The following is a 112,377-nucleotide window of genomic DNA, read 5'->3' as shown; positions in this document are numbered from 1 at the left end:
GTCCAAGAAGGACATCGTCAGCCGCATCGATCGAGCAGTGAAGGTGCGTGAGTGGATGGAACGGATGGCTGCCGAGGCAGGTTCGTGACGCCCCGGACAGTGGTGGGGGCGGCTGGACACTCTGAGGAAATGACACCGATCTGAGACAGCCGCGGGACGACACGTCGTGAGACTGAAGGGGAACGTCCAGGTCACAGCGTCGGCACATGACACCGAAAGCGAGAACCTACAGGTCGGGCGGGCCTTCTCTCCTTCGACCGGAGAGGGTGCCAGGGGGAAATCGGCTCGACGTGAGGTGGGCCGGCCGGTGGACTGGGCACATGACGACACCTCAAGAAGAGCTGCTCCCCACCACCCGCCGGGCCCTGACGCACCGGATCGCCGTGGCCCAGGCCGAAGGGCGTACGCCGTCGCTCGTCGCGGCGGTGGTCCGGGGCGGGCGGACCGTGTGGCACGGTGCGCGGACCTCGGTCGAGGGTCACGGTCCGGACGAGAACGTCCAGTACCGCATCGGCTCGATCACCAAGACCTTCACCGCCGTCCTGGTCCTTCGCCTGCGCGACGAGGGACTGCTCGATCTCGGGGACCCACTGGAGAAGCATCTGCCGGGCACCGGGGTGGGCGAGGCCACGATCGCCGAGCTGCTGGCGCACTCGGGCGGGCTGGCCGCCGAGTCACCGGCGCCCTGGTGGGAGCGGACGCCGGGCTCGCTGCGTCCCGAGCTCGCCGATGTGCTGGGCGAGCGGCCGCTCCTGTACCCGGTGGGCCGCCGTCACCACTACTCCAACCCCGGCTACACCCTGCTCGGGGCGCTGGTGGAGAAGGTGCGGGACGCTTCGTGGGAGGAGGTGCTGCAGCGGGAGGTGCTGGACCCGCTGGGGCTGGAGCGTACGGCCACTCGGCCCAGTGCCCCGCATGCCGGCGGCTGGGCGGTGCATCCCTGGGCCGATGTGATGCTGGCGGAACCCGTCGAGGACCTCGGGCGGATGGCCCCGGCCGGTCAACTCTGGTCCACCACGGGGGACCTGGCGCGGTTCGCCGTCTTTCTGACGCGGGGGGACGACAAGGTACTCGGGGCGGAGACCGTGCGGGAGATGCGGGCGCCCGCCGCACCGGCGGAGGCCGCGGACGTGGCGGACGGCGCGGCCTACGGACTGGGCTTGCAGATCCAGAGCCAGGGCGGGCGCATGCTCGTGGGGCACTCCGGCTCCCTGCCGGGTTTCCTGGCCAACCTCACCATCGGTGTGGAGGACGACGTGGCCGCGGTCGTCCTGACCAACTGCACCTCCGGACCACTGCTCGCCGGGGTCGGTGCCGACCTCGTGCGCATCGTCGCCGAGGCGGAGCCCAGGATCCCGGAGCCGTGGCGGCCGTTGCGAGAGGTCGAATCCTCCGTACTGGAACTGGCGGGGCAGTGGTACTGGGGGACGCATGCCTCCGTCCTGCGGTTGACGCCCGACGGAGGGGTCTCACTGGGGCCGCTGTCGGGCCAGGGGCGCCGCTCGCGTTTCCGGGCGAAGGGTGACGGCAGCTGGACGGGCCTGGAGGGGTACTACGCGGGTGAGTCGCTGCGAGTCGTGAGGCGCCCGGACGGCAGCGTGAGTCATCTGGACCTCGGGTCGTTCGTCTTCACGCGCCAGCCCTACGACGAGAGCGCGACTGTGCCGGGCGGGGTGGACCCGGAGGGGTGGCGGGGGATCGGCTAGCAGCCGTCTTCCTGCAAGCGGCCCTGTTTCACGTGAAACAGGGCCGTGCGCCGTTCAGGGCGTGTGACGCGGTCGGCCTACTCAGAGCTGGAGCTTGAAGCCCGTGTGCGAGGCCGTGAAACCGAGGCGCTCGTAGAAGCGGTGGGCGTCGGTACGGGTCTTGTCCGAGGTGAGCTGCACCAGGTGACATCCCTGCTGCCGGGACTCGTCGATGGCCCATGCGACGAGCTGCGTACCCAGGCCGCTGCCTCGTTCGTCGCCATGGATGCGCACACCTTCGATGATCGAACGGACGGCGCCGCGTCGGGACAGTCCCGGGACGATCGTCAGCTGGAGCGTGCCGACGACACGGTCGTCGCGGACGGCGACCACCAACCGCTGATTCGGATCGGCCCTGAGTCGTTCGAACGCGGCCCTGTACGGCCCCAGATCGTCCGGTGATTCGCGCTGAGCGCCCAGCGGGTCGTCGGCGAGCATCGCGACGACCGCGGGGATGTCCTCGGCGGTGGTGGGGCGTATTTCGAGATCTCCCATGACCGCACTCTAGAACCGCTCTAGGCGGGCACCGGCGCCTTCAGTGTCTCCACCGCCCGCACCAGCGGGGCAAGCTCGGGGTTGGTGGCCGCCGCGTCGAGGGCCTCGCGCAGGGCGGCGTCATTGGTGGGCCGTGCCTCGTCCAGCAGGTGCAGGCCCGCCGCGGTGACATTGGTGTAGATGCCGCGCCGGTCGGTGGGGCAGAGGTAGCGCTCGAGCAGGCCCCGGTCCTCGAGTCGGGTGACCAGCCGGGTGGTCGCGCTCTGACTGAGGACGACGGCGTCGGCGACCTGCTTCATCTGCAGATGCCCCCCGTCGCCGTCGTGCTGCCGGCTGAGCACGTCGAGCAGGGAGTACTCGCGCACGCTCAGGTCGTGCCCGGTCTGCAGCGCGCGCTCGATGTGTGCCTCGATCCTCCCGTGCAGCAGGGAGAGTGCGCACCAGCCCTGGGAGAGGGCGGTGAGCGCGGGGTCCGTCGCTGTCATGTGGTTCCTCCGTCCAGGAGTGGCTGACTCAAGAGTAGACCAGCTTCGCAATAGTCATCGCTTGCATATTGCCCGCGTGTGCAATTATTGTGACCGAAACCAAAGCGCTCCTGCAACTACTTGGGAAGGTTCCCTCCATGCCTCTCGCGCTTCTGGCCCTCGCGATCGGGGCCTTCGGGATCGGAACGACCGAGTTCGTGATCATGGGCTTGCTGCCCGAGGTCGCGAGCGACTACGGGGTCTCCATCCCCACCGCCGGCTACCTGGTGACCGGGTACGCGCTCGGTGTGATGTTCGGCGCCCCGCTGATGACCGTCCTCGGCACCAAGATTCCGCGCAAGCGGATGCTGATGCTGCTGATGGGCCTGTTCATCGTCGGCAACCTGCTCTCCGCCCTCGCGCCCACGTTCTCCGTCATGCTCATCGGCCGGGTGGTCGCCTCGCTCGCCCACGGCGCCTTCTTCGGCATCGGATCGGTCGTGGCGGCCGGTCTCGTCGCCCCGGACAAGAAGGCCGGTGCCATCGCGATGATGTTCACCGGCCTGACCGTCGCCAATGTCGTCGGCGTGCCGCTGGGCACGCTGATCGGGCAGACCGCCGGGTGGCGCGTCACCTTCGCCGTCGTCGCCGCGCTCGGAGTCGTCGGCCTGGCCGGGGTCGCCAAGCTGGTCCCCGACGTGCCCAGGGCCGAAGGCGTACGGCTGCGCCACGAAATGGCCGCGTTCAAGAACGTACAGGTCCTGCTGGCCATGTCCATGACCGTCCTCGGCTTCGGCGGGGTCTTCGCGGCCATCACCTACATCGCGCCGATGATGACCCATGTCGCGGGCTTCGCCGACGGCTCGGTCACCTGGCTGCTGGTTCTCTTCGGCCTCGGCATGGTGGGCGGCAACCTCGTCGGCGGTCGGTTCGCCGACCGTGCCCTGATGCCCATGCTGTACATCTCTCTGGGCGCCCTGTCCGTCGTGCTTGCCCTCTTCACCCTCACCGCGCACGACAAGATCGCGTCCGCCGTGACCGTCGTCCTGATCGGGGCCCTCGGCTTCGCCACCGTCCCACCGCTGCAGAAGCGCGTCCTGGACCACGCCCACGGGGCCCCGACGCTGGCCTCCGCGGTGAACATCGGCGCCTTCAACCTCGGCAACGCGCTCTCCGCCTGGCTCGGCGGTGTCGTCATCGCCGCGGGCCTCGGATACACCGCCCCCAACTGGGTCGGCGCCGTGCTCGCCGCGGCCGCGCTGGTCCTCGCCGTCCTCTCGGCCGCCCTGGAGCGGCGCGGCAGTACTCCCGGCACGGTCGTCGCGGGTTCGATGCCCGCCGAACAGCCGACCGCCACCGTCCACCACTGACCGACCCACCCCGGCCCGTGGGCCGCACGGCCAGGGCCGTCCCACGCCCCACGGCCGGACACCGCCTCGACGACCACCGAGGCACCGCTCCACTCGGCACAACCAAGGAGAAAAACCCATGAGCACCACCGCTGTCGCCCCGCTGACGATCCAGGACGCCGAAGAGCTCGTCACCGCGGCCCACCGAGCCGCCGAGACAGCCGGTGTCACCGTCAGCGTCACGGTCCTCGACGCCGGAGGCCACCTGCTCGCCTTCCGGCGCGACGACCGCGCCGTGCTGATCTCCGGCGAGACCAGCACGCGCAAGGCCTACACGGCGCTCCAGCTGAACGCCCCGACCGCTGACCTCGTCGACGCCGTGCGGCCCGGAGGCCTCTTCCACACCCTGCCCACCGCCCTCGACCGTCCGCTGCTGTTCATCGCGGGCGGCGTGCCCGTGCACCGCGAGGGCCGGCTGATCGGTGCGATCGGGGTCGGCGGCGGTGCGCCCGAGCAGGACCACGGCTTCGCCTCGGCCGCCGTGCGGGCGCTCGCCTGACCCGGGCCCGGCGCTCACGGCACGAACCGTGCCGGGGTCAGCCCGCCGCCACCGTCAGCGGCGCGAACCGCCGAGTCCAGTCCCCGGGCAACTCGGTGATCCCACAGGTCATGACCGCGTTGGGGGCGACCCTGGAGAGGCCGCGCTCCTTCACCCACGCCAGCAGTTCCTCGTGCCGTACGTCGATGTCCGTGCGCAGCGGCCGGTCGGTGCGGGCGGCGAGCGAGCCGATCAGGGCCTTGGCCGTCTCGGTGTCACGCGCGATCAGCGGGCCCACCACATGGGTGTCCATGTTCGGCCAGGCCGCGGCGTACCCGGTGATCCGGCCGTCCTCCTCGGCGACACGCAGCTGGTCGGCGAAGGCGGGCAGCCGCGTGACGATGTGGGTGCGGTCGGCGCCGAACACCTCCTCGTCGAGCCGGAGGATCGCGGGGAGGTCCTCGGCGGTGGCGGCGCGCGTTGCGGTCCTCGGTTCCGGCCCGCCGGGGACGAAGCGGCCGCGCACCATCTCCGCCCCGCCCGTCACCTTGAAGCCGAGCTCCTCGTAGAGCGGCCGGCCGAACGGCGTCGCGTGCAGGGTCAGCGCAACGGTGCCCAGAGCGGAGAGGATGTGGCGCATCAGACGGCGTCCGACACCCTGGCGGGCGTGCCGCTCGGCGACCAGCACCATGCCGATGGCGGCGAGCGCCGGGTGCTCCCGCGTCCCGTACTCGGTGACGGTGCAGGCGGCGACGAGACCGCCGTCGGGGTCGTCGATGCCGTATCCCTTTCCGGCCGTAAGGAGGAATCCCCACTTGTGCTCCTCACGCGGCCACCCCCGGTCCTCGGAAAGGTCGGCGCAGGCGGTGAGATCGCGGAGCGTCAGACGGCGGATCGGAGCAGAGGCGAGGAAAGGTGTCGGCACGCAGGTCAGGCTGTCCGACGGGGGCCGTCCGCGTCCACCTCTTTCCGGTGGAAGATGCGGGCTTTCGGCCAAGCCGGTTCAGCCGAGGTCGGAAGCGTGCAGGGCACGCACCCCCTCGATGTTGCCGTCCAGGTAATGCCGCAGCGACAGCGGCACGAGGTGGACGGAGGCGATCCCGACCCGGGTGAAGGGCACTCTGACGATCTCGTACTCACCGGCGGGCTCGTCGACCTCGGGACCGTGCCGCAGGGCCGGGTCCATGGATTCCAGGTGGCAGACGAAGAAGTGCTGCACTTTCACGCCGGTCGCGCCGCCGTCCTCGCCGATGTGCTCCACGGTGTCCACGAAGCAGGGCACCACGTCGCTGATCTTGGCGCCGAGTTCCTCGTACACCTCGCGGTGCAGGGCGTCCACGACGGTGGTGTCGTCCGGCTCCACCCCGCCGCCCGGAGTGACCCAGTAGGGATCGACGCCGGGCTTGGTCCGCTTGATCAGGATCAGGTGGTCCCCGTCCAGCAGGACGGCGCGAGCGGTGCGCTTGACCACGGGTCGGACGGTCATGGGAGAAATGTGGCCCGGCTGGTTCCACGTGAAACATCGTGCCGTGTACCCGGTGGGAGAGTCCGCCGGCTCAGTTCCAGTCGGCAGCCGCGCGCAGCAACGCCTCGTGGGCCCGGGCGATGTGCGCCAGCGCCAACGTGCCGGTGCGCACCACCAGGAAGTACGTCCGCAGCGGCGGCACCGGGGGATCGTGCAGGGCGACGACGTCCCCGCGCTCCAGCGCCTCCGCGCACAGATAGCGGGGCAGGACGGCGAGGCCCGCGCCCGCCACCGTGCAGGTGAGAACCGCACGCAGGTCAGGGGCGACGACCGTGGCCGGGCCGGGCGGACGGGCGTCGAAGACGGAGGCCCAGTAGCGGGCGACGAAGGGCAGCGACTCGTGCACCTCGACCACGGGGACGCGGTCGAGAGCGGGCGCATCGGTGGCGCGGAGCTCTTCGACACCCGCACGCTCCGCCCAGTCGGGTGCGGCGACCAGGACGTGCATCTCGTCGCAGAGCGGAGTCGCCGTGAGCAGCGGGCCGCGGGGACGAGCCGTGGCGATGGCCAGATCGTGATGCCCGGCGGCCAGGCCTTCCAGCGCCTCCTCGGCGTTCCCGAACGAGGCGCGCAGGGCGAAGGCCCGGCCGTCCTCGCCGGTGAGCTCGGTGAGCGCGGACAGTGCTCGTTCGGCGGTGAACTCGGGTGGTCCGGCCATGTGCAGGGTGCGCAGGGAGGAGTCGTCCGTCAGCCCGGTCTCGGCGATCTCCACCAGGGCGTCGAGATGCGGTGCGGTCTTGTGGGCGAGTTCGTCGCCGATGGTCGTCGGGGTCACGCCGCGGGCCTGCCGGAGGAAGAGCGGGCGGCCGAGCTGGCGCTCCAGCGTGCGGATCTGCGAGGTGACGGCGGGCTGGGAGAGGCCGAGCAGAGCAGCCGCGCGGGTGAAGGAACCAGCCCGGTGCACAGTGACGAAGGTGCGGAGCAAGGCCAGATCCACGAAAACGCGTCCCCTCTTCTGCTCTTCTCCAGCCCCCGGCCGGGCCCCACCATAAATATGTCGATAGGGCGCTGTCGCTACTGTGATTGGACACTGACACTGAGTCAACTAGCCTTAATCGCGCGGTTCTTCGCGCACGGAACCGGAGGACGGTCCGAGCCACGAGGGGGGAGGCTCGGACCGTCCGTGCGCCGGCGTCAGTCCACCGTTTCGTCCAGCGCGCGCAGCAGGTCCGCCACCAGGTCCTCCGGGTCCTCCGCGCCGACCGAGAGGCGGATGAAGCCCTCCGGCACCGCGTCACCGCCCCAGCGCCCGCGCCGCTCCGCGGTGGACCGCACCCCGCCGAAGCTCGTCGCACCCTCGACGAGGTGCAGGGCGTCGAGGAAACGATCGGCACGCGCGCGCGAGGGCAGCGTGAAGGAGACGACACAGCCGTAGCGCAGCATCTGCCGGGAGGCGACCTTGTGGGACGGGTCGTCGGGCAGCCCGGGGTAGCGCAGGTCGGTGATCTCGGGCCGCGCCCGGAGCGCCTCGGCCACCCTGAGCGCGGTGGCGTCCTGCCGGTCCACCCGCAGCTGGAGAGTGGCGATCGAACGGTGCGCGAGCCACGCCTCCATGGGCCCGGGAATCGCACCGACGATCTTGCGCCAGCGCCGTACGGCGGCCATCGCTCCGGCGTCGCGGCCGGCCACGTAGCCGAGGAGGACGTCGCCGTGGCCGGTGAGCTGCTTGGTGCCGCTGGCCACCGAGAAGTCGGCGCCGAGCTCCAGCGGCCGCTGCCCGAGCGGGGTGGCGAGGGTGTTGTCGACGGCGACCAGGGCGCCGCGCGCGTGTGCCGCCTCGGCGAGCCGTCGTATGTCGCACACGTCGAGACCAGGGTTGGACGGCGTCTCGATCCACAGCAGCTTCGCCCCGTCCAGGACGTCGAGCTGGGCGTCCTGGCCGGTCGGCGCGGTGCGCACCTCGATGCCGTACGCCTCCAGCTGCGCGCGGACCAGCGGCAGGGCCTGGTAGCCGTCGTCGGGCAGGACGGCCGTGTCGCCGGCGCGCAGCTGGGAGAAGAGCACCGAGGAGATCGCGGCCATGCCCGAGGCGAAGACGAGTGTCTCCACGTCGGCCTCCCCGGGCGCCTCCAGCTCGCCGATGGCGCTCTCGAGACGGGTCCAGGTCGGGTTCTCGTCGCGGCCGTAGGTGTACGGGCCGGTGGGGTCGCCCGGCAGGTGGAAGTGGGCGGCGAACACCGGGCCGGGCAGGGTGGGCTCGTGCTTGACGGGTTCGGGCAGCCCGGCCCGCACCGCGCGCGTGCCGTCACCCGGGCCCGAAGCGGCTTTCTCCGTGCCCGCACCGACCCTGTCGTTCGTAGCGGAATCGCTCATGCCGCCCGTCCTTCCACTTGCTCGCGTACCGCGGCGAGCAGTCCGGTGCTCGCCGCCTCCACCATCTCAAGGCATTCCTCGAAGCCGTCCCGGCCCCCGTAGTACGGGTCCGGGACGTCCAGGTCGCCGTCCTCGGCGGCGGGGTCGTACGACCGCAGCAGACGCACCTTGGCCGCGTCCCGCTCCGTGGGGGCGAGACGCCGCAGGGCCCTCAGGTGTCCGGCGTCGAGGGCGACGACCAGGTCGAGGCGGGAGAACCAGGACTGCTGGAACTGCCGGGCCGTGTGGTCGAGGTCGTAGCCGTGGTCCGCCAGGACGGCCACGGTGCGCGGGTCCGCGCCCTCGCCCTCGTGCCAGCCGCCGGTGCCGGCGCTGTCGGCCTCGACGAGGTCGTCGAGCCCGGCGTCCGCCACGCGTGCGTGGAAGACGGCCTCGGCCATCGGGGAGCGGCAGATGTTGCCCGTGCACACGAAACAGACGCGGTAGGTCATCGGGATCAGTCCCCGTCGGGCAGGAACGCGTTGAGGGCCCAGGAGACGATCGAGATGATCAGGCCGCCCAGGACGGCGGTCCAGAACCCGTCGACGTGGAAGCTCACGTCGAGCTTGTCGGCCACCCACGACGTGAGCAAGAGCATCAGCGCGTTGACCACCAGCGTGAACAGGCCGAGGGTCAGGATGAACAGCGGGAAGGTCAGCACCTGCACGATCGGCTTCACCACCATGTTGACCAGGCCGAACACCAGGGCCACCACGATCAGGGTGACCGCCTTCTCCCCGGTGCTGCCCCCGGTCAGGGTGATCTTGTCGAGCAGCCACACGGCGACCGCGAGGGCGCCCGCGTTGGCGATCGTCTTGACTAGGAAATTCTTCATGTGTCTGATCGTGGCAGACGCGATCGGGCACGAACGGTGAGGCAGGGGCGGACGAGGCGATGAAGGCATTCCGGCTGGACGAACTGGAGGCGGAGCGCGCCGCCAACGACGGTGCCTATCTGCAGTTCCTGCGGGAGCGGAACATGTCGGTCGGCCTGTACGCCCTCGACGCGGGGACGACCGACCCGCAGAAGCCGCACGCGCAGGACGAGGTGTACCTCGTGGTGAGCGGCCGGGCCGCGATCACCGTCGGCATGGAGACCACCCAGGTCGCCCGCGGCAGCGTGGTCTACGTGCCGGCCGGGGTGGCCCACAAGTTCCATCACATCAGCGAGGACCTGCGGGTTCTCGTGGTGTTCTCTCCCCCGGAGAGCTGAGGCCCGGCCCCAGGGTTCCCTAGGGGATCGGTCAGGGGCAGACAAGGGACGTGGGGCCCCTGTCGTGGCGCTCGCGGCCCTAGCATCGAGTGCAGGACGCCGGAGGACTCACTCAGGACTCCTCAGGACACCCCAGGATTCCCGAAAGGTAAGGGCTAGGGCGATGCGAGAGATCTTCACGGGACTGCCGTGGTGGGTGAAGTGGATCGCGGTGCCGGTCATCGCCCTGGTCGTGTTCGGCGGACTGATCGCCAGCGTGGTCGGGTTCGTGATCGGACTGCTGTTCAAGCTGCTGGTCTTCGTCGCGCTCGTCGGCGGACTGATCTACGTCGTACGCAAGTTCACGTCGAGCTCGTCGTCGCGCAGCGACTGGTGAGAGCCGTGGGACACCGGTGGCGGTAACAGGAACCACCGGTTCCCTCGGGCGAGGGAAGTTTCCCGGACGGGCCGTCGGTGAGCGGTGACCGGCGGTTAGAGTCCGGAACTCCACGTGGGGGCGACCCCGCGAACGGCGCACACCCCCACCCGTGTTCTCCGCACGGGCTGCCACCTCGCGTTCCGGGAGTGACCCTTGGCCACGGCCGACACCGCATTCGCTCAGCTGCACAGCCTCCCCGTGCAGCCCTGCTCGACGCCCGGGACACCTCCCGCACCGTCCTCCGCCGACCCGCCTTCCGCGACGCTGATCGGCTCCGTGCAGCGGGCGGTGCGCCTGCTCGAGTGCGTCGCCGAGCACCACTACGGAGCCCCCGCCAAGCAACTGGCCCGAGAGACGGGGCTGGCGCTGCCCACGGCGTACCACCTGCTGCGCACCCTGGTGCACGAGGGGTATCTGCGCCGGGAGAAGGGCCTGTTCTTCCTCGGCGAGGCCGCCGAGCGGCTGGGCAGCAGCGGGGCCGAGCAGAAACGTCGCAGCACGGTGGTGGACACCATGGCGCGCTGGCGGGACGCGATCGGCGTCCCCGTGTACTACGCCATGTACCGGGACGGCGAGATCGAGGTTATGTGCGTCTCCGACACCCCGGGCAATCCGGCGGTCGATGAGTGGGCGGACTTCCGCGAGACGGGGCACGCGCACGCCATCGGGCAGTGCCTGCTCTCCCAACTCGACGAGGACGCCCGCCACGACCATCTGGACCGTTACCCGGTGCAGCCGCTCACGCCGTACACGGTGCGTGACGGACACAGCCTGCTGAGGCGGCTGGAACGCCTGCGCCGGATGGCTCCGGTGATCGAACGTCAGGAGTACGCACTGGGGACGGTCTGCGCGGCGATCCCGATCACCGTCGGCACCACGGCCGCCACGATGGCCATCTCACTGCCCCTCCACCAGGCGGACCGGCTGCTGCCCGCGGCGCAGCGCCTGCAGCACGAAGTGGGGCGGCGTCTGGGCTCGCTCGCCCTCTCTATCAGTATCTGAAAACTCACTCCTTGTGATCTGGTGTGTACGTTGAGCAAGATGCCATCAGTGTTAGAGGTTTGATTCCCGGACAGTCGACGGCGAATGACGGGGTAGGCGAATGGGCGAGTCCGTACAGGCAGAGGTCATGATGAGCTTTCTCGTGTCCGAGGAACTGTCTTTCCGCATCCCGGTGGAACTGCGCTACGAGACCCGGGATCCCTATGCCGTACGCCTGACCTTCCATCTGCCCGGAGACGCGCCGGTGACCTGGGCCTTCGGCAGGGAGTTGCTGGTCGACGGAGTGGGCCGGCCGTGCGGTGACGGTGATGTGCGCATCGCACCGGTCGACCCCGAGCCACTGGCCGAGGTGCTGATCCGCCTCCAGGTCGGCAGCGACCAGGCGCTGTTCCGTTCCTCGGCCGCGCCCCTCGTGGCCTTCCTCGACCGTACCGACAAGCTGGTGCCCCTCGGTCAGGAGGGTGCGCTCGCCGACTTCGACAGCCATCTCGACGAAGCCCTGGACCGCATCCTGGCGGAGGAACAGAGCGCGGGCTGAACCGTTACGGCAGTCCCGAGGCGGTGGCGTAACGCTTCGCCGGGCGCCTCAGCGCTTACGGCGACGGCCCCGCCCCCCACGTGCCGGAGCACCCGTACCCGCAGCCGCCGTGGCTCCTGCCGCCGGGGCCGCTCCTTGGGCCGGCCGGTCCGCCGAGACGACCAGGGCGGCGAGGGCCGTGGTAACCGGCACGGACGCCACCAGGCCGATCGAGCCGACCAGCGTCCGCACGATCTCCTCCGCGACCAGTTCGCTGTTGGCGACCGTTCCCACCCCGCTCTGCGCGATCGAGAACAGCAGCAGCAGGGGCAGCGCGGCGCCCGCATAGGCCAGGACGAGCGTGTTCACGACCGAGGCGATGTGGTCGCGGCCGATGCGGATGCCCGCGCGGTACAGGCCGCGCCAGCCCATCGTCGGGTTGGCCTCGTGCAGTTCCCAGACCGCCGACGTCTGGGTGACCGTCACGTCGTCGAGGACACCGAGCGAACCGATGATGACCCCGGCGAGGAGCAGACCGCTCATGTCGATCGACGGGTACAGGCCGTGGATGAGGCCGGTGTTGTCGTCCGTGTTGCCGGTGAGCGCGGCCCAGCCGATGAAGAGCGACCCGAGCACACCGATGAGCAACAGCGAGATCAAGGTGCCGAGCACCGCCACGGATGTGCGGGCCGACAGCCCGTGGCACAGGTACAACGCGATCAGCATGATGGCGCTGGACCCGATCACCGCCACGACCAGTGGGTTCGAGCCCTGCAGGATGGCGGGCAGGATGAAGAAGTTCAGCAGCAGGAAGCTGAGGGCCAGCGACACCAGTGCCATCAGGCCGCGCAGCCGTCCGACGACCACGACGGCGAGGGCGAAGATGCCCGCCAGGAGGGCCAGGGGGAGCCGGCGGTTGATGTCGGTCACCGAGTACTGCAGGTCCTTGGGCGCGGAGGGCTCGTAGGCGACCACCACCTCCTGGCCCTCGTGCAACTGCCGTGACTGGTCCGGCTGCACGATCTCCTCGAACGTACGGCCCTTGTCGTCGCCGGTGTCGACGCGGATGGTCGCCCGCTTGCACTCGCCCTTCGCCTGCTGCACCGCGGAGGAGCCCTCGGCGGTCGACGTGTCGCCGGTCGGGGTGCCGCCCGAGGCGTTGACGGACTGGCAGCTCAGCTCCACCACCTTGGTGACGGTGGCCTGCTGTGTCTGGCGGTCGAAGCCGACCCCGGTGCGCTCGTGCGGCGGTGCGCCGCCCGGCCACAGCACCGCGAGTCCGACCAGCACGGCCGCGGCGAAGGGGATCAGGATCGCGGCGATGACCTTCCGCAGATGCCGGGAGACGGGGGCCGCCGGACCGTGCGCGTGCGAGTGCCCGTGTCCGCCGCCGGCACCGTGACCGTCGCCGGAACCGTACCCGCCTCCCGCACCGTGCCCGTGGTCACCCGCACCGTGACCGTGACCAGCCTCGTGTCTGCCGTCGTTCGCGCCGTGAGCGACGACGGGGACGTGGCCGGCTGTCCGGCCGTCGCCCCCTTCGGCGTTCGGCCCGCGGCGGGGTCGGTGCGGCGGGAAGGAGGGGGGCTGCGGTGTGGTCACCGCCCGATCATCGCAAGAACAAGGGGGGCCCTCTGTTCACCGCGCCCGAATGGGCGTTAGCGTGGAGGCACCTTTGTACACGCGGGAGCTCGGAGCACCGGGCTGAGAGGGCGCTGACCTCCGTCCCAGCGATGTTTCACGGGAAACGTCACCGAAGTCGAGTGATGTATCCCACGACGCGTCGCCAGACGGAATCCGCTGCGTCGACCGCCGAACCTGTTACCGGGTAATGCCGGCGTAGGGAGTAGGTCTCATGACCATCAAGGACGCACGCACGCCTGTCTCCGCACAGAACTCCGCAGCGAACTCCACGCGGAAATCCGCGCAGGAGGACACCGCGGAGACCGCGGAAACCGGGAAGTCCATCGGCTGGCACAAGGCGTATGTCGAGGGCTCGCGCCCCGATCTGCGGGTGCCGGTCCGTCAGGTGCACCTCACCAACGGGCAGTCGGTCACGCTGTACGACACCTCGGGCCCGTACACCGATCCACTCGTCGACACCGATGTGCGCCGGGGCCTCGCGCCGCTGCGGGAGAACTGGATCATTGCCCGCGGTGACACCGAGGAGTACGCGGGCCGTCCCGTCCGTCCCGAGGACGACGGAATCAAGCACACCTCGCCGCGCGGCGGTCTGCGCAACCTCGACGCCGTCTTCCCCGGACGCCCGCGCCAGCCGCGCCGGGGCCGGGACGGCAACGCGGTGACGCAGCTCGCGTACGCACGCCGGGGCGAGATCACGCCGGAGATGGAGTACGTGGCCGTCCGGGAGAACGTCTCGCCGGAGGTGGTCCGCGAGGAGATCGCCGCAGGACGTGCGGTGCTCCCCGCCAACGTCAACCACCCCGAGATCGAGCCGATGATCATCGGCAAGCGGTTCCTGGTGAAGGTCAACGCCAACATAGGCAACTCGGCGGTGACGTCCTCCATCGAGGAGGAGGTGGACAAGATGACGTGGGCGACCCGGTGGGGCGCCGACACGGTCATGGACCTCTCCACCGGCCGCAACATCCACACCACCCGCGAGTGGGTCCTGCGCAACTCCCCCGTGCCCATCGGGACCGTGCCGCTCTATCAGGCCCTGGAGAAGGTCGACGGCCGGGCCGAGGAACTGACCTGGGAGATCTACAAGGACACCGTGATCGAGCAGGCCGAGCAGGGTGTGGACTACATGACGGTCCACGCGGGCGTGCGCCTGCCCTACGTACCGCTGACCGCGAACCGCAAGACCGGCATCGTCTCGCGCGGCGGCTCGATCATGGCGGCATGGTGCCTGGCGCACCACAAGGAGTCGTTCCTGTACGAGAACTTCGAGGAACTCTGCGAGATCCTCGCCGCCTACGACGTCACGTACTCCCTCGGCGACGGCCTGCGGCCGGGGTCGATCGCGGACGCCAACGACGAAGCCCAGTTCGCCGAGTTGCGCACTCTCGGGGAACTCAACCGGATCGCCAAGCGTTGCAACGTACAGACCATGATCGAGGGCCCGGGACATGTCCCGATGCACAAGATCAAGGACAACATCGACCTTCAGCAGGAGATCTGCGATGAAGCTCCGTTCTATACGCTCGGCCCGCTGACGACGGACGTCGCGCCGGCGTACGACCACATCACCTCCGGCATCGGTGCCGCGATGATCGCCTGGTGGGGCACGGCCATGCTCTGCTACGTCACGCCCAAGGAACACCTGGGCCTGCCCAACCGTGACGACGTCAAGACCGGCGTCATCACCTACAAGATCGCCGCCCATGCCGCCGACCTCGCCAAGGGGCATCCAGGTGCGCAGGAGTGGGACGACGCGCTGTCCGACGCCCGGTTCGAGTTCCGGTGGGAGGACCAGTTCAACCTGGCCCTCGACCCGGAGACGGCGCGGGCGTTCCACGACGAGACCCTGCCTGCCGAGCCCGCCAAGACGGCCCACTTCTGCTCCATGTGCGGGCCCAAGTTCTGCTCGATGAAGATCAGTCAAAGCATCACAGAGCAGTTCGGTGGCACGGCGGCCGCGGGGGCGACGGCTGAGGAGGTCGCTGAGGGGATGCTCCAGAAGTCGAGGGAGTTCGCGGAGCGCGGGAACCGGGTGTACCTGCCGATGGTGGACTGAGGGAGTGAGCGGGTGGCGGGGCGGCGCCTGATGTGAACGGCGCTGCCCGGCCCCCGGGCAGCACCACAGTGTTGCGCAGGAGCAGCCGCGCTCCGTGGTGAAGAGCCCCTTTGGTATGTGGTCGCACCGCTCGTACGGTCGTGGGCGTGATGAACATCGTTGGCGAGCCGCGCAGGCTCGGAGTTCCCGGGCCTGCAGCGAGGTTGCGGTTCGAGACAGAGCTTCAGGAACTGGGGTCGGCACCGCGGCGCAGGTTGCTGGTGCTCGACGGGAATCCCGCGTTCGAGCTTTCCCCGTGGTGTGGGACGTGTCAGTTTTTGTTTCAGCGGCTTGAGGGCGCCAGCGGGACGCTGTCATTGGCAGGCATGCAAGAACTCCTCGCCGGACAGGTCTCCGTGCTGGACGACGGCATCCTGGTGGCATTCGGCTCCTTGCTGCCGGAAGGCGAGTACCTGCCGCTGTTGCTTCGGGTCGAGCCACGGTTGGTGACTCCAGGGCAGGACGGCGACTACTTCAGCAATGAGCAAGTGGCCACCTGGGGTCCCGACCAGTTCTGGGGCCTTCCGGAGCATCCCCGCACGCCGTATTACCGCACGTTCGAGACGGTGATCGACGAGACCGCACATCTCTATGAGTTCGTCGTACCGATGGTTCCTCCACTCTGGAACGACCGGGATCGGGTCGCGGAGTACGTCGAGTGGATGGGGCAGGGGATGGTGCCGACAGCAGTCGCGGTGTCGACGCTGGATCTCTGTCAGCCTGCGTTGAGCCCCCAGGCGACGGACGAGTACGAGCACTGGGGGCTGACACATTTTCTGCTCGACGGCCATCACAAGCTGGAGGCGGCAGCATCGGCCGGACGTACCGTGCAGCTCTTGTCGCTCCTGGCCTTGGACGAGAGCCTGTCCAGCCCCGACGACCACCGCAGATTGGGAGCCCTGCGCTCACAGAGCAGCCTGAGCCGCGCGGCTCGGCCTCCACACTGACCTGAGCAAAGCGTCTGGTTCCGTTACTCGCGCCGGCAACCGCGTATCCCTGCCCATCGCGGACCGAGCGCACCGGCGCCGGGGGAGGGACGAGCGGCAGAGTCGGCCCTCTCCCCGCCGACGGGTCCCGCTCGGCAGACTGGACGCATGACAGCCACCTCCCTGAGCAAGGGTGCCAACGTCGCCGTCGACTCCCCCGCGGTGCGCGCCGAACTCGTGTGGTCCGCCGGGCCGGGCGTTCCCGAGGTCGACGCCTCCGCGCTGCTGCTCACCTCGGCCGGACGGGTGCGGGACGACGGTGACTTCGTCTTCTACAACCAGCCCCGCCACGCCTCCGGCGCGGTGGGCCACCTGGGCAAGCGGGTCGGCCCCGGCGCGGAGGCGGGAGTGACGACCGATGCCGTCGAGGTGGACCTGCGGTCGGTCGAGCCGGTGGTCGAACGCATCGTCCTGTGCGCCTCGGCGGACGGCGGTTCCTTCGGCCGGGTTCCGGGGCTGTCGCTGAGGTTGCTGGACGCCGCCACCGGCTCGGAACTGGCCCGGTTCGACATCTCGGCCGGGACGGAGACCGCGCTGGTCGGCGGCGAGTTGTACCGGCGCCGGGGAGCGTGGAAGTTCCGTGCGGTCGGACAGGGGTACGCCTCCGGGCTCGCGGGGCTGGCGACCGACTTCGGCATCACCGTGGACGACGACGCCTCCCCGGAGACGGCCGCGCCCCAGACCTCCGCCCCGTCGGCGGCTGCCCCGGCTGCCCCGGCCGCCCCGGCCGCCCCGGCCGCCCCGGCGGCCCCGGCCGCCCCGGCAGCCCCGGCGGCCCCGGCGGCCCCTCCGACGGCTCCCCCGGCGCCCACCGCGTCGGCCGCCACACCGGTGCCGCCACCGTCGCCGCCCCACGCCCCGGCCCCGGCAGCCCCCGGCCCCCGTCTCACCCAGGGCGAGGACCGCCTGCCCGTGGACATGCGCAAGCGGCTGTCCCTGCGCAAGGAGCAGGTCGCGCTCAGCCTGACCAAGCACGGCGCGGCCGGTATCACCGCGCGCGTCATCCTCGTACTGGACGCCTCCGGGTCCATGTCCTTCCTCTACTCCAAGGGCGTCGTCGCGGACGTCGTGGAGCGGATGGCCGCCGTCGCCGCGCAGTTGGACGACGACGGGGAGATGCAGGCATGGACCTTCGCCTCCAACCCGGCGCGCCTGCCCGACCTGCGCCTGGGCGAGCTGCCCGAGTGGCTGCGGCTGCACGTGCGCGTGGGGGAGATCAGCCTGTTCCGGCGGGGCAGGAAGAAGGGTCTGCACCCCGAACAGGCCGACATGCGGGCGGTCGGCATCCAGAACGAGGAGCAGAAGGTGATCGCCGAGGTCCGGGCCTTCGTCCGGGACAACCCGGCACCGGCCCCGACCTTGGTGCTGTTCTTCTCCGACGGCGGTGTCTACCGCAACGCCGAGATCGAGCGTGAGCTGCGGGAGGCCGTGGAGGAACCGCTCTTCTGGCAGTTCGTGGGGCTCGGGCGCGCCAACTACGGGGTGCTGGAGCGGTTCGACACCCTGCCGGGGCGCCGCGTCGACAACGTCGGCTTCTTCGCCGTCGACGACATCGGCACCGTACCGGACCCGGAGCTGTACGACCGGCTGCTGTCCGAGTTCCCCTCCTGGATCACTGCCGCCGGCCGGGCGGGCATCCTCTGAAACGCTGCCCGCCCGTGCCGGTGACTACTCGGGGCGGTGTTCGGGGCCACCGAAGTCCGGGCTGCTGTAGTCCGGACTCGAGTAGCTCGGACGGGGGCCCGCGTCGGGGCCGCCGTCGGGGCTGGTGAACCCGGGACGGCCGTAGCCGAGGTGCGGCATACGGCTGCCCCTCGGGGTCGCCGGTTCCGTGCGGTTGAGTGCTGCCGTGCCCGGTTCGCTGAGCGCCTCCCGCAGGAAGGGCAGGATGCCCCGTTCGAGCAGTGCCTCGTGCCAGGCTTCCCTGGCGCGGGCCACCTCCTCGTCATGGGCGCTGTAGAGGCCGGACTCGGCGGAGGGTCGGTTGCGCAGAGCCGTGAGCAGCAGTCCCACCGCGGCGACGAGGATCGCCACCGCGGTCACGGCGCCGAACACCCATCCCGTGGTGAGCATGGTCCGCGCGAAGGTCTGCCCCGGGTCGAGCATCTTCAGCAGGTAGCCGACCAGCAGGAATATCGCCGCGGCGGTACCGGCCAGGACCGGTGCCAGGACGGAGACGACGGCGACGGCCCCCGCGCCGGTCGCCTCGGCCATCTCGCCCATGGTGGCGGCGAGTCCTCCCGCGCCCGTGCCCTGCTCCTGGGAGCCGGACTCGCGCGGGGCGGACGAGGGGGCAGAGGGCGCCGGGTGGCGCAGTTCCTCGCGGGCCTTCACATAGTGCTGGTACTCGGTCGTGGCCGCCGCCGTGATGAGGGCGGTGGCGTTGAGTGCCATGGTGCGCAGTTGTTCGGGGTTGAGCCGCTGACCGACCGCGGCCAACTCCGGGCGGTGTGGTGCGGAGCGCAGCGCCTCGTCGAGGATCCGCTCGTACTCTTGGCGGTCCTCGTTCAACAGGTGCTGCGGAACGCTGTTCATGTGCATCCCCCGATGCTCCGTAGGGCTTGGGGCTCGCATGCCAACGAGCCGTCGGGCAGAAACGGAGGGGAGCCTGCTACGGATAAGCCGATGGTAGAGCGGTGACGGTGGAGGGTGACAGGGGGTTTCCAGAAATTGGGTCCCGGTCTGTACGGACGGTACCGCCGCGAAACCCGTCCGGGGAACGCTCAGACGTCCAGCGGAAGTTGCTGGACCAGCAGTTTTCCGGCCATGGTCACGCCGCCGTCCATCGCGATGGCCAGGCCGTCGGCGTAGACGTGCGGTCCCTCGATCACGGTACGGGTGTCGTCCTCGCCGTCCTCGGAGCCGACTTCGCCCAGCAGATAGGGGATGGGGCTGTGGCCGTGAACGATCCGGGTGCCGCCGTACGTGTCGAGCAGCGAACGCACCGCGTCGGCGCCGCCCTCGTCACGGAAGGAGAAGCGCTTGGTGAACTTGCGGAACAGGTCCCACACCTCTTCCGCGTCGTTGCGCGTGAGCGTCTCGCGGACGGTGTCGTTGACCTCTTCGATGGAGCGGCCGTAGTCGAGGTAGGTGGTGGCGTCCGAGTGGACCAGGAGGTGGTCGTCGACTTCCTCCATGGCGTCGAGGCGAGCCATCCACTGCAGGTGGTGGTCCTGGAGGCGGTCCATGTCGGTCTTCTGGCCGCCGTTCAGCAGCCAGGCGGCCTGGAAGGTGGCGGTGCCCGCGCCGGAGTTGACGGGAGTGTCGCCGAACCGCTTGGCGCCGAGCAGCAGCAGTTCGTGGTTGCCCATCAGCGCCTTGCAGTAGCCGCCGGCCGCGGCGGCCTCGGCGGACAGCCGCATGACCAGGTCGATGACGCCGATGCCGTCCGGGCCGCGGTCGGTGAAGTCGCCGAGGAACCACAGCCGGGAGGTGCCCGCGCACCACTGGCCGGCTTCGTCGACGAGGCCCTTGTCCCGCAGGGCGGCCAGCAGCTCGTCGAGGTAGCCGTGCACGTCGCCGACGACGAACAGGGGACCCTGGCCGGTGGCCGGCTGCTGCACCGCGGCCGGTGCGGGGTCGACGTCGACCTGGACCGTGTCACCCCGACGGATGACGGGCAGATCGCGCTGAGTGGGCGTGTAGCCCTCGGGCAGGGCTTCCTCGAGCCTCTCCTCGGCGGGCGGAGCGGACTCGCTCGCGTGCGCGCCGGGGGCGGCGTACGGAGCGGTCTCGTGGACGTACGCGGGTACCCGGAAGTCGCGCACCGTCGCCGTCCGCTCCACCTCGGGTCCCTGACCGGCCCCCTGAGTCATCGACCCCTCCACCATCGCGCCGCATCTGCACCGCTTCGGACTGCCTGGTCGCAGCGGCCCGCGGTGTGTGGGCCCATCATAGGAATGCGGATCGCGCTGTGTGATGACCCAGGGGTGGTGAATCAGGACAGGACTCCGGTTCACTGCGGCTTTCGCCCCGATTGGGCCCGGCTTCGCCCGCCCCCGACCGTGGGCCACTCCTGTTCCGGCCGGGGCGGATGTGGTCTTCGCCGCCCCGTTTCGCCGTGTCCCGCGTCCGGGGCCTTCCGCGTCCTCGTCCTCAGCCGCACCCCCGCGCGCCCCCGCTGCGACCGGAACGCGCCGCCGCGGTGCGTCCCGGTCCCGTCCTACTCGCCCTCCGGCGACCGGGGCGGGCTGACCGTCGTGCGCGGCGGGCGCCGCTGCGACGACGTGCGCACGATCAGCTCGGTCGGTATCACCTGCTCGACCGGCTGGTCGGAGTGCAGCCCCTCGATCGCGTCGATGAGGACCTGGATCACCGCGGTGCCGATGCGGCGGGGCTTCAGCGACAGGGTGGTGATGGGCGGCTCGGTGCTGGCGTACACGGTGGACTCGCTGCAGCAGACCAGCAGCAGGTCCTCGGGGACACGCAGTCCGTAGCGCCGGGCGGCGGCGAGCAGATCGGTGCCGTTCGGGTCGAACAGGCCGTAGACGGCGTCGGGCCGGTCCGGACGGGCGAGCAGCCGGTCGGCGGCGACCGCGCCGGCGCACGGGTCGTGGGCGGGGTAGGCCTCGTAGACCGGGTCCTGTCCGACGCGCTCGCACCAGCGCAGGTAGGCGGTGGTGGACAGGTGGGTGTACGTGTCGGTCGTGGTGCCGGTGAGCAGGCCGATCCTGCGGGCGCCGGCGTCGGCGAGGTGGTCGAGGATGCCGAGTACGGCCGCCTCGTGGTCGTTGTCCACCCAGGCGGTGACCGGCAGCGAGCCGGCCGGGCGGCCGTCGGAGACGACGGGCAGGCCCTGGCGGACCAGTTCGCTGACGACCGGGTCGTGGTCGGAGGGGTCGACGACGACCGTGCCGTCTAGCGCGACGTTGGACCACACGTCGTGACGGGAGGTCGCCGGGAGGATGACGAGGGCGTAGCCGCGGGCGAGCGCGGCGGAGGTGGCGGCACGCGCCATCTCGGCGAAGTACGCGAACTCGGTGAAGGTGAAAGGTTCATCCCCGTACGTCGTCACGGTCAGGCCGATGAGTCCGGACTTGCCGGTGCGGAGCGTGCGGGCGGCGGCCGAGGGCCGGTAGCCCAGTCGGTCGGCGACCTCGCGCACGTGGCGCCGGGTGGCATCCGGGAGTCGGCCCTTGCCGTTGAGGGCGTCGGAGACGGTAGTGATGGATACTCCGGCGGCGGCGGCCACGTCCCTGATACCCGCCCGGCCCGGCCGACTGCCTCGACGTGAGGTTTCCGCGCGGCTCACCTGGTGCTTCCCTGCTGCTGTCATGGCGAGCCGATAGTAGGGCTCATGGGGTGGGGTAGTGCGGACGCATATGCGCGCGTTGACAGTCACGTTTCTGCATGATCATTAATGACGAACCACCTTGGAAAGCAAGCCAGTTGGGTCGACTCATCCCATTACCTGACGTGTTGACCAGTGAGGGCCTGCGGGGTGGCGGATGTTGCGAAGAGGTCTCAACTCACCTGCACGAGGGATGCGCGCCACGGCGCGAGCCACCGGCGCGTAGATATATGTGCGGCGCGCCCCCCGAATCATGCGCCTTCGTGCCCTGATGCCCCTGATGCCAGAGTGACGGAGGAGGTCTGTTCCCACCTATTCGCAGCGGCGGCGAATCCTCATAAGGTGAGAAGTATTCGATGCCGGTGGTGGTTACGAAGGAGGACTGCGGTGAGCGAGACGAGCCCCAGGCTGCGCGCCGAGCTGGAGGGGATCCCCACCTACAAGCCGGGCAAGGCCGCCGCCGCAGACGGCCCGGTGGCCTACAAGCTGTCCTCCAACGAGAACCCCTATCCGCCCCTGCCGGGCGTGATGGAGACGGTGACGGCCGCCGCCGCCTCCTTCAACCGGTACCCGGACATGGCCTGCACCGCGCTGATGGGTGAGCTGTCGGACCGCTTCGGGGTGCCCCTGGCCCACCTGGCCACCGGCACCGGGTCGGTCGGTGTGGCCCAGCAGCTGGTCCAGGCGACCTCGGGCCCCGGCGACGAGGTGATCTACGCATGGCGCTCCTTCGAGGCCTACCCGATCATCACGCAGATCAGCGGTGCGACGTCCGTGCGGGTGCCGCTGACGACGGGCGAGGTGCACGACCTGGACGCGATGGCGGACGCGATCACCGGCCGGACCCGGCTGGTCTTCGTCTGCAACCCCAACAACCCCACGGGGACGGTGGTCAGACGGGCCGAGCTGGAGCGGTTCCTGGACCGGGTGCCGAGCGACGTCCTGGTGGTCCTCGACGAGGCCTACCGCGAGTTCATCCGCGACGCGGAGGTCCCGGACGGCGTCGAGTTCTACCGTGAGCGGGCCAACGTCTGCGTGCTGCGCACCTTCTCCAAGGCCTACGGCCTGGCCGGTCTGCGGGTCGGGTTCGCGATCGCGCACGAGCCGGTGGCGGCGGCGCTGCGCAAGACGGCGGTGCCCTTCGGGGTCAGCCAGATCGCGCAGGAGGCGGCGATCGCCTCGCTGCGTGCGGAGGACGAGCTGATCGGCCGGGTCGGCTCGCTGGTGTGCGAGCGCACCCGCGTGGTCGACGCGCTGCGTGCGCAGGGCTGGACGGTGCCGGAGACCCATGCCAACTTCGTCTGGCTCCGGCTGGGGGAGCGCACGCTCGCCTTCGCGGAGGCCTGCGAGCAGGCCGGCGTGGTCGTCCGTCCCTTCGTGGGCGAGGGCGTGCGCGTGACGGTCGGGGAGAGCGAGGCGAACGACATCTTCCTGAAGATGTCGGAAAAGTTCCGCAGGACGCTGTAGCCCACACCCCCTCCCACGGGACGGGGGCGACGCATCGCGGGACGGCCGGCGCCGTCCCGCGATTTCGTATGCCGCGGACACGGCTTCCAGGCCGCGGATTCAACCGTCGGTCGACGTTCCGGCGAAGGGGTTGACGTCACAGGGGACCCCCCTTCCGGTGTCTAAAAGCAGTAGGTCATAATTGCTTGTGAATGTGAACGCGTTCACAAGCGTGTCCCGATTGCGCCCGCGATGGGCGTGACAAACACGCTCAAACCGCCGCTGACCACGGCGGTGTGGCGAGGGTGAGGAGAGTGACGTGGACCTGGCTCTGGCGCCGGAGACGCTGGCGCGATGGCAGTTCGGCATCACGACCGTCTACCACTTCCTGTTCGTCCCACTGACGATCTCGCTGGCCGCGCTGACGGCCGGACTGCAGACCGCCTGGGTCCGCACGGAGAAGGAGAAGTACCTCAGAGCGACCAAGTTCTGGGGCAAGCTCTTCCTGATCAACATCGCGATGGGTGTCGTCACCGGCATCGTGCAGGAGTTCCAGTTCGGTATGAACTGGTCCGACTACTCCCGCTTCGTCGGCGATGTCTTCGGTGCCCCGCTCGCGTTCGAGGCGCTGATCGCCTTCTTCTTCGAGTCCACCTTCATCGGCCTGTGGATCTTCGGCTGGGACAAGCTGCCCAAGAAGATCCACCTGGCCTGCATCTGGATGGTCTCGATCGGCACCCTGCTGTCGGCGTACTTCATCCTCGCGGCCAACTCCTGGATGCAGCACCCCGTCGGCTACCGGATCAACGAGGAGAAGGGCCGCGCCGAGCTCACCGACTTCTGGCAGGTCCTCACCCAGAACACCACCCTCAACCAGGTCTTCCACAGCTTCTCGGCGGCCTTCCTCACGGGTGGCGCCTTCATGGTGGGCATCGCCGCCTTCCATCTGATGCGCAAGAAGCACATCCCGGTGATGCGGACCTCGCTCCGGCTCGGCCTGGTGACCCTCGCGGTCGGCGGCCTGCTCACCGCGGTCAGCGGCGACACCCTCGGCAAGGTCATGTACGAGCAGCAGCCGATGAAGATGGCCGCAGCCGAGGCCCTGTGGGACGGCGAGAAGCCGGCACCCTTCTCGGTGTTCGCCTACGGGGACGTCGACGAGGGGCACAACAAGGTCGCCCTGGAGATCCCGGGCCTGCTGTCCTTCCTCGCGCACAGCGACTTCGAGTCCTACGTGCCCGGCATCAACGACACCAACAAGGCCCTCCAGGAGCAGTTCGGCCCCGGTGACTACAAGCCCATCGTCCCCGTCGCCTACTGGGGCTTCCGCTGGATGATCGGTTTCGGCATGGCGTCCTTCTCCCTCGGCCTGCTGGGCCTGTGGCTGACGCGCAAGCGGTTCCTGCTGCCACCGGCCCTGCGCACCGGGGAGGACGAGGTCCCGCGACTGGTGCTGCTGAAGAAGCCGCTCGGGGCGAAGCTCTCCCGGATGTACTGGCTGCTGGCGCTGTGGACGATGGGGTTCCCCCTGATCGCCAACTCCTGGGGCTGGATCTTCACCGAGATGGGCCGGCAGCCCTGGGTGGTCTACGGCGTGATGCAGACCCGGGACGCGGTCTCCCCCGGTGTCTCCACCGCCGAGGTCGTCATCTCGATGTCCGTCTTCACCCTGCTGTACGCCGTCCTGGCCGTCATCGAGGTCAAGCTCCTGGCCAAGTACGTGAAGGCCGGACCGCCCGAGCTGACCGAGGCCGACCTCAATCCGCCCACGAAGATCGGCGGCGATCTCCGTGACGCCGACAAGCCGATGGCCTTCTCGTACTAGGCCGAGGGAGCTGCACAGTCATGGAACTGCACGACGTCTGGTTCGTTCTGATCGCCGTCCTGTGGACCGGCTACTTCTTCCTGGAGGGCTTCGACTTCGGGGTCGGCGTGCTCACCAAGCTGCTCGCCCGGAACCGGGCCGAGAAGCGGGTACTGATCAACACCATCGGCCCCGTGTGGGACGGCAACGAGGTGTGGCTGCTCACGGCGGGCGGTGCCACCTTCGCCGCCTTCCCCGAGTGGTACGCCACGCTCTTCTCCGGGTTCTACCTGCCCCTGCTGGCCATCCTGGTCTGCCTGATCATCCGGGGTGTCGCCTTCGAGTACCGCGTGAAGCGGCCCGAGGAGAAGTGGCAGCGCAACTGGGAGACGGCGATCTTCTGGACCTCGCTGATCCCCGCCTTCCTGTGGGGCGTGGCCTTCGGCAACATCGTCCACGGCGTGGAGATCGACCGGAACCTGGAGTACGTCGGCTCGGTCTGGGACCTGCTCAACCCGTACGCCCTTCTCGGCGGCCTGGTGACACTGACGCTGTTCACCTTCCACGGAACGGTGTTCACCGCGCTCAAGACCGTCGGTGAGATCCGTGAGCGGGCGCGGGCCCTGGCGCTGCGGGTGGGTCTGCTCACCGCCGCGCTGGCCCTGGCCTTCCTGCTCTGGACGCAGGCCGACAGCGGGGACGCCAAGAGCCTGGTCGCCCTCGTGGTGGCCGTGGCCGCCCTGGTCGCCGCGCTGACGGCGAACCAGGCCGGGCGCGAGGGCTGGGCCTTCGCACTGTCCGGCGTCACCATCGTGGCCGCCGTGGCGATGCTCTTCCTGACGCTGTTCCCGAACGTCATGCCGTCCACGCTGAACGCGGACTGGAGCCTCACGGTCACCAACGCCTCGTCCAGCGCGTACACGCTCAAGATCATGACCTGGCTGGCCGTGATCGCCACACCGGTCGTCCTGCTCTACCAGGGCTGGACGTACTGGGTGTTCCGCAAGCGCATCGGCACCCAGCACCTCGCCGACGCCGCGCACTGAGTCCAGCGGGGTGCGTTTCACGTGAAACACAGGGAAACGCACCCCCGTGGCAGGAAGGCCTGTTTCACGTGAAACCCATCGATCCACGTCTTCTGCGGTACGCCCGCGCCACCCGGCTCTTCCTGGCAGCGGTCGTCGCCCTGGGCGCCGTCGGGGCCGGACTGCTCGTCGCGCAGGCGATGCTCATCGCCGAGGTGGTGGTCGGCGCCTTCCAGCACGGCACGACGGCCGCCGGACTCCGTACGCCGCTGCTGCTGCTGGTGGCCGTCGCCTGCGGCCGGGCGCTGGTCGGCTGGCTCACCGAACTGGCCGCGCACCGGGCCAGCGCGGCGGTGAAGTCGGAGCTGCGGGGCCGGCTGCTGGACCGGGCCACCGCGCTCGGCCCCGGCTGGCTGGGCGGACAGCGGACCGGTTCGCTGGTCGCCCTCGCCACCCGGGGCGTCGACGCCCTCGACGACTACTTCGCGCGCTATCTGCCGCAACTGGGCCTGGCGGTGGTCGTGCCGGTGGCGGTTCTGGCCCGCATCGTCACCGAGGACTGGGTCTCGGCGGCCATCATCGTCGGCACCCTCCCCCTCATCCCGGTCTTCATGATGCTGATCGGCTGGGCCACCCAGTCCCGGATGGACCGCCAGTGGCAACTGCTGTCCCGGCTGTCCGGACACTTCCTGGACGTGGTCGCCGGGCTGCCGACGCTGAAGGTCTTCGGCCGGGCCAAGGCGCAGGCGGAGTCGATCAAACGCATCACGGGCGAGTACCGCCAGGCGACCATGCGGACCCTGCGAATCGCCTTCCTGTCGTCCTTCGCGCTGGAACTGCTCGCCACGCTCTCCGTCGCGCTCGTCGCCGTCACCATCGGCATGCGCCTGGTCCACGGTGAGATGACCCTGTACGACGGTCTGGTCGTGCTGGTCCTCGCACCCGAGGCCTATCTGCCGTTGCGGCAGGTGGGAGCGCAGTACCACGCGGCCGCCGAGGGCCTCGCCGCCGCCGAGGACATCTTCTCGGTGCTGGAGCGTCCCCTGCCGGCGTCGGGGACCGGACCGGTCCCGGCGAACGGTGCCCTGGCCTTCGAGGACGTGACGGTCCGCTATCCCGGACGCGACACGGCGGCCGTCATGGACGTCGACCTCACCGTCGAGCCCGGGGAGACGGTCGCGCTCGTCGGTCCCAGCGGGGCGGGCAAGTCGACGCTCCTGCACACCCTGCTCGGCTTCGTCACCCCGACCGGGGGGCGGGTCCGGGTCGGGGGAGCCGACCTGTCCTCCCTCGATGTGGCGCAGTGGCACGCCCGCGTCGCGTGGGTGCCGCAGCACCCGCACCTGTACGCCGGCACCATCGCGGAGAACGTACGGCTGGCCCGGCCCGACGCCGACGACACCGCGGTCCGCGGGGCCCTGCGGGACGCGGGGGCCCTGGAGTTCGTGGACGCGCTGCCCGAGGGCACGTCGACCGTCCTCGGGGAGGACGGAACCGGCCTGTCCGCCGGGCAGCAGCAGCGGCTGGCGCTGGCCCGGGCGTTCCTCGCGGACCGGCCGGTGCTGCTGCTCGACGAGCCGACGGCCGCCCTGGACGGGGCCACCGAGGCCGCGGTCGTGGACGCCGTGCGCAGGCTGGCGAAGGGGCGGACGGTTCTGCTGGTGGTGCACCGCCCGGCGCTGCTGGAGGTGGCCGACCGGGTGGTGCGGCTGGAGGCGCCCGCAATGGTCGCCGTGCCCGGCGACGCCGATGGCGAGGCGCCGGCAACGGCCGCCGTGCCCGGCGACGCCGATGGCGAGGCGCCGGCAACGGCCGCCGTGCCCGGCGACGCCGATGGGCTACCGGCCGCCCCGGAGTCGAGCCCCGGCACGCCCGCTGCGAGCTCCTTCGACGAACCGGCCGCTGAGCCCGCCCGGCCCGCCGAGCCCGTTGCGGGCACGCGAAGGGGCGTGCTGTCCCGGGTCCGTGCCATGTCCGGCGCCCGGCGCGGCCGACTCGGCCTCGCGCTGCTGCTCAGCGGCCTGGCGCTGGGCAGTGCCGTGGGCCTGATGGCCACCTCCGGGTACCTCATCTCGCGGGCCTCCGAGCAGCCTCCGGTGCTGTACCTGATGGTGGCCGTGACGGCGACGCGCGCCTTCGGCATCGGGCGGGCCGTGTTCCGCTACGCGGAGCGGCTCGTGTCGCACGACGCCGTGCTGCGGATGCTGGCCGACACGCGGGTCGCCGTGTACCGGCGGCTGGAGCGGCTTGCCCCCGCGGGACTGCGCCACAGCCGCCGCGGCGACCTGCTGACCCGGCTCGTCGCCGACGTCGACGCCCTGCAGGACTACTGGCTGCGCTGGCTGCTGCCGGCCGGCAGCGCACTGGTCGTCTCCGCCGCCTCGGTCGGTTTCACGGCCTGGCTGCTGCCGGAGGCGGGCGCCGTGCTCGCGGTCGGCCTGCTCGCGGCCGGCGCCGGAGTTCCGCTGGTCACCGCGGCCGTGGCACGGCGGGCCGAGCGGCGGCTCGCCCCCGCCAGGGGCGTGCTCGCCACCCGTGTGACCGACCTGCTCACCGGCACCGCCGAGCTGACCGTCGCCGGGGCCCTGCCCGGTCGTGCCGCCGAGGCGCGGCGGGCCGACGGCATCCTCACCCGGATCGCCTCGCGGGCCGCCACCGCCACCGCGCTGGGCGACGGGCTCACCGCGCTCGTCTCCGGCCTGACCGTCGCGGGCGCCGCCCTCGTCGGGGTCCAGGCGGTGGCCGACGGCCGACTCGCCGGTGTGGCCGTGGCCGTCGTCGTCCTCACCCCGCTGGCCGCCTTCGAGGCCGTGCTCGGACTGCCGCTCGCCGTGCAGTACCGGCAGCGCGTGCGCAGGAGCGCCGAGCGCGTGTACGAGGTGCTCGACGCACCGGAGCCGGTGGGGGAGCCGGAGGTGCCCAGGCAGGCGCCCGCCTCGCCGTTTCCGCTGGTCCTCAAAGGGCTGGCCGCGCGTCACGCCGGGCAGGACAGGGACGCGCTGGCGGAGCTGGACCTGACGCTGGCGAAGGGGCGCCGCGTCGCCGTGGTCGGACCGTCCGGGTCCGGCAAGACGACCCTGGCCCAGGTGCTGCTGCGCTTCCTCGACCCGGACGCGGGCTCCTACACGCTGGCCGGCGTCGACGCCTACGCGCTGGCCGGGGACGACGTGCGGCGGCTCGTCGGGCTGTGCGCCCAGGACGCGCACCTCTTCGACAGCTCGGTCCGCGAGAACCTGCTCCTCGCCAGGAAGGATGCCACCGAGAGCGAACTGCGCGACGCGCTGGCGCGGGCCCGCCTGCTGGACTGGGCCGAGAGCCTGCCCGACGGTCTGGACACGCTGGTCGGTGAGCACGGGGCCCGGCTGTCCGGCGGTCAGCGCCAGCGGCTCGCCCTGGCCCGGGCGCTGCTCGCCGACTTCCCCGTCCTCGTGCTCGACGAGCCGGCCGAGCACCTCGACCTGCCGACCGCCGACGCGCTCACCGCCGATCTGCTGGCCGCCACCGAGGGCCGTACGACCCTGCTGATCACCCACCGGCTGGCGGGACTGCGAGCCGTGGACGAGGTGATCGTCCTGGACCGGGGCCGGGTCGTGCAGCGCGGCACGTACGCGGAGCTGGCCGCCGTGCCGGGGCCGCTGCGGGACATGGCCGGACGGGAGGCGGCGGCGGAACTGCTGGTGGGAGCACGGTGACCGGCCACGCCCGCCCCGCAGCTTCGCGAATGATTCCGTCAAACCGACTTTCCTGAATAAAAAGGTCTTATTAGGCTCGGGTCATGCCCCCAGCCCCGCCCCCCGGCTCCCCGCCACCCCAGGAGGGGGCCTCGGCCGAGCTGCTGGCCCGGGTGCCGGAACTGCTGGACGCGATGCGTTCCGTCGGCAGCGGCCTGGGACTGCACTCCACGCTGAACCGGATCTGCGAGACCGCCGCCGACCTGGCGCACGCCCGGTACGCGGCCATCGGCGTCGTCGACGAGGACGGCGAGGGCCTCGCCGACTTCGTGCACCACGGCGTCGACGAGGCGACCGCCCGGCGCGTCGGCCACCTCCCGGACGGCCACAAGGGTCTGCTCGGCGCGCTGATCCGCGACCCCGAGCCGGTCCGGCTGGGCGACCTGACCGAGGACCCGCGCTCGTGCGGCTTTCCCGCGCACCACCCGCCGATGCGCGGCTTCCTGGGCGTTCCCATCCGTGTGCAGGGCGAGATCTTCGGCAACCTCTACCTGACCGACAAGCACGCGGGTGAGCCCTTCACCGACTACGACCTCGCCATGGTCCGGGTGCTGGCCGCGGAGGCCGGTATCGCCATCGGCAACGCGCGCCTGTACGAGGCGGCCCAGCAGCGGGAGCGGTGGATCGACGGGTCGGTCGCCGTCACCACCGCGCTGCTGGCCGGCGGCGACACCGACGACGCCCTGCAGATCGTCGCCGAGCAGGCCCGCCGCCTCTCCGGGGCGGCCGCCGGGGTCGTGCTGCTGCCGGCCGACGGGGGCGGCCTGGAGATCGTGGCCGTCGACGCCCCGCGCCCGACGAACGCGCTCGGCGCGGTCATCCCGCCGGAGAACGGCATCGTGGCGGAACTGCTGGCCGGGCGGCCCGTGTTCGTGGACGACGCCGCCACCGACCCCCGCCTAGACGACGGGCCGGCGCGCTCCTACGGGCCGGTCATGCTGTTGCCGCTGTGCAGGGACGAGAAGGTCCTCGGGGGCCTCGTCATGCCCCGCGCCCGGGGGGACCGCCCGTTCAGCCGGACGGAGCGGGCGCTCGGCGACCGGTTCGCCTCGCAGGCGGCGCTCGCGCTCACGATGGCCGAGGCCCAGCGCGACCGGGAGCGGCTCGCCGTGTACGAGGACCGGGACCGGATCGCCCGGGACCTGCACGATCTCGTCATCCAGCGGCTCTTCGCGACGGGGATGATGCTGGAGAGCGCCCAGCGCGGGTCGGCCGTGCCCGAGGTGCGCGACGGGATCGGCGGGGCCGTCGACGAACTCGACGTCACGATCCAGGAGATCCGCTCGGCGATCTTCGCGCTCCAGCAGCCGGCCGAGGCGCCCACGGGGCTGCGCACCCGCGTCCTGCGCGAGATCACCATGGCCGCCGTCCCGCTGGGCTTCACGCCCTCGCACCGCTTCGTCGGACCGGTCGACACCGCCGTCGGCGACCTCACCGGCAAGAACCTCATCGCCGCGCTGCGCGAGACCCTGTCCAACGCCTTCCGGCACGCCCACGCCGCGCGGATCGAGGTGGTCGTGGACGCGACGGCGGTCCTGCCGGACGGGCGGCCGGGTGTCCGCCTGACCGTCGCGGACGACGGTGTCGGCGTTCCCGAGGGCGGCCGGCGCAGCGGCCTGCACAATCTGGAGCGGCGCGCCGAGACCGTGGGCGGGTCCAGTCGGCTGGGGCCGGGCATTGGTGCGGACGGCGGTGGCACGACGGTGCTGTGGGAAGCGCCGTACTGAGCGCGGCCGACGCCGGGTTGCCCCGTGTGCAGCAGCCGCACTGAGCCGTGTGCAGCAACGGGTCCCCCACTCGTACGACCTGGACGCGACCGCGGGACCCGCGCGGGTCCACGATCGCTGACATGCGCTCATCCCGCCGACGCCCGTGGCTCGTTCCGGTGTTGCTGTGCGGGCTGGCCGTGCTGGCGGCCCGCCCCACCGACGGCATGGACGGGGACGGCGGACCCGGCACCGGTCTCGGCCCGCAGGTGGCGCGACTGTACGAGGACGCGGCGAAGGCCACCCGCCGGTACGAGGACGGGCGGCGAGAGGTCGAGGCGCAACGGTCGAAGGCCCTGGAGTACGAGCGGCGACTCGACGGGCAACGGCGGAAGGTCGACGCCATGCGCGAGGACCTGGGACGCATCGCTCGTGCCCAGTACCGGGACGGCGGTGGGCTCCCGCTCACCGCGCGGATGCTCCTCGCCGACGACCCCGACGACCTGATGCGCGGTCAGCGGGCGGTCTCCCGCGCGAATCGCGCCGTGGACAGGGCCATCGGCGAGAACCTGCGGGCCCAGGCCCGGCTCGCCGCCGAGGAGGCCGAGGCGCGGGCGGCCTGGCAGGCGCTGGAGAAGCGCAACGCCGACCTGGTGAAGCTGAAGAAGGAGATCGAGGGCAGGCTACAGGCCGCGCGGTCACGGCTGGAGGGACAGGCGGACTCCTCCGTCGCGGCCGGCTCGTGCCCCGGCGCGGTCCGCCTCGCCCAGTCGGACCCGCCGGCCGGCCCGTCCTGGATGGCCCCGGTGGAGACCTACGAGCTGTCGGCGTCCTTCGGCAGCGGCGGATCGCGGTGGGCGAACCGGCACACCGGCCAGGACTTCGCGGTGCCGGTCGGGACACCGGTGCGCTCGGTCGGCACGGGCCGGGTTTTGAAGGTGTCCTGCGGCGGAGCCTTCGGCATCCAGGTCGTCGTCGAGCACCCGGGCGGCTACTACACGCAGTACGCCCACCTCGCCGCCGTCGCCGTCGACCAGGGCGACCGGGTCGGCGCCGGTCAGTGGATCGGCCAGTCCGGCAGCACCGGCAACTCCACCGGACCCCACCTGCACTTCGAGGTACGGGTCACCCCGGAGATGGGCTCGGCGCTGGACCCGGTGCCCTGGCTGTCGCAGCGCGGTGTGCCGTTGTGACGGCGGCACCGCAGTGCCGCGGCACCGCGGTACCGGGCGTCCCGCCGAGGACGTCAGGGCAGGTCCGCCAGCATCCGCTCGATCACGACCGCGACTCCGTCGTCGTTGTTGGCGACCGTCCGCCCCGAGGCGGCCGCGATCACGTCCGGGTGCGCGTTGCCCATCGCGTACGACTGTCCCGCCCAGGTGAGCATCTCGACGTCGTTCGGCATGTCGCCGAAGGCCACGACCTCCTCGTGCGAGATGCCGCGCTCGGCGCAGCACAGGGCGAGCGTGCTGGCCTTGGAGACGTCGGGACCGCTGATCTCCAGCAGGGCGCTGGGGCTGGACCGGGTGACGTTGGCGCGGTCGCCGATGGCGAGGCGGGCCAGCGTGAGGAAGCCGTCGGGGTCCAGCTCCGGATGGAAGGCGAGGATCTTGAGGACGGGCTCGGCGGCGGCGCGACCGCCCGGCGCCAGGATCTCCTCGGCGGGCAGAAGGCCGTCGGGGGCCTCCAGGTGCATTTTCGGGTACGCCGGCTCCTGGTGGAAGCCGTACGTCTGCTCGACCGCGAAGACCGTGCCGGGTGCCGCCTGACGCAGTAGCCGCACGGCGTCCAGCGCGTTCTCCCGCGGCAGCTCGCGGACCTTGACGAACGCGTGCCTGCTGGGACCGCCGTGCAGGTCGACCACGGCCGCGCCGTTGCCGCAGATCGCCAGGCCGTGACCGTGGACATGGGCGCTGACGACATCCATCCAGCGGGCGGGTCGGCCGGTGACGAAGAAGACCTCGATGCCCGCCCGCTCCGCGGCGGCCAGCGCGGTGACCGTGCGCGGGGAGACCGACTTGTCGTCGCGCAGCAGGGTGCCGTCGAGGTCGGTGGCGATGAGCCGCGGGCGAGTGGCGGCGGCCGGGGGCTCGGGCTGTCGGGTCGCTGAGGTCACCCGGTCATTGTCACGCATATGCGTGCACGCCCGTGCGCGGGTCCGCACATTTGTGAGCTACGGCTCTCATGTCCGCCACCCTGTCCCGCACGCTCATTCCTTCAGCTGCGCCGGTGCCTCCATCGCGATCCGCTCGAAGAGCTTGTCGTCCGCGGCGAAGTCCGAGTCGGGGATCGGCCAGTGGACGACGAGTTCGGTGAAGCCCAGATCCCGGTGGCGTCCGGCGAAGTCCACGAACGCGTCCACGGACTCCAGAGGGCGGCTGCGCTCCGGCGTGAAACCGGTGAGCAGGACCCGCTCCAGCTCGCCCACATCGCGGCCGATCGCGGCGCAGGCGTCGGCCAGCCGGTCGCCCTGCTGCCGCAGCGCCCGGTCGGACTGCTCGGGGGTGCCGTTCTCGAACAGCTTGGGGTCGCCGGTGGTCACCCACGCCTGACCGTGCCGGGCGGCGAGCGCCAGTCCCCGTGGTCCGGTCGCGGCCACCGCGAAGGGCAGCCGGGGCCGCTGCACGCAGCCCGGGATGTTGCGTGCCTCGTGCGCCGAGTAGAAGTCACCCTCGTACGACACGGCGTCCTCGGTCAGCAGCCGGTCGAGCAGCGGCAGGAACTCGCCGAACCGGTCCGCCCGCTCCCGCGGCGTCCACGGCTCCTGGCCCAGTGCCGTGGCGTCGAAGCCGGTGCCGCCCGCTCCTATGCCGAGCGTGATCCGACCGTCGGAGATGTCGTCGAGGGAGATCAGCTCCTTGGCGAGCGTCACGGGGTGCCGGAAGTTCGGCGAGGTGACCAGGGTGCCCAGCCGCAGCCGCTCAGTCACGGCCGCGGCGGCGGTGAGGGTCGGGACGGCACCGAACCAGGGGCCGTCCCGGAAGCTGCGCCAGGAGAGGTGGTCGTAGGTGTACGCGGTGTGGAAGCCGAGCTGCTCGGCCCGCGTCCAGGTCGAACGGCCGCCTTCGTGCCAGCGGCGGTACGGGAGGATCACGGTGCTCAGGCGCAGACTCATGCCTCCGAGCCTATGCGGCCTCCCACGGTTTCACGTGAAACAGCACCCGTCGTCACCGTACGCGGCTGTTCAGCCACGGTGTGAGGAGGAGCATCGACACGTGCTCCTTGTGAGCCCGGTCGCCCGGCAGCGGCACGATCAGGCGGTAGCCGGGCGGGAAGCGGCGTCCGTGGACGTGGGCGAGGCCACCGAAGACGGACCGCAGGAACGCGGGCACGTCGTCGCGTTCGACATCGGGAAACTCCACGTTCTCGACGGTGATCAAGGCGTCGCCCTCGTGGAAGAGCCGCACGCTCACCCGGGGAACGCCACCGAACTCGACGAACGCCTCGTGCGGGAGCGAGCCGTCGGCGTCGATGGTCACTCCCACACCCGCGGCCGTGTGGCGGGAGGTCTGGTCAGCGCCGATGTCGTCGGTGACCTCGATCTCCAGCGCGTACTCCTCGGCGACGGCGCGCAGGGCGGTGACGGCGGACTGGGTGGTGGGCAGGTGTTCCATGCCCTCGATCATGCGGGGTCAGTGCGGAGCGGGAAAGCGCAGATAGCGGGAGGGCACGTGCTGCGTCAGCCAGACCCCGTTCGCGCTGACGTGGAAGACGTGACCGTCGCGGTGCATGGCGGCGGCGTCCACCGCGAGTACGACCGGCTTGCCGCGGCGGGCTCCGACCCGGGTCGCGGTCTCCCGGTCAGGCGAGAGGTGCACGGCGTGCCGGTTCATGGGCCGCAGGCCCTCGGCGCGAATGGCCTCCAGGTGCCGGGCCACGGTCCCGTGGTAGAGGTACGGCGGCGGGGCCGCCACGGGCAGCTGGAGATCCACGTCGACGCTGTGGCCCTGGCTGGCCCGGATTCGGGTGCCCTCGACCGCGAAGCGCCGCTTGTCGTTGGTGTCGACCACGTGGTCGAGCTCTTCACGGGTGAGGCGGAAGCCGTGCGCGGCCGCCGCGGCGATCAGCGCGTCGATCTCGACCCAGCCGCCCTCGTCGAGGGTGAGCCCGATCCTCTCCGGCTGGTGGCGCAGGTGTTTTGACAGGTACTTGGACACCTTCACCGAGCGTTCCTGTTGCATGGCACCAGCCTGCACAGTGAGACGGGTCTCACGCGATCGATATTGGCGACGAGGTTTGATCCACAGTCAAGTCCAGTTATCCACAGGCTGGTTGGGTCTTTCTGTGGAAACTACATCGGCGGTCGCACCCGGGCGAGGCGTCGCAGTACCCGTGGCGCGAAGCGGGACAGCAGGTGAGCACCGCGCGCCTCCGGTGTCACCGGGACCAGGGGCCTGTTGTGCACCACCGCCTCCAGCACGGCGTCCGCCACCTTCTCCGGCGGGTAGTTGCGCACCCCGTACAACCGGGCGGTGCGCCGCTGCAGGCGCTTCTCCTCCTCGGCGTCCGCCCCCGCGAAGTGCGCGGTGGCCGTGATGTTGGTGTTGACCAGACCGGGGCAGATCGCCGTGACACCGATCCCCTGGTCGGCCAGCTCGGCCCGCAGGCACTCGCTCAGCATCAGCACGGCCGCCTTGGTGGTGCCGTAGGCGGGCAGTGCCCTGGACGGCTGGAAGGCCGCCGCTGAAGCGGTGTTGACGATGTGGCCGCCCTGCCCGCGCTCGGCCATCTGCCGTCCGAACAGACGGCAGCCGTGGATCACGCCCCAGAGGTTGACGTCGAGGACCTTCTTCCAGTCCTCCGGGGTGGTGTCGAAGAAGGAGCCCGACAGACCGATCCCGGCGTTGTTCACGAGCACGTCCACCACGCCGTACTCGGCGGCGACCCTGGCCGCCAGCTTCTCCATGGCCGGTCCGTCGGAGACGTCCACCGTTTCCGCCCAGGCGGCCCGCGCGCCGATCAGCCGGGACAGCTCCGCGGTCCGGGCGGCGGCCTCGGCGTCCCGGTCGACGGCCACCACGCGCGCGCCGGCCTCGGCGAAGGCGAACGCCGTCGCCCGTCCGATGCCGTTGCCCGCACCGGTGACCAGGACCAGCTGCCCAGCGAAGCGGTCCGCGTGCTTCCCCTTCGCGGCGGTCCCGGCCCGGCCGTCCTCGGTGGCGGTGACGAACTCCGCGATCCAGTCCGCCAGCCGGTCCGGCCGGGTGCGCGGCACCCAGTGCTTCGCGGGCAGCGTGCGCCGGGTGAGCCGCGGCGCCCACAGCTCCAGGTCGTCGTAGAGCCGCTCCGAGAGGAACGCGTCGCCGAGGGGCGTGATGAGCTGCACGGGCGCGTGCGCGTGGGCGTCCTCGCGCGGTCTGCGCAGCCGGGGCCGCACGTTGTCCCGGTACAGCCACGCCCCGTGTGCCGCGTCCGACGGAAGGGAAGCGGTCGGATAGTCGCCGCCGGGCACCTTCTCGACGCGCTCCAGGATGCCCGGCCAGCGCTTGCCGAGGGGGCCGCGCCAGGCCAGCTCGGGGAGCACGGGGGTGTGCAGCAGGTAGACGTACCAGGACTTGGCACCCTGGCCGAGGAGCTGGCCGACCCGGCGCGGGGTGGGACGCCTGAGGCGTTTGTTGATCCAGTGTCCGAAGTGGTCGAGGGAGGGCCCGGACATCGACGTGAACGAGGCGATGCGGCCCTCGGTGCGCCTGACCGTGACGAACTCCCAGGACTGCACCGAGCCCCAGTCGTGGCCCACCAGGTGCACGGGGCGGTCCGGGCTGATCGCGTCGGCCACGGCCAGGAAGTCGTCCGTCAGCTTCTCCAGCGTGAACCCGCCCCGCAGCGGGCTCGGTGCGCTGGACCGGCCGTGGCCGCGGACGTCGTAGAGGACCACGTGGAAGCGGCCGGCCAGGCGGGCGGCGACTTCGGACCAGACCTCCTTGCTGTCCGGGTAGCCGTGCACCAGGACGACCGTGGGCTGCCGCGGATCGCCCAGTTCGGCCACGCACAGCTCGACCCCGCCCGTGCGCACCCAGCGCTCCCGCGCACCGTCCAGCACCGTCATGTCTCCTCCGTCCAGCGCCGCGCTCCCCCGGGCTCGACGCCACGAGCGCGGGGGGACCCCCATGGCGGATCGTCGTCCGGCCCTGGTCCGGCCGGCGAAGCGGTACGGCGGCCTCGGCGGGGACCGGCCTTTGCCGTGGCCGGGCGGCGCGGGGGCCGCCTTCGTGCCACCCATGCCGTGCCACCGCCGTTCCGCCGTCCCGGCGCGGTCCACGCCGACCGGGCTACTCGTCCGTAATGTGACGCCGCCGAATCTCCCAGCTGTTAGACCAGTCGTCAATAGGGCGGTCGGCGCGCCTGTCGAGAGCCGCGCCGTGGCTCTCACGTACGGCATCCCCTACGGGGCCGTAATACTCGAGTCTGACGCCAAGACGGCTCTATGGACTGACGACCGCGGTGGCGGGCGTCACTACTGTCATTCACGTGACTGTGATCGCGACCGAAAGCCTGAGCAAGCGGTTCCCCCGGGTGACCGCGCTCGACCGGCTCTCCGTGGACGTCGGACCCGGTGTGACCGGACTCGTCGGTGCCAACGGCGCCGGCAAGTCCACCCTGATCAAGATCCTGCTGGGTCTGTCCCCCGCCACCGAGGGCCGGGCCGAAGTGCTCGGACTCGATGTCGCCACCAAGGGCGCCGACATCCGCGAGCGGGTCGGCTACATGCCGGAGCACGACTGCCTGCCACCCGACGTCTCGGCCACCGAGTTCGTCGTCCACATGGCACGCATGTCCGGCCTGCCGCCCACCGCCGCCCGGGAGCGCACGGCCGACACCCTGCGCCACGTCGGCCTGTACGAGGAGCGCTACCGCCCCATCGGCGGCTACTCGACGGGCATGAAGCAGCGCGTGAAGCTCGCGCAGGCCCTCGTCCACGACCCGCAGCTGGTCTTCCTCGACGAGCCGACCAACGGCCTGGACCCGGTCGGCCGCGACGAGATGCTCGGCCTCATCCGCCGTATCCACACCGACTTCGGCATCTCCGTCCTGGTCACCTCGCACCTGCTGGGCGAGCTGGAGCGCACCTGTGACCACGTCGTCGTCGTGGACGGGGGCAAGCTGCTGCGCTCCAGCTCCACCACGGACTTCACCCAGACCACCACGACCCTCGCGATAGAGGTCACCGACTCCGACGAACACCCCGACGGCACCCGCGCGGTGCGCGAGGCGCTCGAGGCGCGCGGGGCCACCGTCCAGGACGGCAGCGGCCTGCCCGGCGCCGGTCACGTCCTGCTGCTCAGTTCGGCGGGCGAGGAGACCTACGACCTGGTCCGGGACGTCATAGCGGACCTCGGCCTCGGCCTGGTCCGCATGGAGCAGCGCCGGCACCACATCTCGGAGGTCTTCACCGACAGCGACGCAGAACGGAAGGAGGCGGCCGGCCATGGCAGCTGAACGGTCCACAGCCACGGTCCCGGGCGACCAGACCCGCATCCACAACATCGGCTACCGCAGCTACGACGGCCCGCGCCTCGGCCGCGCCTACGCCCGCCGCTCGCTGTACTCGCAGTCCCTGCGCGGCGCCTACGGCCTCGGCCGCTCGGCCAAGTCCAAGGTGCTGCCGATGCTGCTTGCCGCAGTGATGTGTCTGGTCGCGGGCATCCTGGTCGCCGTCTCCGTCGTCACCAAGTCGAACGACCTGCCCCTGGACTACACGCGCTACGCGATCGTCCTGCAGGCCGTCATCAGCCTCTACGTGGCCTCCCAGGCCCCCCAGTCCGTCTCGCGCGATCTGCGTTTCCACACCGTGCCTCTCTACTTCTCCCGGCCGATCGAGACCTCCGACTACGTTCGCGCCAAGTACGCCTCACTGGCCTCGGCCCTGTTCATCCTCACCGCCCTGCCCCTGCTGGTGCTCTACGTGGGCGCACTGCTCGCCAAACTCGACTTCGCGGACCAGACCAAGGGGTTCGCGCAGGGACTCGTCTCCGTGGCCCTGCTCTCCCTGCTCTTCGCCGGCCTCGGCCTGGTCGTGGCCTCGGTCACCCCGCGCCGCGGGTTCGGCATCGCGGCGGTCATCGCCGTCCTCACCATCACCTACGGCGCGGTCTCCACGCTCCAGGCCATCGCGGACGTCCAGGGCAGCTCCGGAGCCGTCGTCTGGATAGGCCTGTTCTCGCCGATCACCCTCATCGACGGAGTGCAGTCCGCCTTCCTGGGCGCCACCTCGGCCTTCCCCGGCGGGGTCGGCCCGAGCACCGGTGAGGGCGCCGTCTACGTCCTCGTCACCCTCGGCCTGATCGCCGGCGCCTACGGCCTGCTGATGCGCCGCTACAAGAAGGTGGGACTGTGACCACGCTGAACATCGACCACGTCTCCCGCTGGTTCGGCAACGTGGTCGCCGTCAACGACATCACCATGACGATCGGCCCCGGCGTCACCGGCCTGCTCGGGCCGAACGGGGCGGGAAAGTCCACCCTCATCAACATGATGGGCGGCTTCCTCGCCCCCTCCACCGGCAGCGTCACCCTCGACGGCCAGCCGGTCTGGCGCAACGAGGACATCTACCGGCACATCGGCATCGTCCCCGAGCGGGAGGCGATGTACGACTTCCTCACCGGCCGCGAGTTCGTCCTCGCCAACGCCGAACTGCACGGCCTGGGTGCCAGGGCGGCCGACGAGGCCCTCGCCACGGTGGAGATGGCCTACGCCCAGGACCGCAAGATCGCCACGTACTCCAAGGGCATGCGCCAGCGCGTGAAGATGGCCTCAGCCCTCGTCCACCAGCCGTCGCTGCTCCTGCTCGACGAGCCGTTCAACGGCATGGACCCACGCCAGCGCATGCAGCTGATGGACCTGCTGCGGCGCATGGGCGACGAGGGCCGCACCGTGCTGTTCTCCTCCCACATCCTCGAAGAGGTCGAACAACTCGCCCGGCACATCGAGGTCATCGTGGCCGGACGCCACGCGGCCAGCGGCGACTTCCGCAGGATCCGCCGCCTGATGACCGACCGGCCCCACCGTTACCTGGTGCGTTCCAGCGACGACCGGGCACTCGCGGCGGCGTTGATCGCCGACCCGTCGACGTCCGGCATCGAGGTCGACCTCGCCGAGGGCGCCCTGCGCATCCAAGCCGTCGACTTCGGCCGGTTCACGGTCCTGCTGCCGAAGGTCGCCCGCGACCACGGCATCCGGCTGCTCACGGTCTCGCCGTCCGACGAGTCCCTCGAGTCCGTCTTCTCGTATCTCGTCGCGGCGTAGGAGGCCGAAGAATGTACGACCCCACAGTCGCCCGGCTCACCTACCGGGCCCTGCTCGGCCGCCGCCGGGCCCTCATCCTGGGCGCGCTGCCCCTGCTGCTGCTCGTCATCGCCGTCGCGGTGCGTGCGCTCGCCGGGGCCGACGACCAGACCGCCACGGACGTGCTGGGCGGCTTCGCCCTCGCCACCATGGTGCCGATCGTCGGCGTCATCGCCGGCACCGGCGCCATCGGCCCCGAGATCGACGACGGTTCGGTGGTGTACCTGCTGTCCAAGCCGATCAAGCGGCCGACGATCATCTTCACCAAGCTGATCGTCGCCATAGCCGTGACGATGGTCTTCTCCGCCGTGCCCACGCTGCTGGCCGGCCTGATACTCAACGGCAACGGCCAGCAGGTCGCCGTCGCCTTCACGCTCGCCGCGCTGGTCGCTTCCATCGCCTACGCCGCGCTGTTCCTGCTGCTGGGCACGGTGTCCCGGCACGCCGTGGTCTTCGGGCTCGTGTACGCCCTGGTCTGGGAGGCCCTGTTCGGCTCCCTGGTGCCGGGTGCCCGCACGCTGAGCGTCCAGCAGTGGTCGCTGGCGGTGGCCCAGAAGGTCGCCGACGGAAACCTGGTGACCTCCGACGTCGGCCTGCCCACCGCGACGGTGCTGCTCGCCGCCGTGACCGTGCTCGCCACCTGGTACGCCGGTCAGAAGCTGCGGTCGCTGACGCTCGCCGGAGAGGAGTGACCGGGGGCCGTCGGTAACGCGGGATACGTCCCCTTTAATCGGTGGCGTCCGGCTTCCCGTGACGGCACTGTGGGGGATGCACGAGGCCGGACGGCGACGGCGCGACGGGAGGCCGCTTCGAGCACGCGGGATGCCCCGTGTGGGCCGACCGCTGGGGACGCCGGCGCCGTCCGGACCGTGCTCCTGAGCCGAGCCACGCGGGAGCTACGTCGAAGGACTCCGGCCCGGCATCAGGCCGCCAGCCGCTCCAGCACCACCGCGATGCCGTCCTCGTCGTTGGAGGACGTCACCTCGTCGGCCACCGCCTTCAGCTCCTCGTGGGCGTTGGCCATCGCCACACCCCGGGCCGCCCAGCCGAACATCGGCACATCGTTGGGCATGTCACCGAAGGCGATCGTGTCGGCCGCCTTCAGACCGAGCCGACGGGCCGCCAGCGACAGGCCCGTGGCCTTGGACAGCCCCAGCGGCAGCAGTTCGACGATCCCCGCGCCGGCCATGACGACGGTGACGAAGCCGCCCGCGGCACGTCGGGCGGCCTCGGCCAGCTCGTCGTCGGACAGGGTCGGATGCTGGATGTAGATCTTGTTCAGCGGCGCCGACCACAGGTCCGAGGCGTCGGTGAAAGGCACCGCGGGGAGGTCGCCCCCGACCGCGTAGCCCGGGCCGACCATGACGTCCCCGTCCAGGCCGTCCCGGCTCGCCGCCAGGTACAGCGGGCCGGTCTCCGCCTCGATCTTGGCCAGCGCCACCCCGGCCAGCTGCCGGTCCAGGGTCACGGAGGTCAGCAGCCGGTGCTCCCCGGCGTGGTAGACCTGCGCGCCCTGACCGCAGACGGCCAGTCCCTCGTACCCGAGGTCGTCCAGGATGTGCCGGGTCCACGGCACCGCACGTCCGGTGACCACGATGTGGGCGGCGCCCGCGGCGGTGGCCGCGGCGAGCGCGTCACGGGTGCGCCGCGAGATCGTGTCGTCGCCGCGCAGCAGCGTGCCGTCGAGGTCGGTCGCGATCAGCCGGTAGGGGAAGCCCCCGGCGGATCCGGTGCCGGGGACCGCGGCGGTGCCGGTGTCAGTCACTTGGCCACCGGCTCCAGGACCTCCCGGCCGCCCAGGTACGGGCGCAGCACCTCGGGCACGCGGACCGAGCCGTCGGCCTGCTGGTGGTTCTCCAGGATCGCCACGATGGTGCGCGGCACGGCGCACAGCGTGCCGTTGAGCGTGGCCAACGGACGCACCTTCTTGCCCTCGCGGACCCGGATCGACAGCCGGCGGGACTGGAACTCGGTGCAGTCCGAGGTCGAGGTCAGCTCGCGGTACTTGCCCTGGGTCGGGATCCACGCCTCGCAGTCGTACTTGCGCGCCGCCGAGGCGCCCAGGTCGGCCGAGGCCACGTCGATCACCCGGAACGGCAGCTCCAGCGACGTCAGCCACTGCTTCTCCCACTCCAGCAGGCGCTGGTGCTCGGCCTGCGAGTCCTCGGGGAGGACGTAGGAGAACATCTCGACCTTGTCGAACTGGTGCACGCGGAAGATGCCCCGGGTGTCCTTGCCGTGCGAGCCCGCCTCGCGGCGGAAGCAGGGCGAGAAACCGGCGTAGCGCAGTGGCAGGCGCTCGGCGTCCAGGATCTCGTCCATGTGGTAGGCGGCGAGCGGCACCTCGGAGGTGCCGACGAGGTACAGGTCGTCCTTGTCGAGGTGGTAGACGTCCTGGGCGGCCTGGCCGAGGAAGCCGGTGCCGGCCATCGACTGCGGGCGCACCAGTGCCGGGGTCAGCATCGGCGTGAAGCCGGCCGCCGTGGCCTGCGCGATCGCCGCGTTGACCAGGGCGAGCTCCAGGAGGGCGCCCACGCCGGTCAGGAAGTAGAAGCGCGAGCCGGAGACCTTGGCGCCGCGCTCCACGTCGATGGCGCCGAGCAGCTGGCCCAGCTCCAGGTGGTCCCTGGGCTCGAAGCCCTCGGCGGCGAAGTCGCGGTGCGTGCCGTGCGTCTCCAGCGTGACGAAGTCCTCCTCGCCGCCGACGGGCACGTCGGGGTGGACGAGGTTGCCGAGCCGCTGGAGCAGCTCCTGGGTCTCGGCGTCGGCCGCGTCACGCTCGGTGTCGGCGGCCTTGACGTCGGTCTTCAGCTGCTCGGCCCGCTTGAGGAGCTCGGCCTTCTCGTCCCCGGCGGCCTTGCCGATCAGCTTGCCGAGACCCTTCTGCTCGGCACGCAGCTCGTCGAAACGGACGCCGGACGACCTGCGCCGTTCGTCGGCGGACAGGAGGGAGTCGACGAGCGCGACGTCCTCTCCACGGGCGCGCTGAGAGGCGCGCACACGGTCGGGGTCCTCACGGAGCAGGCGAAGGTCAATCACGCGGTCAAGGCTACCGGTGCGGGGTGTCGGCTCTCGACCCGCTCTTGCCGTAAGCGGCCCGCACGTCTCGTTCGAGGGTCAATGAAGCGTTGCGGCCTCCCCGGAAGGGGGCGCCGCAGGGGTGGCGGGTTGACCGGATCCCCTTGTGGAGAACGGGACTTGGCGCGCGACTGTCCACAGGAATCCACAGCCGGGAAAAGTTATCCACAGGGTGTGCGAAAGATCTGTGGATGCACGGAAGTGATCATTCCCAATTCCGGAAGGTGAGGCGTCCAAACCCTCCACGCCCCCACTTTCGAGTGGAAACGGGGCGCCCGGTGTCACTCCGGAGAATGGGGTGCAAGAAACAGGTGGACGAAGAGTGACCTGGACCTCTGTGGGTGAAGTAGGGCGCTGTAGGGGGATTTGTCGACGGAATGCCCCTTCGTTGTCGACTTGTCCCCAGGTCGAGAAGCGGACCTGTGGATAACTTCTGTGGACAACGAAAATCAGCAGATAGGCCCGGCGGTCAGAACCGGCCGTCCTGGCAGCGCGCCACCCAGTCCGCCGCCGCCACGAACGCCTCGTCCGAGGTACCCGGCCGCAGGGCGTCCACGTCGGCGGGCACGATCTCCGCGCGGGGGTACGACCCGAGATAGCGCACCTGGAGACAGGTCCGCTTCAGGCCCATCAACGCGTCGGCCACCCGGCGGTCGGAGATGTGCCCCTCGGCGTCGATGCAGAAGCAGTAGTTGCCGATACCGGCACCCGTGGGGCGGGACTGCAGCAGCATCAGGTTGACCCCGCGGGTGGCGAACTCGCCCAGCAGATCACGCAGCCCGCCGGGGTGGTCGTCGCGCTGCCACAGCACGACCGACGTCTTGTCCGCCCCGGTCGGTGCCGCGGGCCGGGCCGGTCGGCCCACCAGCACGAAGCGCGTCTGGGCGTTCGCCGCGTCGTGGATGTCGGCCTCCAGCACCTGGAGGCCGTAGCGCTCCGCGGCGAACTCGCCGGCGAAGGCGGCCTCGTACCGTCCCTCCCGCACGAGACGGGCGCCGTCCGCGTTGGAGGCGGCCGATTCCCAGGCGACGTCCGGGAGGTGCGCCTTGAGCCAGTTGCGGACCTGGGGCTGAGCGGCCGGGTGGGCGGTGACCGTCTTGATGTCCGCCAGGCCGGTGCCGGGGCGGGCCAGCAGCGCGAAGGTGATGGACAGCAGCACCTCGCGGTAGATCATCAGCGGCTGACCGGCGACCAGCTCGTCGAGGGTGGTGGTGATGCCGCCCTCGACGGAGTTCTCGATCGGCACGAACGCGGCCTCGGCCTCGCCGGTGCGCACCGCGTCGAGCGCGGACTGCACGGAGACGTACGGGACCAGCTCCCGGGTCGCCGTCTCCGGGAGGGTGCGCAGGGCGACTTCGGTGAAGGTGCCTTCAGGGCCGAGATACGCGTAACTGGCTGGCATGTACTCACCCTAAGGGCCCGGGGACGCGCGGCCCACGCGTCGCGTCCAAGCCCCTCACAGGTGTGCGATGTCGCCGGTTTCACCCCTCCAGCAGCCGCTGCCCCACGTACTCTCCCTCGGCCGCGCCGCCCGGGACCGCGAACAGGCCGCTCGCCTCGTGCCGGATGAACCGGGACAGCGCGTCGCCCCGGTCGAGCTTGCGCTGCACGGGCACGAAGCCGCGCAGCGGATCGGCCTGCCAGCAGATGAAGAGCAGCCCGGCATCCGGGACCCCGTCGGCGTCGAAACCGTCGTGGTACGAGAAGGGCCGACGGACCATGGCCGCGCCGCCGTTCTGGTCGGGCCGGGTGATGCGGGCGTGGGCGTTGATCGGGACGACGAGTTTTCCGGAGCCGTCGGTCTTCTCCAGGTCCATCTCCGTCGTCTCGGTGGCGTCGCTCCCTCCGGACAGCGGTGCCCCGTCGGACTTGCGGCGCCCGATGACGTCCTCCTGGGCCTTGAGGGACAGGCCCTCCCAGTCGTCGAGCAGCATGCGGATGCGGCGTACGACGACGTAGGAGCCGTTCGCCATCCAGGCCGGAGCGCCCTTCCCGGACTCGGGTTCCTCCGGCACGAAGATCCGCTCGGCGAAGTCGGCCTCGGCGGGCTTCGGATTGCGGGTGCCGTCGACCTGGCCCATGAGGTTGCGCGTGGTCATGGGGTGGGCGGTGGCGCCGGGCGAACGGTTGAAGCCGTTCATCTGCCAGCGGATACGGGCGGCCGTCCCGGCGTCCCGCTGGATCGCGCGCAGGGCGTGGAAGGCCACCAGGGCGTCGTCGGCGCCGATCTGCACCCACAGGTCGCCGTTGCTGCGGTTCTTGTCGAGGTGGTCGGAGGAGAAGTCGGGGAGCGGATCGAGGGCGACCGGGCGCTGGGCGTCGAGGCCGGTCCGGGCGAAGAAACTGTGCCCGAATCCGAAGGTGACGGTCAGCGAGGAGGGCCCCGCGTCCCGGGCCACACCCGTGTCACCGGTTCCGGCCGGCTCGCCCGCCATCAGCCGCCGGGCCGTGTCGGACCAGCGCCGCAGCAGCGCGGCGGCCTCCCTGCGGCCGGCACCGGCCGCGAGGTCGAACGCGACGAGGTGGCCGCGGGCCTGCAAGGGGGTGGTGATGCCGGGCTGATGTTTCCCGTGAAACATCGCCCGCTCGCTGCCGAGCGAGGTGAGGGGAGTGGCGGCGGAGGAGGGCGCGGCGGCGTAGCCCGCGGCGGCGCCCGCCGCACCGAGGACGAGCCCCGTGGCACCGGCGGTGCCGAGCAGGCGCCGTCGGGAGATGCCCTCGACGGCGGTGGTGCTCTCGGTGTTCTCCGAGCCGAGTGGCCCGGTTGGCCCGGTTGGCCCGGTGGTGCCACCGGGCTCCCCGCGGGTCGCCCCGTGGTTGCGGGCCTCCGGGATGGACTGGTCAGCCATGGTGCGGTTCAGCCGATCTGCGCGTTCTTGGAGAGGGTGACCTGGTCGATGTCGGAGGTGCGCACGGTGACGGCGACTTCCCAGTCGCCGGCCATCGGTATCTGCACTCCGCTCGCCGACCAGTGGCCGGTGGTGATGTGGTCGGGGGCGACGGGCAGGGGGCCGATGTCCTTCGCCTTGAGGGTGAGGGCCACCTTCACCTCGGGGATGTCGAAGGCGGTCCCGTCCGGGCGCTCGACGTAGAGGTGCAGGTCGTTGGCGCCGACCCGGGCGGGGTCGAGTTCGACCCGCAGGACGCCCTTGCCGTTCTGGCTGCCGGTGTCGAAGGGCATGTCCAGCGTCACCGCGCCGGTGGAGGGCGCGGAGCCCACGGAGGAGGACGTGCCGGCGGCCTTGGCCTCCTCCTCGGTGCGACCCGGCTCGGTCTGCGTCAGCACGGTGGTCACCACGAGCAGCACGACGGCGACACCCGCCTCCGCGAGCACGGAGCGGCGCAGTCCGAAGCGGTTCGGGTCGGCGTCCCGCTGCCGCTTCTGCCGGGCGGCGTCCACGGCCGCGCGCTGCCGGGCGAGCTGGGCGGCTCGCTGGGAGCCCCCGGAGCCCTTCGCCGGGCCGGACGCCTGCCCCGGGGAGGCCGTCTTCGAGGCCGTCGTGGAGCCCGTCTTCGAGCCCGTCTTCGAGGCCGCCTTCGACGCCGCCGTGGAGCCCGTCTTCACGGCGGTCTTCCCGGACGCCATTTTGGACGCCTTCCCGGACGCCTTCGCCGCGCCCCGCGCGACCCCGGCGGCAGCGGGCACCGCCTCCGCCAGCTGTGCCGTCCACCGGCGCGAGAAGAAGGCGACGCCGACGAGCACCGCCACGAGCCCGATCTTCACCAGGAGCAGCTGTCCGTACCGGGTGTCGGTGAAGGCCGTCCAGGAGCCGAGCTGACGCCAGGACTGGTAGGTGCCGGTCACCACCAGCGCGAGCACGCTGCCGAAGGCGATGCGCGAGAACCGGCGCACGGCGAGGGCGGGGACCGGTGTGTCCGACGGGCCGCGGTACAGCGCGACGAGCAGCGCGGTCAGCCCGCCGAACCAGGTGGCGACGGCGAGCAGGTGGACGACGTCGACCGGCATGGCGAGGCCCGCCTGGAGGCCGACGGAGGCGTGCTCGGACATCGCCCAGGTCGCCGCGAGGCCCGCCGCCACGACGCTCCCGCCGACCGCGAGCCCGAAGGTGAGGTCCCGCCTCTCCTCGTCCTCCCGCTTGTCGTACGCGCCGAAGAGCACGGCGATGAACAGTGCCGCGGCAGCGAGCAACAGCAGGCGGGAGATTAGTGCGGCGCCGGACTTGGTCTGGAGCACTTCGCCGAGCAGGCCCAGGTCGAAGACGTCGGCGACCTTCCCGGAACCGGTGTAGGAGCCGCGCAGCAGGAGGAGCAGGAGCGTGGCGGCGGTCAGCGCGAGCCAGCCGGAGACGACGACCCGCTGCACGACGCGCACCCCGGAGCCGCGCGGCCAGCAGGCGAGTACGAAGGCGGCGCCGCCCACCAGGACGGCGAAGGCGGCGTACGACACGTACCGTCCGACGCCGTACAGGGCGCCGACGAATCCGCCGCCCGCCCCCTGACCGGTGACGGTGACCGTGGTCTCGGAGGGGGCTCCGACGGAGAAGGTGTAGGCACCGGCGACCGGGTGGCTGTCGGCGGAGACGACCTGGTAGGTCACCGTGTAGGTGCCGTCGGGCAGCCCGGCGTGCAGTTTCACGGAGTACGTCGTGCCGCCCGTGCCGGACGGCTTGCCGTCGTCGACGCGTTTGCCCTTGGGGTCGAGGACGCGCAGCGAGTCGTCGTCCATGGAAACCGACTCGGAGAAGGTGAGCGACACCTGGGCCGGAGCCCTGTCGACCACCGCCCCCTCCCGGGGATCGCTGCCGGTGAGCGCGGCGTGCGCGGCGGCCGGCCCGGCGGCGGCCAGCAGCGCGCATGCCGCGGCCAGGAGCAGCAGCACCAGGGTGCGCACGCGCGGGGCGATGGTCTGCGTCAAGGTGGTCCCTCCCTCAGTGTCCGGAGTCTTCGGAGTGCCCGGAGTGTCCGGTGGTGGGCTGGTAGGTGGCCGCCTTCACGGGCAGCTTGACCGTGACGGGGGCGGAGTGGGCGAAGTGCAGTGCGACGGTGACGGACTGTCCCTGCTTCGGCTGCTGCTTCAGCTTCTCGAACATCAGGTGGTTCCCGCCGCTCTTGAACACCAGTTGACCGTGGGCGGGGACCTCCAGGCGGTCGACCTCCTTCATGGTCCCGCCGGCGGTCTCGTGCACGGTGATCTCGCCGGCCTCACTGGTGACGGAGGTCAGCTCGTCCGCGGTGTCGCCCTCGTTGGTGATCGTGAGGAAGCCGGCCGCCATCGAGTCGGAGACGGGCTGCGGTATGTAGGCGGCGTCGACCGAGAGTTCGGCGCCGGAGGCCGCGGAGTCCGAGCCGCCGCAGCCCGCGAGGGCCAGGGCGCCGATCACCGCGACGGCGGCGAGGGCGGAACGCCTCACCGGCCCTCCCGCGAACCGCCTCACCGGCCCTCCCGCGGACCGCTTCACCGGCCCTCCCGCGAACCGCCTCACCGGCCCTCCCGCGAACCGCCTCACCGGCCCTCCCGCGAACCGCCTCACCGGCCCTCCCGCGAACCGCCTCACGGGTTCTCCCCCTTGATGAGCTTGGGGAGGTCCTTGGTGTAGTCGTCGACCGTGGCGTCCTCGCCGTAGAGGACGTAGCCCGCGTCGGACTTCGGGGAGAAGGCGACGACCTGGGTGCCGTGGGTCGAGACGATCTTGCCGTCCTTGTCCTTGGTCGGCGGGTCGATGGAGATGCCGAGGGTGCGGGCGCCGGCCTGGATGGTGTCGAACTCGCCGGTCAGGCCGACGATCTGCGGGTCGATGCCCTTGAGCCACTTGCCGAGCGCGGCCGGGGTGTCGCGCTCCGGGTCGGTGCTGACGAACACGACGCGGAGCTTGTCCTGTTCGGCCTGGGAGAGCTGCTTCTTGGCCACGGCGACGTTGTTCATGGTCAGCGGGCAGACGTCGGGGCAGTGGGTGTAGCCGAAGTAGATCAGCGTGGGCTTGCCGGCGGTCTGCTCGCGGAGGTCGTACTTCTTGCCCCGGGTGTCGGTGAGGACCAGGTCGGGCTTCTCGAACGGCTTGTCCAGGACGGTGGCAGCCTGCTGGCTGTTGTCCTCGGAGACCACGGTCACGGGCTTGTCGCTGTCACCGTCGCTGCCGCAGGCGGACAGCGTCAGGGAGGCGGCGGCGAGCAGGGCGGCCAGGGCGAACGTCTTCTTGTGCATAGAAAAATGTCCCAGATGTGAGGTGCTCCGGTGCGCGCCGGGGTCCGTCGGGGAAACCGACGGACGGTGTCCGGCGCGCACCGGACGAGATGATGCGTCGGCGAGGTGCTGCCGACGCACCGGCGCGGCGTCGTTACGCCGACGCGCCGGAACCGCGCCGACGACCGGCCAGCACGCCGTACCCGACGCCCGCCGCGCCGACGACGATGCCGACGATGCCGAGGACCCGGGCGGTGGTGTCGCTGCCGTCACCGGAGCCGGAGTCCGACGCGGAGGTTTCGGCGGCGGTGTTCTGCGCCGCCGCCCCGGTGTCGTCGGCCTTGGCGTCCGAGGAGCCCGCCGCGCCGTGGGCGTCGTCCTCCGCGGCGGTCAGCGCGAGCACGGGCGCCGGGGTGTCGGGCTCTTCCTGGCCCTCCTGCGGCACCTCGATCCAGCGCACGACCTCCTTGTTGGAGTACGTCTGGATCGCCTTGAACACCAGCTGGTCGGCGTCCTCGGGCAGCGCGCCGATGGAGACCGGGAACTTCTGGAAGTAGCCGGGCTCGACGCCCTTGCCGTCGGCGGTCCAGGTCACCTTGGTGACGACCTCGGTGATCTGCTTGCCGTGCGCCTCCAGCGGCTTGGCCGGCTTGGCCTTGGTGACGTCGACCTTCCAGCCCGGCACCGGCTGCGGCATGACGGACGACAGCGGGTGGTCGGTCGGGAAGCTGACCTCCAGCTTGGTGGTGGAGGCGTTGTCGCGCTCGTTGGGGACCTTGAAGTCGACGACCGCGTAGCCGCCCTTGGCGGCCGGGCCCTCCGGCTGCACGCTGACGTGGGCGAAGGCGGGGGCGGACAGGGCGAGCACGGCGATGCCGGAGACGGCGCCGGCGGCGGCGATACGGGAAGCCTTCATGGACGGAGTACTCCGCTTCGTGTGGACACCGGTGCTGGGCAGCCGGTGCCGAGGACGGGAGGGATGCGCGCACGCGCGCGTGCCGCACGACGGCGGCCCCTCCCTCAGCGGGACGGCGGTCGCGTCGTGTCAGGCGGTGAGGGCGAACGCGTCACTCGGCGGGCCGCGCCTGATGACCGTGTGCTGGAGCGCGGTGGTACGGGGCCGGGGCGGCACCCACAGCGTCGGGTGCGGCGGACGCGGACCCGTACCGGGGGCGCCGGCCAGCCCGGCGTGCAGGGCGCGCACGAGGAACAGCGCCGCGCGCAGGGCGCGTACGAACGCCGCCTCGGCCATGGACTGGGCCGAGTGCGCCGACAGTTCGACGAGCCGGGCCAGGGCCAGGTCCCCGCGCCGCAGCAGCCAGCCGGTGGCCAGGGCCGCGAGGACGTGACCGAGCAGCATCGGCAGAGACGGCAGCAGCGAGGCGGAGGTACCGGCGGCGGACAGGGCGTCCGCGGAATGGTGCGCCGCGCCGGTCGGGACGCCGGGCGCGATCCGGGCGTCGGTGAGGATCCGCTCGGCCTGGGTCGGGCTGATCGCCGCCGCGGTGGTCCCGCAGACCAGCCGTGCGGCCTGCTGGACAAGGGAAGCGTCGGACAGCGCACCCGCCCCGCCGCCGGACGCGACGGCCGTACCGGGCGCCGTGGCCGCGGCGGTGCCGTGCTGGCCCAGCCCGAACAGGGCGTGCAGCGCGGTCTGTCCGAAGGTGAGCAGCAGCGCGATGGCGGGCAGCGAGCGCCGGCGACCGGCGAGCGGCACGGCGACCAGGACCGCCCCGAGGAATCCCGCGCCCAGCGACCAGAGCGGAACGGTGGCACAGGAGGCCAGGGCGTGCCCCGCCGCGGCCAGCACGACGCAGACCGCGGCGAACACCGCGGCCCGCAGGATCCGGAGGTCGTTCCCGGAGCGCGCCGTTGGCGGGTGGGGGGCAGTCATGGCGGCCTCATCATCGCACCCGCGGCCCGCCCGCCGTACGGCAGGTCCACAAGATGCCGTACAACCGGAAGGCGAGGAACAGGGTGGAAGGTCACCCTCTGGTACGAGTCGTCCCGCATACACCGGTCGACGAGGGCGACGCATCCGCCAGATGAGCGGTGTCACGGGCGCGACGCGCTTACGTCCGGGTGTGAGGGGCAATACGTATCGGTATGTCGAGCCGCGGCCGGGAGGCTGGAGCATGAGCATCTGGTGGTCACTCCATTTGCGGCGCGAGGCTGCGAGCGTGCCCCTGGCCCGCCGTCTGCTGATCGGCACCATGGAGACCGCGGGCGTCGACCCCGACATCTCCTTCGACCTCTCCGTCGCGCTCAGCGAGGCCTGCGCCAACGCCGTCGAGCACGGCGGGGACGACGGGTCCGGCCGCCCCGGTGAGGCGTACCGCGTCACGGCCTATCTGGACGGCGAGCGCTGCCGTATCGAGGTGGCCGACACCGGTCCCGGATTTCCCGCCGCCGCTCCGGGCGGGCCGCAGGGGGCAGTCCGCCCGGCGTCCCCGGAGGCGGAGAGCGGTCGCGGCCTGTGTCTCATCCGGGAGCTCGCCGACCACGTCCACATCGGCAGTGCGCCGGGGCGGGCCGGTGCCGTCGTGAGCTTCGACAAGGTCCTCAAGTGGCGCGAGAACGCCCCGCTGGTGGCGGTGTGACGGCAGGGCCCGAACAGGCCGACGGCCGGGCACCCGCGCGGGTGCCCGGCCGTCGTACGGCGGGTGGGGGTCAGCCCTTCAGCGCGGCCATCCACTCCTCGACCTCGTCCGACCGGCGCGGCAGCCCGGCGGACAGGTTCCGGTTGCCCTCGGCGGTGACGAGGATGTCGTCCTCGATGCGCACGCCGATGCCCCGGTACTCCTCGGGGACGGTCAGGTCGTCGGCCTGGAAGTACAGACCCGGCTCGACGGTGAGCACCATGCCGGGCTCCAGCGTGCCGTCGACGTAGGACTCCACGCGCGCGGCGGCGCAGTCGTGGACGTCCAGGCCGAGCATGTGACCGGTGCCGTGCAGCGTCCAGCGGCGCTGCAGGCCCAGCTCCAGCACCCGCTCGACGGGGCCCTCGACCAGGCCCCACTCGACGAGCCGCTCGGCCAGCACCCGCTGGGCGGCGTCGTGGAAGTCGCGGTACTTGGCGCCCGGCTTCACCGCCGCGATGCCGGCCTCCTGGGCGTCGTACACGGCGTCGTAGATCTTCTTCTGCAGCTCGCTGTACGTGCCGTTGACCGGCAGCGTGCGCGTGACGTCGGCGGTGTAGTACGTGTGCGTCTCCACGCCCGCGTCGAGCAGCAGCAGGTCGCCGGAGCGGACCGGGCCGTCGTTGCGAACCCAGTGCAGGGTGCAGGCGTGCGGCCCCGCGGCGCAGATGGAGCCGTAGCCGACGTCGTTGCCCTCGACGCGGGCGCGGAGGAAGAAGGTGCCCTCGATGTAGCGCTCGCTGGTCGCCTCGGCCTTGTCGAGGACCTTCACGACGTCCTCGAAGCCGCGCACGGTGGAGTCGACGGCCTTCTGCAGCTCGCCGATCTCGAACTCGTCCTTGACCAGGCGGGCCTCGGAGAGGAAGACGCGCAGTTCCTCGTCGCGCTCGGCGGTGACCTTGTCGGTCAGGGCCGCCTCGACACCGGCGTCGTAACCGCGCACGACGCGCACCGGGCCGGTGGCCTCGCGCAGGCTGTCGGCCAGCTCGCGGACGTCGGAGGCGGGGATGCCGTACAGCTTCCCGGCCTCGGTGAGGGAGTGGCGGCGGCCGACCCACAGCTCGCCCTGCCCGCTCAGCCAGAACTCGCCGTTCTCCCGGTCCGAGCGCGGCAGGAGGTAGATCGTCGCGGTGTGCCCGTCCCCCCTGGGCTCCAGGACCAGGACGCCGTCCTCGGTCTGGTTGCCGGTCAGGTACGTGTACTCGACCGAGGCACGGAAGGGGTACTCCGTGTCGTTGGAGCGGGTCTTGAGGTTGCCCGCGGGGATCACCAGACGCTCGCCGGGGAAGCGGGCGGACAGGGCGGCGCGGCGGGCGGCGGTCTCGGCGGCCTGGGGGATCGGCTCCAGGTCGTGCAGCTCGGTGTCGGCCCAGCCGGACTTCATGTTCTCGGCCAGCTCGTCGGTCACGCCCGGGTACAGGCCGTTCTTGCGCTGCTTGATCGGCTCTTCGGACTCGTCCGGGGTCTCCGGGTTCTCCGAGATCTCCGGGGTGAGCTCATCCGCCACGGTCATCCTCCTAGTACGGCACTGGACCACCCCCCATCGTACGGTCGTACGGAAGGGGGCCCAGGGCCGAAGGGCCTGTTACACGGAGGCGCTACCGTCCGTTATGCGGTGCGGACCGGGCGTACATGTCCGCTTTCCGAACACTCCGGAGTCGTTGTCCGACCACTTCGGAGTCGTTGTCCGACCGCCCCGGAGCCGTTACTCGAACCTGACCGCCAGCAGGACGACGTCCTCCTCGGAGTGTGCCGCCGCCTTCCCGTCGGGCAGCAAGGTGCCCAGGACGTGCTCGACGACCGCGTCCGGGTCCTGCCGCGCGGCACGGGGGACGCCGGCCGCCGCCGCGTGCAGCCGGGCGAAGGCGCGGTCGGCCGGGTCACCGGTGCGGTGCAGCAGTCCGTCGGTGTAGAGCAGAACCGTCTCTCCCGGTTCGGCCTGGAGCTCCACGCTGGGAGCCTCCCAGCAGGCGAGCATGCCGAGCGGCGCGGAGACGGAGGTCTCGACGAACTCCGTGCGCCGCTGGCCGATCAGCAGGGGCGGGCTGTGCCCGGCGCCGGCCAGGGTGATCCGGCGCAGCGCGGGCTCGCAGTAGCCGAACAGGGCGGTGGCCGAGCGGGCGGGCTCGGTGAGCCGCAGCAGCAGTTCCAGGTCGGACAGGACGGCGACCGGGTCCTCGCCCTCCATCACGGCGTACGCCCGCAGCGAGGCGCGCAGCCGTCCCATCGCGGCGACCGCGCTGGGCCCCGACCCGGTGACGGATCCGACGGCGAGGCCGAGGGCGGCGTCCGGCAGCGGCAGGGCGTCGTACCAGTCGCCGCCGCCGGTAGGGCCGGTGCGGTGCCGGACGGCGAGCTGCACACCGGGCACCCGCGGCAGGCGGGAGGGCAGCAGTTCCTCGGCCATCGTCGCCATGGACGCGCGGGTGCGTTCGACCTCCAGGAGGCGTGCCAGGTGCGGGCTGGCGTACCGGACGTACAGGCCGGCGAGATGGCGCTGCCGTTCGGCCGGTTCGGCGGGTTCGTCGTAGAGCCAGACGGCGGCGCCGAGGCGCCCGGTGCCCTCGGCGGACAGGGGGAGCGTGTAGCTGGCGGCGTAGCCGAGGCGGGCGGCGACCTCGCGGTGGCGGGGGTCGAGGGCCTTTTCGGCGAGCAGGTCGGGTTCGGCGATGCCGTCCTCGGCGACCGTGAGCCCGTCCAGGATCCGCCCGTACGGCAGGGAACTGCGGGGCACGGTCTCGAGGTGGCCGAGGTCGGCGCGGGCGAGGCCGAGGCCGACGGTGGTGCCGGGACCGAGTCCGTCGGCCGGTTCCAGCACGACGAGCCCGCGCCGGGCGCCGACCAGGGCGGCTCCGGCGTGCAGCACTTCCTGGAGGCCGTCGGCGAGGGTGTCCGTGCGGACCAGGCGTTCGGTCAGTTCGTGCAGGGTCGTGAGGTCCGAGACCCAGCCGGCGAGCCGGTCCTGGAGCAGGGCCCCGGGGGCACAGGGGGTGCCCGAGTCGTCGGTGACGGCCGCGGGCTCCGGCGTGGGGGGTTCGGCCGCCGGGGAGGTGCCCGGGGCGGCGGACGCGACAGTGTGTGCGGGGGACGGAACCGTTGAATCGATTCCGGCCACTTTCGCAGGGTGCGGGGCGTTCATGGCGTCCGGCCTTCCGACCGGCGCATACTGCTCAAAAGCATCGCAAACCCCCATGTCATTCTGCGCCGCCAGCAGTGTCTCCACATGTACACGCACTCGTAAGGGGATGTCCAGCATTGTCCTGCTGGGATTCCTGGTGTCCGTGGGGTGCGAGCCGCCTCCTTCCCGACCTCTTGCGGAAAAGCGAAATTGGCTTGAAACTGCCCCAGAGGATGCCTTGTTGCGGTCGACTGGGGGTGCTTCACGGAGCGTCACAGCGGTCGTGATGGGTACGTACTCGGAGAAGGCCGGGGGTGGTTGGGGGCCACCTGGAACCTGGCGGCGGACCCGGGCGTCCTATCCACCGACGACCGTGCCCCATCCTCCCGTGGCGGAGGCGGAGAGAAATACGCGCGACGGTAAAACGCCAGACTTCGCCACCCCGCGCCACGCCATGCTTGTGATAGACGCAGTGGCCGGAACCGTCATGGACGCAGTCAGTGTTCGACCCACAGGGGTTTCCCTTGCCCTTGGCGGAGGCGTGCCCCGTGGGGACGTCCCCACGGCAGGGGTGTGATGCGCCACCAGCAACGCACAGCGAAGTGATCGACACATGGTGTGAAGAGACCACGGTGTTGCCAGGCGTGCAACGGAAAGGAACGAGCGCTCATGCGCGAGATCCTCGGAAGGCGACGCAGGCTCCTGTCCCAGCACGACGACGGGCAGCCTGAGCTGATCGGCGCGGCCCTGACCTACGCGACACAATGGCAGTGGCCCGTACTCCCGGGCGCGGCGGCGGATCCGCGGGCGCGGTCGCGCTGCGGCTGCCCCGACCCCGACTGCACGGTGCCGGGCGCACATCCCTTCGACCCCGGTCTCCTCGCGGCGACCACCGACGCGCGCATGGTGCGCTGGTGGTGGACCAACCGGCCGACCGCGTCGATCGTCATGGCCACCGGAGGCAGCGCCCCGTGCGCCGTCTCCCTGCCCGCCCTGCCGGCCGCCCACGCCCTGGCCGCGCTCGACCGCGCCGGGCTGCGGCTCGGCCCGGTCGTCGCCTCGCCCACCCGCTGGGCGCTGCTGGTCAGGCCGTACTCCATGGAGCAGTTGGGCGAGCTGCTCTACGCCAAGGACTTCGTCCCCGGCTCCCTGCGCTTCCACGGCGAGGGCGGATACCTCGCGCTGCCCCCGTCCGAGACCGGCGCCGGAGCGGTCCGCTGGGAGCGGGCGCCGCTGCCCGGCTCCGCCTCGCCCTGGGTGCCCGACGTGGAGGCCGTGGTGGACGCGGTGGTCGATGCCCTCACTCGTACGGGTGTGAGCGCGCCCGAGTTGTAGGGGTGTCGGCGCGCGCGGAAGTCCGCGTCCGCCCTCGGTCGTTATCGTCCGACCATGCCGCTTCACGCAGGGGAGCACCGCGCCGCCGGGCCACGCAGCACCGGGTCGCGCCGCCGAGGGCCGGACCGCCGGCGGATCCGTCTGTACGGCCTCGCGGGGGTCGTGGTGTGCGCGGTGGTGCTGCCGTTCGCGGTGGCGTCCGCGGGGCCCTCGGGCGAGGCGGAGGCCGGGGCCGCGACGGCCGTGCCGCTGCTCGCGCGGGACGGTGACAGCAAGGCGTCCGCGTACCCGTCCGCGGCGGAGCCGGAGGACCGGTTCGGGCTCGGCTCCGGGTCGGGGTCCGGGTCCGGGGTGGCCGACCGCCTCACGGACGCGGTGGCGCCGGCCCGCTCGCCGCTGCCGCCCGGCCCCGCACTGGCCGCACGCTGTGGCCCCGAACTCACCTCGCCCGCGGGCATCGAGGCACAGACCTGTGTCCTGGCCCGGGGGACGGAGACCTGGGCGCGGACCTACTACCGCAACGCCACCGGCGGCCCGCTCGAGTCCGTACTGAGCCTCATGGGACCCGACGGACGCAGCGTGCGGACGAGCTGTGCGGTGGGCGTCGAGGACGCGCCGGGCACCTGCGAGACGCCGCCGGACGACACCGAGGGCGCGCACGGGGGCGGGCTGGCGGGCTACACGGCGGTCGCGGAGTTCGCCCGCCGGGCCGGGTACGGACCGTTGCTGCTGCGCGCCGGGAGCGGTGGGAGCACCGGGAGCACCGGGAGCGGCGGTAGCGCCGGGGAGGCGGAGACGGCGGAGACCGATGAGGGCGGCGTCGGCAAATCGCCTGCGGGAACGGGGAGTTGACCGGCGACTGCGGTGAGTGCGCGACCGGGCGCATGGAAAGACCCGGTTGCTGGCGACGGGGGATGCACCAGCAACCGGGCTACTGGAACGGTAACAAGAGATCGGCGGTTAGCAAATTCGATCTCTTGTTTTCCGGTCACCGACTGGCTTGCCGCTCCTAGGAGTTGTGACCGCAGTCACCCGTCCACGAGTCACCGCCCCGGCTGACCGGCGGGCCGGCCGGAGCCGGCCCGCGCGGCTGTGCGTCAGCTGAGGGTCACCTGCCGGTTGGTCAGGCCACCGCGCGCCCGGCGCTCCTCGTGCGTGAGCGGAGCGTCCGTGGCCAGGGCCTCGGCGAGCCGCTCGGCGAACTCCGCGGCCGGCTTCTCGACGTCCTGCGCGGTGACCTCGCTCGGCAGGTCCCACACCGGCACGGTGAGCCCGTGGGCACGGAAGGAGCCGACGAGGCGCGTGCCCTCGCCGAGGGACGACCGGCCCGCGGCGTGCAGCCGGGCAAGAGCGTCCAGAAGCCGCTCCTCGTCGTGCGGCATGACCCAGCGCAGGTGGTTCTTGTCCGGCGTCTCGCACCAGTAGGCGGCGTCCACGCCCTCCAGCCGGACGGTCGGGATGGCCGCGGCGTTGGCCCGCTCCAGGGAGGCGGTGACGTCCGGCGTGGCGTTCTCCGGGTCCGGCACCCAGAACTCGAAGCCCGAGTGCACCTCCGGCTCGAACGCGCCCTCGGGCGCGAGCAGGTCCTGCAACCGCGGCCCGTCGGCCGGCGCGCGGCGCCCCTGCACCGGGGTGCCCGGGGCGGCGGTCAGCGCCCGCGCGAGGGTGTCGGCGAGGTCGCGGCTGATGTCGCCCGACGCCGTGTCGTTCTGCAGGCCGAGCAGGACCGAGCCGTCGTCGCGGCGCAGGGCCGGCCAGGCCATCGGCAGCACCGTGGCCAGTGTGACGGAGGGGACGCCCTCGGGCAGGCCGTCCCGCAGGGTCAGCTCGACCGTGGCCGCCGGCACCAGCTCCCGCAGCGCCACCCAGTCGCACTCGCCGGCCAGCCCCTCGAACGGGCGCTGCACCAGCGCGGTCGTGGCCTGCGCGGCGGTCCGGCCGTGACAGGCCTTGTACCGGCGGCCACTGCCGCAGGGGCAGGGCTCGCGGGCGCCGACGACCGGGACCTCGGCATCGTCGAGCTGGGGCCGCTTGGCCTTGGTCTGGGGTCGCTTCTTGGCCATCGTGGGTGTCTCCCGGTTACGGCTCTACTCGTACGGGCGCGAGCCTAGCCGCTCCCACACCCGCCGTCGGGACCCTGTGGACGACGGGCCGCCTGTGGACAACTCACCGGCATGCCGGGCCCCGTACGCCGCGACCGGGTCGGCGCGAGCCGTCGTACGGATCAGCCCAGGTCCTCGAAGGCGTCCGCGAAGCCCAGGTCCGGGATCTCCGAGACCGCCGGTGCCGAGATCCGGGCGGCGAAGTCGTCACGCCGGTGCCCGGCGTCCGGGTCGTGCACGTCGTCGTGGACGACGACCCAGACCGTGACCTCTCCGCGGGCGTCGTCCCGTACGCCCCAGTCGTCGGCGAGCGCCGAAATGATGTTCAGCCCGCGGCCGCCGTGCGCGGTGACCGAGGGGGTCGCCGGGGCCGGGCGGGTCGGGCCCCCGCCGTCCGTGACCTCCACCAGCAGCCTGCCGCCCGCGTCCACCTGCCACGCGGCCCGGACGTCGCCGTCCCCGGCCAAGGCGTCGCCCAGGGGGCGGCCATGCTTGCACGCATTGCTCAGCAGTTCGGAAAGGATCAGTACAGCGTCGTCGATGACCGATTCCGCCACCCCGCCCCTGCGCAGCTGATCACGCATGCGGTGTCGCGCTTCCCCCACGCCCGCAGGGCCATGGGGCACGGCCATGCTCGACGACGTGGGCACCTCCTGTGCCACCACCAACGCCACCCCCGAGACCTCCTTCGCCCCACGCCACGGTGTGGATGCCCCATCGCCCAGAGCCGGAAACCGGCCGATCCCCGCACGGTGACGCATTCGACACGGTCGAACACGTACCGAACGCGCCGGAGCACTCCCCGTAATCACCTGGCTGGATTTGGTCGGTGTGGCCGAGTCCGGAGGATGATGCAGGCGGGTCGCCGGGTCAAGAGCCATGGACGAATCAGCGGCCCAGGTGGTCCAGGACCGCGCGCGGCCGGTTGGTGATGATGGCGTCCACGCCCAGGTCGGAGCAGAGATCCACGTCGGCCATCTCGTTCACCGTCCACACGTGCACCTGGTGACCGGCCCGCTTCAGGCGCTCGATGTACGCGGGATGATTGCGCACGATCCGGATCGAGGGGCCTGCGATTCGGACACCCGCGGGCAGCCGTCCGTCGCGCAGCCGGGGTGAGACGAACTGCATCAGATAGACCGTCGGCAGCGTCGGGGACGCGGCCCGCACCCGGTGCAGCGACCGCGCGGAGAAGCTCATCACCCGCACCGGGGACTCCTCGGCCGAGGCCGGGGCGTCGAGTCCGAAGCGTTTCAGGAGCAGCAGCAGCCGCTCCTCCACCTGTCCCGCCCAGCGCGTGGGGTGCTTGGTCTCGATGGCCAGCTCCACGCGCCGCCCCGCGTCGGCGACCAGTTGCAGCAGCCGCTCCAGGGTCAGGACGGAGGTCTCCTCCCGGTCCTCCGGCCGGTGCTCCCAGTCGGGCTGCTCGTCGCGCGTGCGCCAGAACTCCCGGGTGCGGCGGGCGCCGAAGTCGAGGGCGGCGAGGTCGGCGAGCTCCAGCGCGGACACCGCGCCGCGGCCGTTGGACGTACGGTTGACGCGCCAGTCGTGGACGCAGACGAGGTGGCCGTCGGCGGTCAGGCGCACATCGCACTCCAGGGCGTCCGCCCCGTCCTCGATCGCCTTCCGGTACGCGGCGAGGGTGTGCTCGGGGGCCTCCTCGGAGGCGCCCCGGTGGGCGACGACCTGGATCCGGTGCTGTCGTGCGTGGGTCACCGCGTCATGGTGCCACCGCGGGCGGGCAGACGTGCCACCGCGGGCGGGCAGACGTGCCATCGACGGAAAAGGCAAGGCGTCCGTTTAGTCTTGGATGACCTATATAAAGAATGGTCGGGGACCCACAGCAACCGCTTATGGTGCTCTGACGGCCCGTGGGAAAAGCTGATGGCATACAAAATCACCAGCACATCCGCGTCGTGCCGGACCGTGGAGCAGCGCGTGAGCGTGGCTGAGCGCGACCAGGGTGAGCGAAATCCAGCCGTGGAACGAGGAGAAAAAGCTGTGAGCACCGAGAACGAGGGCACCGCGGTACCCCCGGCCCCGTCCGCACCTCCTGTGCCGGTGGATGCTCCCGCTGCCTCCGCCCAGCCTCCCGCGCCGCCCGCCCCGCACCAGGCACCCGCCTCCGCCCCTGACGCCCCGGCGGCTCCCCCCGCCGGGGCTCCGGCCGCGCCGCAGGCTCACACGGCATCTCAGGACGCGTCGCCGCAGGACCGGCAGGCACCCCAGGGCGGCGGTGCCCCGCAGGGAGCCACGGCTCCCGACGCCTCGTGGCCCCCGCCCCAGCCGCCGGGCGCCCCGGCCGCCCAGACCCCGGCGTACGGCGGAAGCGGCGACCACGGCTACGGTCCGAGCTACGGCGGCGGCAACGGCAGCGGTTTCGGCGAAGGCCCCGGTGGCGGGGCCGGCGGCGGAGCGGGCGGCTGGGGTGCCTCGTACCAGCAGCCCGCGCCGAAGCCGGGCCGCGGACGTGGCGGTCTGCTCGCCGGTGTCCTGATCGCCGCGCTGGTCGCGGGCGGTCTGGGCGGCGGTCTCGGCTACATCCTGGCCAAGAACAACGACGACGGCGGTTCCACCACGGTCTCCGCCTCCGACACCGGCGGCTCCGTCAAGCGCGACCCCGGCACCGTGGCCGGCCTGGCCGCCAAGGCGCTGCCGAGCACGGTCACCATCCAGGCGGAGGGGAGCAACGGCGAGGGCGGCACCGGCACCGGGTTCGTCTTCGACAAGGAAGGCCACATCGTCACCAACAACCACGTGGTGGCGGAGGCGGTCGACGGCGGCAAGCTCAGCGCGACCTTCCCCGACGGCAAGAAGTACGACGCCGAGGTGGTCGGCCACGCCCAGGGCTACGACGTCGCCGTCATCAAACTCGAGAACGCCCCCTCGGACCTGAACCCCCTCCCCCTGGGCGACTCCGACAAGGTCGCCGTGGGTGACTCGACGATCGCCATCGGCGCCCCCTTCGGCCTGTCCAACACGGTGACCACGGGCATCATCAGCGCCAAGAACCGCCCCGTGGCCTCCAGCGACGGCAGCGCCGACAGCAAGGCGTCCTACATGAGCGCCCTGCAGACCGACGCGTCGATCAACCCGGGCAACTCCGGCGGCCCGCTGCTCGACGCGCAGGGCAACGTCATCGGCATCAACTCCGCGATCCAGTCGACCAGCAACGGCAGCTTCGGCACCGGCCAGGCGGGCTCCATCGGCCTGGGCTTCGCGATCCCGGTCAACCAGGCGAAGTACGTCGCCCAGCAGCTGATCAAGACCGGCAAGCCGGTGTACGCGAAGATCGGCGCCTCCGTCTCCCTGGAGGAGACCGCGAACGGCGCCAAGATCACCGATCAGGGCGTGGGCGGCTCCGACCCGGTCGAGAAGGGCGGCCCCGCCGCCGACGCCGGCCTCAAGCCCGGGGACGTCATCACCAAGCTCGACGACCGGGTGATCGACAGCGGTCCGACCCTGATCGGCGAGATCTGGACCCACAAGCCCGGTGACGAGGTCACCGTCACCTACGAGCGCGGCGGCAAGCAGCACACGACCGAGGTCACCCTGGGCTCGAAGCTCGGCGACGACTGATCCTCGCTCACCCTCCCTCCCGATCCGTCCACTTCGCCACCGGGGACAGCCCCGGTGGCGAAGTGCGTCAGGGGGCGGGGGCCGGAGTTCACACGACGATGACCCGGCGCCCGCGCGTGTGACCGGCCTGGCTGTCGCTGTGCGCCGCCGCGGCCTCGGCGAGCGAATACGACTTCTCGACCGGGATGTGGAGCTTCCCCCGCGAGATCAGGTCGACGGCCTCGGCCAGCGCCGCCGGCACGCTCCCGGCCACGCCGGAGAACCGGACGCCGAACTCGGGCGCCCCGAGATCGGCGATGGTGACGACCCTCTCCGGACTCCCGGTCAGCTCGACCAGCTCGCGGATCACCCCCGAACCGGCCAGATCGAGCGCCGCGTCGACGTCGCCGAGCCGCCGCACCCGCTCGACCCAGCCCTCGCCGTACGTCGTGGCGAGGGCACCGAGGCCGCGCAGGTAGTCCTGGTTGGCGGCACCGGCCGTACCGACGACCCTGATGCCGCGCTCGCGGGCGATCTGCAGCACCGCCGACCCGACTCCGCCCGACGCCCCGCTGACCAGCAACGTCTGCCCCGGCAGCACACCGACCTCGCGGATGATGCGCAGCGCGGTCTCCACCACGGAGGGGTACCCGGCGGCCTCTTCGAAGGTCAGCCCCTCCGGCATCCGCGCCCAGGCCCCGAGGACGGCGAACTCGGCGTAGGTGTCGACGCCCTCACCGAACACCCGGTCCCCGACCTCGACCCCGGTGACCCCCTCGCCGACCTCGTCCACCACCCCGGCGGCGTCCAGCCCGACCCCGGCGGGCAGCACGACCCCGGCGGGCAGCACGACCGGATGGGCCCCCAGCACCTGCCCCTCCCTGACCCGCCAGTCGACGGGGTTCACTCCCGCCGCCCGCACGGCGATACGTACACGACCGGGCCCCGCGTGGGGCTCCTCGGCGTCCACCAGCCGCAGGACGTCCGGACCGCCGAATTCCTCGAAGCTCACTCTCTTCATGCCGGCGACCGTAACACTAACGGATAGGATCTCGTAACGGTTATTGTTTTGTACCTGCTAGCCTGCGGGCATGACCGTGCAGCAGTCGGGCCGCCGCGAACGCAAGAAGGCCGCGACCCGTCAGAAGATCGCCGACACCGCGCTGCGGCTCTTCCTGGAACGCGGGTACGACGCGGTGGGCATCCGCGACGTGGCCGCCGAGGCCGACGTGGCCGTCACCACGCTCTTCTCCCACTTCGCCTCGAAAGAGGCCCTGGTCTTCGAGCAGGACGAGGACTTCGAGCACCGCCTCACGCGGGCGGTCACCGACCGGGCGCCGCACGAGCCGCTGATCCCGGCGCTGCGCCGCGAGGTCCTGGCCCTGGTCCGGCACTGCACGGCGGACAGCGCCGCCCCGATCTGGCGCATGATCGACGCGTCTCCCGCCCTGCGGAAGTACGACGAGTCGGTCCGCCTGCGCCACGCGGAATCCCTGGCCACGGCCATCGCCGCCGACCCCGACCTCACCCGCAGCGAAACCGTCGCCCGCACCCTCGCGAGGTTCGTGATCGACGCCTATTCACTGTCCCGCGAGGCCCCCGACCCCGAGGCCGCCCTCGACGAGATCTTCCCGATGATCGAGGCGGCCTGGCAGGCGGCCGGCCCCCCACCCCGCACGTGACCCCCGCACGGCGAACGGTGCCGGTAGGCTGTACCCCGCTCCGCCCCGGGCGGGACGGCGCGGAGGTGGGTTGCCCGAGCGGCCTAAGGGAACGGTCTTGAAAACCGTCGTGGCGCAAGCCACCGTGGGTTCAAATCCCACACCCACCGCAGTGATACGGCCCCTGACCAGGCTTTACGGCCGGGGGCCGTTGTGCTGCGCGCTACCCGCTCGTCACCGTGCTTCCCCGCAGTTTCCCGCTCGATCGGGCACGGAAGGGGCACGCCGGGGGCACTGCGATAAGCGCCTGGGACCTGCCTCTCAGTCGCCCGCGAACCATACGTAGCTGCCCGGGGTGGCCACACACTGTTCCAGTACCGCCGCGAGATCATCCAGTGCCGCGCGTTGTCGCTCGTCGGCACACTGCTCGCTCAGGCCCGGCAACTCGCTGAGTGCAGCTGCCGCTTCCTGCTCGTTCATCACCGTGTCCCCGTAGGGATCGACGGCGGGAAGCCGACCGCGGACGCCGAGATAGTGAAGCGAGCCAAGTGCGTCGGCCAACGCGTCGCCGTGGCCGTAGCACAGTCGCAGGAATGTCCGGCGCGCCTTCTTCCAGTTGCGCGCTGGCCGAGCCGAGTGCAGTTCCACATCGATCCCCACGCACGTCATGATGCCTGTTGCAGCGAGTTCCGTGTGGGGCGAACGATCAGCGATTGATCGGGATCTCGTAGACGATCTCGCAGTGAGCCGCGGGCACCACGATGTCTGCCGTCTCCACGGGCCGGCCTTCGTCGCTGTAGTACGTCCGTTGGATGTGTGTGACCAGTGCGGCCTTCTGGATGCCGAGTAGCGACGCCTCCTCGGCGGTCGCCTCCCTGGGCTCGGGCTGCTCCACGGCATGGCTCACGGTGATGCCGATGGCGGACATCCGATTCACGACGCCTGCACCGGCGTGCGGCCCTCCCTCGGGGAGGACTACGAGACTGCCGGCGGTGAGGTCGTACGGCTCCCAACTGGTCGAGAGCTGCACGGGCCTGCCGTCGGCCAGGAACTCGTACGCGGTCCGGACGCACAGCTCGCCCTCGGCGATGCCGAGCCGGGCGGCGATTTCCGCCGGGGCCGGCACCTTGGCGTCCGTCCTGCTCTCCCAGTCGCCCTGCCTGCCGACGGCCTTCATGTCCGCTCGGAACGGCGACCCTTCGGGCTGCTCACGCGCGGACGACCGCACCACGCGCACGCGTTGCCGGGGCTCGGCGACGTAGGTGCCCGAACCGGCCCGACCTTCCAGCACGCCTTGGGAGATCAGCAGCTCCTGAGCCCTGCGGACGACGTTCTCGCCTACCGGAGGCTCAAGGGCCGTACGGCAGGTCACCCAGGGCGTAGTCCCGGGCCAGGGTCGGCCAGTCGATGTCGCGCAGGGTCGGGTCCGCGTCGTACGGGTCCGGGATCCGGGGGGTCGGCTGGAACCAGATGACGGTCAGGCCGGAGCGGTGGGTGACCAGGTCGTTGGCCGGGGTCAGGGGTGTCGAGGAGAAGCGGCCGACGCAGGCGACCGGCGGGAGGGTCTCGACGGGGCCGAAGGCGCCCGGGTACTGGTCCGGGTACGCGCGCGGCGGCGGGATCAGGTGGACGGGTACGGCGGGGGACAGCCGGGCGGCGGTGTGCAGGAGTGCCTGGATGCGCTGGTCGTTGGCGGGGCGGCACGGGTAGCCGTGCGACAGGTCGCCGTAGGTCGGGACGAGGAGCAGTTCGGCCAGGTCGAGGCCGCGGCCGGTGGACTGGACGATCCGGGTCAGCGACAGGATCGGCACTCTGGGGCGGTCGTGCATCGGCGTCTTTCGGTTGCGTGCCGGGTGGGGCGGGTGCCCAGGTGGCCGGGGGAGGGGGCGGCTCGGCGTTCGTCAGGGGTGGTGGCCGGTCATGCGGGCCGCCGAGGCGAGGGTCGCGCGGGCCTCGCGTTCGGTCAGGCCGGTGGCCCGGGCGGCCTCCAGCAGGGGGGACAGCAGGGCCGGGCCGATGCCGTTCTCGTAGGCGCGGCAGGCCGCCCAGAAGAGGCGGGTGTTGCGCTGGCCCGGGTGCGCGGCGAGGACGAACTGGACCAGGCCGCGGCCGTCGCCGCCCGTCGTACCGCCCCCGGCACGCCGCACGGGAGGCGGCGGGAGCAGCAGGCGCAGGAGGGCGGGCGGGCAGGGTGCGGGGGCCAGGTGGGAGGTGCCGGGCGCGGTCGTGTAGGTGCCGTGGCGGGTGCGGGAGCCGGGGCCGACCAGGTAGCCGCCGGCGCCGCGGATGTCGATGCCGGGGGCGAGGCGGCCGGCCGAGTTGGGGACGACGTGGTGGGGCGGGCCGGTCAGCCAGAGGTGGCGGCCTCCGCTGGGGGTCAGGACGACGACCGTGGGCGGGATCGTGAACAGGTGGCGCAGGGCCAGTTCGCGCAGGGCGGTCGAGGAGTCCGTATCTGACTTGTCCGGTTTCGTGTCCAGGTCGATGCCGATCAGGTGGTGTGGCGGCAGGCCGCAGGCGATGCCGTAGCCCGTGGCCCAGGGCGCGGCGGCGAACAGCGCGCGGACGCGGGCCGGGTCGGTGGAGGCGTCGTGGACGCCGTGGCCGAAGCGGCCGCACTCGCCGCGGCAGGTGTACGGCTCCGGGGCGTCGCGGTGGGGGGAGCGCAGCGCCGGGAGCTTCGTCCGGGCCAGCGGGATGACGGCCAGCCCGCGTTCCGCGGCTGACAGGGCGTGTGCGAGGGCCAGCGTCGTGGCCTGCCGGTCGGTGGTGGCCATGGGCCTATGTTCGTACGTATGTTCTAGAAAGGGAAGACTGGGGGTGCGACACGCCGTGGAGGCGTCGGCGGGCGGAGAAAGTGGCGGAACGCTTCACCTCTTGTGGGGCTTGAGGGGGAGTCGTCCGTGCTGTCCCGTGGTGAGGCAGAAGGGAAGCAAAGGGGTTTATCGACTTGTCCTCACGCTTGAGAGCGAATCAGAGCTTCGGGGGTGGTTCGCCGGGGATCCGGTGGGCAACTCTGATCACGCGACGTCGTGCACAGCGTCGAGGCGGTCGGCCAACTGCCTTGGCACAAGCCCTAGTTCACTTACTTCTCGCGTGGTCGGCTGGAAGCCGGTGCGCACTTGTTCTGGAGGAACAACATGGCAAGCATCCGTACCGCCCGTGTCGTCGCCGCCGTCGCTGCCCTTCCGCTCGCCGCCGCGCTCTTCGGCGGGATCGCGACCGCGGACAACGGCGCCTTCGCGGACGACGGATCGAACGCGACCGCCGCCAGTGCCAACGCCGGAATCCTCGGCAGCGGTGTCGGCGACGACAACAACGGCAACTCGTCCACCACGCAGCAGCAGGCGGTCGGCTCGGGGGCCTCGAACCAGAGCAACACCGCGCAGGTCGACGGCTCCGCCTTCACGTCGGTCAACCAGGGCAACGACAACGTGGCCGTCACCTTCTCCCCGCTGTGGTGGTGAGCTGAGGGTCCGGCGCGGGTGCGCTGCCGCGCCGGACCCCGGTTCCTTGTGCGGGTGTGCTTCATGGGGTCGCAGTGCGTCCGGGCGGCGGTACTTCGGTACCGTCGCCCGGGCGTTTGCGTGTCCGTCGAGCGCCGGGAGCCCTCCTCGCGGAGTCCTGGCGAGGTCCTGACGGAGTCCTTGAGGGCGTCCTCGCGGGGTCCTCGCGGAGTCGGTCCCAAGGGAGTCCTCGCGGAGGTCCCACGGAGTCCTCGCGGAGGTCCCACGGAGTCCTCGCGGAGGCCCCACGAAGCCCTCGCGGACGCCCCTTCCGTGGCGAACCCCCAGGGGTCAACCCGCAGTACCCCTCCTCCCCCACTCCACCTACAGGAGGTGGGGCCAACACCACCCCTACAACCTGAGGCGGACTCTGCTTCGGGACCTGCGGCCGATCCGCCGGGCACCGACTCGCTCATAGCGTTGAGCCATGACCGCACCCGTCTGCACCAGCGCTTCGAACGCCGCCACCGCCCTGGCGCCGGCCACGGCACCGGCCGCGGCCGGCGCCAGGGCGCAGACCCTTCCCTACCCGTCGTTCTCCTCGTACGTGAAGGCGCGCCAGCCGGTGCTGCTGCGTACCGCCCGGTCCCTCACCGCGAACCCGAGCGACGCGGAGGACCTGTTGCAGACCGCGCTCGCCAAGACCTACGTGGCCTGGGAGCGCATCGAGGACCATCGCGCCCTGGACGGCTATGTGCGCCGGGCGCTGCTGAACACCCGTACCTCGCAGTGGCGCAAGCGCAAGGTCGACGAGTTCGCCTGCGACGAGCTGCCCGAGCCGGAGCCCGTGCCCTGCGGCGACGACCCGGCGGAGCGGCAGGCCCTGCGCGACGCGATGTGGCGGGCGATCATGAAGCTGCCCGCACGGCAGCGCGCGATGGTCGTCCTCAGGTACTACGAGGACCTCAGCGAGGCCCGGACGGCGGAAGTGCTGGGCGTCTCTGTCGGCACCGTGAAGTCGGCGGTCTCCCGGGCCCTCGGCAAGCTCCGGGAGGACCCCGAGCTGGGGTTTGTCCGGTCCTGAGCCGGGCTGTGCACCCCTGGTGGGATCGCGTGCGCGGATCCGCCCACTGATCGATCATCCGGGACTAGTGACATACCGCGCGGTATGTGCGCAGAATCAGCGCAAACCTTACCGCCGCGTAGGCAATGTCGCCCCGGGAGGACACCGTGCTGAGCACGATGCAGGACGTACCGCTGCTGATTTCGAGGATCCTGACCCACGGGTCGACCATCCACGGCAGCTCGCAGGTGACCACCTGGACCGGTGAGGACGAGCCGCACCGCCGCTCCTTCGCCGAGATCGGCGCCCGCGCCGCCCAGCTGGCACACGCCCTGCGCGAGGACCTCGCCGTCGGCGACGACGAACGCGTGGCCACCCTCATGTGGAACAACGCCGAGCACGTCGAGGCGTACTTCGCGATCCCCTCCATGGGCGCGGTCCTCCACACCCTCAACCTCCGCCTCCCGCCCGAGCAGCTGGCCTGGATCGTCAACCACGCGGCCGACCGGGTGGTGATCGCCAACGGTTCGCTGCTGCCGCTGCTCGCCCCGCTCCTGCCGCACCTCAAGCCGGTCGAGCACGTCGTCGTCGCCGGGCCGGGCGACCGATCCCTGCTGGACGGGTCTTCCGTCCAGGTGCACGAGTACGAGGACCTGATCGCCGGCAAGCCCGCCACCTACGACTGGCCCGAGCTGGACGAGCGGGCCGCGGCGGCCATGTGCTACACCTCCGGCACCACCGGCGACCCCAAGGGCGTGGTCTACAGCCACCGCTCCATCTACCTGCACTCCATGCAGGTCAACATGGCCCAGTCGATGGGTCTGACCGACCAGGACACCTCGCTGGTGGTGGTCCCGCAGTTCCACGTCAACGCCTGGGGACTGCCGCACGCCACCTTCATGACCGGCGTGAACATGCTGATGCCGGACCGCTTCCTGCAGCCCGCGCCCCTCGCCGCGATGATCGAGGGCGAGCGGCCCACGCACGCCGCCGCCGTCCCCACCATCTGGCAGGGCCTGCTCGCCGAGCTGACCGCCAAGCCCCGCGACGTCTCCTCCCTCACCCAGGTCACCATCGGCGGCTCGGCCTGTCCCCCCTCCCTCATGGAGGCTTTCGACGCGCTCGGCATGCGGGTCTGCCACGCCTGGGGCATGACGGAGACCTCGCCGCTCGGCACCATCGCCCGGCCGCCGGCCCACGTGGTCGGGACGCCGGAGGAGTTCGCCTACCGCCTCACCCAGGGGCGTTTCCCGGCCGGCGTCGAGGCCCGCCTCACCGGTCCCGGCGGCGAGCGCCTGCCCTGGGACGGCGAGTCCGCCGGTGAGCTGGAGGTGCGCGGCAACTGGATCGCCGGTGCCTACTACAACGGCCCCGGCGCCGAGCCGCTGCGTCCCGACGACAAGTTCAGCGAGGACGGCTGGCTGAAGACGGGTGACGTCGGCACGATCTCCCCGGACGGTTTCCTCACCCTGACCGACCGGGCCAAGGACGTGATCAAGTCCGGGGGCGAGTGGATCTCCTCCGTGGAGCTGGAGAACGCGCTGATGGCCCACCCGGACGTCGCCGAGGCCGCCGTGGTCGCCGTCCCGGACGACAAGTGGGGCGAGCGTCCCCTGGCCACCGTCGTCCTCAAGGAGGGGGCCGACGTCGACTTCGCCGCCCTGCGCACCTTCCTCGCCGAGGACGGCAAGATCGCCAAGTGGCAGCTCCCGGAACGCTGGACGGTCATCGAGACGGTGCCGAAGACGAGCGTCGGCAAGTTCGACAAGAAGGTGCTGCGCAGGCAGTACGCCGAAGGCGGTCTCGACGTCACCCGGCTCTGACCGGCACGCTCCCGCCCGCGCCCGCGCCCGCGCCCCCGCCACCGCGCCCGCCCCCGCTCCCGCTCCCGCCCGAGCCCGCGCCGCGCCCGCGCCCGGGTGCCCGTGCCGGGCGGGAGCCCCACGGCTTCCCCGCCCGGCGTCCGGCCGTCCGGCCGTCCGTCCGCCCGTTCACCCGTCCGTTCGCCTTACCGCGCCCGGGGGCGTACGGCCGTAGCGGTCCACCCCAGCACCAGCCAGGCGCCCGCCACCGCGCACACGCCGCCCCAGCCCCAGTGGCCGAACGCGGGTCCCGCGAGGGCCGAGGCCAGCGCGCCGCCCGCGAAGCCGGAGACGACGTAGGCCGTGTTGGCGGTGGCCGGGGCCGAGGTGGTGGTCAGGGCGAGGGTCTGGTTGGCGACGTGCGAGGCGACCAGGGCGGCGTGCACCAGGACGGCCGCCGCGCACAGGGCCGCCATCGCCTGCCCGCCCAGCCAGAACAGCGGCACCGAGAGGGCGGCCAGCGCGTACGCGGACCGTACGACCTTGGCGGCGCCGAACCGGTCGACCAGGCCCCCGGCGAGCGGCGCGACGACGCTCGCCGCCAGCCCGAACAGGCCGAACAGCCCGGCCGCGGCGGTGGTCATGCCGTACCCGTCGTCCCCGGCGAGCAGCAGGGCGAGCGAGGTCCACAGGGCGCTCCAGGCGCCGTACATCCCCGCCTGGCGCACGCACGCCCGCCACAGGTCGGGCGACCGGCGCACCACGCCCGGTATCGCGACGAGCCCCGCGAACAGCGGGCCCTGCCGCTGCCGCCGCTCCACGGGCAGGATGTACGCGGTCGCCAGCCCCAGTACGGCGGTCAGGACGGCGGCGCCCACGAACACCGCGCGCCAGCCGAAGGCCTGCCCGGCGAGACCGCCGAGCACCCGGGCCGCGACAACGCCGGTGAACAGGCCCGCGATGACGGCGGCGACGTGCCGGGCCCGGCGGTCGGCCGGGGCGCGCTCGGCGACCAGCGGGACGAGCAGTTGCGGTACGACGGTCGCGGCCGAGGCGACCAGGACGGCGCCCGCGAGCGCACCGGTCCCGGCGGACGCGGCGGAGACGAGCAGGGCCGCCGTGGCGACCAGGGAGAGGACGGCGACCAGCCGGCGCCGGTTCACGCTGTCCCCGAGCGGGGCGAAGAAGAGCAGTCCGGCCGCGTATCCCAGCTGCGCGACCGAGGCCAGCCAGGCGACCGCCGACGGGGTGGAGCCCATGTCGTGGGCGATGAGGGGGAGCAGCGGCGCCGCGAGGTAGATGTTGGCGGCCGTCACGGCGGTGCAGAGGGTGATCAGGGGGAGGAAGAGCCGGGCGGCGACCCCGGACGGACCGGCCCCTGACAAACCGGCCCCTGACGGCGGCGATGACAGCGATGTTGACGGCAGGGACGACGGCAGGGACGACGGCAGGGACGACGGCAGGGATGACGGCGGCGACGGGGACATGGCGGAGTGACTCCTTCGAGTGCACACTAACTAACAACTAACTGGTTGGTTGGAACCAACTCCGGGAGTCTGGCCCGCATTCCCGAGGCCTGTCAACCAAATAGTTGGTTACCTCGTCCGTGCCGCTACCCTTGCCCCATGGCAGCAAGGGACCCCGAGGCCACCAAGGCCCGGATCTTCGAGGCGGCGGTGGCGGAGTTCGCCCGCCACGGCATCGCCGGCGCGCGCATCGACCGCATCGCGGCCGAGGCCAGGGCCAACAAGCAGCTGATCTACGCCTACTACGGCAACAAGGGCGAGCTGTTCGCGTCCGTCCTCGAGAAGAAGATGCTCGACCTCATCATCTCCGTCCCCGTCGACCCGGACGACATCGAGGGCTGGATCGACCGCCTGCTGGACTACCACGCCGCCCGCCCCGAGCTGCTGCGCCTGCTCTTCTGGGAGGGCATGGAGTACGGCACCGCCGAGCTGCCCCACGAGGCCGAGCGCCAGGCGCACTACGCCCGCAAGGTCGCCGCCGTGCGGGACGGCCAGGAGCGCGGCGTGATCACCGACGCCATCCCGGCGCCCGACCTCCTGTTCCTGCTGGTCGCGATGGCGAACTGGGCGGTCGTCGTGCCGCAGATGAAACGCATCCTGGTCGGCGGCGGGGACGACGACGCCGACCGCCTGCGCGACTCGATCAAGCAGGCGGCCCGGCGGATCGTCGACCGCTGACGCGGAGGGGCGCGCTCAGCCGATCAGTTGGTCCCGATCCGGGAGAGCAGCTCGACGATCCGGGACTGCACCTCACCGCTGGTGGAACGCTCCGCCAGGAACAGCACCGTCTCGCCCGAGGCCAGCCGGGGCAGGTCGTCCTGGTCGACGGCGGCGGTGTAGACGACCAGCGGGGTGCGGTTGAGCTGCCCGTTGGCGCGCAGCCAGTCGACGATCCCGGCGGATCCCTCCTGGCGCCGCTGCACCCGCATCAGGTCCATCACGACCAGGTTCGGCCGGAACTGCCCGGCCAGCGTCACCGCGTCGGCGTCGCTCGCCGCCCGCGCCACCTGCATCCCGCGCCGCTCCAGCGTCGAGGTCAGCGCCAGCGCGATCTCCGCGTGCTCCTCGATCAGCAGCACGCGCGGCGGGTGCTGCTCGCTGTCCCGGGGCGCGAGCGCCTTCAGCAGGACGGCCGGATCGGCACCGTAGGCGGCGTCCCGCGAGGCCTGGCCGAGTCCGGCCGTGACCAGCACCGGCACCTCGGCCGCCACCGCCGCCTGCCGCAGCGACTGGAGCGCCGTACGCGTGATCGGCCCGGTCAGCGGGTCCACGAACAGCGCGGCCGGGAACGCCGCGATCTGCGCGTCGACCTCCTCGCGCGAGTGCACGATCACCGGCCGGTAGCCGCGGTCGCTGAGCGCCTGCTGCGTGGAGACGTCCGGCGCGGGCCACACCAGGAGCCGGCGCGGGTTGTCCAGCGGCTCCGGCGGCAACTCGTCGTCCATCGGCTGCGGACGCGGCGGGTCGGCCACCTCGACGGCCCCGCCGGGCCCGTCCAGCGGCTCGGGCCCCTCGGCGGCGTTCCGGTCCGGTGCTCCTATGGCGTACGACCGTCCGGCGCCCTCGGTGGCCGGCGCGAGCCGCCCCTGACCGCCGGGCGGGGAGGCGTGCTCCTGCTGGGACTGGATCTGCGGCTGGGCCTGCTGCGCCGGCTGCCCGGTGGGCGGACGGGTGCCCGGCGGGGCGGGCTGTTCCGCACGGGTGGTGGCCGGGTCGGGCGGCGTGCCCAGCTTGCGGCGCCGACCGCCGCCGCCCGGGTGCTGCGGGGCGGGTGTGGCCGACGGCTGCTGCACCTGGAGCGCCTGCCGGTTGAACGGCAGCCCCTGACCCAGGGTCCGCACGCTGATCGCCCGCCCCTGCGTCGAGTTCGGGTCGACGGGCGCGGACGCCTCGGCGGGCAATGGCTGCGCGGCGCGGGGGGCGGGCGCGTTCTCGGGCGGCAGCGGGGTGCCCCGACTCGGCGTGGTCGTGGGAACGCCCTGCGGGGCGGCAGGGGCGGCAGGGACCGCCGGGGCTGCCGGAGCCGTAGGCGCTGCCGGGACCGTAGGTGTCCCGGGTGCCGGTGCGGCGCCCGCGCCCGGAGGTACTGGCGCGCCTGGAGGTACTGGCGCGCCTGGAGGTACCGGAGTACCCGGCGGAACCGGAATGCCCTGCTGCGGTACCGGAGTACCCGGAGGTACGGGAGCGCCCTCGCCCTGGGTGTCGCCCGCGGCGGGCCATGGCTGCGGCGCGGGAGCGGGCCGACCGGGGACGGCGGGCACCGCGGTGTCGGGGCGGGCGGCGTCGGCGCCGGACTCGGCGGGCCGGGGTGCCTGTCCCTCGGTGCGGGCGGCGGCCGGGGCGGGCACGGGGGCTCCGTGCACCGGCGGCGTCCCCTGCACCGGGATGCTCTGCGCGGGCGCGTTCTGCGCCGGGACCGGAGTCGGTTCGTCGGCCGGGTGGGCGGCACCGGCCCGGCGACGGCGTCCCGTGGGCGCCTCGGCGGGGTGCGGCTGCGGCGGCGTGTGGTCCTCGGACTGGTCGTGCGGGACGGCGTCGTGGCGGCCGCCGTCGGGCCGGGCGTCAACGGGAGCGGCAGGTGCGGGCACCTGGACCCCACCGGGCCGTCCCTGCCCCGGTGCCGAACCCTGTGCCGGTCCCTGGACCTGCCCCTGGATCTGCCCCTGGGCGACCGCCTCCGCCGTCCCCTCCGCCGTCCCCTCGGACGGGCGGTCGACGTCGGCGGGCGGCAGGGCGAACACCTGGCGGGGGGCCGCCTCCTGCGCCGCGGCGCGTTCGTTGGCCGAGGCCAGGGCCCGGCGTCGGCGCCCCGTCGGCCGGTCGGCGTCCGCCGGGTCGGACTGGCCGGCCTGTACGGGCAGCGCCGGGGGCAGCGCGTGCTGCTCACCGCCGTCCTGCCCGCCCCGGGGACCGGTGGGCGCGGGCACGCCCTGCGGCGGTACGGTCCCGCCCAGGCCGGTGTTGGACGCCGCGGCCCCTCCGCCGTGCTCGCCGGCCATGACGACGGCGCCCTCGGACACTCCGGCGGGCGCTTCCCGGGGCAGCCCGGCGGCCTCGGCCCCCGCGACCTCCGCGGGCCGCCCGCGCCGACGCCCGGTACCACCGGCCCCGGCACCCTCGCCGGGCCCCGCCTGCGCGGGCACGGGAAGCGGAGCCGACGGGACGCCCTGCCCCTGCGCCCGAGCGGGGCCCTCCGTGTCCGCCTCGCCGAGCCCCTCGCCCTGAGTCTCGCCCGGGGCCTGGGCCTGGGCCGCACGGCGCCTGCGCCGCCCGGTCGGTGCGGCGTTCTCCGCCTCGGGTCCGGCACCCGCCTCGCCCGGCGACCCCGCGACCCCGCTCTCCAGGAACGCGTCGACGGACGCCCGGCGCGCCCGCCGTCGCCCGCCCCCGGGAGCGGGTTCCCGTACGGCCACGGCGTTCTGCGCGCCCGTGACACCGGCCGCGGCGGGCGTGGCGTCCGGCGTGGCGGGGGTGACCTGGGCCAACTCGGCGCCCGGGGCCGCGACAGCACCCGCCCCGCCCCCGATCGGCACCTCGAGCACGTACGCGCTGCCGCTCATGCCCGGCACCTCGTGCGTCTGCAGCACACCACCGTGCGCCCGCACGATCCCGCGCACGATCGGCTCGTGCACCGGGTCTCCCCCGGCGTACGGCCCGCGCACCTCGATGCGCACGACCTCGCCGCGCTGCGCCGCCGCGACCACGACCGTGTTGTCCAGGTACCCGCCGGTGGCCGACACGGGCGAGTTGCCGGTCGCGTCGACACCCGCGACGTCCGCGACGAGGTGCGCGAGCGCGGTGGCCAGCAGCCGGGGATCGACCTCGGCCTCGATCGGCGGCGCGTGCACGGCGAACTGCACCCGCCCCGGCCCGATCAGCTCCACGGCCCCGTCGACACCCGCGGCGACGACGGCGTCGAGCATCACCTTCGTACGGGCGACCTGTTCGGTGCCGGCGTCGAGGCGCTGGTAGCCGAGGACGTTGTCGATGAGGGTGGTGATGCGCGAGTAGCCGGCCGACAGGTGGTGCAGCACCTGGTTGGCCTCGGGCCACAACTGCCCGGCGTCGTCCGAGGCCAGCGCGGCCAGCTCCCGGCGCAGCTCGTCCAGGGGGCCGCGCAGGGAGTCGCCGAGGAGGGTGAGCAGCTGCTCGTGCCGTCCGGCGATCGCCTCGTACCGGTCCTTCTCCCGCTCACCGAGGGCGGCGTAGCGGTCGGCGTCCGCGGCGATCTTCTCCGCGTGCTGCTCCCGCAGCTCCTCCAGCTCGGCGACGTGCTGTTGGCGCAGCGCGGTCAGCTCGGAGGCGTGCTCCTCGGCGAGCCGCTCCAGTTCCTCGGCGTGCCGCCGCTCCGCCTCCTCGTGCTCCTCGACCAGCGCGTCGTAGGGGCGCCGGTCGGTGAAGGTCATCACGGCGCCGACGAGCTGGTCGCCGTCGCGCACGGGCGCGGTCGTCAGGTCGACCGGCAGTTGGTCCCCGCTCTTGGCGAACAGCACCTGCCCGCGCACCCGGTGCTTGCGCCCGGAGCGCAGGGTGTCGGCGAGCGGGGACTCGTCGTACGGGAAGGGCGAGCCGTCGGCGCGCGAGTGCAGGACGAGGGTGTGCAGCTCCCGGCCGCCCAGTTCACCGGCGCGGTAGCCCAGGATCTGGGCGGCGGCCGGGTTGACGAGGACGATCCGCCCGTCGGTGTCGGTGCCCACGACGCCCTCGGAGGCGGCCCGCAGGATCATCTCGGTCTGCCGCTGCGAACGGGCCAGCTCGGCCTCGGTGTCGACGGTGCCGGAGAGGTCGCGGACGACCAGCATCAGCAGCTCGTCGCCGGTGTAGCCGTAGGTGTCGTAGGCCTGCTGGCCGGTCTCCAGGTTGGCGCTGGTGACCTCGACGGGGAACTCGGAGCCGTCGGTGCGCCGCGCGACCATCCGCGTGGGCTTGGTGCGCGCCCGCGGGTCTACGTGGTCGGGGCGCCGCATGGAGCCGGGGATGAGCCGCGAGTCGAACTGCGGCAGCAGATCCAGCAGTCCCCGCCCGACCAGCGCGGTGCCCGGCGTCTCGAACGCCTCCAGCGCGATGGTGTTCGCGTTGACCACGGTGCCGTTGGCGTTGACCAGGACCAACGCGTCCGGCAGCGCGTCCAGTATGGCTGCGAGGCGAGCAGCGCCTCGGGATGGCCTGCTGCTCACGAGACGCTTCCCTCCTGTTACCGCACTTGCCGACCGCCTGCGCCGCGGCCGCCCGCCATCTTGCCAATCGGCCCGCAGCGTGTCACGCGAGGGAGTCTAAGGGTTGGGGCCCGCCGGGCGGCGTGGGATGGGACGGAGGTCGCACGAGGAAGTGACGTAGAACGTGTGACCGGTGACCGCCCGGCCCCGCCGCCCGAGGCCGCACGCCCCTGCTTCCCGCCTATGACCGGACCCCGGTCCCCATGTCGGGCAGCAGCGGGACCATGCGGTCCCAGCGGGAGATCTCGCAGCCGTCGCGGCGGTCGTACGTCGCGTCGACGGGGCGCCCGGCCCAGGTGCCGGTGACGTGCGCGGTGGCCGGGCCGCCGTACTGCATGGTGCAGACGCTGCCCTCGGGCACCGGCGCGAAGACCTCCCGGCCCCACCGGGTGTCGCCGTCGACGACGGAACAGGCGTCCGCGGCGTGGGGGTGGTCGCCGCCTGCGGGGTGGCAGTACAGCTCGTACGTGCCGTCCATGCCCGCGCCTGCGTCGCGGACGGTGACCGTGAGGTGGTCACCGTCCGCGGCGCCGGGTCCGGCGGCCGCGGCCGGGTGCGCGGCGCAGACGGAGGCGAGGGCGGCGGCGGACAGGGCGGCGGCGCCGAGGAGGCGGGCGGCGGGGGTGCGGGTGACCTGGAACATGACCTGACCAACGCGCGGGCCGCCCGGACGTTGCGCGACCGGCCGTGGACTACGCCGTAAGGGCTTTGCTCTGCGGCCCGCACGCCTAGTACCGTAGGGGCCGATTGGTGACAGCGCGCTCAACTGTGTCATCATCGGCACGCGCCACTCGCGCTCGCACGCGAGGTGGTGATGTTGTCTGGAGGCGTCGCCTAGTCCGGTCTATGGCGCCGCACTGCTAATGCGGTTTGGGTTTTAAAGCCCATCGAGGGTTCAAATCCCTCCGCCTCCGCACCGATCACCGAAGCCCCGGCCCACACGGCCGGGGCTTCGGTGTTGCAGGAAGCCCTCGGGTGGCGTTTGTGCAGGTCACAAGGGGTGCGGCCAATGGATTTCACATGACGGCGGCAGTCATGTAATGTTCTTCCTGTCGCCGCGAACGGGCCGGAAGGAACGGGAGCGGCGGTAAAACTGAACAAGACAAGCACTCGTAGCTTAACGGATAGAGCATCTGACTACGGATCAGAAGGTTGCAGGTTCGAATCCTGCCGAGTGCACACAGGCCGAAGGCCCCGGAGTGATCCGGGGCCTTCGGCGTTTCAGTGGCGTACAGCAGCGAAGACAGCAACCGCGTCAACCGGTGCCGCCCATCGCGGTCGACAGCTTGCCGATCGCGGCCCGCCCCTCTTCCTCGCTCGCCTCGGCATAGACCTGAAGTCCAGATCGTGAGGATCTGACGCCCGGCACAGGCCGAGGCAGCGCGGGCGGAACGGGCAGAAGGCAGGAGCGGCGCCCGGGGGAGCTCCAACGCCGTGATCACACAAGCCACGGCGAGATCGTCTCGTCCTGATCACGGGGCGGGGCCGCCGGCCTCTGCCGGGACCCAACTCGGTCGCCCGGACGGATTCGACATGAGAGCCTCACGCCCGTGGCTACGGAAACCGAGGTGGGGGTGAACGCGTTGGCTTCCCTCGTATGCGTCATCGAGCGCGGCTACGGCGACGACATCTACGAGTACACCAACGCCCTCTACTGCCGAAACTGCCTGCACGAAGCGTGGCTCAGCTCTGGACCCCGCGGATCGAAGGCCTGGACGCCCAGTACAAGGCCGCGACCGTCGGCGACGGCGGCCAGGCACTCGATCAGTTCCATAGGCTGCCCGGCCCCGGCCTCTGGTGGCGGCGGCGCCAGCCCCGTATCCTCACCGGACACCTCGGGCGTTCGCTTGGCTCGGCCGGCGCCGTCGGCGCCGACCCAGACACGGTATGACCCTCAGCCTCGTGGGACTACTGGACAGCCCTTAGGCTCAGGGGCACGAGCGACCGGGGAGGGCGCTGGTGGAACAGCAATGGCCGGAAGGACCGCAAGCCGATCCTGATCTCGCGAGAGGCCGCTACGACGCGGACATGCGAGCCTCTCAGGGTGCGATGCGAAATTTCTTTCGCGTGGAATTGCCCGTTGCTCACGCGGGCTTGGCGATTGTGATCATCGCTGGCGTGTTCGTGGGAGTCGTTTGGTCACCCAGGGCTGGCGGGATCATCGGAGGAGCCTTTGCCGCGCTCTTCGTTGTGGCTCTGTGCGTGGCGTTCCTGGCGGGTCGCCGTGGACGTGACGCAGTGCGCGCCGCTTACAAGTTCACGTTTGGTTGGGCCGACTGGATCACTCCCTAGTGGCCCACCAGGATGCCGTCAAGGACGTTCCGAGTGCCTGACATCAACGGCTGACACCCGCCAGGGGCAGGCCGTCAGGCTGCCGAGCGGCAGACTAAACGGGATGCCTTGATCGACCTGGTAAGTGAGGTCTCTTCCTTTGACCGGCGCCACTAGCCTAGGTGTCATGGACACCCCTGCCCGGCGCCACGGCCCCTTGTCGGAGCAAGAATTCGACCAGTTCCGTGATCTGCTACGCCGGTACTGTGCACACGATCTCGACCTGTGGGAGAGCTTGCAGACCGAGACGCCGAACGGCCCCGTGTACGTACTTTTCACCCGGTCCCCGCAGCTCGACATGGTGCCCGAGTCGTACAAGACGTTCTGACCGCCCAGGTGCGGTACAGCGGAGAAGTACGGCAACCACGGCAGCTGTGCGCGTAGGACAGCACCCCCTGAAGGGTCTTGGTCTTGGTCCTGGGTACGACGTTGGTGACCAGGGCGCGCAGGGGTGGGCCGCCGTGCAGGCACCACAGGGCGATGACCGGGTCGCAGATCGCGCAGCCCAGGGACGAGTCGTGGGCGAAGGGGAGGATCGGGTTGCCCTTCAGGTGGTGGACGACGTCCCAGGCGGTGTGCAGGAGCCAGCCGATGCCGATGAACGTCCAGGAGGTCAGGCCCCGGTAGGCGACGTACAGCATGAGTGCGCCGAACGGGAGCTCCCAGCCGCCCAGGCCGCCGCCCGAGAAGTAGACGCCCCCGGCCCCGGCGATCCCGAGGGCGTTCAGGGGCCGGCGGTGCGGGTCCGGGACGAGGGAGAGCAGCAGGACGACGAGGAGGCCGATGCCGATCGGCATGACGTAGGGGAGGAGGCCGGCAAGGTTCATGCGGGCACGCTATGCAGGGGGCGGGGCAGGTCCCAGGGGCGTGAGTGACAGGTTCCGACGGATTGTCGCCGAGGGTCTCGACGAGGGCGGGCACCGGGAGTTGGGCGACACGGCGGTTACGGCGACCGGACGTGATGACGGTGCGCGACTGTGTCTAGGGTGAGCGCATGTTGAGAGGACCAGTCTTCATATCCGACCGGACGAGCCTCGACGGAGGCCGACGGTGAACAAGCCGCTGAGGGCCGTGGCGATCTTCTGCGGGCTGCTGGTGCTCGGCCTGCTGATCCGGGCGAACTGGCTGCAGTACGTCCGGGCCCCGGAGCTGGCCTCCGACACCAAGAACCGGCGGGTGCAGATCGAGCAGTTCGCCACCCCCCGCGGCGACATCATCGTCGGCGGCCGGGCCGTCACCGGATCCAAGGAGACCGAGACCACCGACCTCAAGTACAAGCGGACCTACGCCGATGGGCCGATGTACGCGCCGGTGACCGGATATGCCTCGCAGGCTCAGGGCATGACGTTGCTGGAGAAGACCTACGACGGCATCCTCACCGGCAAGGACGACCGGCTGGCCTTCCAGCGGTTCGCCGACGTGGTCAGCGGTGAGGGGCGGCGGGCCGGTTCCGTGGTCACCACCATCGACCCGAAGGCGCAGAAGGCCGCCTGGGACGGGCTGACCGATCTGAAGGGCGCCCGGGGGGCCGTGGTCGCGCTCGACCCGCAGACCGGGAAGGTGCTGGCGATGGTCTCGGCGCCCTCCTACGACCCCTCCACGTTCGCGGGCAGCACCTTCAAGGAGTCCGACCGCTTCGTCGCGCTCGACAAGAAGAAGAACAAGCCGCTTGCCAACCGCGCGCTGCGGGAGACCTACCCGCCGGGCTCGACCTTCAAGATCCTCACCGCGGCCGCCGCGCTGGAGCACGGGATCGTCTCCGACGTCGACGCCCGCACGGACGCCGTCTCCCCGTACCCGCTGCCGCAGTCCACCAACAAGATCGGCAGTGAGGCCGGTGACGCGGTCTGCAACAAGGCCTCGATGAAGACCGCCATGCAGCACTCCTGCAACAACGTCTTCCTCGACGCCGCCTCCAAGCTCGGGCAGGACAAGATGCGCGAGACGGCCGAGAAGTTCGGCTTCAACGAGGACGTCTACTCCGACGACTTCGGCGATCTGCTCGCCACCAAGAGCCTCTACCCCCAGGACCTCGACAAGCCCGGCACCGCGCTCACCGGCATGGGGCAGGGCAGCCTCACCAGCACGCCGATGCAGATGGCCCTGGTCACCGCCGGGATCGCCAACGACGGAAAGGTGATGCAGCCCTACCTCGTCGACGAGGTCAAGGGCCCCGACCTCGACAACCTGGAGAAGACCGAGCCCGCGGTGATGAGCGAGGCGGTCTCCGCCGAGACCGCGCAGAAGGTCCAGGAGATGATGGAGTTCACCGCCAAGGAGGGCAGCGCCCGCCGCGCCCAGATCGACGGCATCACGGTCGGCGGCAAGACCGGTACCGCGCAGCGCGGTGTCAACGTGAACGACGAGGTGCCGTACGGCTGGTTCGTGTCCTACGGCAAGAAGGACGACGGGGCCTCGGTCGCGGTGGCCGTGTTCATCGACCCGACCGACATGGACATCTCCCGTGCGGACATCTCCGGTGGCGGGCTCGGCGCGCCCATCGCCAAGAGCGTCATGAAGGCGGTCCTCAAGTCATGAAGGCGGTCCTGAAGTCGTGACGCCTTCGGGGGCGGGGGCGCGTCACGCCTTGTCCGCGTCGTACGCCCCCCGGGCCCGCTCGACCGCCGCCATTCGGCGCTCGGTCCAGCGCGCGAGGTCACGGACCTGTTCGGCGGCCTCGCGGCCGATATCGGTGAGGGAGTAGTCCACGCGGGGCGGGATCACGGGCTTGGCGTCACGGTCGACCAGGCCGTCGCGCTCCAGCGTCCGCAGGGTCTGGGCCAGCATCTTCTCGCTGACCGAGCCGCCCGGCCGTTGTCAGTGGCGCCCTCTACTGTCGGTGGGGATGGCACAGGCATGGAAGTGCGCGGGGCTGCGATGGGCGGCGGACGGTCCCGTGCTCAGGTGGGTCGGGGGCCGGCGCAGTGTGCTGGCCCGGGGGAAGCGGGTGGCCTTCGGGGTCGCCGAGGGGGGTGTGCGGACGTGTGTGGGAGCACGGGGGAACGCGTGTCCGGTCAGGGCGGAGGTGCCGGCGCGGAGCACGGGGGCGCGGTGCGAGGAGTGCGCACGGCTGGACCGGGCCCACTCCGTGGCCGCCGACACCATGGCGGACGATCCGCGGCCGTACCGGGTCTATCTGGCGTGGTTCGGTCCGGGCCTCGTCAAGGTGGGGATCACCGCCTACGAACGGGGGTCCGCCCGGCTCCTCGAACAGGGGGCCGTGTGCTTCAGTTGGCTGGGGTGCGGTCCGCTGATGGCCGCGCGCCGGACCGAGGAGCTGCTGCGGGCCGCGCTGGGCGTGCCCGACCGCATCCCGTACGCCCACAAGCGCGCGGTGCGGGCCGCCCTGCCCGGTTCGGAGGAGGAGCGGACGGCGGAGATCGCCGGGCTGCACGCGCGGGCGGTGGCGCTCGGCAGCTGGCCGGAGGCGTTGACGCCGGAGCCGTTCCGGGGCGTGGACCACGCGGGGGTCTTCGGGATCGCGGGGGCGGAGCGCGGGCCGGCGGCCGTGGCGGAGGTGGCCGAGCTGGTGGCGGGCGGGGCGATCGGGGGTGAGCTGGTGGCCGCCGCCGGGCCGGATCTGCATCTGGCGACGGAGCGGGGGGTCGTCGTCCTCGACACCCGGTTGATGACGGGGTGGGAGCTGCTGGCCGCCGAGGGCGAGCCGTGCGCCGTGCCCCTGCGGGAGCTCAAGGGAGCGGCGGGGGTGCAGGACGGCCTGTTCTGATCCCGTTCCCCGATTTCCTGATTCTCCGATGCTCCGATTCCCCGATTCCCCGATTCCCCGAGTCTCCGAGTCTCCGAGTCTCTGATTCCCCGGTCTTCCCTCTTCCCTTGCCGCCTTGCCCCTCGCCCCTTGTCCGGGGGAGTGCGGAGCGCCATCGTGGCCGCATGAGTGATCACGAGGCCGGGCAGGTCCGCCGGTTCTGGGAGGGGCTCGGGCTGCCCGGGCTGATCGACGTGCACACGCACTTCATGCCCGAGCGGGTCCTGCGCAAGGTGTGGGCCTACTTCGACGCCCTCGGGCCGCTGACCGGCGGGGTCGAGTGGCCGATCACCTACCGGCGGGACGAGGACGAACGGGCGGAGCTGCTGCGCGCGTTCGGGGTGCGGGCCTTCACCTCCATGCTCTACCCGCACAAGGCGGGCATGGCCCAGTGGCTCAACGGCTGGGCGGTGGACTTCGCCCGCCGCACCCCCGACTGCCTGCACACCGCCACGCTCTTCCCCGAGCCGGGCGTCGAGAGGTACGTCCGCCGGGCCGTCGAGGACGGGGCGCGGGTCTTCAAGGCGCATGTGCAGGTGGGGGCCTACGACCCGGCCGACGAGCTGCTCGACCCGGCGTGGGGCGTGCTCGCCGAGGCGGGGGTCCCTGTCGTCATGCACTGCGGTTCGGGGCCGGCGCCCGGCAAGCACACCGGACCCGAGCCGGTCGCGCGGGTGCTGGCTCGGCACCCCCGGCTGCGGCTGGTCGTCGCACACCTCGGAATGCCCGAGTACGAGGACTTCCTGGACCTCGCCGAGCGGTACGGCGCGGTGCGGCTGGACACGACCATGGCGTTCACCGACTTCAGTGAGCGCCTCGCGCCCTTCCCCAGCCGGGCGCTGACCCGGCTGGCGGACCTCGGCGACCGTGTCCTGCTCGGTACCGACTTCCCCAACATCCCGTATCCCTATCTGCACCAACTGCACGCCCTGGAGCGGCTGGAGCTGGGGGACGCGTGGCTGCGCGGGGTGTGTCACGACAACGCGGCCCGGCTGTTCGGGCTGCAGGGGAGCCAGGGGAGCCAGAGGGGCCAGGGGAACGAGAGGAGCCTGGGGAGTCTGGGGAGCCGGGGGGATCAGGGCAGTTGAGGGTGCGGGCTCAGAGCAGGGCGACGAAGACGTGCGCCGCGCGGCTTCGCCGTCCCGGCCTACTCCGACCGCCGCTGGCAGGAGATCGCGGAGGCCCGCCGCACCATCGAACCGGTCCTGCTGCGCATGTCCGTCGAGCGCGGCGACGTCGACTGGGAGGCCCGGGTGCGCGCCGCCCACCACCGGCTGTCGCGCACGCCCCCCTACGCGCCAGAGGAGGGCGAGTACTACAGCGAGGCCTGGTCCGAGGCGCACCGGCTCTTCCACCGCGCCCTGATGGAGGGCTGCGGCAACCCCGTGCTGCTGGAGACCTTCGACCGGCTGTGGACGGCGAGCGAACTGGCCCGCCGCTGGTCGACGTACCGCAATCCTGGGCGGGACGGCGTCGAGGAGCACCGCAGGCTGGAGGAGGCGGCGCTGGCCCGCGACGCCGACACCGCGGCCGAGGTGCTGGTCCGGCACCTCACCCTCACGGCCGAGGGACTGACCGCGGACACCTGAGAACCCGCACCCGGCGGCACCCGGCGCTGCCCGGCGGCGCCCGACGGTTCCCGGCCCGGCACCGGGCGGCGCCCGACGGCTCCCGGCCCGGCGCCCAGCCGCACCCGGCGGTACCTGAGCGGAGCCTGTGGGGTTTCTCAGAGAAATCACAGCTTGGGGAAAGGACCCTCTCAGAGCGCCCCGACATGGTGTCCACCATGACCACGACCTCGCCCCAGGGGCGCACCGAACTGCTGAGGCCGGACGGGAGCCCCGTCCGGGTGCTTGTAGTGGACGACGAGCTGTCCATCACCGAACTGCTCTCCATGGCCCTGCGTTACGAGGGCTGGCAGATCCGCAGCGCCGGGGACGGCCACGGAGCGGTCCAGGCGGCCCGCGAGTTCCGGCCCGACGCCGTCGTACTGGACATGATGCTGCCCGACATGGACGGCCTGAGCGTGCTGGGGCGGCTGCGCCGCGACCTGCCGGACGTGCCGGTGCTGTTCCTGACCGCCAAGGACGCCGTGGAGGACCGGATCGCCGGGCTGACCGCGGGCGGGGACGACTACGTCACCAAGCCGTTCAGCCTGGAGGAGGTCGTCGCCCGGCTGCGCGGACTGATCCGGCGCTCCGGCGCCGCCGACCGGCGCTCCGACTCCGTCCTCGTCGTCGGCGATCTCACCCTCGACGAGGACAGCCACGAGGTCACCCGCGGCGGCGACGGCATCCACCTCACCGCCACCGAGTTCGAGCTGCTGCGCTTCCTGATGCGCAACCCGCGGCGGGTGCTGAGCAAGGCGCAGATCCTGGACCGCGTGTGGTCCTACGACTTCGGCGGTCAGGCCAACGTCGTGGAGCTGTACATCTCCTACCTGCGCCGGAAGATCGACGCGGGGCGCGAGCCGATGATCCACACCCGGCGCGGCGCCGGGTACCTGATCAAGCCCGCGGTCTCGTGAGCCGGCGGCGACGACCGCGGCCGCGCACCCTGCGGACGCGGCTCGTCGTCGCGTCCGTGGCACTGATCGCGGTGGTGTGCGCGGTGATCGGCACGGTGACGACGGTCGCGCTGCGCTCGCACCTGTACGAGCAACTGGACGGACAGGTGCGCGAGGTCGCGGCCCGGGTGTCCGGCTTCGGGCCGCCCGGCGATCCGGGGCCCGGCGGCGGGGTGAAGCCGCGGATGGACCTCGACGAGTTCGTCACGCACGGCGGACCGCAGCCACGCGACACGATCGTCGCCGAGACCCGGGACGGTGCCGTCGTCGACGCCAAGTACGGCGAGAAGGACGACGAGAGCACCGACCCCAGCAGGACGACGGCGGTCTCCCTGGACGAGGCCCAGCGCACCGCGCTCGCCTCCGTCCCCCGGGACGGCGAGGCGCACACCGTCGAGATCCCCGGCCTCGGCGACTACCGCGTCGAGTACCACGACGGCTACTACGCCGCCCTCCCCACCTCCGACGTCACCGAGACCATCAGCACCCTGATCCTCGTGGAGGCCAGCGTCACCGCCGCCGGTCTCGTCGCGGCGTCCCTCGCCGGAGCCGTCATCGTCGGCGTCGCCACCCGCCCCCTGCGCCGGGTCGCCGCCACCGCCGGCCGGGTCTCCGAACTCCCCCTGCACGCGGGCGAGGTGAACCTCGACGAACGCGTCCCGGAGTCCGAGTGCGACCCGCACACCGAGGTCGGCCGGGTCGGCTCCGCGCTCAACCGGATGCTGGACCACGTCCACGGAGCCCTGCACGCACGGCAGCAGAGCGAGACGCGGGTACGGCAGTTCGTCGCCGACGCCAGCCACGAACTGCGCACCCCCCTCGCCTCCATCCGCGGCTACGCCGAACTCACCCGCCGGGGGCGTGAACAGGTCGGCCCCGACACCCGGCACGCGCTGGGCCGCATCGAGTCCGAGGCCGGCCGTATGTCCCTGCTGGTCGAGGACCTGCTGCTGCTCGCCCGCCTGGACGCCGGGCGCCCGCTGGAGTTCGGGCACACCGACCTCGTACCGCTCGTCGTGGACACCGTCAGCGACGCCCGCGCGGCCGGTCTCGACCACACCTGGCGGCTCGACCTGCCCGACGAACCGGCCCTGGTGCGGGCGGACCCGGCCCGGCTCCAGCAGGTGCTGGTCAACCTGCTGGGCAACGCCCGCAGCCACACCCCGCCGGGCACGACCGTCACGGCGCGCGTGCGGCGCGACGGTGCGTGGCTGTGCGTCGACGTGGTGGACAACGGGCCGGGCATCCCCGCCGAGTTGCTGCCGCGCGTCTTCGAACGCTTCGCGCGCGGCGACTCCGCGCGGTCCCGCGCGACCGGCTCGACGGGCCTCGGCCTCGCCATCGTGCAGGCCGTGACGACCGCACACGGCGGCGGCGTGACGGTCGACAGCCGCCCGGGCCGGACGGTCTTCACCGTGTACCTCCCCGCAGTCCCCGACCGGTCCGTGCCCGCAGTCCCCGACCGGTCCGTGCCCGCAGACGGCGACCGGTCCCTCCCCGCGGTCCCCGACCGGCCATTGCCCGCAGACGGCGACCGGACCCTCCCCGCAGTCCACAGCCGGCCCCTCCCTGCGGTCGGCGACCGGTCCCTCCCCGCAGTCCACGACCGCTACCTCCCCGCAGACGGCGACCGATCCCTGTCCGGGCTGCACGACCGGCCGGACCACCGGCCGTACTCACAGGCGCAGCACAGTCCCACCACACGGGTGCGACAGGGGAGGTGAGAAGAGTCGGGGCATGCGAACCGACTCTTCTCCCGGCTCACTGCCGGCGCGGGAGCACCTCCCGGCCGCAGGAGCCGGTACGCCTGTCCTGGACGTAGTGGTCCCCGTCTACAACGAGGAGAAGGACCTCGGGCCGTGCGTCAGGAGACTGCACGAGCACCTCACCCGGACGTTCCCGTACGCCTTCCGCATCACGGTCGCGGACAACGCCTCCACGGACCGCACCCCGCACGTCGCGGCCCGCCTGGCGGGCGACCTCGCCGCGGTCAGGTCAGTCCGACTGGAGCAGAAGGGGCGCGGCCGGGCTCTGAGGACCGTCTGGTCGGCCTCGGACGCCCCGGTCCTCGCCTACATGGACGTGGACCTCTCCACCGACCTGAACGCGCTCCTGCCGCTGGTGGCGCCGCTGATCTCCGGTCACTCGGACCTCGCGATCGGCTCCCGGCTGGCCCGCAGTTCGCGGGTGGTGCGCGGGGCGAAGCGGGAGTTCATCTCCCGCGGCTACAACCTCATCCTGCGCGGTTCCCTCCAGGTCCGCTTCTCCGACGCCCAGTGCGGCTTCAAGGCGATCCGCCGGGACGTGGCCCAGGTGCTGCTGCCGCTGGTGGAGGACACCGGCTGGTTCTTCGACACCGAGATGCTGGTGCTCGCCGAGCGCGCCGGATGCCGCATCCACGAGGTGCCCGTCGACTGGGTCGACGACCCGGACTCCACCGTGCACATCGTGCGGACGGCCACCGAGGACCTCAAGGGCGTGTGGCGGGTCGGCAGGGCCCTGGCCACCGGTTCGCTGCCGCTGGACCGGCTGGCCCGTCCCTTCGGCGACGACCCGCGCGACCGCGACCTGACCGGCGTACCGCAGGGGCTGGCCCGGCAGCTCGTCGGCTTCTGCGTCGTCGGCGCCCTGTCCACCCTTTTCTACCTCCTCCTCTACAGCGGCTTCCGCCACTTCGGCGGCTCTCAGCTCGCCAACGCGCTCGCCCTGCTGGTCTCCGCGGTCGCCAACACCGCCGCCAACCGGCGGCTCACCTTCGGGGTGCGGGGCCGGGGCGGCGCCGTGCGGCACCAGGCGCAGGGGCTGGTCGTCTTCGGCATCGGCCTCGCGCTGACCAGCGGTTCGCTGGCCGCCCTGAGCGCGGCGACGATCGACCCCGACCACTCCACCGAGCTGGCGGTGCTGATCGCCGCCAACCTCGCCGCGACCGTGCTGCGCTTCCTGCTCTTCCGGGCCTGGGTGTTCCCGGACCCGCAGCCCCCGGCCCCCTCCCCGGAACCTCACCTCCCGGACCCGCAGCGCACCTGGAGCGATGCCCGATGACGACGCACTACGACCCGACCGCGCAGGCCGAGGGCACGGGCGCCCCCGCCGGTGAAGGCGTGGAACCGCCGCCCGCCCACCGGCAGCCCCGGCGGTCCCGGCTCGGCCGGGTGTGGCGCGGCCGCCCCGAGGACCCGCGCTGGGTACGCCCCGCCTTCCTCGGCCTCCTGCTGGCCACCGCCCTCCTCTACCTCTGGAACCTGAGCGCCTCCGGCTACGCCAACTCCTTCTACTCGGCGGCCGTGCAGGCGGGCAGCCAGTCCTGGAAGGCGTTCTTCTTCGGCTCGCTGGACGCGGGCAACGCCATCACCGTCGACAAGCCCCCGGCCGCGCTGTGGCCGATGGCGCTGGCGGTGCGGATCTTCGGCCTCTCCTCCTGGTCGGTCCTCGTCCCCGAGGTGCTGATGGGGGTGGCCACGGTCGCCGTCGTGTACGCGGCCGTGCGCCGCCGGTTCAGCCCCGCGGCGGGGCTGATCGCGGGCGCCGTGCTCGCGCTCACCCCGGTCGCGGCGCTGATGTTCCGGTTCAACAACCCGGACGCGCTGCTGGCCCTGCTGATGTCCGTCGCCTGCTACCTCGTCGTACGGGCGCTGGAGGACGGCCGGACCAAGTGGCTGGTGTGGGCGGGCGCCGCGATCGGCTTCGCGTTCCTGGCGAAGACCCTCCAGGCCTTCCTGATCCTGCCCGCCCTCGCCCTGGTCTACGGCGTCTGCGCGCCGGTACGGCTCAAGAAGCGCCTCGGCCAGCTCGCTCTGGCGACCGCCGCGATCGTCGTCTCCGGCGGCTGGTGGGTCGCGGTCGTCGAGCTGTGGCCGGCCTCGTCCCGCCCGTACGTCGGCGGATCGCAGAACAACAGCTTCCTGGAGCTGACCTTCGGCTACAACGGCCTCGGCCGCCTCAACGGCGAGGAGACCGGCAGCGTCGGCGGCGGGGGCGGCGGCATGGGCGGCGGCGGGCAGTGGGGCGAGACCGGCTGGGACCGGATGTTCAACTCCGAGATCGGCGGCCAGATCTCCTGGCTGCTCCCGGCCGCCCTGATCCTGCTCGTCGCGGGCCTGGTCGCCACGCGCCGCGCCGGCCGCACGGACACCGCGCGCGCCTCCCTGCTGCTGTGGGGCGGCTCGCTGCTGGTGACCGCGGCCGTCTTCAGCTACATGGCCGGCATCTTCCACCAGTACTACACGGTGGCCCTCGCGCCGTACCTGGCGGCCGTCGTCGGCATGGGCGCCGCGACCCTGTGGGAACGCCGCGGGCGGCCCTGGGCGTCGCTCGCCCTGGCCGCCGCCGTCACGGCGAGCGCGGCCTGGGGCTACGTCCTGCTCAACCGGACGCCCGACTACCTCCCCTGGCTGAAGGCGACGGTCCTGGTCGGCGGCCTGGTCGCCGCGCTCGGGCTGGTCTTCGCCGGGCGGCTGGGGCGGCGCACGGCCCTCGCGGCGGCGGGGCTCGGCCTCGTGGCGTCGCTGGCCGCGCCCACCGCGTACACGCTGAGCACCGTGCGGGAGGGGCACAGCGGCTCCATCGTCACGGCCGGTCCGGCCGGGGCGAGCATGGGCGGCGGCCCCGGGGGCGGCGGCTTCCCGGGCGGCGGGAACGCACCCGGTCAGGGCCAGGGCCAGGGCCAGGGTCAGGGCCAGGGCCAGGGCCAGGGTGGTCCGGGTGGCGGCGGCTTCCCCGGCGGCGGCACCGCCCCGGGCGCCGGAGGCACCAACCAGAACGGCCAGTCGCAGAACGGCCAGAACGGCCAGTCACCGAACGGCCAGAACGGCCAGAACGGTCAGTCGCCGAATGGTCAGAACGGCGGCCCGACGGGCGAAGGCGGCCGCATGGGTCCGGGCGGCGGCATGGGCGGCCTGCTCAACGGCGCCGAGGTCGACTCCGGGGCGAAGAAGCTCCTGGAGACCGACGCCGACGCGTACACCTGGGCCGCCGCCGCGATCGGCTCCCAGAACGCCGCGAGCTATCAGCTCGGCACCGGCGACCCCGTGATGGCGATCGGCGGTTTCAACGGCACCGACCCGTCGCCGACCCTGGCCCAGTTCAAGCAGTACGTGGCGGACGGCCGGATCCACTACTTCATCGGCGGCGGCACGGGCGGCGGCATGGGCGGCGGCTCCGGCACCGCCTCGCAGATCACGTCGTGGGTCGAGGCCAACTTCAAGGAGGTCACGGCCGGCTCGGCGACCTTCTACGACCTCACCTCGCCGACCGCCTGACCATTCCGGACGAGCAACCGTTGTACAGCGTATAGGAAACCCCTATACGCTGTACAACATGACGACATCGCCCCAGGACCCCGCCAGGGAGCGGGACACCGCACCCCCGGTCCAGGGCCACCCGCGGCTTTGGCTGATCCTCGGTGTCATCAGCCTCGCCCAGCTCACGGTGGTCCTGGACAACACCGTGCTCAACGTGGCCGTCCCCTCGCTCACCGAGGAGCTGGGTGCGGCCACCTCGGACATCCAGTGGATGATCAACGCCTACTCGCTCGTCCAGTCCGGCCTGCTGCTCACCGCGGGCAGCGCGGCCGACCTCCCCCACGCCTCAAGGGCGCGGGGGGACCCCCATCGGCCGCAAGAAGATGCTGGCCACCGGCCTCGCCCTGTTCGGAATCGGCTCGCTGGCGGCCGGACTGGCGGACACCACGGGCCAGTTGATCGCGGCGCGGGCCGGCATGGGCGTCGGCGGCGCCCTGCTGCTGACCACCACGCTCGCCGTGGTCGTGCAGATCTTCGCGCCCGCCTAGCACGCCAAGGCCATCGGCATCTGGAGCGCCGTCAGCGCGCTCGGCTTCGCCTGCGGGCCGCTGATCGGCGGGTTCATGCTGGACCACTTCTGGTGGGGTGCGATCTTCCTGATCAACCTGCCGGTGGTGGCCCTCGGCCTGGTCGCGGTCCTGGCCCTGGTCCCGGAGTCGAAGAGCCGGCGGGGCGAGCGTCCCGACCCGCTCGGCGCCGTCCTCTCCACGATCGGCATGGCCACGCTGGTCTACGCGATCATCTCCGGCCCGGAGCACGGCTGGGCGTCGGGACGGGTCCTGACCACGGCCGCCGTCGCCGCGGGGGTGCTCGCCCTCTCCGCCCACTGGGAGAGCCGCGTCCCGCACCCGATGCTCGACCTCTCCTTCTTCCGCGACCGGCGGTTCACCGGCGCGGTGGCCGGTCTCGTGCTGATCGCCTTCGGCATGGGCGGTGCGCTGTTCCCGCTCACACAGCACCTGCAGTTCGTCCTCGGGTACGGCCCGCCGGAGGCCGGGCTGCGGACCGCGCCGCTGGCCCTGACGGCGGTGCTGCTGAACTTCTCCGGGGTGGCGGCGAAGTGGCTGGCCGGGCTCGGCACTCCGAGGGCGGTGCTGCTGAGCATGGTGCTGATGGCGGCGGGCCTGGTGGCCATCGCCACGCTCACCGGACAGGGCTACGCCGGCACGCTGCTCGGGCTGCTGCTGATCGGCGTGGGGTGCGCGCTCGGCAACCCGGCCATGGCCCGCGCGCTGATGAGCGCGATCCCGCCCGCCAAGGCGGGGGTCGGCGCGGGCGTCAACGGCACGCTGGCGGAGTTCGGCAACGGGCTGGGCGTGGCCGTGCTGGGCGCCGTGCTGACCTCGCGGTTCGCGGCGCTGGCCCCCGTCGCGGCGACGTCGCTCCCGGCGGCACTGGCTTCGGCGGAGGGGCCGGAGAGCGGGGGCGGGTCCTCGACGCGTTCTCCCTCGGAGTGGAGAGCAGTCAGCTGGTGGGGGCGGTGGCGGTGTGGCTGGGCGGGGTGGCGGCGGCGGTGCTGTTGCGCAGGGCGGAGCGGGCGGGCGTCTGAGGGGCCGGGGCGCCTAGAGGGCCGGGGTGCCTAGAGGGCCGGGGTGCCTAGAGGGTCGGCGATCGGGGCATGTTCGCGGCTGCGGGCCGGTCGCGCCCGGTCGCGCCCGCGCGGCGGAGCCGCAGGTGGTCACGTCCCGGGCCCCGAGGGGACGCCTAGCATGACCGGTGAGGGTGAGAGCGAGGTAGGTGCGCATGGCGAAGGCAGGGCGGGAGGGGCCGCGGGACAGTGTGTGGCTGTCGGGGGAGGGCCGGCGCGGCGGGCGCCGCGGGGGACAGCCGTCCGGGCTCGACCGGGACAGGATCACCGGGGTCACCGTCCGGCTGCTGGACGCCGAGGGCCTGACGGGTTTCTCGATGCGCCGCCTGGCCGCCGATCTGAACGTCACCGCGATGTCCGTGTACTGGTACGTCGACACCAAGGACCAGCTGCTCGAACTCGCCCTGGACGCCGTCTTCGGCGAGCTCGGCCACCCGGCCCCGGACGCCGGCCTCGACTGGCGCGAGGAGCTGCGTGCGCTGGCCCGGGAGAACCGGGCGCTGCTGGTGCGCCACCCCTGGACGTCGCGGCTGGTCGGCACCTACCTCAACATCGGACCGCACTCCCTCGCCTTCTCCCGGGCGGTGCAGAACGTCGTGCGCCGCAGCGGGCTGCCCACGCACCGCCTGACCGGCGCCATCTCCGCCGTCTTCCAGTTCGTCTACGGCTACGGCACCATCGAGGGCCGCTTCCTCGCCCGGGTGGCGGAGACCGGACTGAGCCCCGAGGAGTACCACCAGGACTCGATGCGCGCGGCGACCGAACTGCCGGACACCGCGGGCGTGATCGAGGACGCCCGGGACATCATGGCGGCCCGCGGCGGCGACACCGTCGCGGAGATGCTGGACCGGGACTTCGAGTTCGCCCTCGACCTGCTCGTCGCGGGCATCGACGCCATGGTCGAACGGGGCTGACCGGGCACCGGCCGCGCGCCCCGGCCGGGGGACCTCAGTCGTTTGCCGCCAGCCGTGCCGGGAAGCCGCCCGTGGCCACCGGGCCCCACTTCTGCGGCGACACCCGGATGAGGGACTTGCCCTGCTTGACCATGGCCTGCCGGTACTCGTCCCAGTCGGGGTGCTCGCCGGAGATGTTGCGGAAGTACTCCACGAGCGGTTCCACGGATTCGGGCGCGTCGATGACCTCCGCGGTGCCGTCGATCTGCACCCAGGGGCCGTTCCACTCGTCGCTGAGCACGAGGAGACTGACCCTCGGGTCCCGGCGCGCGTTGCGGGTCTTGGCCCGCTCGGGGTAGGTCGAGACGACGATCCGTCCGGCGTCGTCGACCCCGCAGGTCAGCGGCGACCCCTGGGGACTGCCGTCGGCCCGCCGGGTCAGCAGGATCGCCCGGTGCCGGGGGCGTACGAAGTCCAGCAACTCGGCCAGGGAGACGCGGGTGTTCGTCGCGATGTTCGGTGCCATGACGCCAGCCTAGGGCGCCGTGCCGCACTCGGTGCGCAGCGCCTCCGCGAGGTGGTCGTGGACCGGCACGTCGCGGCGCAGGCCGGAGAGTTCCAGGACGCGGCTCGGCACCCCCTTCGGGGTCGCCACCACGCGCAGCAGAACCCGGTCGGGCAGCCGACGGCGCACGGCGGCGATCAGGCGGACACCCTGGGAGTCCATGAAACGGGTCGCGGAGAGGTCCAGGACGAGCAGGCGCAGCCCCTCCAGGCGGTGCTCCACGGCGGTCGTGATCAGGGGCAGCAGCCCCGAGGCGTTGCAGAAGTCGATCTCGCTGGGCAGCGGGAGCACGACGCACCCGGGTGGATCACACGGCTCACACGGCTCGCAGGGCTGGGGGAGGAAGGTCACAGCACTCACCTGACAGACGTCCGTCGGGCTTCCGGCCGGGCCGCTTCCTGACCCGGCTCCCATTCCACCATGAGGCACGGCGGCGCGGAAGGCTCACCGGCCGCCCGGCCGCCCGGCCGCCCGGGCCGCCGACCGAGCGTCACCGGCACGCAACCAAGCAGCTAAAGTGCTGTTCGTCCTGTGCTCGCAGTCGGGAATGTGCTGCGGAGCTCTCCTGCGCACGGCCGTGAGGCCGCGCTTGCCGAAGAGGTTCGTGGTGGCTGCGTCCGAATTTACTGAATTGCCGCGTTTTCCGGTGGGCTTCGAGCTGGCCGAGGCCCTGACCGCGGCGGCTCGGGACCTGCACGGGACGGGCACCCCCGACGACACCATGAACACCGCCGTCACTCTGGCGGTGCGCCTGCTGCCCGAGGCCGAGCACGCGGGCATCGCGGAGATCCAGCGCGGCGGCCGGCTGCGCTCCCTGGCCTGGACCGACGAGACCGTCCGCTTCGCCGCCGAGCCCCGGCCGGGCGGCCAGACCCCGCACCCGGACTGGGAGCGCCTGTGGACCACGCCCGTGGTGCGCACGGACGACAGCGAGGCCGACGGCGGCGGCAACGTCCTGTCCGGACTCGGCCTGCGGTCGGTACTGGCCCTGCGGCTGCGCGCCGACCGGCGCCGGCTGACCGTGCTGACCGCCTACGCCCGCAAGCCGCAGGCCTTCGACGAGGACGCCACCCGCATCGGGCGGCTGTTCACCGTGCACGTCTCCCTCGCCCTGGACTCGGCGACCGTGCGCGAGCAGCTCACCGAGGCGATGCGCACCCGGGACCTGATCGGCCAGGCCACCGGCATCCTGATGGAGCGCCTGGACATCGACGCGGCCGGTGCCTTCGAGTCCCTGGTGAAGGCCTCCCAGCGGGAGAACGTGAAGCTGCGCGACCTGGCCCGCCGCATCGTCGACGCGAACTCCGCCGCCGGTGGACGAGGTGTGACCGAACGGTGAGGGGACATCCGTACGGTCATGACCCCGCAGACGACAGGCCCCGGGACGGGCACGGACCGGAACACGGACACCGACACGGACGCGGACACGCTTGACCACGCCATGGCGCGCGCCCAGGGCCTGGACGCCCTGCTGCGCGACCTGACCGACCGGGCGGTCCAGCAGGTGCCCGGCGCCGACGCCTGTTCGGTCACGGTGCGCCGCGCCGACCGGCTGATGACGCTGGCGGGCAGCACCGGCCTGCCCGGTGGCCTGGACCTGCGTCAGTACGAGAACGGCTCGGGTCCCTGCGTGGACGCCGCCGAGACGGGGAGCGCGCAGTACTACTCCCCGGATCTGGCGGCCGAGGCCCGCTGGCCCGCGTACACGGAGTACGCGCTGGCCACCGGCGTGCGCTGTGTGCTGGCGCTGCCGCTGGCCGTGGAGGGCGAGACGGGCGCCGCGCTCAACCTCTACGGTCTCCGGCCCGACTCGCTGGCCCCGGCGCTGGACACGGCCCGCGCCTTCGCGCAGCGGGCCGGGGACGCGGTGAACGAGGCGCTGCGCATCGAGCGGGAGCAGGCCTCGGCCGCCGACGTGCGCACCGCCCTGCTCTCCCGCAGCGTCATAGACCAGGCGGTCGGCATGCTCATGGCCCGGGAGCGCATCGACGCCCACCGGGCCCTGGAGCGGCTGCGCCGGGTCTCACAGGACCGGAACGTGAAGCTCCGGGACCTGTGCGCCCAGGTGGTGGCCCGGGCGTCCGGCGGTGCCTCACACGGCCGGAAGTGACTCCCCCTGGACCGCCTGGATGTCCAGCTCGACCCTGAGCGTCGTGCCGATGGTGGCGATGCCGGCCTGGACGACCTGGTTGTAGTTCATCGCGAAGTCCTCGCGGTGCAGTTCCGTCGTCGCGCGGAAGGCCGCCCGGGTGCCGCCCCAGGGGTCGGCGCCGGTGCCCAGGTAGGCCAGGTCCAGGTCGATCTCGCGGACGACCCCGTGCAGGCTCAGCTCGCCGTGGACGGTCCAGCGGTCGGGGCCCGCCTCGCTCACCGAGGTGGAGCGGTAGGTGATCTCCGGGTACCGCTCGGCGTCCAGGAAGTCGGCGGAGCGCAGGTGGGTGTCGCGCATGCCGTTGCCGGTGTCGATCGAGGCCGCCCGGATCACCGCCTCCACCCGGGACTTGGTGACGTCGTCCGGCGCGATCTCGACGGTGGCGGCGAAGTCGGTGAAACGCCCGCGCACGCTGGAGATGCCCAGGTGCTGCGCGACGGCGGCCACGCCGGAGTGCGCCGGGTCGACCGTCCACGGTCCCGGCGGCGGCAGTTCGGTGCCGCCCTGGCGGGCCAGCGTCACCGTGCCGACCTCGGCCCGGCCGCTCGCGGTGACGATCGCGCTGGAGGCGGCCGGCGCGTAGCCGACCGCGGTGACGATGACGGTGTACGCCCCCGGCGTCAGCGCGGTGGTGTCCCGCACGGCCCCCTCGGTGTCCGCCTCGGCGCGCAGCACCTGCGTGCCGGTCATGTCGGTCACCGTGACGACCGCGTGCGACACGGCCCATCCGTCCCGCGTTCGGATCCTCGCGGTCAGTCCCATCCCGTTTTCTCCCTGCAAAAGCTCAGAAAGTGGTCGTAAAGAAACCGGCCCGTGGTGGGCGCACGCACCTCCGCTCAGAGCGCGCACGCCACCACGGGCCGGGGTTCCGCTACTCGCCGGGGTGGGCGAGCTCGATGTCGTGGCCGTCCACACCGGGGCCGGCGACCGTCAGGGCGGTGGCCACCGGCGGGTAGCCGGTCGCGATGACGGTGTACTCACCGGCGTCCAGGTCGGTGAAGGCGTACGCCCCGTCCGCCCCGGTGGTGGCCGTGCCGATCACGTTGCCCGCCGCGTCGACCAGGGTGACCCGGGCGTCGGCCAGCGGACCGTGCGGGGCCCGCACGACGCCCTGGAGCTGGGCACCGGCCTGGAGGTCGACCTCGACGCGGGTGACGCCGGTGCCGCCGACCTCCAGCGGCAGGGCGCGGGGCCGGTAGCCGGCGGCGTTGACCGCGACGGTCACCGTGCCCGGCACCAGCTCGGTGAAGGCGAACTCGCCCTGCTCACCGGTGGCGGCGCTGGCCAGCAGGTCTCCGCGCACGTCGGTGACGATCACCATGGCGTCCTTGACCGGCTGCCCGCTCTCCACGGCCTTCACCAGGCCGGTGAGCCCGCTGGTGCCGCTGAGCAGGATGTCGTAGGCGACCGGCTCGTCGTTGACGACGATGGTGGAGGCCTGCGGCTGGAAGCCGTCGGCGGAGGCGATCAGCACGTACGACCCGGCGCTCGGCGCGTCGACGGCGTAGGAGCCGTCGGCCTGGGCGACGGAGCGGCCGAGCTGGCGGCCGGCCAGCGAGATCAGCGTGACCGCGGCCTGCGGAACCGGGGCGGACTCGGCGCCGCGGACGAAGCCGCGTACCGCGATGCCGCCGGAGACGGGCGCCTGCGGCTCACCGGAGCCGGTCGCCGTGGCAACGGCGGCGAGCCGCTGCGTGGCGGCCGGGGAGGCCGAGGTGTCCGACGCGAGGGCGGTGGCCGGGTCGCCGGACGGCGTGGCCGGCAGGGCCGCCGTCGCACCGGCCGGGACCGGCTCGTCGGCGACGCGGACGGCCTCAGCGGGGGTGCCCGCCACGGGCGGGGCGGACTCGGCCGAGGACTCCGCGGCCTGGGCGAGGGCGCCCTTGGTCCGCAGCGGGACCTCCTTGATGAACAGCGTCACCAGGAAGGCGAGCAGGGCGACCGGCGCGACGTACAGGAAGATGTCGGCGATGCCGTGCCCGTAGGCGCTCTCCAGCCACTCGCGGATGCCGTGGGGCAGCAGGTCCATGTCGGGGATGGCGCCGCTGCCGGAGGCCTTGGCGGCGGCCGCCTGCTCCTGCGGGCTGAGCTGCCCGATGGTCTCGGAGGCGTAGTGGCTGATCCGGGTCGACATGATGGAGCCGAGCACCGAGACGCCCACCGCGCCGCCGAGGGACCGGAAGAAGGTGACCGTGGAGGACGCGGCGCCCAGGTCGCCCGGCTCCACCTGGTTCTGCGTGCAGAGCACCAGGTTCTGCATCATCATGCCGACGCCGAGACCCAGCAGCGCCATGAAGATGGCGATGTGCCAGTACGCGGTGTCGTAGCGGATGGTGCCCAGCAGGCCCAGGCCCGCCGTCAGCAGCACGCCGCCGGCCAGCAGCCAGCTCTTCCACTTGCCGGTCTTGGTGATGACGATGCCGGAGACCGTGGACGAGACGAACAGGCCGCCGATCATCGGGATCGTCATGACGCCCGACATGGTCGGGGACTCGTCCCGGGCCAGCTGGAAGTACTGGCTGAAGTAGACGGTGCCCGCGAACATCGCGATACCGACGAACAGCGAGGCCAGCGAGGCCAGGGCGATGGTGCGGTTCTTGAACAGGCGCAGCGGGATGATCGGCTCGCTGGCCCTCGACTCGACGAGGAGGAAGAGCAGCGTCAGCACGATCGCGCCGCCGACCATGGCGCCGGTCTGCCACGACACCCAGGAGTACTTGTCGTCGGCGAAGGTGACCCAGACGAGCAGCAGGCAGACGGCCGCGGTGACGAAGAAGGCGCCGGCCCAGTCGACCTTCACCTTCCGCTTGAGCACCGGCAGGTGCAGCGTCTTCTGGAGCACGATCAGCGCGAGGATCGCGAAGGGCACGCCGACGTACAGGCACCAGCGCCAGCCGAGCCAGCTGGTGTCGGTGATGACACCGCCGAGCAGCGGACCGCCGACCGTGGCGACGGCGAAGGTGGCGCCGAGGTAGCCGGAGTAGCGCCCGCGCTCACGCGGGGCGATCATCGCGGCCATGATGATCTGGGCCAGGGCGGACAGACCGCCGGCGCCCAGGCCCTGGATGGCCCGCGCGGTGATCAGCATCGCGGGGTTCTGCGCCAGACCGGCCACGACGGAGCCGATGACGTAGACGATCAGGGCTATCTGGACCAGGGCCTTCTTGCTGAACAGGTCCGCGAGCTTGCCCCACAGGGGGGTGGAGGCGGTCATCGTCAGCAGCGAGGCCGTGACGACCCAGGTGTAGGCGCTCTGGCCACCGCCGAGGTCACCGATGATCTCGGGCAGGGCGTTGGTGACGATGGTCGAGGACAGGATCGCGCAGAACATGCCGAGCAGCAGCCCGGACAATGCCTCCATGATCTGCCGGTGCGTCATCGGAGCGTCTCCGGAGGAGCCTCCCCCGTGCTTGGCATGAGCCCGCACACCGGCCGGTGTGGTCGTTGCCATGGACTTCCTTTACTTACGTGGTGATCGCGGGTGTACGGGTGGACTGTTCGTCCCCGGACAGTGCGGGAGGCCGGGCCGCGGGGGCCCGGCAGTCGTCGAAGCTGGCCCTGAGGCGGGCCATGAGCCGGGAGAGCTGGCGGACCTCGTCGTCGGACCAGTCGCCCAGGCGGTGGGAGAGCAGCTGGGTGGTCCGCTCGGCGATCTCGTCGAGCTGGTCCTGACCGGCGGGCGTCAGGCGCAGGATGCGCGAGCGTTTGTCCGCGGGGTCGGGAAGACGTTCGATCCAGCCCCGCTCGGCGCCGTGGGCGACGTGGCGGCTGGTCACCGACATGTCGACCGCGAGGAGCTCCGCGAGCTTGCTCATGCGCATGTCCCCGTGCCGGCCGAGCAGTGTCAGTACGGCGACGGAGCCGCCGGGACAGTCGGACGGCAGCAGCCGTCCCATCTCCCGTTTCACGGCGCCGAAGGCGCTGAACTGGCGAATCAGCTCCTCGTACTGCGCCCTCCCGGCCATGCGCACCTCCCGATTCGTTGCTTAGGGCAACCATAGGATCAGTTAGTTGCTACAGGCAAACAAAAACGGCCGGTGCGGCATAAAAAGTTGGCAAAGGCAAGTATTGCGAAAGTAAATGCGCAGGTGGTAACGGGTGGGCCGGGCCAAGAGGGCCGGGCGGCCCCGCACTTGGGCCCCGGTCGCGGATTCGCTAGTGTCTCGGCCCATGGCTAACACCCAGGGCCCCCAGGGCAATAACGACCCCGCAGGCAGCACCCAGATGTTCCGCGCGTTCGTCGACGACGCCCCGCAGAGCCGGCAGGCGGCCCCCGCCGCCACCTCCGGGCCGCGCGTCGGACTGATCGTCGGCATCGTGGCCGCCGTGATCGTCGTCGCGGCCGTGGCCTGGCTGGCGCTGGGCTAGGCAACAGCACCGGCACTGACGCCGGGCCACAGCACCGGCGGCACTGACGAGGACGACCGCCGCGACACCCCCGAGGTGCCGCGGCGGTCGCCGCGCTGTCCGTCCTGTCTGTCCTGCCCGCCCTCCCGGGGCGGGCATCAGTCGGAGATGAGCCCTTCCCGCAGCTGCGACAGGGTCCGGGTGAGCAGCCGGGAGACGTGCATCTGCGAGATGCCGACCTCCTCGCCGATCTGCGACTGGGTCATGTTGGCGAAGAAGCGCAGCATGATGATCCGCCGCTCCCGGGGCGGCAGCTTGGCCAGCAGCGGCTTGAGGGACTCGCGGTACTCCACGCCCTCCAGCGCGGTGTCCTCGTAGCCCAGGCGGTCCGCCAGCGAGCCCTCGCCGCCGTCGTCCTCCGGGGCCGGGGAGTCCAGCGACGAGGCGGTGTAGGCGTTGCCGACCGCGAGGCCGTCGACGACGTCCTCCTCGGACACCCCGAGGACGGCGGCCAGCTCGCTCACCGTCGGGGAGCGGTCCAGCTTCTGGGACAGCTCGTCGCTGGCCTTCGTCAGGGCCAGGCGCAGCTCCTGGAGGCGGCGCGGGACGCGCACCGACCACGAGGTGTCGCGGAAGAACCTCTTGATCTCGCCGACGACGGTCGGCATGGCGAACGTCGGGAACTCCACGCCCCGTTCGCAGTCGAAGCGGTCGATCGCCTTGATCAGGCCGATGGTGCCGACCTGGACGATGTCCTCCATCGGCTCGTTGCGGGAGCGGAAGCGGGCGGCGGCGTAGCGCACCAGCGGGAGGTTGAGCTCGATCAGGGTGTCCCGGACGTAGGCACGCTCGGGGCTGTCCTCGTCGAGGGCGGCGAGCCGCAGGAACAGGGAGCGGGACAGGGTGCGGGTGTCGATGGCCCCCGTGGCCGGGACGGTCTGGGCCGGCACGGTGTCGAGGTCCGGCACGGTGTCGAGGTCCGACACGGCGTCGCCGGCCTGAGTGCCGTCGACGGAGCCGACCGGGCCGACGGAGTCGATGGGGCCGACGGGCTCGACGGAGGCGAGCGCCTCGATCGAGTCGGGCGCGGTCTCGCTCTCCGCGAGCGCGAGCACCTTCGAGCTGCCCTGTTCTGCGGACATGCCACCCCCTTTGGGTCGCGGGACGGTCGCGGCACACGCTCCCACGCCGGGAACGCAGCCTTCACCTGAATACCGGAGCCGAAGCCCCGGCAAACGCGTCTCCGGCAGAATGTCACATGTCGGCAACGCGCTGTAGTGACATGTCGACATCCGAGATGCGAATACCCCCTGGAAACAGGGGGTCTGATGGGCTTTCAGCCCGATTCCGCCCGCAACGGCCCTGGTGAGCGATTCGCTCTCCCCGGTGACCTCTCGCTCGCGCTTTCGACTCCCCCCGGAGTCCCGGCCGAGCTTACGCGTCGATCCGGTTCGCGGACCTCAACCGCTGGAAACTGCGCGCCAGCAGCCGTGAGACGTGCATCTGGGAGACGCCGAGTTCGGCACTGATCTGGGACTGTGTGAGGTTGCTGTAGTAGCGCAGCAGCAGGATCCGCTGCTCCCGCTCGGGGAGTTGGACCAGCAGGTGCCGCACCAGGTCCCGGTGCTCCACCCCGTCCAGCGCCGGGTCCTCGTAGCCGAGCCGGTCGAGCAGCCCGGGCAGCCCGTCGCCCTCCTGGGCGGCCTCCAGCGAGGTGGCGTGGTACGACCGGCCCGCCTCGATGCAGGACAGCACCTCCTCCTCGGTGATGCGCAGCCGCTCGGCGATCTCGGCGGTCGTCGGGGAGCGCCCGAAGGCGGTCGTCAGGTCCTCGGTGGCGCTGTTGACCTGCACCCACAGCTCGTGCAGCCGCCGCGGTACGTGCACCGTGCGGACGTTGTCGCGGAAGTACCGCTTGATCTCCCCGACCACCGTGGGCATCGCGAACGTCGGGAACTGCACGCCCCGCTCCGGGTCGAAGCGGTCGATGGCGTTGATGAGCCCGATGGTGCCGACCTGGACGACGTCCTCCATCGGCTCGTTGCGGGAGCGGAAGCGGGCGGCGGCGTAGCGCACCAGCGGGAGGTTGGCCTCGATGAGCGCCGCGCGCACCCGGTCGTGCTCCGGCGTGCCCGGGGTGAGGCCCTTCAGTTCGCCGAAGAGCACCTGGGTCAGGGCCCGGGTGTCGGCACCCCGGCTGCGCTGCGGCGCGGGAGCCTCCTGGGCCTGGGCGGGCGGCGCGGGCGGTGCTTGAGGCGCAGTACTGGCCGGCACGGTCAACTCCACCTCGTGATCTGTCAACTCTTCCGTCAACTCATCCGTCAAAAGCGGTCATAGCATCACAAGACATGTCCACTGTGTGCAAGCACCGCATAACGTCGTGTTGAGTGAACGCGGAACGGCCCCGCACCGGGCGGGCGCGGGGCCGGGAAGGGGTTGGGCGGCGGGTCCGCGGCGTGCTGGGGACCCGCGGTCGAACTAGAACTCGTAGTCGGCGATCACCCAGGTGGCGAACTCGCGCCACAGAGCGACGCCCGCCTGGTGCGCCGGGTGGTCGAGGTAGCGCTGGAGCGCGTCGGCGTCGTCCACCGCCGAGTTGATGGCGAAGTCGTAGGCGATGGGCCGGTCGCTGATGTTCCAGGCGCACTCCCAGAAGCGGAGGTCGTCGATCTGGCCGCCGAGCGCCCGGAAGGCCTCGACGCCCTCCGCGACCCGGGGGTCGTCGCGCCGGACGCCGTCGTTCAGCTTGAACAGCACGAGGTGGCGGATCATCACTCTCCTCCGTTGGCGGCCCAGGTCATGAAGTCGCCCACGGCGCCCGCCGCGTCGGATATGCCCTGGAAACCTATCTGCACGTAGTCGGCTGCCTTGGCCGGATCAGTGATGATCACGTACAGCACGAAGACCACAACCACATAGACGGCGATCTTCTTCGAGTTCACCGCCACCGCGGCCTCCCCTGTCCCTTCGACGCACGCCTTTCGGTCGCTCATGATCGCACGAAGGGCCCCGTCTTTCGACGGGGCCCTTCAAAAGCGGTAGCGGAGGGATTTGAACCCTCGGTGACTTGCGCCACACTCGCTTTCGAGGCGAGCTCCTTCGGCCGCTCGGACACGCTACCGAGACAGACCTTACAGCACGGAGCGGCATGCTCAGAAATCGGTATTGCGACCGACGAACAGCCGTCCGGGCGCCCTGTCCGGACCGGTTCAGCGGTCGCGGAAGAAGTCCGTGAGCAGCCGCGCGCAGTCGTCCGCCAGCACGCCCTCGATCACCTCGGGACGGTGGTTGAGGCGACGGTCGCGCACCACGTCCCACAGGGACCCGGCCGCGCCCGCCTTGTCGTCGCGGGCGCCGTAGACCACGCGGTCCACGCGGGACTGCACGAGCGCGCCCGCGCACATCGTGCAGGGCTCCAGGGTCACGACCAGCGTGCAGCCGGACAGGCGCCACTCGCCCAGCGCCACCGCCGCCCGCCGGATCGCGAGGACCTCGGCGTGGGCCGTCGGGTCCCCGGTGGCCTCGCGTTCGTTGTGCCCGGCGGAGAGCACGGTGCGGCCGTCCGGTGCCAGCACGACGGCGCCGACGGGCACGTCCCCGCCCTCCGCTGCCCGCCCGGCCTCGACGAGGGCGAGCCGCATCGCGGCCCGCCACCGGTCGCGCACCGGGTCGGGCGGTGCCTCCTCGGGCCATTCCCCGGCCGGCGCGGTCAGCGGACGGTCTCCAGGACGTCGGAGACGCCAAGGGCCTCGGCGATCTCCCCGACCGCGTCCCCGGACATCGAGCGCAGTTCCTTCTCGCTCACGCCGAGGTCGTCGAGGACCTCGGCGTCGCCGACCGGCCCGTGCGGCACGGCCTCGCCCGCACCGGCGCCCGCGGCGGCACCGTCACCGTCCTCCTCCTCGTCGTCGTCGGACTCCCCGTCCTCCGTGCCGTCGAGGTCGAGGGCGTCGAGGTCGTCGCCGTCGTCACCCGGGTCCCGGCCGAGCAGCTCGTCGGTGAGCAGGATCTCGCCGTAGCTGCTGCGGGCGGCCGCGGCGGCGTCCGAGACGTAGATACGGGGGTCCTCCTCACCGTCCACCCGGACGACTCCGAACCACGCGTCCTCCTGCTCGATCAGCACGAGCACCGTGTCCTCGTCGGGAGAGGCCTCCCGGGCCAGGTCGGCAAGATCCGACAGGGTTTCCACATCGTCGAGCTCTGTGTCGCTCGCTTCCCACCCGTCTTCGGTGCGCGCGAGCAGTGCGGCGAAGTACACCGTGACTCTCCCACTGGTCCTAGGCGTGCCGGTTGGGGATCCCCCCGGCGGAGGCTACGGGCGGGGGAGCGGTGCTCCGAGCCCCACCCACTCGGAATCGTGGCAGAAACATGGCACTCAGGGGACGTCTTCGGCGCCCTGTGTCCGGCTGTTTTGACCGACGTCCCGGAATGCGTACCCGGGCAGCCGCCCAGCAGCGCTCCAGTCGCCGCCACGTGCGGATCGTACGCGGATTCTCGCGGTCCCCGCGTACGTCCGTCACCACCAACGTCGGCGCGGCGCGCGATCTTCCCCGGCCGGGTCAGGAACTTCTCCGGCCGGGGAGGGGACTACCAGCGGAAGGTGCGCATGCGCATCGCGTGTCGCAGCCGGGCGGTCTTGGCGCGGCGCGGCTGCACGCGGTCCCGCAACTGGCGGGCCTCCGCCAGATCGCGCAGGAACTGGGCGCGGCGCCGACGCCGTTCGGCCTCGCGCTCCCGCTCCGGTGCCGCACTCGGCTCGGCCCCGCGTTCCGCACCCCGGTCCGCGCCGGGGGACGGCGTGTTGTGGAAGTCCCGGTCAGGCACAGTCTCACCACCCAGCGTCCGTCCCTCCCGCCTTCCCCCGCCCGGGCGGTTTGACGCCCGCGAACCGGTGGAGCCGCCTGCGGAGCCCATGCCCCTGCCGCGGGGACGCCGCCCCCACGGGGCCCGGTTACTGTGGTGGGCATGCGTCTCCACGTCGTCGACCACCCCCTGGTCGCCCACAAGCTCACCACGCTGCGCGACCAGCGCACCGACTCCGCGACCTTCCGCCGTCTCGCCGACGAGCTGGTCACCCTGCTCGCCTACGAGGCCACGCGCGACGTGCGTACCGAACAGGTCGACATCCACACGCCGGTCTCGCAGACCACCGGCGTCAAGCTCTCCCACCCGCGCCCGCTGGTGGTGCCGATCCTGCGGGCCGGTCTCGGCATGCTCGACGGCATGGTCCGGCTGCTGCCGACCGCCGAGGTGGGCTTCCTCGGCATGGTGCGCAACGAGGAGACGCTCCAGGCCTCCACCTACGCCACGCGCATGCCGGACGACCTGTCCGGGCGCCAGGTGTACGTCCTCGACCCCATGCTGGCCACCGGCGGCACCCTGGTCGCGTCCATCAAGGAGCTGATCAAGCGCGGCGCCGACGACGTGACGGCCGTGGTGCTGCTCGCCGCCCCCGAGGGCGTCGAACTGATGGAGCGCGAGCTGGCCGGCACCCCGGTGACGGTCGTGACGGCCTCGGTCGACGAGCGCCTCAACGAGCAGGGCTACATCGTCCCGGGCCTCGGCGACGCGGGCGACCGCATGTACGGAGCGGCCGAGTAGTACCCCCGCTCAGCAGCTCTTCTTCTCCGCGGCGGGCGTCGAGAGCGGCGCGGTCAGCTTGGCCAGCGCCGTGTCGGCGTCCGCGCGGTTCGCCAGCCCCTTGAAGCCGTTGCCGATGATGAGGTCGACGGCGGCTCCCTCGCGGACCGCGTCGGCGCGGTGCTCGGCGCCGGGCAGCTGCGTGCCGAGCACGGGGAGCGCACCCTTCAGCGAGGCGGCCGGCCCCAGCAGCATCCCGGTGCCGGTGACCTTCTTGTCGTACTCCTTGGGCGCGTTGCTCACCTCGCCCACGCGGAAGCCGCGCTTCTTCAGCTCGTCGGCGGTCTTCTGCGCCAGGCCGCTGCGCGTCGTCGCGTTGAGCACGTTGACCGTGACCTGACCGGGCTTCGGCAGCACCGCGGCAGCCGGCGAGGCACTCGCCCTCGCCGTGGGGACACAGCCCGCGGCACCGGCCGCCGAAGCCTTGTCGCCACCGGTGAAGACATCGATGAGCTGCAACGTGCCCCAGCCCAGCACTCCGAGAACGGTGACACAGGCGACGGCGGCGAACGCGACCCGGCCACGTCGCCGGACCGGGCGCATCCGCGGGTACTTGTCCCCCGTGATCTTGTACTGGCCACCCATGCCGGGAGGAGTCAGCATGCTCATGGGCGCAGCGTAGTGCGCCGGAGCGGTGATGCCTATTAGATGATCAGTCGACGTTCCGCAGTTCGGTGCAAGCCAACCCGAACGGGTCAAGCGGGAGCCCGTCAGTCGAGTTCGAGGACCCGGGCGTGCAGCACCTGACGCTGCTGCAGGGCGGCCCGCACCGCCCGGTGCAGACCGTCCTCCAAGTACAGGTCGCCCTGCCACTTCACGACGTGCGCGAAGAGGTCGCCGTAGAAGGTGGAGTCCTCGGCCAGGAGCGTTTCCAGGTCGAGCTGGCCCTTGGTCGTCACGAGCTGATCGAGGCGGACCGGGCGCGGCGCGACGTCCGCCCACTGCCGGGTGCTTTCCCGGCCGTGGTCGGGGTACGGCCGGCCGTTTCCGATGCGCTTGAAGATCACACGGAAAGCCTACCGGCCCGGACGTTGCGGGCGCAGCCATGGCGCCGGAGTACGGCGCCGGAAAAGACGCCGTAAACCGGATCAATCGGCACTGTGCCGACGGGCGCTCCCGTCAGCCACGCCTCCGCTCCGGCGCCGGGAGCCGCCGTTCTTCGGCTTCCCGGGGTGCGGAGCCGGGCTTGGGCGTACGGCGGGCGGCCTCGGCGCGCAGAAGTGCGCGCAGCACGGCGTAGGGGTCGTTGGGCATGGTGGTTCCTCGTTCCTGGTGCGTCGCTGTTCGTCCCTGTCGTGGTGACCGGCGGCAGGGCCGGCCCGGCACCATCAGCAGCGCAGGACGAGGGAGCGAGGGCCGCGGGGCAGGGCGGCGGCCCGTCCGGAACGAGCGTCGAATCGAAGAGGAGGGTCCGCCGCGAAGGACGGCGGTGCCGGCCGCACCACGGTGGGTCGCCGGCCGCTGCGGCCCGCCACCCGCAGGGCGGAGTCGAGGTGGTCGTACTCCCCGGCGGTGCCGCCCGCCACCGTCACCGGTGCCGCCTCGCCGGTCACGTGCGTGCAGGGCACGAGCAGGGCGAGCAGCAGCACCAGGACCCGCAGGCGTGCGCCACGGCGGGCGGCGGCGTGCGGGTCGGGTCTCACCTCACTCGTGTCCCCGCCCGGCGTACGCCGTCCACCGCACCGGGGCCGAGAACCGCCCGCTCGGCGTAGGCCGGGCGCCGCTCACAGGGCGCGCGGGACCTGGTGCGCCCGCCCCCGCAGCCGCACCGACGTGACGATCTCGACGACGCCGACGACGACCAGCCACCAGCCGCCGACCAGCATGAGGACGGTGGCCGACTCGACCGGCGAGTCGATCAGGACGATGCCGGCGACGACGGTGACGGCACCGAGGAAGATCTGCCAGCCGCGGGCCGGCATCGACGGGTCGTGCGCGGCGGCCACGATCTGGGTGACCCCGCGGAAGAGCCAGCCGATGCCGATCCAGAGCGCGAGCAGCAGCACCGACTGGAGGGGTCCGCGGAAGCAGAACAGACCCAGCAGGATCGACACCGCGCCGCTGATGAAGGCCAGCACCCGCAGCGAGGTCCGCCGGTGCGTGCCGAAGGCGGCGCCCAGTTGGAGGACACCGCTGATGACGAGGTAGAGGCCGAAGAGCACGCCGGCGGCGAGCAGGGAGGCGCCGGGCCAGATCAGGACGAGGACGCCCAGGACCAGTGAGGCGATGCCGGTGAACAACACGGTCTGCCAGGCGGCGCGGGACAGCAGGTGCAGCGGCCCCTCGAAGGCCGGCTCGGGCTCGGGCTCCCGCCGCCCGGAGGCCGGGCCGTGCGCCGCCCCGTGCCGGCCGTGCACCCCGCGGTCGTCGTACGGCGTCCCGCCCGGGGAGCCGCTAGGTGGTTCGGTCATGCCCCATGCTGGGAGCAGGCGGCGGCGGAGCGGGGTGCCGCTGCGCCCACCCGTGCCGCCTGGGGGTACCTCCCAGGCCGTTCAGGCACTGGGGGAGGCACGACTGCCCGCAGCTGGGGGGACGGCGGGAGAGCCGCGTACGGCGCGAAGGGGACGTGTCGGGGGGTGTCCGCCCGCAGCGGTTGGCGCGTCAACGGAGTTCCACATCTCTGTCCCACCGATTCCGCGCCGTTCCGAGGACGGACACCCCCCGGCGCGGCCCCGACCCACCACCGAACCCAAGGCGCTACCCGCACCCCCACCGGAGCCGCACAGGCGCCGCAGGCACCCCCACCGGAGCCGCACAGGCGCCGCAGGCACCCCCACCAAACCCAAGGCGCCACGCGCACCCCCACCGGAGCCGCACAGGCGCGACCCCCACCCCCACTGGAGCCACGCAGGCGCCACCCGCACCCCCACCAAACCCGCGCACGCCGCCGCAGGCACCCGCCCCCCGGCCACCTACTTGCCGGAGCCCTTCGCCGCCTTGGCCGCCGCCTTCATCTCCTGCTTGTGGGCCCGCACCTTGGTCAGGGACTCCGGCCCCCTGATGTCCGCGACCGAGCGGAACGAGTCGGGCTCCCCGTACGCCCCCGCCGCCTCGCGCCACCCCTCGGGTCGGACCCCGAGCTGCTTGCCGAGCAGCGCCAGGAAGATCTGGGCCTTCTGCTTGCCGAACCCCGGCAGCTCCTGGAGCCGTTTCAACAGCTCCTTCCCGGTGGCCACCCCCCGCCAGACGGCCTCGGCGTCACCGTCGTACGTCTCGACGAGGTACCGGCACAGCTGCTGCACCCGCCCCGCCATGGACCCGGGATACCGGTGCACGGCAGGCTTCTCGGAGAGCAGCGCGGCGAACCCCTCGGGGTCGTACGCGGCGATGTCGTGCGCGTCCAGGTCCTCCGCCCCCATGCGCCGCGCGATGGTCGACGGCCCCTTGAACGCCCACTCCATGGGCACTTGCTGGTCCAGCAGCATGCCGACCAGCGCGGCGAGCGGGCTGCGCCCGAGGAGTTCGTCGGCCTCGGGGTCCTGGGCGAGGTGAAGTGTGACGTCCATGGTCACGATGATCGCGCGTACCGGCTCAGGTCGCGCGCCAGTACCCCAGCGCGTTCACCCGCTGCTTCGGCACCCCCAGCTCCTTGCGGACGTACGAGGCCAGCGCCCGCGTGGTCGCCGTGTCGCAGGCGATCCAGACGAACGGCTCGGAGACGGCCCCCAGCAGCTCCGGCAGCTCCTCCCTCACCCGCGCCACCAGCCGCGCCCCCGCGTCCTGCCGCGCGACCGCGCGGACCTCGTGCCGTTCGGGGTCGGTGCGGAACGGCAGGCCGTCGTCCGTGCCGCCCTCGAACCAGACGGTCGCGGGCACCGGTCCCAGCGCGTCGAGGAGGGAGTTGAGCGCGGGCAGGGACGCCGGGTCCGCGACCGCGAAGACCCGGGAGGGAAGGGGCCGCGGTACCTCGAACCCGGTGCCCTGGACGGTCGCCTCGATGGTGTCCCCCGGCTTCGCCGCCCGAGCCCAGTCGCTCGCGCATCCCTCGTGCAGGGCGAACTCCATGGCGAAGGTCCCGGCCGCCGGGTCCGGATCCACCAGGGTGTACCCCCGCTGGTGCGGCTTGCCGGCGTTGTCGAACCACAGCCGCACCCACATCGTGGGGTGGACGCCGGTCGCCGCCAGCATGCCGCCGTCGCTCAGCCGCAGCCGCCGGTAGTGCGGGGTCACGTCCTCGACGCCCGTCACGGTGAACTCGAAGTCCTTCGCGCGCATCAGCTTGAGGACCGCGCCCTCCCAGCCCCGCCCCTGCCCCATGAATCCTTCACCTTTCACGTACTATTCGGCCACGACGGTAAAACTTAGGTGAGCCTAACCTAAAGGAAAGTAGAGGCACAGGGGTGAGCGCCGAGACCTACCGCGACGCCTGGGGAATCCCGCACCTGCGCGCGGACAGCCCGCACGAACTCGCCCGCGCCCAGGGCCGGGTGACCGCCCGCGACCGTGCCTGGCAACTGGAGGTCGAGCGCCACCGAGCCCAGGGCACCTCCGCGGCCTTCCTCGGACCCGAGGCCCTGTCCTGGGACCGCCTCGCCCGCCGAGCCCGGCTCGCGGACACCGCACGCCGCTGCTTCACCGCCCTGGAGCGGAAGGACCCGGAGACGGCCGCCTGGGTGCGGGCGTACGTCGACGGCGTGAACGAGGGGCTCGCCCAGAACGGGCGACCGGCCCCCGAGTTCGCCCGCACCGGGCTCACCCCCGGACAGTGGGAGCCCTGGACTCCGCTCGGCGTCTGGCTCGCCACGCACATCCTCTTCGCGGGCTTCCCCGCCAAGCTCTGGCGCGAGCACGTCTCCACGCACCTCGGCCCGGAGGCCGTGGCCCTCTTCGCCGCCGACGGCCCCGGCACCGCGGGCAGCAACGGCTGGCTGGTGAGCGGCGAACGGACCACCACCGGGCACGCGCTCATCGCGGGCGATCCGCACCGTTTCATCGAGGACCCCGGCGTCTACCAGCAGATCCACCTGTCCTGCCCGGAGTTCGACGTCGTCGGTCTCGCCGTGCCGGGCGTCCCCGGCGTCGCCCACTTCGGACACACCGGCACCGTCGCCTGGGCGATCACCAACGCGATGGCCGACTACCAGGACCTGTACCGCGAGCGCCTGCGCCGCACCGGCGCCGGCGTCGAGGCGCTCGGCCCGGACGGCGCCTGGCACCGCGCCGCCCGCCACACGGAGACGATCCAGGTCGCGGGGGTCGCGGGGGTCGCGGGGGTCGCGGGGGTCGCGGGGGTCGCGGGGGTCGCGAGGGGCACGGGGGAGCGGGAGACCGTGGAGGTCGAGGTCATCGAGACCGACCGCGGCCCGGTGATCGCCGGCGGCCCCGAGGGCCTCGACGACGGCACCCCGGCCGCCCTCAGCCTGCGCTACCCGCCCCGCGTCACCTCCGACCTCGGCTTCGGCGCTCTGCTGCCACTGCTGCGGGCCCGCCGGGTCGCCGACGTGGACCGCGCCCTGGACGCCTGGACCGAGCCGGTCAACGTGGTGCAGGCCGCCGACACGGAGGGCGGCCTGCTGCACCGGGTCGCGGGCCGGGTCCCGGTGCGCCCCGCCGCGAACGGTCTGCGTCCGGTGCCGGCCTGGGAACCCGGCCACGAGTGGACCGGCTGGCACACCCCGCCCCGCGCCGGCCTCACCGAAGGCGTCGCCGTGATGGCCAACCAGCGCGGCCCGTCCACCCCGTTGGGCGTCGAGTTCGCCCCGCCGCACCGCGCCGACCGCATCGCCGCCCTGCTCGCGGGCAGGGAGCGCTGGTCGGCGGCGGACATGCCCGCGATCCACACGGACACCCACCTGGCTTCGGCCACGCCCCTCCTGAACCACCTCGCCACCCTGACCGACCCGGCGCCCCCGACCGACGAGGCCGTCAGCCCGACCGCCCCGCCACCCCCGACCGGCCCCACCCACCCGGCACC

Annotated in this window: 101 protein-coding genes, 4 tRNA genes and 5 pseudogenes (1 of these 110 only partly in view); 50 read left to right on the top strand and 60 right to left on the bottom strand. The window is 72.0% G+C overall.

The genetic code is table 11. The features are described 5' to 3' along the window. Together IE94_RS0126595 and IE94_RS0126590 are read left to right on the top strand one after the other, a co-directional pair. Positions 1–88, top strand: the end of a protein-coding gene (locus IE94_RS0126595; RefSeq protein WP_030189054.1) for a hypothetical protein. The gene continues 308 nt to the left of window position 1, outside the view; the window shows 88 of its 396 coding nt (coding positions 309–396); its start codon lies off the left edge, out of view; the stop codon is at positions 86–88. A gap of 232 nt (positions 89–320) precedes the next feature. Continuing rightward, the gene (locus IE94_RS0126590; protein ID WP_030189053.1) at positions 321–1,706 is read left to right on the top strand and encodes a serine hydrolase domain-containing protein; all 1,386 of its coding nucleotides are present in this window, start codon (positions 321–323) and stop codon (positions 1,704–1,706) included. A gap of 81 nt (positions 1,707–1,787) precedes the next feature. On the opposite strand, the gene IE94_RS0126585 is transcribed toward IE94_RS0126590, so the two are convergent. Both IE94_RS0126585 and IE94_RS0126580 read right to left on the bottom strand, forming a co-directional pair. Then, entirely contained in the window at positions 1,788–2,240 is a 453-nt protein-coding gene (locus tag IE94_RS0126585) for a GNAT family N-acetyltransferase (protein ID WP_030189052.1), read from the bottom strand. Positions 2,241–2,260: 20 nt separating this feature from the next. After that, positions 2,261–2,725 carry a MarR family winged helix-turn-helix transcriptional regulator gene (locus IE94_RS0126580; protein WP_030189050.1) on the bottom strand — a complete coding sequence of 155 codons (465 nt, stop codon included), beginning with the start codon at positions 2,723–2,725 and terminating at the stop codon, positions 2,261–2,263. A gap of 137 nt (positions 2,726–2,862) precedes the next feature. On the opposite strand from IE94_RS0126580, the gene IE94_RS0126575 reads away from it, so the two are divergent. Both IE94_RS0126575 and IE94_RS0126570 read left to right on the top strand, forming a co-directional pair. Continuing rightward, positions 2,863–4,074: an MFS transporter gene (locus tag IE94_RS0126575; protein ID WP_030189049.1), complete on the top strand. Its 1,212-nt coding sequence runs from the start codon at positions 2,863–2,865 to the stop codon at positions 4,072–4,074. Positions 4,075–4,192: 118 nt separating this feature from the next. Continuing rightward, positions 4,193–4,612: a GlcG/HbpS family heme-binding protein gene (locus tag IE94_RS0126570; protein ID WP_030189047.1), complete on the top strand. Its 420-nt coding sequence runs from the start codon at positions 4,193–4,195 to the stop codon at positions 4,610–4,612. Positions 4,613–4,649: 37 nt separating this feature from the next. Here IE94_RS0126570 and IE94_RS0126565 read toward each other — a convergent pair whose 3' ends face one another. From IE94_RS0126565 to IE94_RS0126540, 6 genes are all read right to left on the bottom strand, one after another. Next, positions 4,650–5,516: a GNAT family N-acetyltransferase gene (locus tag IE94_RS0126565; protein ID WP_030189045.1), complete on the bottom strand. Its 867-nt coding sequence runs from the start codon at positions 5,514–5,516 to the stop codon at positions 4,650–4,652. A 78-nt stretch (positions 5,517–5,594) separates the two neighbouring features. Beyond that, entirely contained in the window at positions 5,595–6,077 is a 483-nt protein-coding gene (locus IE94_RS0126560; RefSeq protein ID WP_030189042.1) for an NUDIX domain-containing protein, read from the bottom strand. 70 nt (positions 6,078–6,147) lie between these two features. Further along, positions 6,148–7,053 carry a LysR family transcriptional regulator gene (locus IE94_RS0126555; protein ID WP_030189040.1) on the bottom strand — a complete coding sequence of 302 codons (906 nt, stop codon included), beginning with the start codon at positions 7,051–7,053 and terminating at the stop codon, positions 6,148–6,150. A gap of 197 nt (positions 7,054–7,250) precedes the next feature. After that, complete coding sequence (locus tag IE94_RS0126550) at positions 7,251–8,429, bottom strand: cystathionine gamma-lyase (protein WP_030189037.1); 1,179 nt, start codon at positions 8,427–8,429, stop codon at positions 7,251–7,253. Next, positions 8,426–8,920 carry a low molecular weight protein-tyrosine-phosphatase gene (locus IE94_RS0126545; RefSeq protein ID WP_030189030.1) on the bottom strand — a complete coding sequence of 165 codons (495 nt, stop codon included), beginning with the start codon at positions 8,918–8,920 and terminating at the stop codon, positions 8,426–8,428. Before IE94_RS0126545 ends, IE94_RS0126550 begins: the two co-directional genes overlap by 4 nt. 5 nt (positions 8,921–8,925) lie before the next feature. Then, the gene (locus IE94_RS0126540; protein ID WP_030189029.1) at positions 8,926–9,303 is read right to left on the bottom strand and encodes a phage holin family protein; all 378 of its coding nucleotides are present in this window, start codon (positions 9,301–9,303) and stop codon (positions 8,926–8,928) included. Positions 9,304–9,362: 59 nt separating this feature from the next. On the opposite strand from IE94_RS0126540, the gene IE94_RS0126535 reads away from it, so the two are divergent. From IE94_RS0126535 to IE94_RS0126520, 4 genes are all read left to right on the top strand, one after another. After that, on the top strand, positions 9,363–9,680 hold the full coding sequence (locus tag IE94_RS0126535; RefSeq protein ID WP_030189026.1) for a cupin domain-containing protein: 318 nt from the start codon (positions 9,363–9,365) through the stop codon (positions 9,678–9,680). 163 nt (positions 9,681–9,843) lie between these two features. Next, positions 9,844–10,056 carry a DUF5326 family protein gene (locus IE94_RS0126530; protein ID WP_030189024.1) on the top strand — a complete coding sequence of 71 codons (213 nt, stop codon included), beginning with the start codon at positions 9,844–9,846 and terminating at the stop codon, positions 10,054–10,056. A gap of 318 nt (positions 10,057–10,374) precedes the next feature. Then, the gene (locus IE94_RS0126525; protein WP_030189021.1) at positions 10,375–11,100 is read left to right on the top strand and encodes a helix-turn-helix domain-containing protein; all 726 of its coding nucleotides are present in this window, start codon (positions 10,375–10,377) and stop codon (positions 11,098–11,100) included. 100 nt (positions 11,101–11,200) lie between these two features. Next, positions 11,201–11,638: an SsgA family sporulation/cell division regulator gene (locus IE94_RS0126520; RefSeq protein ID WP_007388906.1), complete on the top strand. Its 438-nt coding sequence runs from the start codon at positions 11,201–11,203 to the stop codon at positions 11,636–11,638. A gap of 48 nt (positions 11,639–11,686) precedes the next feature. On the opposite strand, the gene IE94_RS0126515 is transcribed toward IE94_RS0126520, so the two are convergent. After that, the gene (locus IE94_RS0126515) at positions 11,687–13,219 is read right to left on the bottom strand and encodes a YibE/F family protein (protein ID WP_030189018.1); all 1,533 of its coding nucleotides are present in this window, start codon (positions 13,217–13,219) and stop codon (positions 11,687–11,689) included. A gap of 253 nt (positions 13,220–13,472) precedes the next feature. Between IE94_RS0126515 and thiC the strand changes: the two genes are divergently transcribed. The 3 genes from thiC (at position 13,473) to IE94_RS0126500 (ending at position 17,986) form a co-directional block, all read left to right on the top strand. Further along, positions 13,473–15,317, top strand: a complete 1,845-nt coding sequence (thiC, locus tag IE94_RS0126510; RefSeq protein WP_030189016.1) for a phosphomethylpyrimidine synthase ThiC — start codon at positions 13,473–13,475, stop codon at positions 15,315–15,317. A 149-nt stretch (positions 15,318–15,466) separates the two neighbouring features. Continuing rightward, complete coding sequence (locus IE94_RS0126505; protein ID WP_030189013.1) at positions 15,467–16,303, top strand: hypothetical protein; 837 nt, start codon at positions 15,467–15,469, stop codon at positions 16,301–16,303. Between the two features lie 147 nt (positions 16,304–16,450). Beyond that, positions 16,451–17,986, top strand: coding sequence for a VWA domain-containing protein (locus IE94_RS0126500; protein ID WP_030189011.1), 1,536 nt, complete (start codon positions 16,451–16,453; stop codon positions 17,984–17,986). Positions 17,987–18,010: 24 nt separating this feature from the next. On the opposite strand, the gene IE94_RS0126495 is transcribed toward IE94_RS0126500, so the two are convergent. From IE94_RS0126495 to IE94_RS0126485, 3 genes are all read right to left on the bottom strand, one after another. Further along, complete coding sequence (locus tag IE94_RS0126495) at positions 18,011–18,883, bottom strand: membrane protein (RefSeq protein ID WP_030189010.1); 873 nt, start codon at positions 18,881–18,883, stop codon at positions 18,011–18,013. Positions 18,884–19,065: 182 nt separating this feature from the next. Continuing rightward, positions 19,066–20,172: a Ser/Thr/Tyr protein phosphatase SppA gene (gene sppA, locus IE94_RS0126490; protein WP_106978022.1), complete on the bottom strand. Its 1,107-nt coding sequence runs from the start codon at positions 20,170–20,172 to the stop codon at positions 19,066–19,068. Positions 20,173–20,504: 332 nt separating this feature from the next. Further along, positions 20,505–21,617 (bottom strand): LacI family DNA-binding transcriptional regulator, encoded by a 1,113-nt coding sequence (locus IE94_RS0126485; RefSeq protein WP_063829742.1) that lies wholly within the window; start codon positions 21,615–21,617, stop codon positions 20,505–20,507. Positions 21,618–22,019: 402 nt separating this feature from the next. Between IE94_RS0126485 and hisC the strand changes: the two genes are divergently transcribed. The 6 genes from hisC (at position 22,020) to IE94_RS0126455 (ending at position 32,537) form a co-directional block, all read left to right on the top strand. Next, positions 22,020–23,099, top strand: coding sequence for a histidinol-phosphate transaminase (hisC, locus tag IE94_RS0126480; protein WP_030189006.1), 1,080 nt, complete (start codon positions 22,020–22,022; stop codon positions 23,097–23,099). A gap of 298 nt (positions 23,100–23,397) precedes the next feature. Further along, entirely contained in the window at positions 23,398–24,903 is a 1,506-nt protein-coding gene (locus IE94_RS0126475) for a cytochrome ubiquinol oxidase subunit I (RefSeq protein WP_030189004.1), read from the top strand. A 20-nt stretch (positions 24,904–24,923) separates the two neighbouring features. Continuing rightward, positions 24,924–25,928, top strand: a complete 1,005-nt coding sequence (gene cydB / locus IE94_RS0126470; RefSeq protein WP_030189003.1) for a cytochrome d ubiquinol oxidase subunit II — start codon at positions 24,924–24,926, stop codon at positions 25,926–25,928. A 68-nt stretch (positions 25,929–25,996) separates the two neighbouring features. Further along, positions 25,997–29,599, top strand: a complete 3,603-nt coding sequence (cydD, locus tag IE94_RS0126465; protein WP_030188999.1) for a thiol reductant ABC exporter subunit CydD — start codon at positions 25,997–25,999, stop codon at positions 29,597–29,599. A gap of 83 nt (positions 29,600–29,682) precedes the next feature. Continuing rightward, positions 29,683–31,365, top strand: a complete 1,683-nt coding sequence (locus tag IE94_RS0126460; protein WP_030188998.1) for a sensor histidine kinase — start codon at positions 29,683–29,685, stop codon at positions 31,363–31,365. 122 nt (positions 31,366–31,487) lie between these two features. Further along, positions 31,488–32,537, top strand: a complete 1,050-nt coding sequence (locus IE94_RS0126455; protein ID WP_030188997.1) for a M23 family metallopeptidase — start codon at positions 31,488–31,490, stop codon at positions 32,535–32,537. Between the two features lie 53 nt (positions 32,538–32,590). Here IE94_RS0126455 and IE94_RS0126450 read toward each other — a convergent pair whose 3' ends face one another. From IE94_RS0126450 to IE94_RS0126430, 5 genes are all read right to left on the bottom strand, one after another. Next, on the bottom strand, positions 32,591–33,478 hold the full coding sequence (locus IE94_RS0126450; RefSeq protein WP_030188996.1) for a Cof-type HAD-IIB family hydrolase: 888 nt from the start codon (positions 33,476–33,478) through the stop codon (positions 32,591–32,593). Positions 33,479–33,553: 75 nt separating this feature from the next. Next, positions 33,554–34,459 carry an LLM class flavin-dependent oxidoreductase gene (locus tag IE94_RS0126445; protein ID WP_030188995.1) on the bottom strand — a complete coding sequence of 302 codons (906 nt, stop codon included), beginning with the start codon at positions 34,457–34,459 and terminating at the stop codon, positions 33,554–33,556. Between the two features lie 52 nt (positions 34,460–34,511). After that, complete coding sequence (locus IE94_RS0126440; protein WP_030188994.1) at positions 34,512–34,970, bottom strand: hypothetical protein; 459 nt, start codon at positions 34,968–34,970, stop codon at positions 34,512–34,514. A 6-nt stretch (positions 34,971–34,976) separates the two neighbouring features. Beyond that, complete coding sequence (locus IE94_RS0126435; RefSeq protein ID WP_030188986.1) at positions 34,977–35,525, bottom strand: RNA 2'-phosphotransferase; 549 nt, start codon at positions 35,523–35,525, stop codon at positions 34,977–34,979. Positions 35,526–35,635: 110 nt separating this feature from the next. Next, on the bottom strand, positions 35,636–37,393 hold the full coding sequence (locus IE94_RS0126430) for an SDR family oxidoreductase (protein WP_030188984.1): 1,758 nt from the start codon (positions 37,391–37,393) through the stop codon (positions 35,636–35,638). A gap of 428 nt (positions 37,394–37,821) precedes the next feature. On the opposite strand from IE94_RS0126430, the gene IE94_RS0126425 reads away from it, so the two are divergent. The 4 genes from IE94_RS0126425 to IE94_RS0126410 are packed head-to-tail and all read left to right on the top strand — an operon-like array spanning position 37,822 to position 41,321. Then, positions 37,822–38,784, top strand: coding sequence for an ABC transporter ATP-binding protein (locus tag IE94_RS0126425; protein WP_030188982.1), 963 nt, complete (start codon positions 37,822–37,824; stop codon positions 38,782–38,784). Beyond that, a complete protein-coding gene (locus IE94_RS0126420; protein WP_030188980.1) occupies positions 38,774–39,682 on the top strand; it encodes an ABC transporter permease in 909 nt (302 codons plus the stop codon). Before IE94_RS0126425 ends, IE94_RS0126420 begins: the two co-directional genes overlap by 11 nt. Then, positions 39,679–40,590: an ABC transporter ATP-binding protein gene (locus IE94_RS0126415; RefSeq protein WP_030188978.1), complete on the top strand. Its 912-nt coding sequence runs from the start codon at positions 39,679–39,681 to the stop codon at positions 40,588–40,590. Before IE94_RS0126420 ends, IE94_RS0126415 begins: the two co-directional genes overlap by 4 nt. An 11-nt stretch (positions 40,591–40,601) precedes the next feature. Then, complete coding sequence (locus IE94_RS0126410) at positions 40,602–41,321, top strand: ABC transporter permease (protein WP_030188974.1); 720 nt, start codon at positions 40,602–40,604, stop codon at positions 41,319–41,321. Between the two features lie 230 nt (positions 41,322–41,551). Here IE94_RS0126410 and IE94_RS0126405 read toward each other — a convergent pair whose 3' ends face one another. The 9 genes from IE94_RS0126405 to IE94_RS0126365 all read right to left on the bottom strand — a co-directional run bounded on the left by IE94_RS0126405 (position 41,552) and on the right by IE94_RS0126365 (position 51,743). Continuing rightward, complete coding sequence (locus IE94_RS0126405; protein ID WP_030188972.1) at positions 41,552–42,394, bottom strand: HAD family hydrolase; 843 nt, start codon at positions 42,392–42,394, stop codon at positions 41,552–41,554. Further along, positions 42,391–43,668 carry a serine--tRNA ligase gene (gene serS, locus IE94_RS0126400; protein WP_037923600.1) on the bottom strand — a complete coding sequence of 426 codons (1,278 nt, stop codon included), beginning with the start codon at positions 43,666–43,668 and terminating at the stop codon, positions 42,391–42,393. Before serS ends, IE94_RS0126405 begins: the two co-directional genes overlap by 4 nt. Before the next feature lie 508 nt (positions 43,669–44,176). Then, the gene (gene pheA, locus IE94_RS0126395) at positions 44,177–45,109 is read right to left on the bottom strand and encodes a prephenate dehydratase (RefSeq protein WP_030188968.1); all 933 of its coding nucleotides are present in this window, start codon (positions 45,107–45,109) and stop codon (positions 44,177–44,179) included. A gap of 79 nt (positions 45,110–45,188) precedes the next feature. Continuing rightward, complete coding sequence (efeB, locus tag IE94_RS0126390) at positions 45,189–46,556, bottom strand: iron uptake transporter deferrochelatase/peroxidase subunit (protein WP_030188965.1); 1,368 nt, start codon at positions 46,554–46,556, stop codon at positions 45,189–45,191. Positions 46,557–46,564: 8 nt separating this feature from the next. After that, a complete protein-coding gene (locus tag IE94_RS0126385; RefSeq protein WP_030188963.1) occupies positions 46,565–48,583 on the bottom strand; it encodes a copper resistance CopC/CopD family protein in 2,019 nt (672 codons plus the stop codon). Positions 48,584–48,596: 13 nt separating this feature from the next. Beyond that, a complete protein-coding gene (locus IE94_RS0126380) occupies positions 48,597–49,079 on the bottom strand; it encodes a copper chaperone PCu(A)C (protein ID WP_245235320.1) in 483 nt (160 codons plus the stop codon). A 140-nt stretch (positions 49,080–49,219) separates the two neighbouring features. After that, positions 49,220–49,870 (bottom strand): SCO family protein, encoded by a 651-nt coding sequence (locus tag IE94_RS0126375; protein ID WP_030188958.1) that lies wholly within the window; start codon positions 49,868–49,870, stop codon positions 49,220–49,222. Positions 49,871–50,003: 133 nt separating this feature from the next. After that, entirely contained in the window at positions 50,004–50,765 is a 762-nt protein-coding gene (locus tag IE94_RS0126370) for a YcnI family copper-binding membrane protein (protein WP_030188956.1), read from the bottom strand. A 129-nt stretch (positions 50,766–50,894) separates the two neighbouring features. After that, positions 50,895–51,743, bottom strand: a complete 849-nt coding sequence (locus tag IE94_RS0126365; protein ID WP_030188954.1) for a hypothetical protein — start codon at positions 51,741–51,743, stop codon at positions 50,895–50,897. Positions 51,744–51,984: 241 nt separating this feature from the next. Here IE94_RS0126365 and IE94_RS0126360 point away from each other — a divergent pair, with 241 nt between their 5' ends. After that, the gene (locus IE94_RS0126360) at positions 51,985–52,449 is read left to right on the top strand and encodes an ATP-binding protein (protein ID WP_030188951.1); all 465 of its coding nucleotides are present in this window, start codon (positions 51,985–51,987) and stop codon (positions 52,447–52,449) included. 70 nt (positions 52,450–52,519) lie between these two features. Here the strand turns inward: IE94_RS0126360 and IE94_RS0126355 are convergent, their stop codons facing one another. Further along, positions 52,520–53,995, bottom strand: a complete 1,476-nt coding sequence (locus IE94_RS0126355) for an aminopeptidase P family protein (RefSeq protein WP_037923619.1) — start codon at positions 53,993–53,995, stop codon at positions 52,520–52,522. 198 nt (positions 53,996–54,193) lie between these two features. Further along, positions 54,194–55,627, bottom strand: coding sequence for a PP2C family protein-serine/threonine phosphatase (locus tag IE94_RS0126350; RefSeq protein WP_030188947.1), 1,434 nt, complete (start codon positions 55,625–55,627; stop codon positions 54,194–54,196). 648 nt (positions 55,628–56,275) lie between these two features. Here IE94_RS0126350 and IE94_RS0126345 point away from each other — a divergent pair. Further along, positions 56,276–56,941, top strand: a complete 666-nt coding sequence (locus IE94_RS0126345) for a bifunctional DNA primase/polymerase (protein ID WP_030188945.1) — start codon at positions 56,276–56,278, stop codon at positions 56,939–56,941. Positions 56,942–56,995: 54 nt separating this feature from the next. Then, positions 56,996–57,793, top strand: coding sequence for a hypothetical protein (locus tag IE94_RS0126340; RefSeq protein ID WP_245235319.1), 798 nt, complete (start codon positions 56,996–56,998; stop codon positions 57,791–57,793). Between the two features lie 245 nt (positions 57,794–58,038). Here IE94_RS0126340 and IE94_RS0126335 read toward each other — a convergent pair whose 3' ends face one another. The 3 genes from IE94_RS0126335 to IE94_RS0126325 form a co-directional block, all read right to left on the bottom strand. Further along, positions 58,039–59,004 carry a DUF5926 family protein gene (locus IE94_RS0126335; protein ID WP_030188941.1) on the bottom strand — a complete coding sequence of 322 codons (966 nt, stop codon included), beginning with the start codon at positions 59,002–59,004 and terminating at the stop codon, positions 58,039–58,041. A gap of 161 nt (positions 59,005–59,165) precedes the next feature. Next, positions 59,166–59,804, bottom strand: coding sequence for an ATP-binding protein (locus IE94_RS36085; RefSeq protein WP_037923596.1), 639 nt, complete (start codon positions 59,802–59,804; stop codon positions 59,166–59,168). 127 nt (positions 59,805–59,931) lie between these two features. Continuing rightward, on the bottom strand, positions 59,932–60,759 hold the full coding sequence (locus IE94_RS0126325) for a glycerophosphodiester phosphodiesterase (protein ID WP_030188933.1): 828 nt from the start codon (positions 60,757–60,759) through the stop codon (positions 59,932–59,934). Positions 60,760–61,044: 285 nt separating this feature from the next. Here IE94_RS0126325 and IE94_RS0126320 point away from each other — a divergent pair, with 285 nt between their 5' ends. Beyond that, the gene (locus IE94_RS0126320; protein ID WP_030188931.1) at positions 61,045–62,622 is read left to right on the top strand and encodes a S1C family serine protease; all 1,578 of its coding nucleotides are present in this window, start codon (positions 61,045–61,047) and stop codon (positions 62,620–62,622) included. A gap of 88 nt (positions 62,623–62,710) precedes the next feature. Here IE94_RS0126320 and IE94_RS0126315 read toward each other — a convergent pair whose 3' ends face one another. After that, a complete protein-coding gene (locus IE94_RS0126315; protein ID WP_037923592.1) occupies positions 62,711–63,622 on the bottom strand; it encodes an NADP-dependent oxidoreductase in 912 nt (303 codons plus the stop codon). A gap of 70 nt (positions 63,623–63,692) precedes the next feature. Here IE94_RS0126315 and IE94_RS0126310 point away from each other — a divergent pair, with 70 nt between their 5' ends. Continuing rightward, positions 63,693–64,283 carry a TetR/AcrR family transcriptional regulator gene (locus tag IE94_RS0126310; RefSeq protein WP_030188927.1) on the top strand — a complete coding sequence of 197 codons (591 nt, stop codon included), beginning with the start codon at positions 63,693–63,695 and terminating at the stop codon, positions 64,281–64,283. Between the two features lie 64 nt (positions 64,284–64,347). Beyond that, positions 64,348–64,432: transfer RNA gene (locus IE94_RS0126305), tRNA-Ser, on the top strand. Between the two features lie 151 nt (positions 64,433–64,583). Here IE94_RS0126305 and IE94_RS0126300 read toward each other — a convergent pair. The 3 genes and pseudogenes from IE94_RS0126300 to IE94_RS0126285 form a co-directional block, all read right to left on the bottom strand. Beyond that, positions 64,584–64,931 (bottom strand): hypothetical protein, encoded by a 348-nt coding sequence (locus IE94_RS0126300; protein WP_245235318.1) that lies wholly within the window; start codon positions 64,929–64,931, stop codon positions 64,584–64,586. 37 nt (positions 64,932–64,968) lie between these two features. Further along, positions 64,969–65,732 (bottom strand): annotated as a pseudogene (locus IE94_RS0126295) (GntR family transcriptional regulator). Positions 65,733–66,163: 431 nt separating this feature from the next. Beyond that, positions 66,164–67,039: a bifunctional DNA primase/polymerase gene (locus IE94_RS0126285; protein WP_030188923.1), complete on the bottom strand. Its 876-nt coding sequence runs from the start codon at positions 67,037–67,039 to the stop codon at positions 66,164–66,166. 363 nt (positions 67,040–67,402) lie between these two features. Between IE94_RS0126285 and IE94_RS0126280 the strand changes: the two genes are divergently transcribed. The 3 genes from IE94_RS0126280 (at position 67,403) to IE94_RS0126270 (ending at position 70,594) form a co-directional block, all read left to right on the top strand. After that, complete coding sequence (locus tag IE94_RS0126280; protein ID WP_030188921.1) at positions 67,403–67,729, top strand: hypothetical protein; 327 nt, start codon at positions 67,403–67,405, stop codon at positions 67,727–67,729. Between the two features lie 466 nt (positions 67,730–68,195). Then, positions 68,196–68,792, top strand: coding sequence for a SigE family RNA polymerase sigma factor (locus IE94_RS0126275; RefSeq protein WP_030188917.1), 597 nt, complete (start codon positions 68,196–68,198; stop codon positions 68,790–68,792). Between the two features lie 125 nt (positions 68,793–68,917). Continuing rightward, complete coding sequence (locus IE94_RS0126270; RefSeq protein ID WP_030188915.1) at positions 68,918–70,594, top strand: long-chain fatty acid--CoA ligase; 1,677 nt, start codon at positions 68,918–68,920, stop codon at positions 70,592–70,594. Between the two features lie 185 nt (positions 70,595–70,779). On the opposite strand, the gene IE94_RS0126265 is transcribed toward IE94_RS0126270, so the two are convergent. Further along, the gene (locus tag IE94_RS0126265; RefSeq protein ID WP_051777691.1) at positions 70,780–72,060 is read right to left on the bottom strand and encodes an MFS transporter; all 1,281 of its coding nucleotides are present in this window, start codon (positions 72,058–72,060) and stop codon (positions 70,780–70,782) included. Between the two features lie 138 nt (positions 72,061–72,198). Between IE94_RS0126265 and IE94_RS0126260 the strand changes: the two genes are divergently transcribed. Next, positions 72,199–72,777: a TetR/AcrR family transcriptional regulator gene (locus IE94_RS0126260; protein WP_030188910.1), complete on the top strand. Its 579-nt coding sequence runs from the start codon at positions 72,199–72,201 to the stop codon at positions 72,775–72,777. A 23-nt stretch (positions 72,778–72,800) separates the two neighbouring features. Here IE94_RS0126260 and IE94_RS0126255 read toward each other — a convergent pair whose 3' ends face one another. Continuing rightward, positions 72,801–77,276 (bottom strand): response regulator, encoded by a 4,476-nt coding sequence (locus IE94_RS0126255; protein WP_106978017.1) that lies wholly within the window; start codon positions 77,274–77,276, stop codon positions 72,801–72,803. Positions 77,277–77,496: 220 nt separating this feature from the next. Beyond that, entirely contained in the window at positions 77,497–77,958 is a 462-nt protein-coding gene (locus IE94_RS0126250; RefSeq protein WP_030188906.1) for an SSI family serine proteinase inhibitor, read from the bottom strand. 180 nt (positions 77,959–78,138) lie between these two features. On the opposite strand from IE94_RS0126250, the gene IE94_RS0126245 reads away from it, so the two are divergent. From IE94_RS0126245 to IE94_RS38440, 4 genes are all read left to right on the top strand, one after another. Continuing rightward, a tRNA-Ser gene (locus IE94_RS0126245) sits at positions 78,139–78,229 on the top strand. A 192-nt stretch (positions 78,230–78,421) separates the two neighbouring features. Continuing rightward, positions 78,422–78,494: transfer RNA gene (locus IE94_RS0126240), tRNA-Arg, on the top strand. A gap of 499 nt (positions 78,495–78,993) precedes the next feature. Next, a complete protein-coding gene (locus IE94_RS36080) occupies positions 78,994–79,206 on the top strand; it encodes a hypothetical protein (protein ID WP_245235316.1) in 213 nt (70 codons plus the stop codon). Positions 79,207–79,274: 68 nt separating this feature from the next. Continuing rightward, entirely contained in the window at positions 79,275–79,607 is a 333-nt protein-coding gene (locus IE94_RS38440) for a hypothetical protein (protein WP_245235315.1), read from the top strand. A 449-nt stretch (positions 79,608–80,056) separates the two neighbouring features. On the opposite strand, the pseudogene IE94_RS0126230 reads toward IE94_RS38440, so the two are convergent. Continuing rightward, positions 80,057–80,473 (bottom strand): annotated as a pseudogene (locus tag IE94_RS0126230) (DUF6010 family protein); the annotation flags it as partial. A 223-nt stretch (positions 80,474–80,696) separates the two neighbouring features. On the opposite strand from IE94_RS0126230, the gene IE94_RS0126225 reads away from it, so the two are divergent. After that, entirely contained in the window at positions 80,697–82,184 is a 1,488-nt protein-coding gene (locus IE94_RS0126225; RefSeq protein ID WP_030188902.1) for a peptidoglycan D,D-transpeptidase FtsI family protein, read from the top strand. A 42-nt stretch (positions 82,185–82,226) separates the two neighbouring features. On the opposite strand, the pseudogene IE94_RS0126220 reads toward IE94_RS0126225, so the two are convergent. After that, positions 82,227–82,463, bottom strand: a pseudogene (locus tag IE94_RS0126220) (winged helix-turn-helix transcriptional regulator); the annotation flags it as partial. Positions 82,464–82,491: 28 nt separating this feature from the next. Here IE94_RS0126220 and IE94_RS0126215 point away from each other — a divergent pair. The 9 genes and pseudogenes from IE94_RS0126215 (at position 82,492) to IE94_RS0126175 (ending at position 93,780) form a co-directional block, all read left to right on the top strand. Beyond that, complete coding sequence (locus tag IE94_RS0126215) at positions 82,492–83,373, top strand: DUF2797 domain-containing protein (protein WP_063829741.1); 882 nt, start codon at positions 82,492–82,494, stop codon at positions 83,371–83,373. Positions 83,374–83,537: 164 nt separating this feature from the next. Next, positions 83,538–84,500, top strand: a complete 963-nt coding sequence (locus tag IE94_RS0126210) for an amidohydrolase family protein (protein ID WP_030188898.1) — start codon at positions 83,538–83,540, stop codon at positions 84,498–84,500. Between the two features lie 39 nt (positions 84,501–84,539). Further along, positions 84,540–85,001: pseudogene (locus IE94_RS38430) on the top strand (GntR family transcriptional regulator); the annotation flags it as partial. Positions 85,002–85,198: 197 nt separating this feature from the next. Further along, on the top strand, positions 85,199–85,939 hold the full coding sequence (locus tag IE94_RS0126200) for a response regulator transcription factor (protein WP_030188895.1): 741 nt from the start codon (positions 85,199–85,201) through the stop codon (positions 85,937–85,939). Further along, on the top strand, positions 85,936–87,702 hold the full coding sequence (locus IE94_RS0126195; protein ID WP_030188894.1) for a sensor histidine kinase: 1,767 nt from the start codon (positions 85,936–85,938) through the stop codon (positions 87,700–87,702). Before IE94_RS0126200 ends, IE94_RS0126195 begins: the two co-directional genes overlap by 4 nt. Positions 87,703–87,715: 13 nt before the next feature. Beyond that, the gene (locus tag IE94_RS0126190) at positions 87,716–89,020 is read left to right on the top strand and encodes a bifunctional glycosyltransferase family 2/GtrA family protein (protein ID WP_030188892.1); all 1,305 of its coding nucleotides are present in this window, start codon (positions 87,716–87,718) and stop codon (positions 89,018–89,020) included. After that, positions 89,017–91,236 (top strand): glycosyltransferase family 39 protein, encoded by a 2,220-nt coding sequence (locus IE94_RS0126185; protein WP_030188891.1) that lies wholly within the window; start codon positions 89,017–89,019, stop codon positions 91,234–91,236. The genes IE94_RS0126190 and IE94_RS0126185 overlap by 4 nt, the downstream gene beginning before the upstream one ends. A gap of 58 nt (positions 91,237–91,294) precedes the next feature. Continuing rightward, a pseudogene (locus IE94_RS36075) lies at positions 91,295–92,827 on the top strand (MFS transporter). Between the two features lie 194 nt (positions 92,828–93,021). Next, positions 93,022–93,780, top strand: a complete 759-nt coding sequence (locus IE94_RS0126175) for a TetR/AcrR family transcriptional regulator (RefSeq protein WP_030188890.1) — start codon at positions 93,022–93,024, stop codon at positions 93,778–93,780. Between the two features lie 34 nt (positions 93,781–93,814). Here the strand turns inward: IE94_RS0126175 and IE94_RS0126170 are convergent, their stop codons facing one another. Both IE94_RS0126170 and IE94_RS0126165 read right to left on the bottom strand, forming a co-directional pair. Then, complete coding sequence (locus IE94_RS0126170; protein WP_030188886.1) at positions 93,815–94,285, bottom strand: PPOX class F420-dependent oxidoreductase; 471 nt, start codon at positions 94,283–94,285, stop codon at positions 93,815–93,817. A gap of 9 nt (positions 94,286–94,294) precedes the next feature. Then, positions 94,295–94,675, bottom strand: coding sequence for an STAS domain-containing protein (locus IE94_RS0126165; protein WP_030188884.1), 381 nt, complete (start codon positions 94,673–94,675; stop codon positions 94,295–94,297). A 280-nt stretch (positions 94,676–94,955) separates the two neighbouring features. Here IE94_RS0126165 and IE94_RS0126160 point away from each other — a divergent pair, with 280 nt between their 5' ends. Further along, positions 94,956–95,663 carry an ANTAR domain-containing protein gene (locus tag IE94_RS0126160; RefSeq protein ID WP_245235314.1) on the top strand — a complete coding sequence of 236 codons (708 nt, stop codon included), beginning with the start codon at positions 94,956–94,958 and terminating at the stop codon, positions 95,661–95,663. A gap of 18 nt (positions 95,664–95,681) precedes the next feature. After that, on the top strand, positions 95,682–96,434 hold the full coding sequence (locus IE94_RS0126155) for an ANTAR domain-containing protein (protein ID WP_030188880.1): 753 nt from the start codon (positions 95,682–95,684) through the stop codon (positions 96,432–96,434). On the opposite strand, the gene IE94_RS0126150 is transcribed toward IE94_RS0126155, so the two are convergent. The 3 genes from IE94_RS0126150 to IE94_RS0126140 all read right to left on the bottom strand — a co-directional run bounded on the left by IE94_RS0126150 (position 96,417) and on the right by IE94_RS0126140 (position 100,441). After that, the gene (locus IE94_RS0126150) at positions 96,417–97,238 is read right to left on the bottom strand and encodes a YceI family protein (RefSeq protein ID WP_030188878.1); all 822 of its coding nucleotides are present in this window, start codon (positions 97,236–97,238) and stop codon (positions 96,417–96,419) included. The two genes, IE94_RS0126155 and IE94_RS0126150, sit on opposite strands and share 18 nt — an antisense overlap. Positions 97,239–97,347: 109 nt before the next feature. After that, positions 97,348–99,855, bottom strand: a complete 2,508-nt coding sequence (locus tag IE94_RS0126145; RefSeq protein ID WP_030188876.1) for an MFS transporter — start codon at positions 99,853–99,855, stop codon at positions 97,348–97,350. Positions 99,856–99,940: 85 nt separating this feature from the next. Further along, positions 99,941–100,441 (bottom strand): MarR family winged helix-turn-helix transcriptional regulator, encoded by a 501-nt coding sequence (locus tag IE94_RS0126140; RefSeq protein WP_030188874.1) that lies wholly within the window; start codon positions 100,439–100,441, stop codon positions 99,941–99,943. Between the two features lie 205 nt (positions 100,442–100,646). On the opposite strand from IE94_RS0126140, the gene IE94_RS0126135 reads away from it, so the two are divergent. Then, complete coding sequence (locus IE94_RS0126135) at positions 100,647–100,844, top strand: hypothetical protein (protein ID WP_030188872.1); 198 nt, start codon at positions 100,647–100,649, stop codon at positions 100,842–100,844. A 137-nt stretch (positions 100,845–100,981) separates the two neighbouring features. Here the strand turns inward: IE94_RS0126135 and IE94_RS0126130 are convergent, their stop codons facing one another. The 8 genes from IE94_RS0126130 to IE94_RS40470 form a co-directional block, all read right to left on the bottom strand. Beyond that, a complete protein-coding gene (locus IE94_RS0126130; RefSeq protein WP_030188870.1) occupies positions 100,982–101,965 on the bottom strand; it encodes an RNA polymerase sigma factor SigF in 984 nt (327 codons plus the stop codon). A 292-nt stretch (positions 101,966–102,257) separates the two neighbouring features. Next, positions 102,258–103,097 carry an RNA polymerase sigma factor SigF gene (locus IE94_RS0126125; RefSeq protein WP_030188868.1) on the bottom strand — a complete coding sequence of 280 codons (840 nt, stop codon included), beginning with the start codon at positions 103,095–103,097 and terminating at the stop codon, positions 102,258–102,260. A gap of 204 nt (positions 103,098–103,301) precedes the next feature. Beyond that, a complete protein-coding gene (locus tag IE94_RS0126120; protein WP_030188865.1) occupies positions 103,302–103,595 on the bottom strand; it encodes a Dabb family protein in 294 nt (97 codons plus the stop codon). Then, the gene (locus tag IE94_RS39500) at positions 103,595–103,816 is read right to left on the bottom strand and encodes a hypothetical protein (protein WP_167343978.1); all 222 of its coding nucleotides are present in this window, start codon (positions 103,814–103,816) and stop codon (positions 103,595–103,597) included. The genes IE94_RS0126120 and IE94_RS39500 overlap by 1 nt, the downstream gene beginning before the upstream one ends. Before the next feature lie 43 nt (positions 103,817–103,859). Beyond that, a tRNA-Ser gene (locus IE94_RS0126110) sits at positions 103,860–103,944 on the bottom strand. A gap of 88 nt (positions 103,945–104,032) precedes the next feature. Next, positions 104,033–104,464 carry a tRNA adenosine(34) deaminase TadA gene (gene tadA / locus IE94_RS0126105; protein ID WP_030188863.1) on the bottom strand — a complete coding sequence of 144 codons (432 nt, stop codon included), beginning with the start codon at positions 104,462–104,464 and terminating at the stop codon, positions 104,033–104,035. Positions 104,465–104,532: 68 nt separating this feature from the next. Next, positions 104,533–105,081: a tRNA adenosine deaminase-associated protein gene (locus IE94_RS0126100; RefSeq protein WP_030188861.1), complete on the bottom strand. Its 549-nt coding sequence runs from the start codon at positions 105,079–105,081 to the stop codon at positions 104,533–104,535. 329 nt (positions 105,082–105,410) lie between these two features. Further along, positions 105,411–105,647 (bottom strand): hypothetical protein, encoded by a 237-nt coding sequence (locus IE94_RS40470; RefSeq protein ID WP_030188858.1) that lies wholly within the window; start codon positions 105,645–105,647, stop codon positions 105,411–105,413. A 141-nt stretch (positions 105,648–105,788) separates the two neighbouring features. Here IE94_RS40470 and upp point away from each other — a divergent pair, with 141 nt between their 5' ends. Next, on the top strand, positions 105,789–106,424 hold the full coding sequence (upp, locus tag IE94_RS0126090; RefSeq protein WP_030188856.1) for a uracil phosphoribosyltransferase: 636 nt from the start codon (positions 105,789–105,791) through the stop codon (positions 106,422–106,424). Positions 106,425–106,433: 9 nt separating this feature from the next. Here the strand turns inward: upp and IE94_RS0126085 are convergent, their stop codons facing one another. From IE94_RS0126085 to IE94_RS0126055, 7 genes are all read right to left on the bottom strand, one after another. Continuing rightward, positions 106,434–107,048, bottom strand: a complete 615-nt coding sequence (locus IE94_RS0126085) for a LytR C-terminal domain-containing protein (protein ID WP_030188853.1) — start codon at positions 107,046–107,048, stop codon at positions 106,434–106,436. A gap of 125 nt (positions 107,049–107,173) precedes the next feature. Next, the gene (locus IE94_RS0126080) at positions 107,174–107,470 is read right to left on the bottom strand and encodes a type II toxin-antitoxin system VapB family antitoxin (protein WP_003999914.1); all 297 of its coding nucleotides are present in this window, start codon (positions 107,468–107,470) and stop codon (positions 107,174–107,176) included. A gap of 112 nt (positions 107,471–107,582) precedes the next feature. Then, the gene (locus IE94_RS41600; RefSeq protein ID WP_280922718.1) at positions 107,583–107,717 is read right to left on the bottom strand and encodes a hypothetical protein; all 135 of its coding nucleotides are present in this window, start codon (positions 107,715–107,717) and stop codon (positions 107,583–107,585) included. Positions 107,718–107,791: 74 nt separating this feature from the next. Continuing rightward, entirely contained in the window at positions 107,792–108,106 is a 315-nt protein-coding gene (locus tag IE94_RS36070; protein WP_051777688.1) for a hypothetical protein, read from the bottom strand. Positions 108,107–108,187: 81 nt separating this feature from the next. Further along, positions 108,188–108,874 (bottom strand): HdeD family acid-resistance protein, encoded by a 687-nt coding sequence (locus tag IE94_RS0126065; protein ID WP_030188846.1) that lies wholly within the window; start codon positions 108,872–108,874, stop codon positions 108,188–108,190. Positions 108,875–109,375: 501 nt separating this feature from the next. Further along, the gene (locus IE94_RS0126060) at positions 109,376–109,969 is read right to left on the bottom strand and encodes an HhH-GPD-type base excision DNA repair protein (RefSeq protein WP_030188844.1); all 594 of its coding nucleotides are present in this window, start codon (positions 109,967–109,969) and stop codon (positions 109,376–109,378) included. Positions 109,970–109,994: 25 nt separating this feature from the next. Then, positions 109,995–110,720: a siderophore-interacting protein gene (locus IE94_RS0126055; protein WP_030188843.1), complete on the bottom strand. Its 726-nt coding sequence runs from the start codon at positions 110,718–110,720 to the stop codon at positions 109,995–109,997. An 83-nt stretch (positions 110,721–110,803) separates the two neighbouring features. Between IE94_RS0126055 and IE94_RS0126050 the strand changes: the two genes are divergently transcribed. Further along, the coding region (locus IE94_RS0126050) for a penicillin acylase family protein (RefSeq protein ID WP_167343979.1) at positions 110,804–112,377 on the top strand (1,574 nt) is incomplete at its 3' end.

The sequence above is a fragment of the Streptomyces violaceorubidus genome (genome assembly GCF_000717995.1).
GTDB classification, from domain to species: domain Bacteria; phylum Actinomycetota; class Actinomycetes; order Streptomycetales; family Streptomycetaceae; genus Streptomyces; species Streptomyces violaceorubidus.
The sequence above is the reverse complement of the archived record's forward strand: the minus strand, read 5'-3'. Positions and strand labels throughout refer to the sequence as shown.

Coding starts and splice junctions, on each gene's coding strand:
- IE94_RS0126590 (WP_030189053.1), top strand. CDS start 321: ATGACGACACCTCAAGAAGAGCTGCTCCCCACCACCCGCCGGGCCCTG.
- IE94_RS0126585 (WP_030189052.1), bottom strand. CDS start 2,240: ATGGGAGATCTCGAAATACGCCCCACCACCGCCGAGGACATCCCCGCG.
- IE94_RS0126580 (WP_030189050.1), bottom strand. CDS start 2,725: ATGACAGCGACGGACCCCGCGCTCACCGCCCTCTCCCAGGGCTGGTGC.
- IE94_RS0126575 (WP_030189049.1), top strand. CDS start 2,863: ATGCCTCTCGCGCTTCTGGCCCTCGCGATCGGGGCCTTCGGGATCGGA.
- IE94_RS0126570 (WP_030189047.1), top strand. CDS start 4,193: ATGAGCACCACCGCTGTCGCCCCGCTGACGATCCAGGACGCCGAAGAG.
- IE94_RS0126560 (WP_030189042.1), bottom strand. CDS start 6,077: ATGACCGTCCGACCCGTGGTCAAGCGCACCGCTCGCGCCGTCCTGCTG.
- IE94_RS0126550 (WP_030189037.1), bottom strand. CDS start 8,429: ATGAGCGATTCCGCTACGAACGACAGGGTCGGTGCGGGCACGGAGAAA.
- IE94_RS0126545 (WP_030189030.1), bottom strand. CDS start 8,920: ATGACCTACCGCGTCTGTTTCGTGTGCACGGGCAACATCTGCCGCTCC.
- IE94_RS0126540 (WP_030189029.1), bottom strand. CDS start 9,303: ATGAAGAATTTCCTAGTCAAGACGATCGCCAACGCGGGCGCCCTCGCG.
- IE94_RS0126535 (WP_030189026.1), top strand. CDS start 9,363: ATGAAGGCATTCCGGCTGGACGAACTGGAGGCGGAGCGCGCCGCCAAC.
- IE94_RS0126530 (WP_030189024.1), top strand. CDS start 9,844: ATGCGAGAGATCTTCACGGGACTGCCGTGGTGGGTGAAGTGGATCGCG.
- IE94_RS0126520 (WP_007388906.1), top strand. CDS start 11,201: ATGGGCGAGTCCGTACAGGCAGAGGTCATGATGAGCTTTCTCGTGTCC.
- thiC (WP_030189016.1), top strand. CDS start 13,473: ATGACCATCAAGGACGCACGCACGCCTGTCTCCGCACAGAACTCCGCA.
- IE94_RS0126505 (WP_030189013.1), top strand. CDS start 15,467: ATGAACATCGTTGGCGAGCCGCGCAGGCTCGGAGTTCCCGGGCCTGCA.
- IE94_RS0126500 (WP_030189011.1), top strand. CDS start 16,451: ATGACAGCCACCTCCCTGAGCAAGGGTGCCAACGTCGCCGTCGACTCC.
- IE94_RS0126495 (WP_030189010.1), bottom strand. CDS start 18,883: ATGCACATGAACAGCGTTCCGCAGCACCTGTTGAACGAGGACCGCCAA.
- sppA (WP_106978022.1), bottom strand. CDS start 20,172: ATGGTGGAGGGGTCGATGACTCAGGGGGCCGGTCAGGGACCCGAGGTG.
- IE94_RS0126485 (WP_063829742.1), bottom strand. CDS start 21,617: ATGACAGCAGCAGGGAAGCACCAGGTGAGCCGCGCGGAAACCTCACGT.
- cydB (WP_030189003.1), top strand. CDS start 24,924: ATGGAACTGCACGACGTCTGGTTCGTTCTGATCGCCGTCCTGTGGACC.
- IE94_RS0126460 (WP_030188998.1), top strand. CDS start 29,683: ATGCCCCCAGCCCCGCCCCCCGGCTCCCCGCCACCCCAGGAGGGGGCC.
- IE94_RS0126455 (WP_030188997.1), top strand. CDS start 31,488: ATGCGCTCATCCCGCCGACGCCCGTGGCTCGTTCCGGTGTTGCTGTGC.
- IE94_RS0126450 (WP_030188996.1), bottom strand. CDS start 33,478: ATGCGTGACAATGACCGGGTGACCTCAGCGACCCGACAGCCCGAGCCC.
- IE94_RS0126445 (WP_030188995.1), bottom strand. CDS start 34,459: ATGAGTCTGCGCCTGAGCACCGTGATCCTCCCGTACCGCCGCTGGCAC.
- IE94_RS0126440 (WP_030188994.1), bottom strand. CDS start 34,970: ATGATCGAGGGCATGGAACACCTGCCCACCACCCAGTCCGCCGTCACC.
- IE94_RS0126435 (WP_030188986.1), bottom strand. CDS start 35,525: ATGCAACAGGAACGCTCGGTGAAGGTGTCCAAGTACCTGTCAAAACAC.
- IE94_RS0126430 (WP_030188984.1), bottom strand. CDS start 37,393: ATGACGGTGCTGGACGGTGCGCGGGAGCGCTGGGTGCGCACGGGCGGG.
- IE94_RS0126420 (WP_030188980.1), top strand. CDS start 38,774: ATGGCAGCTGAACGGTCCACAGCCACGGTCCCGGGCGACCAGACCCGC.
- IE94_RS0126410 (WP_030188974.1), top strand. CDS start 40,602: ATGTACGACCCCACAGTCGCCCGGCTCACCTACCGGGCCCTGCTCGGC.
- pheA (WP_030188968.1), bottom strand. CDS start 45,109: ATGCCAGCCAGTTACGCGTATCTCGGCCCTGAAGGCACCTTCACCGAA.
- efeB (WP_030188965.1), bottom strand. CDS start 46,556: ATGGCTGACCAGTCCATCCCGGAGGCCCGCAACCACGGGGCGACCCGC.
- IE94_RS0126375 (WP_030188958.1), bottom strand. CDS start 49,870: ATGCACAAGAAGACGTTCGCCCTGGCCGCCCTGCTCGCCGCCGCCTCC.
- IE94_RS0126370 (WP_030188956.1), bottom strand. CDS start 50,765: ATGAAGGCTTCCCGTATCGCCGCCGCCGGCGCCGTCTCCGGCATCGCC.
- IE94_RS0126365 (WP_030188954.1), bottom strand. CDS start 51,743: ATGACTGCCCCCCACCCGCCAACGGCGCGCTCCGGGAACGACCTCCGG.
- IE94_RS0126360 (WP_030188951.1), top strand. CDS start 51,985: ATGAGCATCTGGTGGTCACTCCATTTGCGGCGCGAGGCTGCGAGCGTG.
- IE94_RS0126350 (WP_030188947.1), bottom strand. CDS start 55,627: ATGAACGCCCCGCACCCTGCGAAAGTGGCCGGAATCGATTCAACGGTT.
- IE94_RS0126345 (WP_030188945.1), top strand. CDS start 56,276: ATGCGCGAGATCCTCGGAAGGCGACGCAGGCTCCTGTCCCAGCACGAC.
- IE94_RS0126340 (WP_245235319.1), top strand. CDS start 56,996: ATGCCGCTTCACGCAGGGGAGCACCGCGCCGCCGGGCCACGCAGCACC.
- IE94_RS0126335 (WP_030188941.1), bottom strand. CDS start 59,004: ATGGCCAAGAAGCGACCCCAGACCAAGGCCAAGCGGCCCCAGCTCGAC.
- IE94_RS36085 (WP_037923596.1), bottom strand. CDS start 59,804: ATGCGTCACCGTGCGGGGATCGGCCGGTTTCCGGCTCTGGGCGATGGG.
- IE94_RS0126315 (WP_037923592.1), bottom strand. CDS start 63,622: ATGAAGAGAGTGAGCTTCGAGGAATTCGGCGGTCCGGACGTCCTGCGG.
- IE94_RS0126310 (WP_030188927.1), top strand. CDS start 63,693: ATGACCGTGCAGCAGTCGGGCCGCCGCGAACGCAAGAAGGCCGCGACC.
- IE94_RS0126300 (WP_245235318.1), bottom strand. CDS start 64,931: ATGACGTGCGTGGGGATCGATGTGGAACTGCACTCGGCTCGGCCAGCG.
- IE94_RS0126285 (WP_030188923.1), bottom strand. CDS start 67,039: ATGGCCACCACCGACCGGCAGGCCACGACGCTGGCCCTCGCACACGCC.
- IE94_RS0126280 (WP_030188921.1), top strand. CDS start 67,403: ATGGCAAGCATCCGTACCGCCCGTGTCGTCGCCGCCGTCGCTGCCCTT.
- IE94_RS0126275 (WP_030188917.1), top strand. CDS start 68,196: ATGACCGCACCCGTCTGCACCAGCGCTTCGAACGCCGCCACCGCCCTG.
- IE94_RS0126270 (WP_030188915.1), top strand. CDS start 68,918: ATGTCGCCCCGGGAGGACACCGTGCTGAGCACGATGCAGGACGTACCG.
- IE94_RS0126265 (WP_051777691.1), bottom strand. CDS start 72,060: ATGTCCCCGTCGCCGCCGTCATCCCTGCCGTCGTCCCTGCCGTCGTCC.
- IE94_RS0126260 (WP_030188910.1), top strand. CDS start 72,199: ATGGCAGCAAGGGACCCCGAGGCCACCAAGGCCCGGATCTTCGAGGCG.
- IE94_RS0126250 (WP_030188906.1), bottom strand. CDS start 77,958: ATGTTCCAGGTCACCCGCACCCCCGCCGCCCGCCTCCTCGGCGCCGCC.
- IE94_RS0126215 (WP_063829741.1), top strand. CDS start 82,492: ATGGCACAGGCATGGAAGTGCGCGGGGCTGCGATGGGCGGCGGACGGT.
- IE94_RS0126210 (WP_030188898.1), top strand. CDS start 83,538: ATGAGTGATCACGAGGCCGGGCAGGTCCGCCGGTTCTGGGAGGGGCTC.
- IE94_RS0126200 (WP_030188895.1), top strand. CDS start 85,199: ATGACCACGACCTCGCCCCAGGGGCGCACCGAACTGCTGAGGCCGGAC.
- IE94_RS0126190 (WP_030188892.1), top strand. CDS start 87,716: ATGCGAACCGACTCTTCTCCCGGCTCACTGCCGGCGCGGGAGCACCTC.
- IE94_RS0126185 (WP_030188891.1), top strand. CDS start 89,017: ATGACGACGCACTACGACCCGACCGCGCAGGCCGAGGGCACGGGCGCC.
- IE94_RS0126175 (WP_030188890.1), top strand. CDS start 93,022: ATGGCGAAGGCAGGGCGGGAGGGGCCGCGGGACAGTGTGTGGCTGTCG.
- IE94_RS0126170 (WP_030188886.1), bottom strand. CDS start 94,285: ATGGCACCGAACATCGCGACGAACACCCGCGTCTCCCTGGCCGAGTTG.
- IE94_RS0126155 (WP_030188880.1), top strand. CDS start 95,682: ATGACCCCGCAGACGACAGGCCCCGGGACGGGCACGGACCGGAACACG.
- IE94_RS0126150 (WP_030188878.1), bottom strand. CDS start 97,238: ATGGGACTGACCGCGAGGATCCGAACGCGGGACGGATGGGCCGTGTCG.
- IE94_RS0126145 (WP_030188876.1), bottom strand. CDS start 99,855: ATGACGCACCGGCAGATCATGGAGGCATTGTCCGGGCTGCTGCTCGGC.
- IE94_RS0126140 (WP_030188874.1), bottom strand. CDS start 100,441: ATGGCCGGGAGGGCGCAGTACGAGGAGCTGATTCGCCAGTTCAGCGCC.
- IE94_RS0126135 (WP_030188872.1), top strand. CDS start 100,647: ATGGCTAACACCCAGGGCCCCCAGGGCAATAACGACCCCGCAGGCAGC.
- IE94_RS0126130 (WP_030188870.1), bottom strand. CDS start 101,965: ATGTCCGCAGAACAGGGCAGCTCGAAGGTGCTCGCGCTCGCGGAGAGC.
- IE94_RS0126120 (WP_030188865.1), bottom strand. CDS start 103,595: ATGATCCGCCACCTCGTGCTGTTCAAGCTGAACGACGGCGTCCGGCGC.
- IE94_RS39500 (WP_167343978.1), bottom strand. CDS start 103,816: ATGAGCGACCGAAAGGCGTGCGTCGAAGGGACAGGGGAGGCCGCGGTG.
- tadA (WP_030188863.1), bottom strand. CDS start 104,464: ATGCGGCTCGCCCTCGTCGAGGCCGGGCGGGCAGCGGAGGGCGGGGAC.
- upp (WP_030188856.1), top strand. CDS start 105,789: ATGCGTCTCCACGTCGTCGACCACCCCCTGGTCGCCCACAAGCTCACC.
- IE94_RS0126085 (WP_030188853.1), bottom strand. CDS start 107,048: ATGGGTGGCCAGTACAAGATCACGGGGGACAAGTACCCGCGGATGCGC.
- IE94_RS41600 (WP_280922718.1), bottom strand. CDS start 107,717: ATGCCCAACGACCCCTACGCCGTGCTGCGCGCACTTCTGCGCGCCGAG.
- IE94_RS0126065 (WP_030188846.1), bottom strand. CDS start 108,874: ATGACCGAACCACCTAGCGGCTCCCCGGGCGGGACGCCGTACGACGAC.
- IE94_RS0126060 (WP_030188844.1), bottom strand. CDS start 109,969: ATGGACGTCACACTTCACCTCGCCCAGGACCCCGAGGCCGACGAACTC.
- IE94_RS0126055 (WP_030188843.1), bottom strand. CDS start 110,720: ATGGGGCAGGGGCGGGGCTGGGAGGGCGCGGTCCTCAAGCTGATGCGC.